The organism is Streptomyces sp. NPDC053750, from assembly GCF_044544295.1.
Classification (GTDB): domain Bacteria; phylum Actinomycetota; class Actinomycetes; order Streptomycetales; family Streptomycetaceae; genus Streptomyces.
The window spans coordinates 115,343-204,569 of record NZ_JBITXB010000013.1; the positions used below are offsets into that span (position 1 = coordinate 115,343).

Annotated in this window: 84 protein-coding genes, 5 tRNA genes, 3 pseudogenes and 1 riboswitch (1 of these 93 only partly in view); of the genes and pseudogenes, 24 read left to right on the forward strand and 68 right to left on the reverse strand. The window is 71.3% G+C overall.

Annotated elements, in window-relative coordinates; all coding sequences use genetic code 11:
* The 3 genes from ACIGO6_RS30705 to ACIGO6_RS30715 form a co-directional block, all read left to right on the forward strand.
* Nucleotides 1-805, forward strand: the 3' portion of a protein-coding gene (locus ACIGO6_RS30705; RefSeq protein WP_399882068.1) for a hypothetical protein. Its footprint begins 563 nt before the window's first position; only the last 805 of its 1,368 coding nucleotides appear in the window; its start codon lies beyond the left edge, outside the window; it ends in the stop codon at nt 803-805.
* 107 nt (nt 806-912) lie between these two features.
* On the forward strand, nt 913-1,320 hold the full coding sequence (locus ACIGO6_RS30710) for a VOC family protein (RefSeq protein ID WP_399882070.1): 408 nt from the start codon (nt 913-915) through the stop codon (nt 1,318-1,320).
* A gap of 186 nt (nt 1,321-1,506) precedes the next feature.
* Nucleotides 1,507-2,217 (forward strand): LAETG motif-containing sortase-dependent surface protein, encoded by a 711-nt coding sequence (locus tag ACIGO6_RS30715; protein ID WP_399882072.1) that lies wholly within the window; start codon nt 1,507-1,509, stop codon nt 2,215-2,217.
* Nucleotides 2,218-2,281: 64 nt separating this feature from the next.
* Here the strand turns inward: ACIGO6_RS30715 and ACIGO6_RS30720 are convergent, their stop codons facing one another.
* The 10 genes from ACIGO6_RS30720 to rpsB form a co-directional block, all read right to left on the reverse strand.
* Complete coding sequence (locus ACIGO6_RS30720; protein ID WP_399882074.1) at nt 2,282-3,082, reverse strand: maleylpyruvate isomerase family mycothiol-dependent enzyme; 801 nt, start codon at nt 3,080-3,082, stop codon at nt 2,282-2,284.
* Nucleotides 3,083-3,107: 25 nt separating this feature from the next.
* On the reverse strand, nt 3,108-4,136 hold the full coding sequence (locus ACIGO6_RS30725; RefSeq protein ID WP_399882076.1) for an ABC transporter ATP-binding protein: 1,029 nt from the start codon (nt 4,134-4,136) through the stop codon (nt 3,108-3,110).
* Nucleotides 4,137-5,828 carry an ABC transporter permease gene (locus tag ACIGO6_RS30730; RefSeq protein WP_399882078.1) on the reverse strand — a complete coding sequence of 564 codons (1,692 nt, stop codon included), beginning with the start codon at nt 5,826-5,828 and terminating at the stop codon, nt 4,137-4,139.
* Nucleotides 5,804-6,892: a thiamine ABC transporter substrate binding subunit gene (locus tag ACIGO6_RS30735; protein ID WP_399882080.1), complete on the reverse strand. Its 1,089-nt coding sequence runs from the start codon at nt 6,890-6,892 to the stop codon at nt 5,804-5,806. The genes ACIGO6_RS30730 and ACIGO6_RS30735 overlap by 25 nt, the downstream gene beginning before the upstream one ends.
* Nucleotides 6,893-6,972: 80 nt before the next feature.
* A riboswitch (TPP riboswitch) is annotated at nt 6,973-7,078 on the reverse strand.
* Nucleotides 7,079-7,120: 42 nt separating this feature from the next.
* Complete coding sequence (gene rlmN, locus ACIGO6_RS30740; RefSeq protein ID WP_399882082.1) at nt 7,121-8,233, reverse strand: 23S rRNA (adenine(2503)-C(2))-methyltransferase RlmN; 1,113 nt, start codon at nt 8,231-8,233, stop codon at nt 7,121-7,123.
* Between the two features lie 174 nt (nt 8,234-8,407).
* A complete protein-coding gene (locus ACIGO6_RS30745) occupies nt 8,408-9,565 on the reverse strand; it encodes a phosphatidate cytidylyltransferase (RefSeq protein ID WP_399882084.1) in 1,158 nt (385 codons plus the stop codon).
* On the reverse strand, nt 9,565-10,122 hold the full coding sequence (gene frr, locus ACIGO6_RS30750; protein ID WP_029394086.1) for a ribosome recycling factor: 558 nt from the start codon (nt 10,120-10,122) through the stop codon (nt 9,565-9,567). The genes ACIGO6_RS30745 and frr overlap by 1 nt, the downstream gene beginning before the upstream one ends.
* 180 nt (nt 10,123-10,302) lie before the next feature.
* Nucleotides 10,303-11,061, reverse strand: a complete 759-nt coding sequence (gene pyrH, locus ACIGO6_RS30755; RefSeq protein WP_031039590.1) for a UMP kinase — start codon at nt 11,059-11,061, stop codon at nt 10,303-10,305.
* Between the two features lie 205 nt (nt 11,062-11,266).
* Complete coding sequence (gene tsf, locus ACIGO6_RS30760) at nt 11,267-12,103, reverse strand: translation elongation factor Ts (RefSeq protein ID WP_311571093.1); 837 nt, start codon at nt 12,101-12,103, stop codon at nt 11,267-11,269.
* Between the two features lie 94 nt (nt 12,104-12,197).
* Nucleotides 12,198-13,103 (reverse strand): 30S ribosomal protein S2, encoded by a 906-nt coding sequence (rpsB, locus tag ACIGO6_RS30765; protein WP_399882087.1) that lies wholly within the window; start codon nt 13,101-13,103, stop codon nt 12,198-12,200.
* A 301-nt stretch (nt 13,104-13,404) separates the two neighbouring features.
* Here rpsB and ACIGO6_RS30770 point away from each other — a divergent pair.
* Nucleotides 13,405-13,989 (forward strand): annotated as a pseudogene (locus tag ACIGO6_RS30770) (murein hydrolase activator EnvC family protein); the annotation flags it as partial.
* A 142-nt stretch (nt 13,990-14,131) separates the two neighbouring features.
* On the opposite strand, the gene ACIGO6_RS30775 reads toward ACIGO6_RS30770, so the two are convergent.
* From ACIGO6_RS30775 to ACIGO6_RS30855, 17 genes and pseudogenes are all read right to left on the reverse strand, one after another.
* Entirely contained in the window at nt 14,132-14,689 is a 558-nt protein-coding gene (locus tag ACIGO6_RS30775; protein ID WP_399882205.1) for a TetR/AcrR family transcriptional regulator, read from the reverse strand.
* 140 nt (nt 14,690-14,829) lie between these two features.
* Nucleotides 14,830-15,672 carry an RNA polymerase sigma factor WhiG gene (gene whiG, locus ACIGO6_RS30780; protein ID WP_399882089.1) on the reverse strand — a complete coding sequence of 281 codons (843 nt, stop codon included), beginning with the start codon at nt 15,670-15,672 and terminating at the stop codon, nt 14,830-14,832.
* 280 nt (nt 15,673-15,952) lie between these two features.
* Nucleotides 15,953-17,095, reverse strand: coding sequence for a DNA-processing protein DprA (gene dprA / locus ACIGO6_RS30785; protein WP_399882207.1), 1,143 nt, complete (start codon nt 17,093-17,095; stop codon nt 15,953-15,955).
* Nucleotides 17,096-17,256: 161 nt separating this feature from the next.
* The gene (locus tag ACIGO6_RS30790) at nt 17,257-18,882 is read right to left on the reverse strand and encodes a YifB family Mg chelatase-like AAA ATPase (protein ID WP_399882091.1); all 1,626 of its coding nucleotides are present in this window, start codon (nt 18,880-18,882) and stop codon (nt 17,257-17,259) included.
* On the reverse strand, nt 18,882-19,244 hold the full coding sequence (locus ACIGO6_RS30795) for a YraN family protein (protein WP_399882093.1): 363 nt from the start codon (nt 19,242-19,244) through the stop codon (nt 18,882-18,884). The genes ACIGO6_RS30790 and ACIGO6_RS30795 overlap by 1 nt, the downstream gene beginning before the upstream one ends.
* 107 nt (nt 19,245-19,351) lie before the next feature.
* Entirely contained in the window at nt 19,352-19,660 is a 309-nt protein-coding gene (locus ACIGO6_RS30800; protein WP_003965949.1) for a DUF2469 domain-containing protein, read from the reverse strand.
* Between the two features lie 56 nt (nt 19,661-19,716).
* Nucleotides 19,717-20,241 (reverse strand): NUDIX hydrolase, encoded by a 525-nt coding sequence (locus ACIGO6_RS30805; protein ID WP_399882095.1) that lies wholly within the window; start codon nt 20,239-20,241, stop codon nt 19,717-19,719.
* Nucleotides 20,231-21,007 (reverse strand): signal peptidase I, encoded by a 777-nt coding sequence (lepB, locus tag ACIGO6_RS30810; RefSeq protein ID WP_399882097.1) that lies wholly within the window; start codon nt 21,005-21,007, stop codon nt 20,231-20,233. The genes ACIGO6_RS30805 and lepB (ACIGO6_RS30810) overlap by 11 nt, the downstream gene beginning before the upstream one ends.
* 99 nt (nt 21,008-21,106) lie before the next feature.
* The gene (gene lepB / locus ACIGO6_RS30815; RefSeq protein WP_399882099.1) at nt 21,107-22,108 is read right to left on the reverse strand and encodes a signal peptidase I; all 1,002 of its coding nucleotides are present in this window, start codon (nt 22,106-22,108) and stop codon (nt 21,107-21,109) included.
* Nucleotides 21,999-23,081: pseudogene (gene lepB / locus ACIGO6_RS30820) on the reverse strand (signal peptidase I); the annotation flags it as partial. The gene lepB (ACIGO6_RS30815) and the pseudogene lepB (ACIGO6_RS30820), both read right to left, overlap by 110 nt.
* Nucleotides 23,074-23,814 (reverse strand): signal peptidase I, encoded by a 741-nt coding sequence (gene lepB, locus ACIGO6_RS30825; protein ID WP_399882101.1) that lies wholly within the window; start codon nt 23,812-23,814, stop codon nt 23,074-23,076. The gene lepB (ACIGO6_RS30825) and the pseudogene lepB (ACIGO6_RS30820), both read right to left, overlap by 8 nt.
* 45 nt (nt 23,815-23,859) lie before the next feature.
* Nucleotides 23,860-24,210 (reverse strand): 50S ribosomal protein L19, encoded by a 351-nt coding sequence (rplS, locus tag ACIGO6_RS30830; protein WP_399882103.1) that lies wholly within the window; start codon nt 24,208-24,210, stop codon nt 23,860-23,862.
* Nucleotides 24,211-24,346: 136 nt separating this feature from the next.
* A complete protein-coding gene (trmD, locus tag ACIGO6_RS30835) occupies nt 24,347-25,180 on the reverse strand; it encodes a tRNA (guanosine(37)-N1)-methyltransferase TrmD (protein WP_399882105.1) in 834 nt (277 codons plus the stop codon).
* Nucleotides 25,180-25,752: a ribosome maturation factor RimM gene (gene rimM / locus ACIGO6_RS30840; RefSeq protein ID WP_399882107.1), complete on the reverse strand. Its 573-nt coding sequence runs from the start codon at nt 25,750-25,752 to the stop codon at nt 25,180-25,182. Before rimM ends, trmD begins: the two co-directional genes overlap by 1 nt.
* 150 nt (nt 25,753-25,902) lie before the next feature.
* Nucleotides 25,903-26,142 (reverse strand): RNA-binding protein, encoded by a 240-nt coding sequence (locus ACIGO6_RS30845; RefSeq protein ID WP_003973401.1) that lies wholly within the window; start codon nt 26,140-26,142, stop codon nt 25,903-25,905.
* A 2-nt stretch (nt 26,143-26,144) separates the two neighbouring features.
* Entirely contained in the window at nt 26,145-26,573 is a 429-nt protein-coding gene (gene rpsP / locus ACIGO6_RS30850; RefSeq protein ID WP_399882109.1) for a 30S ribosomal protein S16, read from the reverse strand.
* Between the two features lie 211 nt (nt 26,574-26,784).
* Nucleotides 26,785-27,381, reverse strand: a complete 597-nt coding sequence (locus ACIGO6_RS30855) for a hypothetical protein (protein ID WP_399882111.1) — start codon at nt 27,379-27,381, stop codon at nt 26,785-26,787.
* A 681-nt stretch (nt 27,382-28,062) separates the two neighbouring features.
* On the opposite strand from ACIGO6_RS30855, the gene ACIGO6_RS30860 reads away from it, so the two are divergent.
* Nucleotides 28,063-28,929 (forward strand): class I SAM-dependent methyltransferase, encoded by an 867-nt coding sequence (locus tag ACIGO6_RS30860; RefSeq protein WP_399882113.1) that lies wholly within the window; start codon nt 28,063-28,065, stop codon nt 28,927-28,929.
* A 76-nt stretch (nt 28,930-29,005) separates the two neighbouring features.
* Here the strand turns inward: ACIGO6_RS30860 and ffh are convergent, their stop codons facing one another.
* The 5 genes from ffh to ACIGO6_RS30885 form a co-directional block, all read right to left on the reverse strand.
* The gene (gene ffh / locus ACIGO6_RS30865; RefSeq protein WP_399882115.1) at nt 29,006-30,556 is read right to left on the reverse strand and encodes a signal recognition particle protein; all 1,551 of its coding nucleotides are present in this window, start codon (nt 30,554-30,556) and stop codon (nt 29,006-29,008) included.
* Between the two features lie 143 nt (nt 30,557-30,699).
* Entirely contained in the window at nt 30,700-33,201 is a 2,502-nt protein-coding gene (locus ACIGO6_RS30870; protein WP_399882120.1) for a [protein-PII] uridylyltransferase, read from the reverse strand.
* 26 nt (nt 33,202-33,227) lie between these two features.
* A complete protein-coding gene (locus tag ACIGO6_RS30875; RefSeq protein ID WP_399882122.1) occupies nt 33,228-33,566 on the reverse strand; it encodes a P-II family nitrogen regulator in 339 nt (112 codons plus the stop codon).
* Nucleotides 33,563-34,909, reverse strand: a complete 1,347-nt coding sequence (locus ACIGO6_RS30880; protein WP_399882124.1) for an ammonium transporter — start codon at nt 34,907-34,909, stop codon at nt 33,563-33,565. The genes ACIGO6_RS30875 and ACIGO6_RS30880 overlap by 4 nt, the downstream gene beginning before the upstream one ends.
* A gap of 314 nt (nt 34,910-35,223) precedes the next feature.
* On the reverse strand, nt 35,224-36,717 hold the full coding sequence (locus ACIGO6_RS30885) for a hypothetical protein (protein WP_399882126.1): 1,494 nt from the start codon (nt 36,715-36,717) through the stop codon (nt 35,224-35,226).
* Nucleotides 36,718-37,161: 444 nt separating this feature from the next.
* Between ACIGO6_RS30885 and ACIGO6_RS30890 the strand changes: the two genes are divergently transcribed.
* The gene (locus ACIGO6_RS30890) at nt 37,162-37,833 is read left to right on the forward strand and encodes a bifunctional DNA primase/polymerase (protein WP_399882128.1); all 672 of its coding nucleotides are present in this window, start codon (nt 37,162-37,164) and stop codon (nt 37,831-37,833) included.
* Nucleotides 37,834-38,045: 212 nt separating this feature from the next.
* On the opposite strand, the gene ftsY is transcribed toward ACIGO6_RS30890, so the two are convergent.
* Entirely contained in the window at nt 38,046-39,260 is a 1,215-nt protein-coding gene (gene ftsY / locus ACIGO6_RS30895) for a signal recognition particle-docking protein FtsY (protein ID WP_399882130.1), read from the reverse strand.
* A 175-nt stretch (nt 39,261-39,435) separates the two neighbouring features.
* Here ftsY and ACIGO6_RS30900 point away from each other — a divergent pair, with 175 nt between their 5' ends.
* On the forward strand, nt 39,436-40,887 hold the full coding sequence (locus ACIGO6_RS30900; RefSeq protein ID WP_399882132.1) for a cytosine permease: 1,452 nt from the start codon (nt 39,436-39,438) through the stop codon (nt 40,885-40,887).
* 619 nt (nt 40,888-41,506) lie between these two features.
* On the opposite strand, the gene ACIGO6_RS30905 is transcribed toward ACIGO6_RS30900, so the two are convergent.
* From ACIGO6_RS30905 to ACIGO6_RS30920, 4 genes are all read right to left on the reverse strand, one after another.
* On the reverse strand, nt 41,507-42,925 hold the full coding sequence (locus ACIGO6_RS30905; protein WP_399882134.1) for a sugar porter family MFS transporter: 1,419 nt from the start codon (nt 42,923-42,925) through the stop codon (nt 41,507-41,509).
* A 188-nt stretch (nt 42,926-43,113) separates the two neighbouring features.
* Nucleotides 43,114-46,668 carry a chromosome segregation protein SMC gene (gene smc / locus ACIGO6_RS30910; RefSeq protein WP_399882136.1) on the reverse strand — a complete coding sequence of 1,185 codons (3,555 nt, stop codon included), beginning with the start codon at nt 46,666-46,668 and terminating at the stop codon, nt 43,114-43,116.
* Nucleotides 46,669-46,951: 283 nt separating this feature from the next.
* Entirely contained in the window at nt 46,952-47,155 is a 204-nt protein-coding gene (locus ACIGO6_RS30915; protein WP_228898360.1) for a hypothetical protein, read from the reverse strand.
* Nucleotides 47,156-47,534: 379 nt separating this feature from the next.
* On the reverse strand, nt 47,535-47,816 hold the full coding sequence (locus ACIGO6_RS30920; RefSeq protein ID WP_311571067.1) for an acylphosphatase: 282 nt from the start codon (nt 47,814-47,816) through the stop codon (nt 47,535-47,537).
* 138 nt (nt 47,817-47,954) lie between these two features.
* Here ACIGO6_RS30920 and ACIGO6_RS30925 point away from each other — a divergent pair, with 138 nt between their 5' ends.
* Entirely contained in the window at nt 47,955-49,166 is a 1,212-nt protein-coding gene (locus ACIGO6_RS30925) for a CAP domain-containing protein (protein WP_399882139.1), read from the forward strand.
* Between the two features lie 72 nt (nt 49,167-49,238).
* Nucleotides 49,239-49,655, forward strand: coding sequence for a winged helix-turn-helix transcriptional regulator (locus ACIGO6_RS30930; protein WP_399882141.1), 417 nt, complete (start codon nt 49,239-49,241; stop codon nt 49,653-49,655).
* Here the strand turns inward: ACIGO6_RS30930 and mutM are convergent.
* The 9 genes from mutM to ACIGO6_RS30975 form a co-directional block, all read right to left on the reverse strand.
* Complete coding sequence (gene mutM, locus ACIGO6_RS30935; RefSeq protein WP_399882143.1) at nt 49,645-50,505, reverse strand: bifunctional DNA-formamidopyrimidine glycosylase/DNA-(apurinic or apyrimidinic site) lyase; 861 nt, start codon at nt 50,503-50,505, stop codon at nt 49,645-49,647. The two genes, ACIGO6_RS30930 and mutM, sit on opposite strands and share 11 nt — an antisense overlap.
* Before the next feature lie 144 nt (nt 50,506-50,649).
* Nucleotides 50,650-51,483 carry a ribonuclease III gene (rnc, locus tag ACIGO6_RS30940; RefSeq protein WP_399882145.1) on the reverse strand — a complete coding sequence of 278 codons (834 nt, stop codon included), beginning with the start codon at nt 51,481-51,483 and terminating at the stop codon, nt 50,650-50,652.
* Between the two features lie 7 nt (nt 51,484-51,490).
* Nucleotides 51,491-51,664 (reverse strand): 50S ribosomal protein L32, encoded by a 174-nt coding sequence (gene rpmF, locus ACIGO6_RS30945; RefSeq protein WP_003951102.1) that lies wholly within the window; start codon nt 51,662-51,664, stop codon nt 51,491-51,493.
* A 2-nt stretch (nt 51,665-51,666) separates the two neighbouring features.
* The gene (locus ACIGO6_RS30950; protein ID WP_399882147.1) at nt 51,667-52,320 is read right to left on the reverse strand and encodes a YceD family protein; all 654 of its coding nucleotides are present in this window, start codon (nt 52,318-52,320) and stop codon (nt 51,667-51,669) included.
* 145 nt (nt 52,321-52,465) lie between these two features.
* Entirely contained in the window at nt 52,466-53,599 is a 1,134-nt protein-coding gene (locus ACIGO6_RS30955) for a cell division initiation protein (protein ID WP_399882149.1), read from the reverse strand.
* Nucleotides 53,600-53,720: 121 nt separating this feature from the next.
* Entirely contained in the window at nt 53,721-54,200 is a 480-nt protein-coding gene (gene coaD / locus ACIGO6_RS30960; protein ID WP_399882151.1) for a pantetheine-phosphate adenylyltransferase, read from the reverse strand.
* Nucleotides 54,201-54,226: 26 nt separating this feature from the next.
* Nucleotides 54,227-54,814, reverse strand: coding sequence for a 16S rRNA (guanine(966)-N(2))-methyltransferase RsmD (gene rsmD / locus ACIGO6_RS30965; RefSeq protein ID WP_399882153.1), 588 nt, complete (start codon nt 54,812-54,814; stop codon nt 54,227-54,229).
* Nucleotides 54,815-54,869: 55 nt separating this feature from the next.
* Nucleotides 54,870-57,086 (reverse strand): ATP-dependent DNA helicase RecG, encoded by a 2,217-nt coding sequence (recG, locus tag ACIGO6_RS30970; protein WP_399882155.1) that lies wholly within the window; start codon nt 57,084-57,086, stop codon nt 54,870-54,872.
* A gap of 61 nt (nt 57,087-57,147) precedes the next feature.
* Nucleotides 57,148-58,848, reverse strand: a complete 1,701-nt coding sequence (locus ACIGO6_RS30975; RefSeq protein WP_399882157.1) for a DAK2 domain-containing protein — start codon at nt 58,846-58,848, stop codon at nt 57,148-57,150.
* Nucleotides 58,849-59,115: 267 nt separating this feature from the next.
* Between ACIGO6_RS30975 and rpmB the strand changes: the two genes are divergently transcribed.
* Together rpmB and ACIGO6_RS30985 are read left to right on the forward strand one after the other, a co-directional pair.
* Nucleotides 59,116-59,301: a 50S ribosomal protein L28 gene (rpmB, locus tag ACIGO6_RS30980; protein WP_003993230.1), complete on the forward strand. Its 186-nt coding sequence runs from the start codon at nt 59,116-59,118 to the stop codon at nt 59,299-59,301.
* A gap of 248 nt (nt 59,302-59,549) precedes the next feature.
* Nucleotides 59,550-60,074: pseudogene (locus ACIGO6_RS30985) on the forward strand (FAD-dependent oxidoreductase); the annotation flags it as partial.
* On the opposite strand, the gene thiD reads toward ACIGO6_RS30985, so the two are convergent.
* Together thiD and ACIGO6_RS30995 are read right to left on the reverse strand one after the other, a co-directional pair.
* A complete protein-coding gene (gene thiD / locus ACIGO6_RS30990) occupies nt 60,049-60,852 on the reverse strand; it encodes a bifunctional hydroxymethylpyrimidine kinase/phosphomethylpyrimidine kinase (RefSeq protein WP_399882159.1) in 804 nt (267 codons plus the stop codon). The pseudogene ACIGO6_RS30985 and the gene thiD overlap by 26 nt on opposite strands.
* Nucleotides 60,849-61,817: a thiamine-phosphate kinase gene (locus ACIGO6_RS30995; RefSeq protein ID WP_161166296.1), complete on the reverse strand. Its 969-nt coding sequence runs from the start codon at nt 61,815-61,817 to the stop codon at nt 60,849-60,851. Before ACIGO6_RS30995 ends, thiD begins: the two co-directional genes overlap by 4 nt.
* Before the next feature lie 227 nt (nt 61,818-62,044).
* On the opposite strand from ACIGO6_RS30995, the gene ACIGO6_RS31000 reads away from it, so the two are divergent.
* Nucleotides 62,045-62,278 carry an Lrp/AsnC family transcriptional regulator gene (locus tag ACIGO6_RS31000; protein WP_037654619.1) on the forward strand — a complete coding sequence of 78 codons (234 nt, stop codon included), beginning with the start codon at nt 62,045-62,047 and terminating at the stop codon, nt 62,276-62,278.
* Nucleotides 62,279-62,532: 254 nt separating this feature from the next.
* Here the strand turns inward: ACIGO6_RS31000 and ACIGO6_RS31005 are convergent, their stop codons facing one another.
* The 3 genes from ACIGO6_RS31005 to ACIGO6_RS31015 form a co-directional block, all read right to left on the reverse strand.
* Complete coding sequence (locus ACIGO6_RS31005) at nt 62,533-63,702, reverse strand: D-alanine--D-alanine ligase family protein (RefSeq protein WP_399882162.1); 1,170 nt, start codon at nt 63,700-63,702, stop codon at nt 62,533-62,535.
* Between the two features lie 103 nt (nt 63,703-63,805).
* A complete protein-coding gene (locus tag ACIGO6_RS31010) occupies nt 63,806-64,816 on the reverse strand; it encodes an NAD(P)H-dependent glycerol-3-phosphate dehydrogenase (protein ID WP_399882164.1) in 1,011 nt (336 codons plus the stop codon).
* Nucleotides 64,813-65,625 (reverse strand): lysophospholipid acyltransferase family protein, encoded by an 813-nt coding sequence (locus tag ACIGO6_RS31015; protein WP_399882166.1) that lies wholly within the window; start codon nt 65,623-65,625, stop codon nt 64,813-64,815. Before ACIGO6_RS31015 ends, ACIGO6_RS31010 begins: the two co-directional genes overlap by 4 nt.
* Before the next feature lie 143 nt (nt 65,626-65,768).
* On the opposite strand from ACIGO6_RS31015, the gene cofC reads away from it, so the two are divergent.
* Nucleotides 65,769-66,407, forward strand: a complete 639-nt coding sequence (gene cofC / locus ACIGO6_RS31020; RefSeq protein WP_399882168.1) for a 2-phospho-L-lactate guanylyltransferase — start codon at nt 65,769-65,771, stop codon at nt 66,405-66,407.
* 9 nt (nt 66,408-66,416) lie between these two features.
* Entirely contained in the window at nt 66,417-66,620 is a 204-nt protein-coding gene (locus tag ACIGO6_RS31025; RefSeq protein WP_399882170.1) for a hypothetical protein, read from the forward strand.
* A gap of 137 nt (nt 66,621-66,757) precedes the next feature.
* On the opposite strand, the gene ACIGO6_RS31030 is transcribed toward ACIGO6_RS31025, so the two are convergent.
* From ACIGO6_RS31030 to leuC, 4 genes are all read right to left on the reverse strand, one after another.
* Complete coding sequence (locus ACIGO6_RS31030) at nt 66,758-67,381, reverse strand: HU family DNA-binding protein (protein ID WP_399882172.1); 624 nt, start codon at nt 67,379-67,381, stop codon at nt 66,758-66,760.
* Between the two features lie 137 nt (nt 67,382-67,518).
* Entirely contained in the window at nt 67,519-67,749 is a 231-nt protein-coding gene (locus ACIGO6_RS31035; protein ID WP_399882174.1) for a hypothetical protein, read from the reverse strand.
* 275 nt (nt 67,750-68,024) lie between these two features.
* The gene (gene leuD, locus ACIGO6_RS31040) at nt 68,025-68,618 is read right to left on the reverse strand and encodes a 3-isopropylmalate dehydratase small subunit (protein ID WP_399882176.1); all 594 of its coding nucleotides are present in this window, start codon (nt 68,616-68,618) and stop codon (nt 68,025-68,027) included.
* Between the two features lie 5 nt (nt 68,619-68,623).
* Nucleotides 68,624-70,054, reverse strand: coding sequence for a 3-isopropylmalate dehydratase large subunit (leuC, locus tag ACIGO6_RS31045; RefSeq protein WP_399882178.1), 1,431 nt, complete (start codon nt 70,052-70,054; stop codon nt 68,624-68,626).
* Nucleotides 70,055-70,251: 197 nt separating this feature from the next.
* On the opposite strand from leuC, the gene ndgR reads away from it, so the two are divergent.
* Nucleotides 70,252-70,968: an IclR family transcriptional regulator NdgR gene (gene ndgR / locus ACIGO6_RS31050; RefSeq protein ID WP_003993203.1), complete on the forward strand. Its 717-nt coding sequence runs from the start codon at nt 70,252-70,254 to the stop codon at nt 70,966-70,968.
* An 89-nt stretch (nt 70,969-71,057) separates the two neighbouring features.
* Here ndgR and ACIGO6_RS31055 read toward each other — a convergent pair whose 3' ends face one another.
* Nucleotides 71,058-71,552 carry a DUF4188 domain-containing protein gene (locus ACIGO6_RS31055; protein ID WP_399882209.1) on the reverse strand — a complete coding sequence of 165 codons (495 nt, stop codon included), beginning with the start codon at nt 71,550-71,552 and terminating at the stop codon, nt 71,058-71,060.
* A 71-nt stretch (nt 71,553-71,623) separates the two neighbouring features.
* On the opposite strand from ACIGO6_RS31055, the gene ACIGO6_RS31060 reads away from it, so the two are divergent.
* Nucleotides 71,624-72,268 carry a MerR family transcriptional regulator gene (locus ACIGO6_RS31060; RefSeq protein ID WP_399882180.1) on the forward strand — a complete coding sequence of 215 codons (645 nt, stop codon included), beginning with the start codon at nt 71,624-71,626 and terminating at the stop codon, nt 72,266-72,268.
* A gap of 64 nt (nt 72,269-72,332) precedes the next feature.
* On the opposite strand, the gene ACIGO6_RS31065 is transcribed toward ACIGO6_RS31060, so the two are convergent.
* From ACIGO6_RS31065 to ACIGO6_RS31110, 10 genes are all read right to left on the reverse strand, one after another.
* Nucleotides 72,333-72,405, reverse strand: a tRNA-Glu gene (locus tag ACIGO6_RS31065).
* Nucleotides 72,406-72,449: 44 nt separating this feature from the next.
* Nucleotides 72,450-72,521 (reverse strand) — tRNA-Gln (locus ACIGO6_RS31070).
* A 21-nt stretch (nt 72,522-72,542) separates the two neighbouring features.
* Nucleotides 72,543-72,615: transfer RNA gene (locus tag ACIGO6_RS31075), tRNA-Glu, on the reverse strand.
* A gap of 29 nt (nt 72,616-72,644) precedes the next feature.
* Nucleotides 72,645-72,717: transfer RNA gene (locus tag ACIGO6_RS31080), tRNA-Glu, on the reverse strand.
* 39 nt (nt 72,718-72,756) lie between these two features.
* Nucleotides 72,757-72,828: transfer RNA gene (locus ACIGO6_RS31085), tRNA-Gln, on the reverse strand.
* Between the two features lie 93 nt (nt 72,829-72,921).
* Nucleotides 72,922-73,656 carry an HAD family hydrolase gene (locus ACIGO6_RS31090; protein WP_399882182.1) on the reverse strand — a complete coding sequence of 245 codons (735 nt, stop codon included), beginning with the start codon at nt 73,654-73,656 and terminating at the stop codon, nt 72,922-72,924.
* Between the two features lie 66 nt (nt 73,657-73,722).
* Nucleotides 73,723-74,118: a Rid family hydrolase gene (locus ACIGO6_RS31095; RefSeq protein WP_399882184.1), complete on the reverse strand. Its 396-nt coding sequence runs from the start codon at nt 74,116-74,118 to the stop codon at nt 73,723-73,725.
* A 117-nt stretch (nt 74,119-74,235) separates the two neighbouring features.
* Nucleotides 74,236-75,720, reverse strand: a complete 1,485-nt coding sequence (gltX, locus tag ACIGO6_RS31100) for a glutamate--tRNA ligase (RefSeq protein ID WP_399882186.1) — start codon at nt 75,718-75,720, stop codon at nt 74,236-74,238.
* Nucleotides 75,713-76,489, reverse strand: coding sequence for a fumarylacetoacetate hydrolase family protein (locus tag ACIGO6_RS31105; RefSeq protein ID WP_019328732.1), 777 nt, complete (start codon nt 76,487-76,489; stop codon nt 75,713-75,715). Before ACIGO6_RS31105 ends, gltX begins: the two co-directional genes overlap by 8 nt.
* A 174-nt stretch (nt 76,490-76,663) precedes the next feature.
* The gene (locus ACIGO6_RS31110; RefSeq protein ID WP_399882211.1) at nt 76,664-76,852 is read right to left on the reverse strand and encodes a hypothetical protein; all 189 of its coding nucleotides are present in this window, start codon (nt 76,850-76,852) and stop codon (nt 76,664-76,666) included.
* A gap of 601 nt (nt 76,853-77,453) precedes the next feature.
* On the opposite strand from ACIGO6_RS31110, the gene ACIGO6_RS31115 reads away from it, so the two are divergent.
* The 8 genes from ACIGO6_RS31115 (at nt 77,454) to ACIGO6_RS31150 (ending at nt 88,201) form a co-directional block, all read left to right on the forward strand.
* Nucleotides 77,454-81,377 (forward strand): nitrate- and nitrite sensing domain-containing protein, encoded by a 3,924-nt coding sequence (locus ACIGO6_RS31115; RefSeq protein ID WP_399882188.1) that lies wholly within the window; start codon nt 77,454-77,456, stop codon nt 81,375-81,377.
* Between the two features lie 9 nt (nt 81,378-81,386).
* Nucleotides 81,387-81,800: a roadblock/LC7 domain-containing protein gene (locus ACIGO6_RS31120; RefSeq protein ID WP_003973453.1), complete on the forward strand. Its 414-nt coding sequence runs from the start codon at nt 81,387-81,389 to the stop codon at nt 81,798-81,800.
* A gap of 111 nt (nt 81,801-81,911) precedes the next feature.
* Nucleotides 81,912-82,310, forward strand: a complete 399-nt coding sequence (locus ACIGO6_RS31125) for a DUF742 domain-containing protein (protein ID WP_003973454.1) — start codon at nt 81,912-81,914, stop codon at nt 82,308-82,310.
* The gene (locus ACIGO6_RS31130; protein ID WP_217141783.1) at nt 82,291-82,866 is read left to right on the forward strand and encodes an ATP/GTP-binding protein; all 576 of its coding nucleotides are present in this window, start codon (nt 82,291-82,293) and stop codon (nt 82,864-82,866) included. Before ACIGO6_RS31125 ends, ACIGO6_RS31130 begins: the two co-directional genes overlap by 20 nt.
* Nucleotides 82,867-83,273: 407 nt before the next feature.
* The gene (locus ACIGO6_RS31135; protein WP_399882191.1) at nt 83,274-86,552 is read left to right on the forward strand and encodes a nitrate- and nitrite sensing domain-containing protein; all 3,279 of its coding nucleotides are present in this window, start codon (nt 83,274-83,276) and stop codon (nt 86,550-86,552) included.
* A gap of 10 nt (nt 86,553-86,562) precedes the next feature.
* Nucleotides 86,563-86,976 carry a roadblock/LC7 domain-containing protein gene (locus ACIGO6_RS31140; protein ID WP_004983065.1) on the forward strand — a complete coding sequence of 138 codons (414 nt, stop codon included), beginning with the start codon at nt 86,563-86,565 and terminating at the stop codon, nt 86,974-86,976.
* A 93-nt stretch (nt 86,977-87,069) separates the two neighbouring features.
* A complete protein-coding gene (locus tag ACIGO6_RS31145; RefSeq protein ID WP_399882193.1) occupies nt 87,070-87,639 on the forward strand; it encodes a DUF742 domain-containing protein in 570 nt (189 codons plus the stop codon).
* Entirely contained in the window at nt 87,620-88,201 is a 582-nt protein-coding gene (locus tag ACIGO6_RS31150; RefSeq protein ID WP_031224757.1) for an ATP/GTP-binding protein, read from the forward strand. The genes ACIGO6_RS31145 and ACIGO6_RS31150 overlap by 20 nt, the downstream gene beginning before the upstream one ends.
* 256 nt (nt 88,202-88,457) lie before the next feature.
* Here ACIGO6_RS31150 and ACIGO6_RS31155 read toward each other — a convergent pair whose 3' ends face one another.
* Entirely contained in the window at nt 88,458-88,655 is a 198-nt protein-coding gene (locus tag ACIGO6_RS31155) for an acyl-CoA carboxylase epsilon subunit (protein WP_399882195.1), read from the reverse strand.
* Nucleotides 88,656-88,672: 17 nt separating this feature from the next.
* Nucleotides 88,673-89,227, reverse strand: a 555-nt coding sequence (locus tag ACIGO6_RS31160) for a carboxyl transferase domain-containing protein (protein WP_399882197.1), incomplete at its 5' end; no start/stop codon positions are given.

The window sequence follows — 89,227 nt, forward strand, 5'->3', positions numbered from 1 at the left end:
CGGCTGGGGCACGTCCCGCGAAACCTTCGGCACCTACGGCCGCTACGGCTCCCGCTTGGCCCCGCAGCCTGCGGGCAGCCGTGCCGCCGGGGCGACTCAGGTGGGCGCAGGCGGCACCCTGCTGGCGCAGGCGAGTGACACCCTCCCCGCGCCCACGACGGACGGCACCCCGAAGACGCCGGACGCCGTGCCCGGCCCCCAGCCCGACCCTCGCCCCCAGAACACCACCACCCTCCCCTGGGGCATCGCCGTACTCACCGCAGGCCTCGCCGTCGAGACCTACGCCGGCAACACGGCCACCCCCGGCACCGGCACCACCCTCCCCGCGGGCGTCCTCATCGGCTGGGCCCTCACCGCCCTGGGCCTCGCCCTGGCCGGTCCCGGCCTCACCCACCTGTGCGGGCGTCTGCTCCAGGCAGCCCGCCCCGGCGCCCTGCGCCTGCTGGCCGGTCGCGTCCTCATGGAGGAGTCGAGCCGTATCGGCCGCCCCCTGGGCGTCGTCTGCGCCGTGGCCTCCTCGGCCTACGCGGCGGCCAAGCTGTACGAGTCGGACGGGGCGGCCATCGGCCCGCTGAGCGCCCTCGGCGCCCTCCTCGTCGTGGGCTGCACGGTGGCCACCCTGCTCACGGCGGCCGTCGAGACCAAGCACGACCGGGCCGACACCACGGATGCCCTGCTGCGGCTGGGCGCGCCTTTGGCGATGCTGCGCGGCGCCGCCGCCGTGCGCGCCGGGTCGCTGCTCGTCCTGTTCGGCCCGCTGGCCCTGATCGTCGCCGAGCTGACCTCGCTGCCGCTGACCCACTGAAAATTTCTCGAAGAAATCTCCGAACCGGCGATGAGTTCCGCGCCTCCCTCGCGTCTGACACTGCGAACGGCACGACAACAGCGCGACACCGAACGGGAGAGGCCCTCATGTACCAGCAGATGATCTTCGTGAACCTGGCCACCAACGACATCGACGCCTCGAAGAAGTTCTTCACCGAGCTCGGCTACGAGATCAACGCCCAGTTCAGCGACGAGAGCACCGGGTCGGTCGTGATCAGCGACACGATCGTCGTGATGCTGCTCGCCAGGCCGAAGTACGCCGAGTTCACGAAGAAGGAGATCGTGGACTCCACGAAGTCCAGCGAGGTGCTGATCGCACTGAGCGCCGAGAGCCGCGAGAAGGTCGACGAGCTGGTGGAGAAGGCGGTCGCGGCCGGCGGCTCGGTCACCGGCGAGACCCAGGACCACGGATTCATGTACGGCCGCGCCTTCAACGACCTCGACGGCCACACCTTCGAGGTCGTGTGGATGGACCCGGCGGCGGTCGAGGGCTGACCCAGGGCGCTGAAACGTCCCGGCGGTTAATAAGAGAGCAAAGCCAACGTCCTTGACGGGCATATGCGTTGACACTGCTTATGCACCGCTTATAGACCGGTGTGGCTCGTGGGTGTGCTGATGCCGCGTCACCGCGCGTCAGCACCCTTTCCACCCCCCGCATCCGCGCTCCCGTAAAGGACAAACGTGGCAGTCCTGTCCATAATCAGCCGTACGGCATCACACCGTGGGGTTCGCGCCCTCGGCGTCGCCTCCGCCTCGGTGGCCCTGGCGCTCGGCGCTGCCGGCACCGCCCTCGCCTGTGACATCAGCGAGTTCTCCGCCGCCGCCAAGTGCGAGGGCGACAAGGGTGTCATCACCGTCACCGACGTGGACCCCGCCGGCATCCCCGCCACCGTCACCGTCTACCTGCAGAACAACGGCGCCGACGCCGAGAAGATCGGCGAGCAGGTGGTCAAGGGCTCGCGCGAGGGCAGCACCATCACCTTCGCCGCGGACTGGAAGCCGAACGCCGAGTACCGCATCCACGTCAAGGCCGACACGTACGTCGACGAGGACATCAAGCCGAACCTCGTCACCCCGTCCACCCCGTGCAAGCCGGAGGACACGCCGGCCCCGACCCCGTCGGAGAGCTCCTCCACCCCGGCCGAGGAGACGGAAACGCCGGCCCCGGCACCGTCCACGTCGGCCCCGGCACCGTCGGCGAGCGAGAGCACCGCACCGGCGGCCGTGCCGAGCAACGCCCCGTCCCCGGCGGCCGGTGAGTCCAACCTCGCCGAGACCGGCGCGGGCTCCAACACCGGCCTGATCGTCGGTATCGCGGCGGCCCTGGTCGTCGTCGGTGGCGGCGCGGCCTTCCTCGGCCTGCGCCGTCGCGGAGCGAACAGCAACCGCTGACCCGCCGACACCGGTACGCAGCAGCGGTGGCCCGTCCCCGACCGGGGGCGGGCCACCGTCGTGTTCAGCCGAACGTCGCCTTCTCCAGCCAGAGTTCCAGCAGCTCGCGGTCGCCGATCACCTGGAGTCCCGGGGAGTCCGGCGGCAGCCTGCGGTAGAAGGCCAGCAGCACGTCCGTGAGCGGCCCCCGCAGCGCCACGGTCGCCTTCTCGTGGCCGCGGCGCCAGGTGACGCCGTCGTCAGGGAGCTCGATCAGCCACTCCGCGCCCACGTCGGCAGGCGCGTCGGTGGCGTGCAGGTGGATGCTGCGGCCCGGGGCCCGCAGTTCCTTCGTCGGCCCGTCCGGGAGGACCCGCTGCACGAACTGCACGATCTCCAGCCACTCGTCGACCGCGTCGGCCGCCACGTCCGCGTCGACCGGGTCGAACGGCCGGCCCGCCGCGAGAGCCGCGTCCGCCCCGTGCACGACGAGTTCGTGCGTCATCCGGCGCGCCCAGAAGCCGGCGGTGTGGATCCCGGCCCACGACCATGCCTGCGCGTCCGGCCCGGCCTCCCGCAGCACACCGACGACCATGACGCCGGACTCCGCGAGCCATGCCTCCAGTGCGGCGGAGTCTCCCCGCTCGTCCGGGCCCGCCGATCCCGGCGCCCGGTCCACCGGGACGTCCTCCTCGGCGCGGGTACGGACGATCAGCTCCACCCAGCGCAGGGCACGGCCGACGTGCCGTACGAGGTCCTCCAGGGACCAGTCCGGGCAGGTCGGCACGGTGGCGGACAGGTCGGCGCCGGAGGACAGGACAGCGCGCAACTGCCCTACCTGACGGCTGATTTCGTCGCAGTAGCGATCGTGTGCGAGAAGCGTCATGCCCGTCACCCTACGAGCGGGACGATCACCCGAGCACGACGATTTCCGCCGCGTCGAACTCCACCCCGACCGTCTCCCCCACCTCCGGCGCCGCCCGCAGCGCGCACGCCGCCTCCAGCCGCGGCGCGTCCCCGGGCTGGAGGTGGACGGCGACGTGGGTGCCGCGGAAGGTGCGGGCGGTCACCGTGCAGCGCAGGCCCGCGTCGGCGGGCACCAGGCGGACCCCGGCGGGCCGGACCAGCAGGGTGTGCGTTCCCTGCGGGGCGTCCTCGGGGACCGGCACCTTGCCCCAGGGGGTGTCCGCGGCCGGTCCCGCGACGGTCGCGCCGACCACGTTGTCGAAGCCGAGGAAGCGGGCCACGAACGCGTCGGCCGGGCGCTGCCACACCTCGAGCGGCGTCCCCGACTGGGCGATCCGCCCGTCCCGCATCACCACGACCCGGTCGGCCAGCGCGAAGGCCTCGCCCTGGTCGTGCGTCACGGCGAGCACGGTGGTGCCCAACCGGCCGAACAGCTCCCGCAGTTCCACCACGAGGCGCTCCCGCAGTGAGCGGTCCAGCTGGCCGAGCGGCTCGTCCAGCATCAGCAGCCGGGGCCGGGGCGCGAGGGCGCGGGCCAGTGCCACCCGCTGCTGCTCACCGCCGGAGAGCGCGGCGACGGACCGGCGGGCGGCGCCCGGCAGCCCGACCAGCTCCAGCAACTCGGCGACCCGGTCCTGCTGCTCGGCGCGGGAGGCACCGTGCATCCGCGGTCCGAAGGCGACGTTCCCGGCCACGTCCCGCTGCGGGAACAGCTGGTGGTCCTGGAACATCAGCCCGACCTCGCGCCTGTGCGCGGGCACCCCGGACTGGTCGCGCCCGTCGAGCGTCACCCGTCCGGCGTCCAGCGGCTGGAGCCCGGCGACCGCCCTCAGCAGCGTCGACTTGCCGCTGCCGCTGGGCCCGAGCACGCACACCACCTCGTGCTCGGCGACCTCCAGGTCGACGGCGTCGAGCACGGCCCGCCCGCCGAAGCGGACGGTCGCGCCTTCGAGGCTCAGCAGGCTCGACGGCATCTAGAACTCCCCGCTCCGGTCGGTCCGCAGCCGCTCCAGTACCACCAGAGCCACGGCGCACACCAGCATCAGAATCGTCGAAAGGGCCATCGCCTGGCCGTAGTTCATGTCCCCGGGCCGCCCCAGCAACCGCGCCACCGCGACCGGCAGCGTCGGATTGTCGGGCCGCGCGATGAACACGGTCGCCCCGAACTCCCCGAGCGACACCGCGAAGGCGAATCCGGCCGCGACCAGCAGCGCCCGCCGCACCATCGGCAGATCCACCTCGCGCCACACCCGCCACGGCGACGCCCCGAGCACCGCCGCCGCCTCCCGCAGCCGTCCGTCCACCGCCCGCAGCACCGGCAGCATGGTCCGTACGACGAAGGGGACGCCGACCAGTGCCTGCGCGAGCGGCACGAGGATCCACGACGCCCGGAGGTCCAGCGGAGGCTCGTCCAGCGCGATCAGGAACCCGAAACCGACGGTCACGGCGGACACCCCGAGCGGCAGCATCAGCAGCGCGTCGAAGCCGCGGACGAAGCGGCCCGCGTCCCGCCGGGTGAGCGCGGTGGCGGCCAGCGCGCCGATCACCACGGCGATGACGGTGGCGGCGACGGCGTACTGGAGGGAGTTGCCGATCGCCTCGATCGGCGGCACGAGGAAGGCGCCGCCGTCCTCGCGGGTCAGCGCCCGGTAGTAGCCGAAGCCGGGTGCGCCCAGCGACCGCTCCACCAGCACGGCGAGCGGCAGGACCAGCAGCACGGCGACGGTGGCCAGAACCCCGGCGAGCAGCGCCCACTGCCCACTCCCGCGCGGTCGGCGCGCGGTCGTGGCCGCGTCCACCAGCCGCAGGGCCGTCTCCCGCCGCCGTACGGTCCAGGCGTGCACGGCGAGGATGGCGGCGACCGCCACGAACTGGATCAGCGTGAGCACGGCGGCCGTGGACAGGTCGAAGATCTGGGAGGTCTGCCGGTAGATCTCCACCTCCAGGGTGGAGAAGGTGGGCCCGCCGAGGATCTGGACCACGCCGAAGGAGGTGAAGGTGAACAGGAAGACCATGAGCCCGGCGGCGGCGACGGCGGGGGCGAGCGCGGGCAGGGTGACCTGCCGCCAGGCCTTCAGCCGTGAGGCGCCGAGCATCCGCGCGGCCTCCTCCTGCCGCGGGTCGAGCTGCGACCACAGGCCGCCGACGGTGCGGACGACGACGGCGTAGTTGAAGAAGACGTGCGCGAGGAGGATCGCCCACACCGTGGTGTCCAGGCGCACGCCCCACAGCTCGTCGAGCAGCCCGCCGCGCCCCACCAGGGCCAGGAACGCCGTACCGACGACGACCGTCGGCAGCACGAACGGCACGGTCACCACCGCCCGCAGGACCTGTTTGCCGGGGAAGTCGAAGCGGGCGAAGACGTACGCGCCGGGCAGTGCGATCAGCAGCGTCAGCGCGGTGGACGCCAGCGCCTGCCAGGTGGTGAACCACAGCACGTGCCGCACGCCGGACTGCGCGAGCACCTCCCCGATCCGCCCGAACTGCCAGGCTCCGTCGATCTTCAGTCCGCGTGCGACGATCGCGGCGACGGGGTAGGCGAAGAACACCGCGAAGAACGCGACGGGCACGGCCATCAGGGCGAGCCGCGCCGCGCTCCCGCGTCGCCGGCCGGTGGCGGCCTCGGCCGCCGCGCCCTTGGCTACTTCAGTACGAGTGAGGTCCACGACTCGACCCACTGGTCACGGTTGTCGGCGATCTCGTCCGGGTCCATCGTCCGGGGGTCCTTCACCTCGGGCGCGTGCGCGGTGAAGTCGGCGGGCAGCTTCGCGTCCCCGGCCACCGGGTGGACGAACATGTTCAGCGGCATGTCCTCCTGGAACTGCTTGCCGATCAGGAAGTCGATCAGTGCCTTGCCGCCCTCGGGGTTCTTCGCGTTACTCAGCAGCCCGGCGAACTCGATCTGCCGGAAGCAGGTCCCGGTCGCCACGCCCGTGGGCGCGGTGTCCGGCTTCGGGTCGGCGTAGATCACCTCGACGGGCGGGGAAGAGGCGTAGGAGACGACGAGCGGACGGTCGCCCTTCGCCTTCTTGCCGCCCGCGGAGCCGGAGAACTCCTCGTTGTACGCCTGCTCCCAGCCGTCGACGACCTTGACGCCGTTGTCCTTGAGCTTCTTCCAGTAGTCCTGCCAGCCGTCGTTCCCGTACTCGGCGGCGGTGCCCAGCAGGAAGCCGAGGCCGGGCGAGGAGGTGGCGGCGTTCTCGGTGACGAGCAGGTTCTCGTACGCGGGCTTGGTGAGGTCGTCGAAGGAGTCCGGCGGCGTCAGCTTGTGCTCGCTGAAGTACGCCTTGTCGTAGTTGACGCAGATGTCGCCGTAGTCGACGGGCGTGACCCGGTGCTTGTCCCCGTCGACGCGGTACCGCGCGTCGACCCGGTCCAGGCCCTTCGCCTCGTACGGCTGGAACACCCCGTTGTCCAGCGCCCGCGACAGCAGCGTGTTGTCGACGCCGAAGAAGACGTCGCCCTGGGGGTTGTCCTTGGTGAGGACGGCCTTGTTGACGGCCTGTCCGGCGTCGCCGTCCTCGAGGACCTTGACCTTGTAGCCGGAGCTCTTCTCGAACGCGGCGATGACGTCCTTCGACGCCGCCCACGAGTCGTGGCTGACCAGGGTGACGGTCTTGGCGTCGCCGGAGCCCTTGCCGTCGCCGTCGGACGACGACCCGCACGCGGCCAGGCCGCCGACCATGCCGAGGCCTACGACCAGGACGGTGGCCTTCTTGGTGATGCTCACTGAATTCCTCCTGGGTGACCAGGAGAAGACGCGGCCCTGCCCGGGAACCCCTGACGAGGATCCCGGGCAGGGCGCAACAGCTCGAGTGGTGACCGATCTCCCTACCCAGAATGACCTGGGCCAGGTTCGGAGGGTCTGCGGCCGGTGCCGCACTCTCAGCGCTGTGGCGCTCCCCTGTCGGAATATGAAGATGTACTGGCGTTTGAAGATGTACTGACGCCGGTCAGGTTACCTCTCGCTCGCGGCGAGCTGACCGCACGCCCCGTCGATCTCCTGGCCACGGGTGTCCCGGATCGTCACCGGCACACCGTGGGCCGCGATGGCCTCGACGAACGCCTTCTCGTCCTCGGGCCGCGACGCGGTCCACTTCGAGCCGGGCGTGGGGTTGAGCGGGATGAGGTTGACGTGCACGGGCCTGCCCTTGAGCAGCCGCCCGAGCCGGTCACCGCGCCACGCCTGGTCGTTGATGTCCCGGATCAGCGCGTACTCGATCGACAGCCGGCGCCCGGACTTCGCCGCGTACTCGAACCCGGCGTCCAGCACCTCGCGCACCTTCCAGCGGGTGTTGACCGGGACGAGGGTGTCGCGCAGCTCGTCGTCGGGCGCGTGCAGCGAGACGGCGAGGCGGCACTTGAAGCCCTCGTCGGCGAAACGGTGGATCGCCGGGACGAGACCGACCGTGGAGACGGTGATGCCGCGCTGGGACAGCCCCAGCCCGTCCGGCTCGGAGTCGGTGAGGCGGCGGATGGCCCCCACGACGCGGTTGTAGTTGGCGAGGGGCTCGCCCATGCCCATGAACACGATGTTGCTGAGCCGCGCCGGGCCCCCCGGCACCTCTCCGTCCCTGAGCGCGCGCATCCCGTCCACGATCTGGTGCACGATCTCGGCGGTCGACAGGTTCCGGTCCAGGCCGGCCTGGCCGGTGGCGCAGAACGGGCAGTTCATGCCGCAGCCGGCCTGGGAGCTGATGCACATGGTGACCCGGTCCGGGTAGCGCATGAGCACGGACTCGACGAGCGTGCCGTCGAACAGCTTCCACAGCGTCTTGCGCGTGGTCCCCTCGTCGGTCGACAGGTGCCGCACGACCGACATCAGCTCGGGCAGCAGCGCCTCCTGGAGCCCCTGGCGCGAACCGGCGGGGATGTCGGTCCACTGCTCGGGGTCGTGCGCGTACCGCGCGAAGTAGTGCTGCGAGAGCTGCTTCGCACGGAACGGCTTCTCGCCGATCGCGGCGACGGCCTCCTTGCGCTCGGCAGGCGTGAGATCGGCAAGGTGCCGCGGCGGCTTCTTGGCTCCGCGGGGGGCGGCGAAGGTGAGCTCACCGGGGGCAGGACGGGCCACGGTCGGACAACTCCTCAGGACGGCGGGCCTGTGGCAACACCCCCGCGCGGCGGGGAGGACGGCAGAGCCATGCCGAAGCCAGGAGACCTCACTGGATCACCCCCGCATCGGCGGGGACACACGGAAGGGCCCGCAGCCACACGCCACGGGCCCTTCCAGGCTACCTGATGTCTGTCAACCCGAACCGACGAAGATCACCAGCAACAACCACACCACCGGCGCCGTGGGCAACAGCGAGTCCAACCGGTCCATGATGCCGCCGTGGCCCGGCAGGAGCGTGCCCATGTCCTTGATGCCGAGGTCCCGTTTGATCATGGACTCGCCGAGGTCGCCCAGCGTGGCGCTGACGGCGACCGCGAGGCCGAGCAGCAGGCCCTGCCACCAGGTGCCGTCGTCGATCAGGAACTGCATGCACAGCGCGCCCGCCACCATCGCGAACGCCACCGCTCCCAGCAGGCCCTCGCGGGTCTTGCCGGGGCTGATGCGCGGCGCCAGCTTGGTCCTGCCGAAGCGCCAGCCGACGGCATAGGCACCGGTGTCGCTGACGACCGTCAGTATCAGGAAGACCAGGACGCGCCACGCCCCGTCGTCCGCCATCAGCATCATCGCGACGAACGTGGCCAGGAACGGCACGTAGAAGGCGGCGAAGAGACCCGCCGTGACGTCCTTGAGATAGCCCTCCGGCGGTTGGGACATCCGCCATACGAGGACCGCCAGCGCCGTGAGCGCCATGGCGACCCAGGCCCCCTCGGCGCCCCGCACGTACCCGGCGACGACCATCGCCGCGCCGCCGACCGCGAGCGGCACGAGCGGCGCCTTGATGCCCTTGCGCTCCTCCAGCCGCTTGGTCAGCTCCCACAGGCCCACCACGACGGCGACCGCGACCACGCCGACGAAGACGGCCTTGACGACGAACAGCGACGCGACGATCACCACTCCGAGCCCGACACCGACGCCTATCGCGGCACCCAGGTCGCGCCCCGCGCTCTTCTTCTGCGGCTGCGGCTGCGCCGGCTGCGGGGCGTCGGGCATGGGCTCCGGATTCTGCGGCACCGCCGCATACGGCTGCGCCGACGGGTTCTCGCCGCGATACGTGTCGTCGCGGTACGGCTCGTCTCGGAACAGGGGGCCGCTCAGCCGAGCGGCCCCCCGGTCGTCATCCTGGTCTCCGCCGTGTGCGGGTACGTCGGGCACGATGGGCATGGGGCGAGTCTGCTGCGCGTACTGCGCATCGTACGCGGGACCCGCCGGGGCAGCGCCCTGGACAGGTCCCCCGTCGGACGGCCCCCAGTACCCGGCTTGTGGCGGCGCTCCCCAGGAAGAGTCGTTCATCAGACCTCGAGCAGCTCCGCTTCCTTGTGCTTCAGGAGCTCGTCGACCTGGGCCACGTACTTGGCGGTGGTGTCGTCGAGCTCCTTCTCCGCACGGCGGCCCTCGTCCTCGCCGACCTCGCCGTCCTTGATCAGCTTGTCGATGGCGTCCTTGGCCTTGCGGCGCACGGAGCGGATGGAGACCTTGGCGTCCTCACCCTTGGCCTTGGCGACCTTGATGTACTCGCGACGGCGCTCCTCGGTGAGCTCGGGGAACACCACCCGGATGATGTTGCCGTCGTTGCTGGGGTTGACGCCCAGGTCGGAGTCGCGGATCGCCTGTTCGATGTTGCGCAGGGCGCTCTTGTCGAAGGGGGTCACCACGGCCATGCGCGGCTCGGGCACGGAGAACGAGGCCAGCTGGTTGATCGGCGTCAGCGCGCCGTAGTAGTCGGCCACGATCTTGTTGAACATCGCCGGGTGCGCACGACCGGTGCGGATCGCGGCGAAGTCCTCCTTGGCGACCACGACGGCCTTCTCCATCTTCTCCTCGGCCTCGAGGAGGGTCTCTTCGATCACCACTTGCTCCTGCGTGTCTTGAGTAGGCCCGGCTGCGGTTCCCTGTCGGGCTGCGGCCGGCTGCGTCGCGTTCTTCCTGCACGGTTCCCGACCAGCGGGACATTGTCCATCCCCCGGCCCGGCCCCGTCCCGTCCGTCCCCCGGACAGGTGGCGTCCGCGGACAGGGGGTGGTGTTCCGGTCAGTCCCGGCTGCCTTGGTCACCCACAAGCGTGCCGATCTTCTCACCCTTGACGGCGCGGGCGATATTGCCCTCCTTCAAAAGCTCGAAGACCACGATCGGGAGGCTGTTGTCACGGCAGAGCGTGACGGCCGTGGCGTCGGCGACCTTCAGGTCACGGGTGATGACCTCGCCGTAGCCGAGCGCGTCGAACTTCACGGCGTCCGGGTTGGTCTTCGGGTCGGAGTCGTAGACCCCGTCCACGCCGTTCTTGCCCATGAGCAGCGCCTCGGCGTCGATCTCGAGGGCGCGCTGGGCGGCGGTGGTGTCGGTGGAGAAGTAGGGCATGCCCATACCGGCGCCGAAGATGACCACGCGGCCCTTCTCCAGGTGGCGCACGGCGCGCAGCGGGATGTACGGCTCGGCGACCTGGCCCATGGTGATGGCGGTCTGCACGCGGCAGTCGACGCCCTCCTTCTCCAGGAAGTCCTGGAGGGCCAGGCAGTTCATCACGGTGCCGAGCATGCCCATGTAGTCGGAGCGGGCGCGGTCCATGCCGCGCACCTGCAGTTCGGCGCCGCGGAAGAAGTTGCCGCCGCCGATGACGACGGCGATCTGCGCGCCGTCGCGTACGACGGCCGCGATCTCGCGGGCGATGGCGTGCACCACGTCGGGGTCGACGCCCAGGCCCCCACCCCCGGAGAAGGCCTCTCCGGACAGCTTCAGCATGAAGCGGCCGCGTACTTTGCCGTCGTCGCTCTTCTCGGCCTTGGTGGTCATGGAGATCTCGCCTCTTTTACGTGGTCACACACACGAAGAAGGCCACTGCCGGTGGGGGCGTGATTCGCATCCCATACGCGGCAATGGCCTCCTCGTCAGATCTGCTGTCGTCCGCCGCCGCGCGCGCGTGCGCCACGGCATGCGCGTACGGCGCCGACGACTGCTGTCGACCCTACCGGGGTCGCGCGTCCGTCGCGGTACGGACTCAGATGCCGACCTTGATGCGCGAGAAGCGCTTCAGGGTGACACCGGCCTCGTCCAGCACCTTCTGGACGGACTTCTTGTTGTCCAGGGCGTAGGGCTGGCCCAGCAGCGTGGCGTCCTTGAAGAAGCCGTTGAGGCGACCCTCGACGATCTTCGGCAGGGCGGCCTCGGGCTTGCCCTCGGCGCGGGTGGTCTCCTCGGCGACGCGGCGCTCGGACTCGACGACCTCGGCCGGGACGTCCTCCTTGGAGAGGTACTTCGGCGCGAAGGCGGCGATGTGCTGGGCGACGCCCTTGGCGATCTCGGCGTTCGGCTTGTCCAGCTCGACGAGGACACCGATCTGCGGGGGCAGGTCGGGCATCGTGCGGTGCATGTACGCGGTCACGAAGCCGCCGGAGAACTGTGCGAAGCGGTCCAGGACGATCTTCTCGCCGAGGTTGGCGTTGGCCTCGTCCACGAACGCCTGGACGGTCTTGCCGGGCTCGATCTCGGAGGCGAGCAGCGCCTCGAGGTCGGCCGGGGCGGCCTTGGCGACGTGCTCGGCGATGGCCGTGGCGACGTTCTGGAACTTCTCGCCCTTGGCGACGAAGTCCGTCTCGCACTTCAGCTCGACGAGGACACCCGAGGTGTTGTCGTCGGCGATGATCGAGACAACGGCGCCGTTCTCGGCAGAGCGGCCCTCGCGCTTGGCGACGCCCTTCTGGCCCTTGATACGGAGCGCCTCGACGGCCTTCTCGACGTTGCCCTCGGCCTCGTCCAGCGCCTTCTTGCAGTCCATCATGCCGGCGCCGGTGAGCTCACGAAGCTTCTTGACGTCGGCGGCGGTGTAGTTCGCCATGATTCCGGAATCTCTCTCGAAGTCTGAAGATCTACGGCCCGGACGGCGGGGGCTTCGGGGCCCCCGCCGTCCAGAACCCGCAGGTGGTGAGGGGTCAGGCCTGCTCGGCGTCCGCGGCCGGAGCCTCGGCGGCGGGCGCCTCGGCGGCGGGGGCCTCGGCGGCCGGGGCGGCCTCGGCAGCCGGAGCCTCGGCAGCCGGAGCCTCGGCGTCGGCCTTCTTCTCGGCCTTCTCGCCCTCGAGCAGGTCACGCTCCCACGCGGCGAGCGGCTCGCCGGCGGTCTTGTCACCCTTGTCACCGGCAGCGGCGCCGGAGCGGGCGATGAGGCCCTCGGCGACGGCGTCGGCGATCACGCGGGTGAGCAGGGTGACGGAGCGGATCGCGTCGTCGTTGCCCGGGATCTTGTAGTCGACCTCGTCGGGGTCGCAGTTGGTGTCGAGGATGGCGACGACCGGGATGTTGAGCTTCCGGGCCTCGCCGACCGCGATGTGCTCCTTCTTGGTGTCCACGATCCAGACGGCGCTGGGCACCTTGGACATCTCGCGGATACCGCCGAGGGTCTTCTCCAGCTTGGCCTTCTCGCGGGAGAGGACCAGCAGCTCCTTCTTGGTGAGGCCGGAGGCGGCCACGTCCTCGAAGTCGATCTGCTCGAGCTCCTTGAGGCGCTGCAGACGCTTGTAGACGGTCGAGAAGTTGGTGAGCATGCCGCCCAGCCAGCGCTGGTTGACGTAGGGCATGCCGACGCGGGTGGCCTGCTCGGCGATGGCCTCCTGCGCCTGCTTCTTCGTGCCGACGAACATGACCGTGCCGCCGTGGGCGACGGTCTCCTTGACGAACTCGTAGGCGCGGTCGATGTACGACAGCGACTGGAGCAGGTCGATGATGTAGATGCCGTTGCGCTCGGTGAAGATGAAGCGCTTCATCTTCGGGTTCCAGCGACGGGTCTGGTGACCGAAGTGGACGCCGCTTTCCAGCAGCTCCCGCATCGTGACGACGGCCATGGCCGTATCTCCTTGGTGTTCTCGGTTGTGCCGCGCGAGCCGGACGGCTCCCGCGCCTGACGCCCGCGACGCGCCTGCCACAAGGGACCGAGGGGCGCTGACACGAGCCTTGACCGGCCTCGTGTCGGGGCGTGCGAAGTCGACCCGGTGACCCGGATCGCCATCAGAAGTGTACGGGACCCACGGGGTACCGGGTGACGCGGCTGTCCACAACCGGGGGCGCGATCCACAGGCCCGGGCGACGACGGCCCTGGTGCGGCACGGTTCTGGCATGCGAGCGAGGCGATGTGTGAGTGCGTGCATGTGGGTGGCGCTGCTGCTGAGCGTCCTGTCCCCGGGGCCACCGCGAGGGGTGCGGACACCGACCGTGACGGAGGCGGTGCCGGTGGCGGTGACGGAGACGGCCGCGTACGCCGGGCGGGCCCCGGACCCGGCGGTGCCGGCCGTGGCCCGCGTCTGGCCGGTCGGCACCCGGCCCCCGGTCCTGCGGGGCTGGGAGCCTCCGGCGACCCCGTACGGGCCGGGTCACCGCGGCGTGGACCTCGCCACGGCGGCCGGGGCCCCGGTACGGGCGGTGGCGGCGGGGAGGGTGTCGTTCGCGGGGCGGGTGGCGGCCAGGGGCGTCGTCTCGCTGGAGCTGACCGGGACGGGCGATCCACCCCTGCGCACTACGTACGAGCCGGTCGAGGTGTCGGTGAAGAAGGGCGACCGGGTCGCGGCGGGCGAGGTGCTCGGCACGGTGGAGCCGAGGGGCTCCCACTGCACGGCCTGCCTGCACTGGGGCCTACGGCGGGGAGACGTCTACCTGAACCCGCTGTCCCTGCTCCCACCGTGGCTGAACGGGGGGCCGTCGAGACTGCTGCCCGTCCTCGGAGTCCCCTTGCCCGAACCCGACCGGTCGGGGGCGCGAGGGCCTACCGGGGCGGCACGGGTGGGCGCCGACGGCGCCTCCTGGCGCGGCGAGCCCGTAGCCGACCGGGGACGAAGACACCGGGGGACGCGCCGGGACGTCGAGCGCCGCCGGGCGGTCAGCCCCGCACGCCCCGCAACGCCATGGACACCGCCGCCTCGGTGATCGCCGTCGGCTCCTCCGCCGCCCCCAGCTCGATCCGCCGCACGGCCGCGTCCACGACCCCTTGCAGCAGCATCGCCGCCAGCCGCGGCTGTGCGTGACCCATCTCCCCGAGCGCCTCGACGATCATCGCGATCAGCCCGCCGTGGGCCGCCCTGATCTTCTCCCGCGCACCGGCGTCCAGCTCGCCGGCGGAGATGGTCACGACGGCCCGGTGCCGCCGGTCCCCGACGAGGTCGAGCTGCTTGCGCACATACGCCTCGACCTTGCCCTCGGGCGTCGTCTCACGCTCCATCGCTGCCTCGACCTCCGCGGCCCAGACCGGGAAGTCGACGGCGCACAGCTCCTCGACGACCGCCGCTCGCGACCGGAAGTACTCGTAGACGGACGACCGGGCAAGCCCCGTCCGTTCGGCGAGGGCGGGGAAGGTCAGCGCCTCCGTTCCGCCGTCGGACAGCAGGGAGCGTGCCGCGTCCAGCAGGGCGGCACGCTGCATCGACCGGTGCTCGGCCACGGAGGCCGCTCGAATCCTTGGCACCCCACCACTTTACGGACGCGCCACCCCGTACGGGAGTCACTCACCCGGCCGCACGACCGCCGACAGGGTCACCCGCGGGGACACCGGGAGGGCCGAACGCCGGGCACAACCCCAGGTCAGCGACCGAATCCCGCCAGTTTCGCCCGCAGCTGCAACACCGACTTGGTGTGGATCTGACTGACCCGGCTCTCGGTCACACCCAGCACGTTCCCGATCTCGGCGAGCGTCAGCCCCTCGTAGTAGTACAGCGTGACCACGGTCTTCTCACGCTCGGGCAGCGTGTTGATCGCCCGCGCGAGGAAGCGCCGCAGCTCCCGGTCCTCGGCGATCTCCACCGGGTTGTCGGCGGCGGTGTCCTCGAGCGTGTCCATGAGGCTCAGCCGGTCCCCGCCCTCGCCCCCGGCGTGCAGCAGCTCCTCCAGCGCCACCACGTTGGCCAGCGACAACTGGCTGAAGACCGCGTGGAGCTCCTCCACCGCGATCCCCAACTCGCCGGCCACCTCGCCCTCCGACGGGGTCCGCCGCAGCCGCGCCTCCAGCGTCGCGTACGCGCGCTCGACGTTCCTCGCCTTCTGCCGCACCGACCGCGGGATCCAGTCCAGCGCCCGCAGCTCGTCGATCATGGCGCCCCGGATCCGGGTGATCGCGTACGTCTCGAACTTGATCTCCCGGTCGACATCGAACTTCTCGATCGCGTCGATCAGTCCGAACACGCCCGAGGAGACGAAGTCCGCCTGCTCCACGTTGGGAGGCAGTCCCACGCTGACCCGGCCCGCCACGTATTTCACCAGGGGCGAGTAGTGCAGGATCAGCTGTTCCCGCAGCCGCTCGTCCCCCGTCGCCTTGTACGACCGCCACAACTCGTCGAGTGTCGAGGGGGCGGACGGTCGCACGCTGCCACCGTCGCGGGCGGCTGGGGGGATCGCCGCCCGGTCGGACCCGGAGGTGTGCTGGGGCATTCGTCGCCTTGTGCCGTTCTGCCGTGATGCGCCTGGATGAGGCCGCCGGTCTGCTGTCTTGTTGTCGCCTGCTGTCGGCTCTCTGCGTGGGGGTCCTCGTGAGCGTAGCGTGACTGGACTGTCGCGGTGTGCGAAGAGCGAGGCGGGCACCCTACGCAGATACGTTCCGCTGAACGCTCTACAGGGGGCACGATGATCGCTCTGCGTGATCATTGGAATACCCCAACTGCCGGGAATCCCAAGGGCGTAGGGGTTCCCCCGGACGGCCGAACACGCTGGGTCAGCACGGGCGCCGGCCGCCGCGGACCGAGATCATCGTCTGGCGTGTCAACTTCCAGCCGTCGCCGTGTCGTTCGACGTAACCAAGTGCTCGAAGTTCGTACAGTCTCGCGATCGCGTCGTCCTCCGAGGTCTGGGCGCGCCGCGCCACCTCGGCGGCCTCCGCCGCGCCGCGCGCCGGTAGTCCGGCCAGCACCTGTCGGGCCCGGGGTTCCAGCAGGTCGGTGGGGAGTACGGGCCCGCGCCGGTCCGGGGGCAGTTCACCGATGTCGCCGACCAGTTCGACGACCTCGTCGGCGTCGGTGACGAGCACCGCGTCCCCGCGCAGCAGCTCGTGCACCCCCGCGGACAGCGCGCTGGTGGCGGGCCCGGGCACACCCATCGTGTGCCGGCGCAGGCGCTGTGCCGCCCGTGCCGTGACCAGCGAGCCGCTGCGGTAGGCGGCCTCGACGACCACGGTGCCGCGGGTGAGCGCGGCGATCACACGGTTGCGCAGGATGAACCTGCTCGGCGTCGGGTGATCGCCCGGCGGCAGCTCCCCGACGACCAGCCCCTGTTCCGCGATCCTGGTGATCAGGCGGGCGTGCCCGGGCGGGTAGGGACGGTCGACGCCGCAGGCGAGGACCGCGGCGGTGGCGCCGCCCGCGCCGAGTGCGCCCCGGTGGGCGGCGCCGTCGACCCCGTAGGCGCCGCCGGACACCACGACCCAGCCGCGTTCGGCGAGGCCGGCGGCGAGGGTGGCCGCCATGTGGGCGCCGTACTCGGTGCAGGCGCGGGCGCCGACGACGGCCACCGACCTCAGCGCCCACATGCGCAGGCTGGGCCGGCCCCGCACCCACAGCCCGAGCGGCCGGGCGTCCCCCAGGTCGTCGAGCTGCCCCGGCCACTCGGCGGTTCCGGGTGCCACGAAGCGCGCCCCCGCCGCCCGGGCGACGGCGAGGTCCCTGTGCGGCTCGGCCAGGCCGGCCCGGGCGCACAGCCCGGCCCACCGTTTCCCGCTCACCCCCGGAAGCGGACGCCCGCCCTCCCGCAGTCGCCGCACCACCTCTGTGACACCACGCTCCCGCACCCACCGCCCGCCTGTCTCGTCCCCGGGCTCGATGACCCGGGTGAGGAAGACCCGCCCGAGCAGCTCGTCGTCCACCCGCCCGCCCCGTCCCGGGCCGCCGCCCCCGCTCGGACCATCACCGTCCCCCTCGGTCACATCCCCGCGCCCGGCCACCCCGGCGTCCGGCGCGGCGTCGCCGTCCTCCCTCGGCACGTCAGCACCGCCGCCTACCTCGCCGCCCCCGGTACGCCGCCCGGTCACGCCGACGCTCCCAGGGCCATGGGAACGCCTCGCGGCACCCCGGTGCGCAGTTGCAGGGCCAGGGCGACATCCGCCGCGTCGGGCCGGTCGTGGCCGACGAGATCCGCGACGGTCCAGGCGACCCGCAGGACCCGGTCGAGGCCGCGGGCGGTGAGCACGCCCCGCTCCAGGCTGCGTTCCGCCTCCTCCAGCGCACCGGGCGCGGCGTACCAGCGGCTGCGCAGCTCCCGGCCGGGCACCTCGCTGTTGGACCGCCACGGTGTGCCGGCGAGGCGCACTGCCGCCCGTTCCCGAGCCGCCCGCACCCGGTCGGCGACCGTCGCGGTGGCGTCACCCCGGGGGCCGTCGCCGGCCAGCTGGCTGCGTGTGACCCGGTCCACCTCGACCCGGAGGTCGACCCGGTCGAGCAGTGGGCCGGACAGCCTGGCCTGGTAGCGGCGGATCGCCGAGGGCGGGCACTCGCACAGGTCCTCCTTCCGCGAGAAGCGCCCGCACGGGCAGGGGTTGGCGGCGAGCACCATCAGGAACCTCGCGGGGAACCGCACCACGCCCGCGCTGCGCGCGATGACAACGTGCCCGGCCTCCAGCGGCTGACGCAGGGCGTCCAGCGCGTGACTGCTGAATTCAGGTGTTTCGTCCAGGAACAGAACACCCCGATGTGCCAGCGAGACGGCGCCGGGGCGCGCGATGCCGGGCCCGCCCCCGACGAGAGCCTGCATGGTGGCGGAGTGGTGCGGGGCGCAGTAGGGAGCGGCGTCGATCAGGGGTTTGCCCGGCGGCAGCAGGCCCGCCACCGAGTGCACCGCGGTGACCTCCAGCGACTCGGACCGGTCGAGCCGGGGCAGGATGGCGGGCAGCCGCTCGGCGAGCATGGTCTTCCCGGCGCCGGGCGGCCCCTCCAGGAACAGGTGGTGGCGGCCGGCCGCGGCGACCTCCACCGCGGTGCGCGCCGAGTCCTGGCCCACGACGTCGGCGAGGTCGTGGCCGTGGTCGTGCTGGGCCGCTCCCACCCCGTGCATTCCGGTGGCGGCGCCCGTGCCGGGCATGCGCAGGCCGGCGAGGAGTGGGTCGGGCCGGCCCTGCTGGTCGGGCTCCTCCTCCGGTACGGGTTCGTCGGCGAGGACGGCGATCAGCTGGCGCAGGCTCCGCACACCGAGGACCGACACACCGGGCACCAGGGACGCCTCGGCGGCGGCGCATTCCGGCACGACCACCTGCTCGCACCCGGCCTCCGCCGCGGCCAGCACGGCCGGCAGGATGCCCCGCACCGGCCGGACCCGTCCGTCCAGGCCCAGCTCGCCGATCATCACGATGTCGGCGAGCACCCGCGGGTCGATGCGCTCGGCGGCTCCGAGCACGGCCGCGGCGACCGCGAGGTCGAATCCGCTGCCGCTCTTCGGCACCGACGCCGGGCTGAGCCCCACCGTCAGCTTCTTCTGCGGCCACTCCGCACCCGAGTTCACCACCGCGGCCCGTACCCGGTCCCGGCTCTCGGTCAGGCTCTTGTCCGGCAGCCCCACCAGCGTGAACGCGGCCACGCCCGGTTCGAGGTCGGCCTGGACCTCCACCACCACGCCCTCGACGCCGACGAGGGCCACGGAGCACGTACGCGCGAAGCCCATCACGCCACCCCCCGCGCGTGCTCGACGACGGGTGCGCCGCGCTGCGGCAGGAGCACGCCGACCAGGTCGATACGGACGCCGCCCGGCGGGGCTCCCCCGTGGGCCTGGATCCAGCGGTCGGCGAGCCGCCGCAGTCGCTCCGCCTTCTCGGGGGTCACCGCGGCCATCGGGTGTTCGAAGGAACCGGCCCTGCGGGTCTTGACCTCGCAGACGACCAGGGCGTCCCCGTCCCGGGCCACGATGTCGATCTCGCCGGTCCTGCCGCAGCGCCAGTTGCGCTCCAGGACCATCATCCCGGCCTCGGCCAGCCGGCGGGCGGCGAGCGTCTCGCCGTACTTGCCCATCGCACCTCGTGCGTTCATGTCGGCACCACCTCCGGCGCCAACGATGAGGGCAGCTCAGCGAGCTGTTGGATCTTGGTGGACGGCCGGGCGACTGTGGAAAACCCGGCCACTCCTACGGGGGACCGTCAGCCTCCGGGAAGCTCCAGGTCGCTCTTGTTCAGCTCCTCGATGTTCACGTCCTTGAACGTCAACACGCGCACCTGCTTCACGAACCGGGCCGGTCGATACATGTCCCACACCCAGGCGTCGGCCATCGAGACCTCGAAGAACACCTCACCCTGGACCGAGTGCACCTGCATCTCGTAGTCGTTGGTGAGGTAGAAGCGCCGTTCGGTCTCGATCACGTATTTGAACAGACCGACGACGTCGCGGTACTCCCGGTAGAGCTTGAGCTCCATCTCGGTCTCGTACTTCTCGAGGTCCTCGGCGCTCATGGCATGTTCCCCTTCAGCCGTGCGGTCCCCCCATTGTGCGCCCGTCCCGTGAACCCCTAGACGATTTCGGTGTCGAGGGTCACCGGCCCGGCGGGGGGACCTTCGTCGAGCAGCGTGCGCAGCAGCCCGGCGAGTCTGGTCGGATACACCGTCTCATGTGCCCGGGTCAGTTCCTGACACGTCCACCAGCGCGCTCCGACGACACTGCGACGCTCGAGCTCGGTCAGGCCCGCCGCCTCGGTCGTGGTCTGGGTGGTGCGGGCCAGGTAGTACCACTCGTCCTGGTCCCAGCGGCGGCCGGCGAAGGGGAAGGAGCATCTGCGTCGCCACAGCACCGGGCCGAGCTCGACATCGGTGATGCCGGTCTCCTCCGCGAGCTCCCGCCGGGCGGCCTGCGCACGGGTCTCGTCGCCCTCCACCCCGCCGCCCGGGGTGAACCACCAGTCGTCGGCCGGATCGTCCGGCTCGTGGCCGTGCAGCAGCAGGATGCGGTCCTCGGGGTCCAGCAGCACCACCCGGGCGACCTTGCGCAGTCCGCCCCGGTACGAGTCCTGGCCCGCCGGGGTCGTCTCAGCGGCCACCGGCGGCCTCCGTCCCGGCCCGGGCACGCGCGGCCCCCGCCCGCTTGGCGAGGGGGCCGTACGCGGCGCCACCGAGGATCAGCACGACGCCGGCGATCACCAGTGCGACGACGGTCCGCAGCGGGCCCGGCGAGGACAGGCCGCCCAGCGTCTCGAATCCGGTCGGCCGCTCCAGCATGCCGTTCATGGGCCAGACCACGGCGTCCACGCGGCCGTCCACGGCATCGCGCGACACGGTGCCGCCGGCGGCGTCGGTGAGGTGGGCGGTGGAGTCCAGGGAGCCGCTGCGCTCGTCGCCGAGCAGGAACAGGCGGCCCTCGGGGACGGTCACGGTCGGAAAGCCGCTGAACTCGGCCGGTGTGCCGGCCGGCAGGTACGGCTCGTCGATCACCTTGCCGTTGACCTTGAGCCTGCCCTCCTGGCAACAGGAGACGGTGTCCCCGCCGACGGCGACGACCCGCTTGACCATCGGAGCGTTGGCCCAGGTCTTGTCCTTGAAGACGACGACGTCACCGCGGCGGACGTCGCCGCCGTCGACGCGTTGTGCCAGCACCCGGTCGCCCGCGCCGATCGTCGGCGTCATGGAGCCGGTCGGCACGGTGTACGGCCGGTAGACCACGGCCGCCCAGGCGAAGCCGCCGAGGAACAGCACGAGGCCCAGCGCCACGGCGACGCCGGACAGTCGCTGCCCGGTCCGGCTGCCCGCCGGGCGCCTGGCCGCACCGCCGCCGCGCGGGGCCGTACGTGTCGTGTTCTCGCCACCCATGGATCCGCACCTTACCCGGCGGTACCCGAACGGGGCAGCCCCTCCCGACGCGCGGGATCACGCCGCGGACGTACGGCCCCGGCCCTCGGTGCTCGGTGGTCAGGCGCCCCGGTGGGTCTCGGCGGGTGCGATCCGCCGGCGGCGCCACCAGACGACCGGTACGACACCGGCGAGGGCCAGGCCCTGGGGCGCGACCGACAGCGCTGCGGCGGCCGACGACCGGGCGTTCAGCCCCTGCTGGTCGAAGGTCTCGGGCACCGGCAGGGTGTCCCACCGGTTCATCGGCCAGGCGATCACGATGGCGCGGCCGACGACTTCCTCGACCGGGACCATGCCGCCGTTGCGGTCCGACTGGTTGTAGCGCGAGTCCCGGGAGTTCTGCCGGTGGTCGCCCATGACCCAGATGAAGCCCTCGGGAACCGTGACCTTGAACTGGCCGCCCTGGTCGTCGACGCTGCACGGCGTGTTGCCGGGGTAGACGTAGTTCTCCTCGTTCAGCGCCTTGCCGTTGACCTTGAGCGGGCCGGTGCCCTTGCACTCGACGGTGTCGCCGCCGACCCCGATGACGCGCTTGATGAGGTCCTTCTCGTCGGCGGACGGCATCAGACCGATCCAGCTGAGGACCGTCTGCAACGCGTTCGGGTCGGGAGTCGGCTCGCCCGCGAGCCAGTCGTCCGGATCGTGGAAGACGACGATCTCGCCCCGCTCGGGCTCCGATCCGAACCAGGGGGTGAGCTTGTCGACCAGGACCCGGTCATTGATCGTGAGCGTGTTCTGCATCGAGGCGGACGGGATGGAGAACGCCTGCACCAGAAATGTCTTGATCAGCAGCGCGAGCACCAGCGCGATGCCGATCAGGATCGGCAGTTCCTTCCAGAAGGAACGCTGCTTCTTGGCCGCGGGGGGCGTCCCGGGAGGTGTCCCGCCGACTCCCTCGTCCTGCGTCCCGTTCTGTTCGTCCGTCACCCTGCCGTCCTCGGTCCCGGAGTCCTGCCCGGAGGTCTGGGCGCCGTCCGCGGCCGGGCCGGCCGAGTCCACGGGGCGTCCGCGGTTCTCCTCGCCGTCGTGTCCGGACCGTGCGCCAACCGCCACATCCCCCACGCCAACTCCTCACTCTCTGCCGCCGCCTGCCCCGTATACGGTGCAGGCCCACCACTCCCATAACGAGCGGGAGTTCCGCAGGGGTCGGGAGTTGAATCATCGTGTCCGGATCGTCGGGGGCAACCCTATGCGACGACCGGGGGGCGGCGGTCGAACCGGAGGCCGAGTCGGACACCGATGCATACGTTTCCGGTTCGTCCAGGGTGGCCCAGTGGCCGAACGGCCAGGCGATCACCATGGCCCGCCCCACCACCTCGTCCTCGGAGACCGTGCCGAAGTCGGTCTCCTGGTGGACGCGGGAATCGGCGGAGTTGGACCGGTGGTCGCCCATCACCCAGAGCCGCCCCTCGGGGACCGTGACGTCGAAGGGTGTCCTGGACGGGACGTCACCGGGGTACAGGTAGTCCTCGTTCAGCGGCACGCCGTTGACGGTGACGCGTCCCTGGGTGTCGCAGCACTTGACCCGGTCCCCGCCCACACCGACGACCCGCTTGATGAGGTCCTTCTCGTCGTCGGACGGCAGCAGGCCGATGAAGGCGAGGCCCTCCTTGACCTGCTTGACGACGACGGGGTCGTCCTTCTTGGTGGTCTGCTCGCCCTGGAGCCAGCCACCCGGGTCCCGGAAGACGACGACGTCCCCGCGCTGCGGCTCGGAGCCGAACCACGGGGTGAGCTTGTCCACCAGGACCCGGTCGCCGATCCGGATGGTCTGCTCCATGGAGCCCGACGGGATCACGAACGCCTGGACCAGGAAGGTCTTCAGCACCAGCGCGATGAGGACCGCGACGCCCACGAGGAGGGGGATCTCCTTGATGGCTCCGCGTCGGCGGCGTCGTTTGACCTTGCGCTGGAGCTTGCGCCGCTCGGCACGGGACCGGCCGCCGGACGGCGGACCGGCGCGCCGGGAACCGGTGGGCAGCAGGTCCTCCGCGGGGCTGCTGGGCGCGCCGCGCGGCTTGCCCCGGCTACCCATCGCCGTCCTCGGCCCGCTCCGGCTCGTGCGTCTGGGGGTCCGGCACGCGCGCGTAGGCGTCGGGACGGTCGAGTCGGGTGGCGTGGGCGGCGGGCCAGACGATCCAGTCGGCGCGGCCGATCACCTCGTCCACCGGGACCATGCCGCCACCCGGGGAGCCCAGGTGGTCGCGGGAGTCGCTGGAGTCGCCGCGGTGGTCGCCGAGGACGAAGAGGGTGCCGTCGGGGACGACGACGTCGAAGCTCACCGTGGACGGACGGTCCCCGGGGTACAGGAAGGCCGACTCGTCGACCGACTGGCCGTTCACCTGGACCCTCCCGTCCTTGTCGCAGCACATCACGTGGTCGCCACCCACACCGACAACGCGTTTGATGTAGTCGCCGTGCCCGAAGAGTCCGGTGCCGTCGAAGACGACGATGTCGCCCCGCTGCGGCCTGCCGTCAAAACGGTACGCCAACTTGTTTACGAGAACCCGGTCACCGATCCTCAATCCGCGCTCCATGGAACCGCTGGGGATCTGGAACGGCTGCAGCACGAAGGTGCTGAGGAGCAGCAGGAACAGCAGGAAGACCAGAAGGGTCACGGTGATCCGGCCGCCCGGCACCCAGTCCGCGATCCACCTCGCGAACGCGGAACGCGACCGGTCCTCCGGGCCCTCCGGATCCGAGGGCTGCTCGGAGTCGGAAGGGCGGGAGGAGCGGTCGCGCTCCGTGGGCTGTGCTTCGGTGTCCATCGGGGCCAGATGTTATCCGGCCCCGCTACGGACCTCGGAGGGCGCTCAGCTCTCGCGCTTCTCCTTGATCTTCGCCGCCTTGCCGCGCAGCTCGCGCAGGTAGTACAGCTTGGCGCGACGGACGTCACCGCGGGTGACGAGCTCGATCTTCTCCACGATCGGGGTGTGCACCGGGAAGGTGCGCTCGACGCCGACGGAGAAGGAGACCTTGCGGACCGTGAAGGTCTCGCGCACGCCGGCACCCTGGCGGCGGATGACAACGCCCTTGAACTGCTGCACACGGGAGCGGTTGCCCTCGATGACGCGGACGTGGACGTTGACCGTGTCGCCCGGGCGGAAGGACGGGACGTCGCTGCGCAGCGACGCGGCGTCGACGGAGTCGAGCAGGTGAGACATTTCGTCTGCTTTCTTCGCTGATGCCACAGGTCATCAACGGAAACTAGGTGTGTCGGAATCAGGGTCGTGCGGGTCGGGACGGGCGTCGTGTCCCCCTGTGGCAGGGGCGCGCTCCGGACGGACGCACAACAGCGGCCTATTCTTCCACGCCCGGCGTCCTGCGCCAAAATCGACCGTACGGCTCGCCGTCCGGGTCGGGCTCCCAGCCCAGGATGGAGAGCATCTCGCGGTCCTTCTTGTCGAAGGCCCTGGGGTCGCACCGCTCGATCAGGTCGGGCCGGTTGGCCGTCGTGCGCCGCAGGGCCTCGTCGCGGCGCCAGCGGGCGATCTTCCCGTGGTGGCCGCTGAGCAGCACGTCCGGAATGCCGCGTCCACGCCACTGCGGGGGCTTGGTGTGAACGGGGCCCTCCAGGAGGTTGGCCATGGCGCCCGGGGCGAAGGAGTCGTCCCGGTGGGACTCGGCGTTGCCCAGGACGCCGGGCAGCAACCGCGCCACGGCCTCGGTGACGACGAGCACGGCCGCCTCGCCGCCGGCGAGGACGTAGTCGCCGATGGAGACCTCGTAGACGGGCATGCGGGTCGCGTACTCGTCGACGACCCGCCGGTCGATGCCCTCGTAGCGGGCCGGCGTGAAGATCAGCCAGGGCTGCTCGGAGAGGTGGACGGCGAGTTCCTGGGTGAAGGGCCGGCCGCTGGGCGTGGGCACGATCAGGGCGGGCTCGCCGGAGCCGGTCTCGTAGCCGTCGGCCAGGACGGAGTCCAGCGCGTCGCCCCACGGCTCGGTCTTCATCACCATGCCGGGACCGCCGCCGTAGGGGGTGTCGTCGACGGTGTTGTGCCGGTCGTACGTCCAGTCGCGCAGGTCGTGCACGTGGACGTTCAGCTGTCCACGCGCGCGTGCCTTGCCGACGAGGGAGACGTTCAGCGGTTCCAGGTACTCGGGGAAGATCGTGACGACGTCGAGCCGCATTACGCCCGGTCCTCCTCGGCCCCGTCCTTCGCGGCGGCGTCCCGCGCGGAGGCGATCTCGGCCCGGTCGTCGATCAGCCCCGGCGGCGGGTCGATGACCGCCCGCTGCTCGTCCAGGTCGATCTCGGTGACGATCTCGGCGACGAACGGCACGTAGACCTCGCTGCCGTCGGGGCGCTCCACCACGAACAGGTCCTGCGTGGGCAGGTGCGAGATCTCGGTGATCCGGCCGACCACGGTGCCGTCCCCGGTCACCACGTCGAGATCCATCAGCTGATGGTCGTAGTACTCGTCCTCGTCCTCGGGCCGCTCGTCGGGGTCGACGTCGGCGATCAGGAGGGTGTTGCGCAGCGCCTCGGCGCCGTTGCGGTCGCGGACGCCTTCGAAGCGCAGCAGGAGGCGACCGCTGTGCACCCGGCCGGTCTCGATGGTGAGCGGCCCGACGGAGGCGGGGTCGGTGGCCAGTACGGCACCGGGGCCGAGCCGCAGTTCCGGCTCGTCCGTGCGGACCTCGACGGTGACCTCGCCCTTGATTCCATGGGCGCGGCCGATACGCGCGACTACCAGCTGCACTGTGCTTGATCTCCTGTCGGAACTGCGACGAACCGGTCACGGCTCGTACGAAGCCGGTCACGGCCATACAACACCGGTGGCGGCCATACGACTGCGGGCCGGGGACGGCCCAGTGGCCCTCCCCGGCCCGAGCCGGTGCTGCGTTTGGCGTCAGCGGACGTGGTCCACGTCGACGAGGTCGACGCGGACACCGCGGCCGCCGATGGCGCCCACGACGGTACGCAGAGCGCGTGCGGTGCGGCCGTTGCGACCGATCACCTTGCCGAGGTCGTCGGGGTGGACCCGGACCTCGAGTACGCGCCCGCGGCGCAGGTTGCGCGAGGCGACCTGCACATCGTCAGGGTTGTCGACGATGCCCTTCACGAGGTGCTCGAGAGCCTCCTCGAGCATGCTCAGGCCTCGGTCGACTCGGACGAAGAGGACTCAGCGGCGGCCTCGTCCTTCTTGTCGGCCTTCTTCTTCTGGGTGATCGCCTCACCCTTGCCCTCGTCGTCGCCACCGATCGCGTCGAACGACGGACGGGCCGACTTCTCGGCCGGCTGCAGCAGCGGCGCCGGGGCGGGCTCGCCCTTGAACTTCTGCCAGTCGCCGGTCTTCTTCAGGATGGCGAGCACGGGCTCGGTCGGCTGGGCGCCGACACCGAGCCAGTACGCGACACGCTCGGCGTCGACCTCCATCACCGACGGGTTGTACGTCGGGTGGTACTTGCCGATCTCCTCGATGGCCCGGCCGTCACGGCGGGTACGGGAGTCGGCGACGACGATGCGGTAGTGAGGCGAACGGATCTTGCCCAGACGCTTCAGCTTGATCTTGACTGCCACGGGAGTGGGTTCTCCTGGATTTGACGTGGGTGGGCACGGCGAGAGAGCCGCGTGGGGTTGCGGTACCCGAGTGCCCGATGGACGCGTCAGCCGGAGGAGAGAGGGGTCCTGTGCGACTGTCGAGTACAGCTAGCCATTGTGCCACACGCGGGCAGGCCCGACCGACCGGGGACGTCGTGCCCGGATCCGGCTGCCACGAGCAGCCGGATCGTCAGCTCATCCCCGCGCCGACCACCTCCGGGATCCGGAACGGCTTGCCGCAGCCGCCGCACATGATCGGCGCCTGGGCCAGGACCGACGGGACGACCCGGACGTTGCGTCCGCAGTCGCAGACCGCCTTCACGCGCACCCCTCCCCCGGAGGAGCCGTGGCGGGCGGCCGGTCCGCGGAAGCTGCGGGCCGAGTCGGTCGCGGTCGCGGCGGTGTGCGCCTTCAGCGCGCGCTGGAGGCGATCGATCGTGGGGCGGTAGCGGCGCTTCGCCTCGGGGGTGAGCGTGACCAGCGAGAAGCCGCTGCTGGGATGCGGCTCCTCGGGGTGGTCGAGGCCCAACTCCTCGGCGATCGCGAGGAATCGACGGTTGTGGTAGCGGCCCGCGCGGGAGGTGTCGCGCACTCCGCGCGCGGCGGCGATGCCGTGGACTGCCTCATGGAGCAGTCGTTCGAAGGAGAGCTCGTGCCCGCAGGCGGACGACGACTCTCCGATCAGGGACTCGGGCGCGGCAAGATCGGGCAGCTCGGTGTGGTGCCGCTGAATGTCGGCCCACGCCTGCGCCAGCTCTGCGGCGAGAACAGGTGGTGTCGTGCTCACGTAATGACAACGAGCCGGGGTGCCGCTGTGTTCCTATTCCGGGGCATCCCAAATAATTTGCACGTACCCGTCAGTTGCCGCTGATGCGCCCCGACGAGGGCGGGTGCGCTGATCTGCGGAGAAGCCTCACAGCTCGTACCAAGCCGGTGCGTAGTCCGACGTACGCGCCGACGCGTAGGCCTCGTCCACGCGCCGGGGTGCGTGGGGCTCGCGGATGCGCAAGGGGCGTTTCGGTCGCTGTCGCACCGGAAGGGCCCCACCCGATTGCGCCCCTCACCGGGAGCATCGATGTGGCGAGGTTACCGGGTGCGCCACCGGCGCCCGGCACCGCCCCGCCCGCTGCCGGTTCTCGTCACGCGGTACGGGAACCGGGCCCGCTGACCTTGGCCAAAAGTGCCGCGCCGCAGCCACCACCACCCCCTGTCACCGTCGAGCGTCACGATCAGGCCATCCGAGAAAGGGAGCCGGAAGGGGCTACCGGGAGTACCGCGCGGCCAGGGCCACATTGCCGGGAAGTGAAATCTCGCCAGTTGGGCCGGGGCCGAGCAAACCGGACGCCGCTACCACTGGACGCCGCGGCGAGCCCGGAGTTACCTGGCATACGGGGGGAGTGCGAGCGCACTGCACGGGGGCCATGGAATCGGGCACGGCGGCAACACTCGGCGATTGGGGCACTTTCCTATGACACCTACGCTCGTGCGGCAGCACTCATCTCACGCCGGGGCGACGCCTCGTGTGGACCTGCGTGCACGCGCGCGTGACTGGTCCGAGATACAGGAGCGGATGCTCGTACCGCTCTACGAGGCCGTCTACGAGCGACTGGACGTGGGCGGCGGCACACGGATGCTGGGGCTGGGCTGTGGTTCCGGGCTGGCCCTGCTGATGGCCGCCTCGCGCGGCGCCGCGGTGACCGGTGTCGACTCCCGTTCTCCGGACCACCTGGCCCTGGCGCGTCGGCGGCTGCTTCCCGAGGGGCCCTCGGCATGGGGCACGCGCGCGGGTGAGGACGCCCGGATCGTCGAGGGCTCACTCCGGGACGCGCGGGACCCCTCGCAGCCGGCGTTCACCCTGGTGACCGCCTTCGAGCCCATCGGGTGCCTCGCCGGCGACTCGGAGGGCCTCGGTGAACTGCTCGCCGAGGCGAAGCCGCTCGCCGCCCGCGGGGCCGCCGTGGTGCTGGCCGGCTGGGGCCCGCCGGAGCGGTGCGCGACGACGTCGGTATTGCGGGTGGCGACCAAACTCGCGGATCCGATGCGCAGCCCGGGAAGCTGGCGCCCCGCCCTGCGCGACGACCTGGAGGAGGTCGCCCAGCGGGCCGGACTCAGGCCGGACGGCTCGGGACGGGTGGCGTGCCCCTTCGGATACGCGGACACCGACAGCGCGGTGCGCGGGTTGCTGTCCACCGGCCTGTTCGACGCGGCGATCGCCGCGACCGACCAGGAACAGGTCGACAAGGAGCTGACGGAGGCCCTGCATCCGCATCAACGACCGGACGGGACGGTGTGGATGCCGAACGTCTTCCGGTATCTGATCGCACGGATTCCCTGACGCCAGGAACCACAAGGCCCGGGGGCGTGGCCGAAGCCGCACCCCCGGGCCTTGTGGTTCCGTACGGGCGACGGCGTCAGCCCATGAACTTCTTGAACTCCTCGGGCAGCTCGAAGTCCTGGCCGCCCTGCTGCGGGAGTCCGAGGGCGCCTCCGGCCTGCGCGGCGGCGGCGCGGCGTGCGGCCTCCTCCTGCTCCTGCTGCTTGCGCTTCATCGGGTTGCCGGACCGCTGCTTGCCCTTGGCCTTCTTCTGCTGCTTCTTCTGCCGGCCGGGGCCGCCCCCCATACCGGGCATCCCCGGCATACCGGGCATGCCGCCGCCCTGGGCCATGCGGGACATCATCTTGCGGGCCTCGAAGAACCGCTCGACGAGGTTCTTCACGGCGCTGACCTCGACGCCGGAACCCTTGGCGATACGGGCGCGGCGCGAGCCGTTGATGATCGTCGGCTCCTGGCGCTCGGCCGGGGTCATCGACTTGATGATGGCGGCCGTACGGTCGACGTCACGCTCGTCGAGGTTGTTGATCTGGTCCTTCATCTGGCCCATGCCGGGCAGCATGCCGAGCAGCTTGCTGATGCTGCCCATCTTCCGGACCTGCTCCATCTGGGCCAGGAAGTCGTCCAGGGTGAAGTCCTGGCCCTTCTTGGACGCCAGCTTGGAGGCCATCTTCTCGGCCTCTTCCTGGCTGAACGTCTTCTCCGCCTGCTCGATCAGGGTGAGCAGGTCACCCATGTCGAGGATGCGGGAAGCCATCCGGTCCGGGTGGAAGGGGTCGAAGTCGTCGAGCTTCTCGCCGTTCGAGGCGAACATGATCGGCTTGCCGGTCACCGAGGCGATCGACAGGGCCGCACCACCGCGGGCGTCGCCGTCGAGCTTGGAGAGCACCACGCCGTCGAAGCCGACACCGTCGCGGAAGGCCTCGGCGGTGTTGACCGCGTCCTGACCGATCATCGCGTCGACGACGAAGAGGATCTCGTCGGGGCTGACGGCGTCGCGGATGTCCGCGGCCTGCTGCATCAGCTCCTGGTCGATGCCGAGGCGGCCGGCGGTGTCGACGATGACCAGGTCGTGGACCTTGGCCTTGGCGAACTCGATGGAGTCCTTGGCGACCTGGACCGGGTCGCCGACGCCGTTGCCCGGCTCGGGCGCGTAGACCGCGACGCCGGCGCGCTCGGCGACCACGCTCAGCTGGTTCACGGCGTTGGGGCGCTGGAGGTCACAGGCCACCAGCAGCGGCGAGTGGCCCTGCTCCTTGAGCCAGCGGCCCAGCTTGCCCGCGAGGGTGGTCTTACCGGCGCCCTGCAGACCGGCCAGCATGATCACGGTGGGCGGCTGCTTGGCGAAGCGCAGGCGGCGGGTCTCGCCGCCGAGGATGCCGACCAGCTCCTCGTTGACGATCTTGAGGACCTGTTGGGCCGGATTCAGCGCCTTGGAGACCTCGGCGCCCAGGGAGCGTTCCTTGACCTTCTTGATGAAGGCACGCACCACGGGCAGGGCCACGTCGGCCTCGAGGAGCGCGATGCGGATCTCGCGGGCCGTGGCGTCGATGTCCGCCTCGGACAACCTGCCCTTGCCGCGGAGATTTTTGAAAGTCGCGCTAAGGCGGTCGGAGAGGGTATCGAACACGGTGGCGTCGGTCCTCGGAGTCGGGGGCGGTCTGAGCGTCTTCCAGGGTATCTGCCTTGGCAAGACATTCGTTCCCGCCTGCCGCATTCATCGTCCCCGCCCGCCGCGGTCGGCGGGCGGGTCGGGCTCCCAGTGAGGCGGGATCAGCCCCGCAACACCTCCTCCAGCGCCTTCGCCACGTCCCCCGCCTCCTCCCCCGGCAGCGGCGCGCCCTCCGGGCCGGTGACGTAGAACGCGTCCACAGCGTTCGAACCCAAGGTCGAAGCGTGCGCACTCCGCACCCGCACCCCCGCCCCCTCCAGCGCCCGCCCGATGCGGAACAGCAGCCCCGGTGCGTCCTGGGCCCGTACCTCGATCACCGTGGCCAGCCGGGACGCGGCCGGGGCGACCGTCACGCGGGGCGGTGGCGGGAGCACACCCCGGCGCCGGGGATACGCGGCGTCCCGCTCGGCGAGCCGCGCGGCGATGTCCAGGCTGCCGTCCAGCGCCCTGACCAGGTCGGCCCGCAGCCGGGCGGCCTGGGGCAGGGAGCCGTACTCGGCGGCGACCCGCCAGGCCAGCAGCAGCACGGAGCCTTCGACGCCGTCCGGCAGCGGGAGGGACCGCAGCTCGGCGGCGCGGACGGTCAGCCGGTGCATGGCCAGCACCCCGGCGACCGCGGGCAGCACACCCGGCTGGTCGGGCACGGCGATCAGCAGCTGCACCCCGAGGGGCTCCGGGTCGGCGACCGGCTCCGGGGCGGCCGGCGGCTCGGTCTGGGCACGCAGGGCGAGGACGGGGCCGCCCGTGCGGAACGCCTCGACGGCGAGCCGTTCCTGCTCGGCGGTGGGCGCGGCGGCCTCGGGCTCGGCCGGGGGGTTCCCGGCCAGCACCGCCGAGACCCGTTTCACCAGGTCGGCGACGAGTGAGCCGCGCCAGGACGACCAGGCGGCCGGCCCGGTGGCCAGGGCGTCCGCCTCGGTGAGGGCGTGCAGCAGCTCCAGGGTGCTCTCCGTGCCCACCGCCTCGGCGACCGCGCGCACGGTGGCCGGGTCGTCCAGGTCGCGCCGCGTGGCGGTCTCGACGAGCAGCAGGTGATGGCGTACGAGGGTGGCGAGGACGGTCACGTCCGACCGGTCGAACCCGATGCGGGCGGCCACATCGCGGGCGATGGTCTCACCGACCACGGAGTGGTCGCCGGGCCAGCCCTTGCCGATGTCGTGCAGCAGCGCGGCGACCAGGAGCAGGTCGGGCCGGTGGACGCGGCGGGTGAACTCCGAGGCGCGGACGGCGGTCTCGATGAGGTGCCGGTCGACGGTCCACAGGTGGACGGCGTTGCGCTGGGGGCGGCAGCGCACCCGCTCCCAGTCGGGCAGCAGCCGGGTGATCAGGCCCTCGGCCTCCAGGGCCTCCCAGACGTCGACCGTGGGCCGTCCCGAGCCCAGCAGGGTCACCAGCTGCTCGCGGGCCTCCACCGGCCAGGGCGTGGGCAGCGGGCGCGCGGTGGCCGCCAGGCGCCGTACGGCGTGCAGGGAGAGCGGGATCCCGGCCTGCGCGGCGGCGGCCGCGGCGCGCAGCGGGAGCACGGGGTCGCGTTCGGGGCGTGCGGTGCGGGCGAGCACCACCTCGCCGTCCTGCTCGACGACACCCTCGGCCAGCGGGGAACGCTCGGGAACCGGTTTCCCGCCGCCGAGCGCCCTCCCGTCGCCCGCCACCGCCCTTCTGAGGAAGTCGCTTCGCTCCCTCGCCAGCTTGCGCAGCCTCGGCCGCACGGAGCGCGACCGCAGCACGCGCCCCACCTCGCGCCAGGTGACGTCGCCGGCGTACGAGATGACGCGGGCCGCCTCGTACACCTGCCGCAGCAGCGTGTCGGCGTCCAGGAGGCCCAGGTCGGCCGCCACCTGGTCCTGCTCCTGGAGGGCCAGCCGGTCGGTCGCGCGGCCCGTCGCCAGGTGGAGCGCGTCGCGTACGTCGAGCAGTCGGCGCCGGGCGTCGGCGAGGCCCTCGCGCGGGGCGTCGGCCAGCCAGGAGGCGGCGACGGCGCGCAGGGCGGTGGCGTCGCGCAGGCCGCCGCGCGCCTCCTTGAGGTCGGGTTCCAGCAGGTACTGCAGCTCGCCCTGGCGTTCCGCGCGCTCGGCACACAGTTCCTGCAGTTCGGGGAGGCGTTTGGGGGCCTGGTTGCGCCAGTCGGCGAGGACGGTGGTGCGCAGGGCCGCGGTCAGGCCGAAGTCACCGGCGAGATGGCGGGCGTCCAGGAGGCCGAGTTGGACTTTCAGGTCCTCGCCCGCCGTCTTCCGGGCCTCCGCGGGCGTGCGCACGGAGTGGTCGAGGGCGAGGCCGAGGTCCCACACGGGGTACCAGAGGCGGTCGGCGAGGGCGGCGACCGCCTTGTCGTCGCTGCCGTCGTGCAGCAGGAGCAGGTCCAGGTCGCTGCGTGGGGAGAGCTCGCCGCGTCCGTAGCCGCCGACGGCGACCAGTGACACGCCCCGGAGTGCCTCGCCGCCCGCCTGGAACAGTCCGGACAGCCAGTCGTCCGTCAGGGCGGACAGGGCCGTACGGCGCGGCGGCCCGGACCGTGCCCCCTCGGTGAGGAGGCGCAGCCGGGCCGCCGCGTAGCCGCCGGGTTCCGAGTCCTCTGCTTCTTTCGTCACGTCCGTACTCGTCACCCGGCGACTCCTGTTCGTCCGTCGTGTCAGAGCGCGTCGGGTCCGCGCTCGCCGGTCCGGACCCGTACGGCCGTGTCGACCGGGACCGCCCAGACCTTGCCGTCGCCGATCTTGCCGGTACGGGCCGCCTTGACCACGACCTCGATCAGCTGCTCGGCGTCGTCGTCCTCGACCAGGACCTCGATGCGGATCTTGGGCACCAGGTCGACGGTGTACTCGGCGCCGCGGTAGACCTCGGTGTGGCCGCGCTGGCGGCCGTAGCCGCTGGCCTCGGTCACGGTCAGTCCGTGGACCCCGAAGGCCTGGAGGGCCTCCTTGATCTCGTCGAGCCGGTGCGGCTTGACGACGGCGGTGATGAGCTTCATGCGTCCACCTTCTTACTCGCGGCCTGCGCGGCCGCGGAGGCGGCCGGCGTGGCGGTCGTCCGGGCGGCACCGCCGCCGGCGCCGCTGAAGTCGTATGCGGTCTCGGCGTGCTCGGCCTGGTCGATGCCGGCCACCTCGTCGTCCTCCGATACCCGCATGCCGATCGTCTTGTCCAGCAGGAAGGCGAGGACCGCGGAGACGACCAGGGAGTAGGCGAGGACTCCGAAGACGCCCGCGCACTGCTTCCAGAACTGGTCGAGGCCGCCGCCGTAGAAGAGTCCCTCGACGTCGGACTGGCCCTTACCGGTGGCGAAGAAGCCGACGAGGAGCGAGCCGAGGATGCCGCCGACGAGGTGGACGCCGACGACGTCGAGGGAGTCGTCGTAGCCGAACTTGTACTTCAGGCCGACGGCCATGGCGCACAGCACACCGGCGATGAGGCCGACGGCGATGGCGCCGAGCGGGGAGACCGCGCCGCCGGCCGGGGTGATGGCGACCAGGCCGGAGACGGCGCCGGAGGCGGCGCCCAGCGTGGTGAAGGCGCCGTGGCGGATCTTCTCGTAGGCGAGCCAGCCCAGGACGGCCGCACCGGTGGCGACCTGCGTGTTGACGAACATCAGCGCGCCGACGCCGTCGTCGTTGCCGAGCCACGAGCCGGCGTTGAAGCCGAACCAGCCGAACCAGAGCAGACCGGCGCCGAGCATGACCAGCGGGAGGCTGTGCGGGCGCATCGGGTCCTTCTTGAAGCCGACGCGCTTGCCGATGACGAGGATCACGCCGAGCGCCGCGGCACCGGCGTTGATGTGCACGGCCGTACCACCGGCGAAGTCGATCACGCCGAGCTCGAAGGCCCAGCCGCCGGCGCCCCAGACCCAGTGGGCGACCGGGAAGTAGACGATCGTGGCCCACAGGGCGACGAACAGCGCCCAGGCGGTGAACTTCACGCGGTCCGCGAGGGCGCCGCTGATCAGGGCGGGCGTGAGGACGGCGAACATCAGCTGGAAGACCAGGAACACGAAGACGGGGATGGTGTAGCCGTCCCACAGCTCGGTCAGGCCGATGTTGCTGAGGCCGACCCAGTCGGAGTTCCAGCCGACGATGCTTCCGGAGTCGGTGCCGAACGCCATGGAGAAGCCGTACAGCACCCACAGGACGGTGACGATGCCGAGGCTGATGAAGCTCATCATCAGCATGTTCAGGGTGCTCTTGACGCGGACCATGCCTCCGTAGAAGAAGGCCAGGCCGGGAGTCATGAGCATCACCAGGGCGGAGCAGATGAGCATGAAGCCTGTGTTGGCGGCAGAGAGCTCCGTCTCTGCGGCAAGCGTGATGGCTGGAGCCATCGGCGTCTCCTCGTCGTTGGTACGGCCCCGTGCGGGCGAAGCCTGAGCGGATTGAGGGGTGGGCCGGTTATGCGCCAAGAGATTGGCGCAGCGCGGTTTCGGTGGACGCCCCTCGTTGTTTCGCCGCCGTGACGAAGGCGCTGTGCGTGTTACGCGTCGGTGAACTGCCGGGTGCGGGGTCGCACGATCGTCGTCGTGGCGCAACGTCCCGGCCGGGACACGAGCCGGCCGCGGCGGGCCTCCGAATGACCTGGCATGGGGGAGCCGAGTCGGGCAGTTCGGGAGGGCCGGCCGCGGCCGGGGCTGGTGGGGGTTCAGACCGCCTCGGCGGTCTCCGGCAACTCGACGGCGAGCCGTTCGGTGAGGTCGACGACCTCGGCGAGGTCGCCGAAATCGCGTACGGCCGTGTCGACGGTCTTGCGGATGCGGGTGTTGACGCGTTCGGAGCGGACCTTCTTGGCGATGCCCATGGCCTCGACGGCCAGGACGGTGCTCTGTTCGGGTTCGCGGCGCAGCAGGTGCACGGTGGCCATGCCGATCAGGTTCAGCGCGTACGACCGCTGGTGCTCGTCGTCCTCGGAGAACAGCTCCACGGCCCGCCGCATCAGCGGCTCGGCCAGGGAGGCGTAGGCGGGGCTGCGGCCGGCGACATAGGCCAGGTCGCGGAAGGAGTGGCTGTTCTCCCCGTACAGCTCGGCCTCGGAGAAGAAGCGGATCCAGTCGGGGTCCGGCTCGTCCCACTCGTCGGTCTCGGCAAAGGTGTCCTCGGCCATGCGCACGGCCCGCTTGCAGCGGCCGGGCTGCCCCATGTTGGCGTAGGCGCGGGCCTCCATCGCATACAGCATCGACTGGGTGCGGGGGCTTGCGCAGTCCCGGCTGCCGTACTGCGCGAGGTGGATCAGCTCCAGGGCGTCGTCGGGCCGGCCGAGGTGGATCATCTGCCGGCTCATGCTGGAGAGGATGTACGAGCCGAGCGGCCGGTCGCCGGCCTCCTTGGCGGCGTGCAGGGCGAGGACGAAGTACTTCTGCGCGGTGGGCTGGAGGCCCACGTCGTACGACATCCAGCCGGCCAGTTCGGCGAGCTCGGCGGCGACCTTGAACAGCTTGGACCGGGTGGTCTCGGCCTGGGGTTCCTGGAGCAGGTCGGTCACCTCGTGCAGCTGGCCGACGACCGCCTTGCGGCGCAGGCCGCCGCCGCACTGGGCGTCCCAGCGGCGGAACATCACGGCGGTGGACTCCAGCAGGTCCAGCTCCGGCCTGGACAGGCGGCCACGCGCGCGTGAGGCCGGTGCGGACTCGCGGCCGGAGGGAGCGGCCGGGGGCGAGGGGACGAGCCAGCGCTGCATGGGCTCGATGAGGGACGGGCCCGCGGAGAGTGCCAGCGAGCTCCCGAGGAAGCCGCGCCGCGCCAGCATCAGGTCGCTGCGCGAGAACTCGCTGAGCAGGGCCACGGTCTGCGGGCCCGTCCAGGGGAGGTCGACGCCCGTCGCGGAGGGCGTCGGGCGGGTGGCCCGCAGCCCCAGGTCCTCGACGGAGACGACGACACCGAAGCGCTCGGAGAACAGCTCGGACAGGATGCGCGGGATCGGTTCGCGCGGGTTCTCTCCGTCGAGCCAGCGGCGCACGCGTGAGGTGTCGGTGGAGATGTGGTTGGCGCCCAGCTGGCGTGCCCGGCGGTTGACCTGGCGGGCCAGCTCGCCCTTGGACCAGCCGCTGCGGGCGAACCACGAGGTGAGCAGCTCGTTGGGGCGCTTGTCAGCGTGCGACGCGCTTCCCGCGCTCGTACCGCTTCCGCCGTTGCCGCTCACTGGAACGCCCCCATCCCTGAGACCACCTGTCGCCGAGTGCGCCAAGCCCTATCAGAATGCCGGTGGTCCCGGCCGCTCGTCCGGCGGATGCCACCCTTCGAACGGAAGGCCGAGTTGCCTCCGGCATACCCACAAGCGCATGTGCCACAAGGCTCCATGCACACAAAGTAATCCTACGATCACCCGTCCAGCCATGGCGATTGCAGAATCGCCACCATTCGCCACCCCTTCGAATGAACTCCCGTCGACCTGCACACGATTCACTTGACACAGGCCAACCGGGAGTCGGTGCAACGGTGCACACCAGGGCGTGCGCGTTCGGGCGCACCACCCGACGTGCTTCCGGGCGCTGTCTGAACCGCGCCGCACTGGGGAGTTGGAAACAGAGAGTCACGTTTTACGTCCGCTGCGTAACCGCCGTTGCGGCGGACCGTTGGAGGGGGCATGGGCTTCACGATCGGCATCGGCAGCAGTCGGGGCACGCGCGACACCCGGTCCGGCACACGCCGCCGCGGCCGCGCGTCGGAGTGCACCGTCGTGGCCGAGTTCACCGGGCTGTGGGGCTGGGACGTGGTGCCGGGCGCCCGGACCGCCGCGGGCGCCTGCTCCTGCGGCCGGTCCGACTGCCCGGCGCCGGGCGCGCATCCGCTGGACTTCGCGCCACGGGTGCCCGCCGGGGCGACCCTGGACGAGGCGAGCGAGGCCTGGGCCCAGTCCCCGGGCGCTGCGGTGATGCTGCCCGTCGGGCGGACCTTCGACGTGCTCGAGGTGGCCGAGCCCGCCGGGCTGCGGGCGCTGGCCCGGATGGAGCGCATGGGCCTCCCCCTCGGCCCGGTCACGGCGACCCCGCAGGGGCGCGCCCAGTTCTTCGTCGCCCCGGGCGCCGCGAGCGAGCTGCCGCGGTTGCTCTACCGCATGGGCTGGGACGACCCGTCCGCCCTCGACCTCCGCGGCCTCGGCGCCGGTACGTACGTCACCGCGCCGCCCTCCGACCGGGGCGGGCTGGGCCCGGTGCGCTGGCTGCGTCCCCCGGCCCTCGACTCGGCGACCAGGCCACCGACGGCGCGGCTCCTGCTGGGCACGCTGGCTTACGTGGCGCATCGGTCGCGGGCATAGCGCACGCCGGCGTACGTGGCCCGTCGGTCACGGGGCGTGGGCCGGACCTTCGGCCCGGAGCCCCGTAGCCGGGCACCCGCCCCCACAACAGACCACAGACAGCAAAGTGCCCTCACGGACGAAGCGCCCGCTCCCCCGGTCACCGGGGGGCGGGCGCTTCGTCGTGCGCCGGAGTGCGTCCCGGCATGCGCACCGGGCTCCGACAGCCGACGTCACTCGCCGATCAGGGCATCCACGAACGCCTCCGGCTCGAACGGCGCCAGGTCGTCCGCGCCCTCGCCGAGCCCGATCAGCTTGACCGGCACACCCAGCTCGCGCTGCACGGCGACCACGATGCCGCCCTTGGCCGTGCCGTCCAGCTTGGTCAGCACGATGCCGGTGATGTCGACGACCTCGGCGAAGACCCGGGCCTGGATCAGGCCGTTCTGGCCGGTGGTCGCGTCGAGCACGAGCAGCACCTCGTCCAGCGGGGCGTGCTTCTCCACGACGCGCTTGACCTTGCCGAGCTCGTCCATGAGGCCGGTCTTGGTGTGCAGCCGGCCGGCGGTGTCGATGAGCACGACGTCCGAGCCGAGCTCCTTGCCCTCCTTGACCGCGTCGAAGGCGACGGAGGCCGGGTCGCCCGCCTCCGGGCCGCGCACGGTGTGGGCGCCGACCCGCTCGCCCCAGGTCTGCAGCTGGTCGGCGGCGGCGGCGCGGAAGGTGTCGGCGGCACCGAGGACGACGCTGCGGCCGTCGGCGACCAGGACGCGGGCGAGCTTGCCGGTCGTGGTGGTCTTGCCGGTGCCGTTGACCCCGACGACCATCACGATGCCGGGCTTGCTGTTCGGCGGCTCGGTCTTGACCTCGCGGTCCATGTCGGGGCCGACCAGGGTGATCAGCTCCTCGCGCAGCAGGCCGCGCAGCTCTTCGGGGGTGCGGGTGCCGAGCACCTTCACCCGCTCACGCAGCCGCTCGACGAGCTCCTGGGTGGGCTGCACGCCGACGTCCGCCGTGAGGAGTGTGTCCTCGATCTCCTCCCAGGTGTCGTCGTCGAGGTGCTCCCGGGAAAGCAGGGTGAGCAGGCCCTTGCCGAGGGCGTTCTGCGAACGGGAGAGGCGGGCACGGAGCCGGACCAGTCGGCCGGCGGTGGGCTCGGGAACCTCGATCTGCGGGATCTCGAGCTCTTCGACGACGGGCGGCTCCTCGACGGCGGCGGGGGCGGAGCCGCCGTCCGGGAGGTCGACCTCCTCTATCGTCCGGCGCGGTTCGTCGCGCGGCGTCTCGGCCTCTTCGCCGACGTGCGGCTCGGCCGGAGGGGCGGTGATGTCGGGCGCGGCGGGAGGCGGCGGAGGCAGCTGCTTCTTACGGCGACTGCCCACGATCAGCCCGCCGAGCGCGCCGATCACGACCACGGCGATGACTACAGCAAGGATGACGATTTCCATAACGGCTCCAGTATCAGTCATGGGCCCCCGGGACACCCCCTTTGTCACTTCCTCCAAAGGACAAAGGCCACTGGAAGGAATGAGTCGGATCAAAGTACGATGGAAGAGGCCGCGTCAACGCGCGTAGAGTCCCGACCATCCCTCTTCTCCCACGATCGAGGCACGGACCCCCCACATGAGCAAGACCGCCGAGACCGAAGGCGCGCTGGAAACCCGCGGCATCGAGCAGGTTCCCGATGCCGAGCGCACCGCCCGAACCCGTGAGCTCTTCCCGACCTGGGTCGGCGCCAACATCAGCGTGCTGCTGCTCACGATGGGCGCGAGCCTCGTCGTGGCGTACCAGCTCAACTTCTGGCAGGCGCTCGTCGTCGCGGCCGCCGCGCCGGTCGTGTCGTACGGCCTGGTCGGGCTGATCGGCATCGCCGGCAAGCGCGGAGGCGCGCCCGGCATGGCGCTGTCCCGGGCCGTCTTCGGGCAGCGGGGCAATCTGCTGCCCGGTTCGCTGATCTGGATCGCCCGCTGGGGCTGGGAGACGATCAACGCGGTGACCGGCGCCTACGCCCTGCTCACCGTGCTGGACATCGTGTTCGGCATACGGGCCAACGGCGTGCTGGACGTGGTGACGCTGCTCGCCTTCGTCGTCGCGACCTTCGCGATCTCGGGGCTGGGCATCAACGCCGTGCAGAAGTGCAACAAGTACGCGGCCTACCTCTTCGGCGCCTTCTCGGTGCTGGTCCTCGGCTACCTGGTCGTCGACACCGACTGGTCCGCGGTGTTCGACCGGTCCGCCGGTTCGGTGGCCGCGATGATCACGGGCGTCGGCCTGATCGCGGCCGGTGGCGTCAGCTGGATCCCGTCCGCCCCCGACTTCACGCGGTACCTGCCGCGCACGGCCTCCTCGAAGGGGATCGTGGGCGTGACGATCGGCGGCGCCGGCATCGTCGTGCTGCCCATGGTCCTGATGGGTATGGTCATGGCCGTCACCACGCCGGACCTGGCCTCGGCCGCCGACCCCGTCTCCTTCCTCGGCGAGATCCTGCCGACCTGGATCGCGGTGCCGTACCTGCTGATCGCGCTGATCGGCATGCTGCTGATCAACTCGATGTCGATGTACTCGGCCGGCTTCACCGCGCAGACCCTGGGCTTCAATGTCCCGCGCCACTGGGCCGTCTCCGTCAACGCCGTGATCTCGCTGCTCTTCGGCGGCGTGCTGATGCTGGTGGCGACGAGCTTCATGGGCTCCTTCATCGCCTTCCTGTCGCTGCTCGCGGTCGCCTTCTCCGCCTGGGTCGGCGTCTTCGGCGCGGACATGCTGCGCCGCAAGGAGTACGACGGCGAGGCCCTGGCCGACACCGGGCGCACCAGCGCCTACTGGTACCGCGGCGGATTCTCCCCCGCCGCCGTCGCCGCCTGGGCGGTGGGACTGGTCGCCGGCCTGATGTTCACCACGTCCGACTGGTTCACCGGCCCCCTCGCCGCGAACAACGTCATCGGCGAGTACGGCCTCGGCTGGGTCGCCACGGTGGTGATCTCCGCCCTGCTGTACGTCGTGCTGCCGAAGCCGGCGGTGGTCGTTCCGGCGGCGTCCGCGGAGCGGGCCGAGCAGCCCGAGACCGCGACCGTCTGACGTACCTCTGCCGAACCCGGCCCACGCCCCCTTCACCGCCGTCCGGTGGAGGGGGCGTCGGCGTGTCCGGACGGCGGTGCTCTGCCCGCGCGCGGGCCGAGAGGCCGCACCGCCCTGAGGACCCACCGCCGGTGAGCGTCCACCGTCCGTGAGGAGCCACCGCGCGTGGGCAGACCACCGGCAAGCCGTGTCTCCGACCGGCACCTCACCCGGCCCGGGCCGGCTGTGGCGCTGCCCGGCCGCGCCGGTGGCCTCGGCAGCCGTACTCCGGCCGGACCGGATGGCGGGACGGCGGCGCCATGGCGGACCCCGCGGCGCCGGGCGACGTCTCGGGCCACGGGCTTCCGGCCTCGCCCACCGTGACCGACGGCATCGCATCCCCACGACGGCGGCTGCCCGCACCCTCCCGACTCGCGCGTCGCCGACGCCGGGCCGGGCAACGACCGCCCAGCGTCCGGCGCGCGCACGGACACCACCCGGGACGGCCTCAGCGGCGGCTGCCCGGCGCCGGGTACGACACCGCCGCCCCCGTCCGGAGGTGACCGGACGGGGGCGGCGGACGGTACGAGGAGAGGGGCAGCGGGGACTTGGCCCTTCTCCCCGAGCACGGGGCGGGCGGTCAGCCCATCTCCTCCAGGGCCTTGCCCTTCGTCTCCTTCACGAACTTCAGGACGAACGGGATGGAGAGCGCGGCGAAGATCGTGTAGATCACGTACGTGCCGGAGAGGTTCCAGTCGGCCAGCGACGGGAAGCTCGCGGTGATGGCCCAGTTGGCGATCCACTGGGCGGAGGCGGCCACGCCCAGCGCGGCGGCGCGGAGCCGGTTGGGGAACATCTCGCCGAGGAAGACCCAGACGACCACACCCCAGGACAGGGCGAAGAAGAGCACGAACAGGTGGGCGGCGATCAGGGCGACCCAGCCCTGGGTGGCCGGGAGCTTGCCGTCGACCAGGTCGAAGGAGAACGCCCAGGCCTCCAGCGCGAGGCCGATGACCATACCGACCGAGCCGATCAGGGCCAGCGGCTTGCGTCCGATGCGGTCCACGAAGATCATCGCGATCACGGTGCCGACGATGTTGATGATCGACGTCGTGAACGAGTAGAAGAAGGAGTCCGTCGGGTCGACGCCGACCGACTGCCACAGCGTCGAGGAGTAGTAGAACGCGACGTTGATGCCGACGAACTGCTGGAAGACCGACAGGCCGATACCGATCCAGACGATCGGCTTGAAGAAGAAGCTGCCACCGAGCAGCTCCTTGAAGCTGGCCTTCTCCTCACGGTGCATCGCGTGCTCGATCTCGGCGAGGCGCGCGTCGAGGTCGACTTCCTTGCCCTCGACCTCTTCGAGGATCTGCTTGGCCTTCTCGTGCTTGCCCACCGAGATCAGGAAGCGGGGGGACTCCGGGATGGCGAAGGACAGCAGCCCGTACAGGACGGCCGGGATGACCATGACGCCGAGCATGACCTGCCAGGCCTCCAGGCCCATCAGCTCACCGCGCTGGTCGCCGCCGGCGGCGTTGAGCAGACCCCAGTTGACCAGCTGCGAGACGGCGATGCCGATGACGATCGCGGCCTGCTGGAAGGAGCCGAGCCGGCCGCGGTAGGCGGGCGGGGAGACCTCGGCGATGTAGGCGGGGCCGATCACCGAGGCCATGCCGATGGCGAAGCCGCCGATGATGCGCCACATGGCGAGGTCCCACAGCGCGAAGGGCAGTGCGGAGCCGATGGCGCTGACGGTGAAGAGGATCGCCGCGATCTGCATGCAGCGGATGCGGCCGATGCGGTCGGCGATCCGGCCGGCGGTCGCGGCACCGATGGCACAGCCGATCAGCGCGACGGCGATGACCTGGGCCAGCATCGCGGAGCCGACGTCGTAGCGGTCCCGGATGGCCTCGACGGCGCCGTTGATCACGGAACTGTCGTAGCCGAACAGGAAACCGCCCATCGCGGCCGCCGCCGCGATGAAGATGACGTGCCCGAGATGTTCGGGGTGAGCCGTCCTGGCTCCTGAATTGGGTGCCTGCGATGTGCTGGCCACGTGTACTCCTCGGGCTACCGGCAACGCTGCCGGGGTGGTTCGCCTTCGAGGTGCCACCAGAAGGGACCTGAAGGTAAAAGCAACGTTGCAGAGACTATGCCTTCAAGTGTCGAAGTCAATAGGGCGACAGCTGTGAGTTTGGAGATGCCGGGGAGGGCTATTCCTTCAAGAGTTGAACCTAGAGTCCACTAGCGCAGCCGCTGACTGATGACCTTCGACACACCGTCGCCCTGCATCGACACGCCGTACAGCGCGTCGGCGACCTCCATCGTGCGCTTCTGGTGCGTGATGACGATCAGCTGCGAGGCCTCCTGCAGCTCCTGCATGATCCGGATCAGCCGCTGCAGGTTGGTGTCGTCGAGCGCCGCCTCGACCTCGTCCATGACGTAGAACGGACTGGGCCGCGCCTTGAAGATCGACACGAGCATCGCCACGGCGGTCAGCGAGCGCTCCCCGCCCGAGAGCAGCGAGAGCCGCTTGACCTTCTTGCCCGGCGGCCGGGCCTCGACGTCCACGCCCGTGGTGAGCATGTTGTCGGGGTCGGTCAGCACGAGACGCCCCTCACCACCGGGGAACAGCCGGCTGAAGACGCCCTCGAACTCCCGGGCCGTGTCCCGGTAGGCCTCGGTGAAGACCTGCTCGACGCGTTCGTCGACCTCCTTGACGACCTGGAGCAGGTCGGCGCGGGTCTTCCTCAGGTCCTCGAGCTGCTCACTGAGGAACTGGTGGCGTTCCTCCAGCGCCGCGAACTCCTCCAGGGCCAGCGGGTTGACCTTGCCGAGCTGCTGGTAGGCGCGTTCGGCGGCCTTCAGCCGCTTCTCCTGCTCGGCCCGTACGAAGGGCCGGGGGAGGTTGCGCGGGTGCTCGGGGTCGTCCGGGAGCTGCTCGCCCTCGGCGGGGGGCGAGGGCGGCACCTGCTGATGGGGGCCGTACTCGGCCGCGAGTCCCGCCGGTTCCACACCGAGTTCCTCCAGCGCCTTGGTCTCCAGCTGCTCGATGCGCAGCCGTTTCTCGGCGCCGAGTACCTCGCCCCGGTGAACTGAATCCGTCAACTTGTCGAGCTCCGCCTTGAGGTCGCGCCCGGCGGTGCGCGCGGCGGTCAGTTCCTGCTCGCGCCGGGCCTTGGCCGCCTCGGCGAGGGTGCGCTCCTCGTCGGCGCGGACCAGGGAGACCTCGACGTGCGCGAGCAGCTGCCGGGCGCCGGCGGCGACCGCCTCGGCCACGGCGGCCTCGTGCCGGAGCCTGGCCCGCCGCTGTTCGGCACGCGCGCGTGCCTCGCGTTCCGCGCGGGCGGCCCGGTCGAGGGAGTCGGCGCGTCCGGCGAGTGCCTTGACCCGCTCCTCGTGGGTACGGGCCTGGAGACGGGCCTCCATCTCGGTCTGCCGGGCGTTGGCACCGTCGGCGGCGAGCCGGTCGCGCACGGAGGGGTCGGGCTCCTCCTCGACCGGCATCTCCTCGGCGACGGCCAGCCGCTCGGCGAGCTCCTCGACCTCCATCAGCGCCTTGTCCAGCGCCTCCTGCGCCCGGTCCGCCGCCGCGGCGGACCGTTCCGCCTCACCGGCGGCGCCCCGCGCCTGCCCCGCGAGCCGGCCCAGCTGCTGGGCGACGGCCGACTTCTCCCGGTCGGCGGCGCGGCGCCGCTCCCCCAGCTCCTCGACCAGCGCGGCGCACTCCCCGCGCCGCTCGGCCGCCGCCCCCTGCGCCTCGGCCAGCGCCTCGCACCGCACGCCCAGCTCCTCCAGCTCGGCCGCGGCCTGGTCCACGGACGCCTGCACCTCCAGGAGACTGGGCGCCCCGGCGGACCCGCCCTGCGCGAAGTGGGCGCCCAGCAGGTCGCCCTCGGCGGTGACGGCGGTCAGCCCGGGGTGGGCGTAGACGAGGTCCTCGGCGTCCTCCAGGGTGGCGACGACGACGATCCCGCGCAGCAGCCGCCGTATCGCGGGCATCAGGTCGGCCGGCCCGCGGACGAGGTCGGCGGCATACGGGGGCCCGTCGCTCCGCGCTTCCCCCGGTACGTCGTCGGGGGCGCCGGCGAGCAGCAGGGCGGCGCGGCCGGCGTCCTGCTTGCGCAGCAGGCGGATGGCGTCGGCGGCGGCCGACGGGGAGGTCACCGCCAGGGCGTCGGCGGCGGCGCCGAACGCGGCGGCGAGCGGGACCTCGTGGCCGGGCGTCACGGTGAGGAGTTCGGCGGCCGGGCCGAGCAGACCGGTGAGCCGGTCCTTGGCCGCGAGCAGCGCACCGGTGCCGTCCTTGCGGCGCAGGCCCAGGGCCAGGGCGTCGTGGCGGGCCTGGGTCGCGGCCCGCTCGCGCTCCGCCGCGGTGGCCGCCTCGCGGGCGGCGCTCAGGGCCGTCTCCGCCTCGGCCAGCCCTCGTACCGCGGACTGATGCCGCTCGGCGAGCTCCTCGTCTCCGGCGTCGAGTCCGTCGACCTCGGCCTGGAGCGCCTCGTACTCCTCCTGGGCGGCGGCGGCGCGCTCCCGGGACTCGTCCCGGGCTGCGGCCAGCCGCTCGATCTCCGCCTGGGCGGAGGCGGCACGGGAACGGGCGGCACCGACCTGACCGCTGAGCCGGGCCAGCCCTTCGCGGCGGTCGGCGATGGCACGCGCGGCGTCCTTGAGGCGGCGTTCCTCGAGCGCCAGTTCGCGTTCGAGGTCCGCGCGGTGGGCGACCGTGTCCTCCAGCGCGCGCTCGGCCGCCTCCAGGGCCGCCTCGAGTTCGGCCTCCTGCTCGCGGACGCGGGCGGCCTCGCGCTCCAGCTCCTCCGGGTCACGGCCGCGCCGCTCCTCGGGGGGCGCGGAGGTGGCGCTCTTCACGCGCGCGTCGGCCAGCGAGATCGTGCCGCGCACCCGTTCGGCCAGCTGGGACAGTTCGTACCAGGTCTGCTGGGCGCGCTGGAGGCGCGGGGTGAGCCGACGGACCTCGTCCTCCAGGTCCGCCTCGCGGCGCAGCGCCTTGCTCAGCTCCCGCTCGGCGGCCTCCTTGCGTTCCTTGAGGGCGGCCTCGTCGGCGATCTCGGCCTCCAGTGCCTCGCGCAGTCGTACGAGGTCGTCGGCGAGGAGACGCAGGCGCGCGTCCCGGAGGTCCGCCTGGATGACGGCGGCCCGGCGTGCGACGGCGGCCTGCCGGCCGAGCGGCTTGAGCTGGCGGCGCAGCTCGTCCGTCAGGTCCTGCACGCGCGCGAGGTTGGCCTGCATCGCGTCCAGTTTCCGCAGCGCCTTCTCCTTGCGCTTGCGGTGCTTGAGGACGCCGGCGGCCTCCTCGATGAAGGCGCGGCGCCCCATCGGGTCGGCGTGCAGGACGGAGTCGAGCTGGCCCTGGCCGACGATGACGTGCATCTCGCGGCCGATGCCGGAGTCGGAGAGCAGTTCCTGGATGTCGAGGAGGCGGCAGGTGTCGCCGTTGATCTGGTACTCACTGCCGCCGTTGCGGAACATGATCCGCGTGATGGTGACCTCGGCGTACTCGATGGGCAGGGCCCCGTCGGAGTTGTCGATGGTCAGCGACACCTCGGCCCGGCCGAGCGGCGGGCGGCCGGTGGTGCCGGCGAAGATGACGTCCTCCATCTTGCCGCCGCGCAACGACTTGGCGCCCTGTTCGCCCATGACCCAGCTGAGCGCGTCCACGACGTTGGACTTGCCCGAGCCGTTCGGGCCGACGACGCAGGTGATGCCCGGCTCGAACCGGAGTGTGGTCGCCGAGGCGAACGACTTGAACCCGCGCAGGGTCAGGGCCTTCAGATGCACGCCGCCGGACTCTACCTTTCGCGGGTGTCTCACTCCATGAACCGGTGAACCGCCGCGGTTTCACGGGTGAACGTGCAGGGCACATCAGACGTTGAAGAGGGTGACGGGATGCGCCGGGGAGGGTAGGGCGGGCGGTCGCGGAGGCGGACCGAGGACGGACGGGGCGGAAGACGGGGGCAGCAAGAAAGAAGGGACGCCGAAGCGTCCCTTGCAGACTCTGACACCTGAGCGGTTGTACGGGCGGGCCCGACCACTGCAGTGCCGTCGTGGAGCGATGCAGTGATCAGGTGAGCGCAGGCTCCGCCTGGTGTGCGTCAACGCTCTCCATGATCCTGTCGTGAGAAGCGGCAGCCGCCAGCGCGTCGTTCTCCGCCTGGATCCGTCCGAGCTCGGATTCCAGGTCCTGGACGCGCTGCTGGAGCCGTCGCATCTCGGCGAGGAGTCGCGGGTCGGAGCCGCCGACGTAACCGAGAAGCGCCTTTGCCATGATGGATGGTCCTCCACAATGAGTGACCGACCGAAGCGGTGTGGGTCGTGAGGGATTCGCACCCGCGGTGCTTGGCACTTTGGAGTTTTTTCTGCCGTTCAACCATGCCAAACAGCTAAGGTGCGCGGGGCTTTCAGCGTCTCACCAAAAAGTTTGACGGTCAACACGATCACGCCCCGTATTGGTGGGTACCCGGTGGCATGCGGCCTCAAAACGGCGACGCTGCGACTTCCGCGGGCCCCTCGGGGCGTGGCGATCATCCTGCGTGCGGAGCCTGCCATGGCGCGGCGTCCTTGGCAACCACCTGCCCGTTTTCCCTCCCGGCCCCCTTCCGCGAACGGTCGTGCGGGCCGTCGGCCGACCCCCTCACTCCCCCGCGTCAGCGGATCGCGAAGCCGTCGTAGCCGCCGCGAGGTGTGTCCCAGATCTCGGTGACGCCGTCCACGCGCCCGGGCGTGTCGTCCCCGCGCAGCCAGTCGAGCAGCCCCTCGCAGCGCTCGCGCGGGCCCTCCGCGACGACCTGGACACGCCCGTCGGCCAAATTGAGAGCAAAACCACTCATGTCTCCGAGTTCCAGCGCCCGGGCCCTCGTGAACCAGCGGAAACCCACACCCTGGACCTGTCCGCGCACCCACGCGACCAGTCGTACATCCTCGCTCATGAGTGCAACCTAATCAGTCAATGTCCCCACGGGCACTTCACCCCCTGGCGCCATGCGGTACCGTCCCGACCCAATGAATCTCGCCTGAAACTCACCCGATCGTGTGAGTTGCGTGTTGATCGTGAGGAAGGCCAGGACATGGGACGCCACCGACGCTCCGCCGCCGGCCGCGCCGCCACGGGCCGCGCCACGGGCGGCCACCAGCCGGACACCACCGCGGGACGGAGCTGGGACCCGCTGGCCCCGGACACGGGTCACCGCCCCACGATGGGCATCGCGCCCTACCTGAACCCGGAGGCGTACGCCGAGGTCCGCGCCAAGAGCGACGCCTACCTGTTCGCACCGGACGACGGTCCGCACGGCCACGGGTACGAGGGTTACCCGCAGGCCGGCCGCACGGTCGCCTTCCCCAGCAACGGGTTCACGCCCGACGACGGTCCGCGGGAGGCGGGGACGCACCGCCGCCGCAGGAAGAAGAAGGCCGTCACCCCGGTCCGCACGGGTCTGCTCGGAGTCTCCGCCGCGGTCGCCATCGGCACGGTGGCGGTGGCCACGGGTGCGGTGCCCGGCCTGGACAACTACCGCCTCGGCGGCGGCAGTGGCGGGGCCGACCGGGTGCAGGCCCAGGACACCCCGACGAACAGCCCGGCCGGGCAGGGCGGCACCTCCGGCAGCGTGGACACGAGCAGCGGCGACGACGCCTCCGGGAGCCGCGGCACCGAGGGATCCTCCTCGCCGTCGTCCCCCGGGTCGTCCGCCGCGTCGCCTTCCGGGTCGGCGTCCTCCGGGTCCTCGCCGGCCGGTTCCTCGTCGTCGCCGTCTCCCTCGGCGTCGAAGCCCGCCGCCCCGGCCGGGACGCCGTCGAAGACCAAGAAGCCGCAGACGACGCCCAGTACGAAGCCGGAGCCCACACCGTCGCGTCCGGCCGCCAAGGTGCCCGCCCGGCCCAGCGCACCCGCCGCCGTGTCGGAGCAGGCCGCCGCCGAGGCCCAGGTGCTGAAACTCGTCAACGACGAGCGGGCCAAGGCGGGCTGCAGCCCGGTGGCCGCGAACAGCGCGCTGCGCGGACTGGCCGAGGACTTCAGCGAGGCCATGGCCACGCAGGGCTTCTTCGACCACACCGACCCCGGTGGCGCGACCCCGTGGGACCGCGCCGAGGCGGCCGGGATAAGCAACCTCGGCGGCGAGAACATAGCCCGTGGCCAGGCCGACGCCCAGGCCGTGATGGACGCCTGGATGGACAGCCCGGGTCACCGGGCCAACATCCTGAACTGCGAGTTCCAGACCCTGGGCGTCGGAGTCCACTTCGGCTCCGGCGGCCCCTGGTGGACCCAGAACTTCGGCTACTAGCCCTTCCCCGGGGCGCTCTCCTGCGCGCAGCGCAATCTGCGGGGCAGCGCTGTGCTCACGTACGCTGGACGTATGTCGACCACGCAGGAGCGCACAGGGGATCGCACGGAGGAAGAGGACCTTCCGTACGACGTGTTCTCCAGGGCCTGTCCCTCGCGCGGCACCCTGGAGCACATCACCGGACGCTGGGGCGCGCTGACGCTCGGCGCGCTGTACGAGGGTTCCTTCCGGTTCAACGAACTGCGTCGCCGTGTCGACGGCGTCAGCGAGAAGATGCTGTCCCAGACCCTGCACGCCCTGGAGCGCGATGGCCTGGTGCACCGCGAGGCCCAGCCCACCAACCCGCCCCGCGTGGACTACGAACTCACGCCGCTGGGACGCGAGGTGGCCGGACGGCTGATCACCCTCATCCAGTGCCTGGAGGGGCGGATGGACGAGGTGCTGGCGTCGCGCGAGCGGTACGACGCCCAGCGGATGCCTACGGCGTGACCCTGGGCGCCCGCTGGCACTTCGGGCAGAAGTAGCTGGAGCGGTTCATCCACGGCCGGCGGCGCATCGGTGTGGCACAACGGCGGCAGGGCAGGCCCTCCCGGCCGTACGCGTCGAGTGACCGGTCGAAGTAGCCGGACTCGCCGTTGACGTTGACGTAGAGGCTGTCGAAGCTGGTGCCGCCGACGGCGAGGGCCGCGTTCATGACGTCCCGGACGTGGCCGAGGAGTTCGGTGGTGCGGGGGCGGGTGAGGGTCGCGGTGGGGCGTTCGTAGTGCAGGCGGGAGCGCCACAGGGCCTCGTCCGCGTAGATGTTGCCGACGCCGCTGATCAGGGACTGGTCGAGCAGGGCCCGTTTGACCGTGGTGCGCTTGCGGCGCAGGGCGAGGTGGAACGCCTCGTCGTCGAAGAGGGGGTCCAGCGGATCGCGGGCGATGTGCGCGATGACGTCGGGCAGTCCGTCGGGGGTGGTCTCGTGCAGGGAGAGGCCGCCGAAGGTGCGCTGGTCGACGAAGCGGAGCTCGGTGCCGAGCGCGTCGGTGAAGCGGACGCGGACGCGCAGGTGCTTCTCGGCCGGCGCCTCGTGCGGCTGCACCAGCAGCTGGCCGCTCATGCCGAGGTGCGCCAGGACCGCCTGGTCGGTGTCCTCCAGAGGCAGCCACAGGTACTTGCCGCGGCGGCTGGGCGTGCCGATGCGGTGGCCCTCCAGACGGTGGGCGAAGTCGTCGGGGCCGGCGAGGTGACGGCGTACCGCGCGCGGGTGGAGCACCTGGGCGTCGGCGACGGTCCGGTGGGCGACCCAGCGTTCCAGGCCGCGCCGTACGACCTCGACCTCGGGCAACTCGGGCATGGCTTCCCCTCGGGTGGGCCGGTGGACGAGCCGAACGCCCGCCCCGGGAGTGGGGCGGGCGTTCGGAACGTGCGGTGGATCAGGTGGTCCTACGGAGGTGGACCGACGGTGGACCGACGGAGGTGGTCCGACCGATCGGGCCGGTCAGGCGGAGGCCGACGGGGCGTCGGCGCTCGGACGGGCCACGGCTTCGGCGGCCGACGGTTCCTCCGCCGACGCCTTGGCACGCTCCTCCGCCGCGGCCCGGATGGACCGCCACGCGGATTCCGCGGCCTGCTGCTCCGCTTCCTTCTTGCTGCGGCCGGTGCCGGTGCCGTACGAGACGCCTCCGACGCGGGCGGCAGCAGTGAAGGTCTTCTCGTGGTCGGGACCGGTCTCCGTGACCAGGTACTCGGGGACACCGAGCCCTTCGGTCGCGGTCAGTTCCTGGAGGCTGGTCTTCCAGTCCAGGCCGGCGCCGAGGTTGGAGGACTTCTCGATCAGCGGGTCGAACAGGCGGTGCACCAGTTCGGAGGCCGCGTCGAGGCCCTGGTCGAGATAGACCGCGCCGATCACCGCTTCGAGGGTGTCGGCGAGGATGGATGCCTTGTCCCGGCCCCCCGTGCCCTCTTCACCGCGGCCGAGCCGGATGAAGGAGCCGAGGTCGAGCCCACGGCCCACCTCCGCCAGCGCACGCGAGTTGACCACCGCGGCCCGCAACTTGGCCAGCTGGCCTTCGGGCAGGTCGGGGTGGGTGCGGTACAGCGTGTCCGTGACGACGAGGCCGAGGACGGAGTCACCGAGGAACTCCAGCCGCTCGTTCGTCGGCAGACCGCCGTTCTCGTATGCGTAGGAACGGTGGGTCAGTGCACGCACCAGAAGGGCGGACTCGAGCCGGTAGCCGAGCCGCCCTTCCAGAAGCGTGTGGGACGAGGCCTGGGTGTCCGCCTTCTTCTTGGCGTCTTCCGCCTTCTTGGGGACTGACACAGTGCCTCTCACCAGCCGCTCAGACCTCGAGGACCTGGCGCTTGTTGTAAGTGCCGCAAGACGGGCACGCGATGTGCTGCTGCTTGGGCTCGTGGCAGCGCTCGCACGCAACCAGGGTGGGGACCGCAGCCTTCCACTGCGACCGGCGGTGGCGCGTGTTGCTGCGCGACATCTTCCGCTTCGGAACAGCCACGGCTACTTCTCCTGCTTCTCGTCGGCGCGTGCTGACTGAGGCGCGCCGCCGCTCATCTCGTCCTTCTCGCCGTCTTCGAGTGAACCGGCGAGTCCCTGCAATGCCGCCCAACGGATGTCGACGGCGTCATGGTGGTGGTCCGGGTCGTCCGACAGGCGTACTCCGCACTCGGAGCACAGACCCTGGCAGTCTTCCTGGCACACCGGCTGCATCGGCAGTGCGAGCACCACCGCGTCGCGCAGCACGGGTTCGAGGCCGATCAGACCGTCCTCGACGAAGAACCTGTCCTCGTCTTCCTCGGCGTCGTCGCCCGGTTCCGCCTTCACGCGGCCCCGGTCGTCGGCGTCAGGGTACGAGAACAACTCCTGGAAGTCCGCTTCGAGCTCCTGCTCGAGCGGCTCCAGACACCTTACGCACTCCCCCTCGGCCCTGGCACGGGCGGTGCCTGTGACGAGCACACCTTCCATGACCGACTCGAGCCGGAGATCGAGGTCCACCGGGGCGCCTTCCGGCACTCCGATGACTCCCTGGATACCGAAGTCCCGGGGAGCGTCGACCGTGCGGGTCAGGCGCTGGAGCGCACCGGGCCGCCGTCCCAGCTCGTGTGTGTCGAACACGAGAGGGTCGCGGTGGTCGAGGCGCGCGTTCAGAACCATTCCTGCTTTCGGTCTTCGTGGCTTGGGGGGGATGCCGCCTGTGGTGTTCCCGGGCAGCAGCGATCGCGGACATACGCGCGACCGAAGAGCCAGGATACTGGACCATTCGCTCTCGGCCCAATCCGGACCCGGGTCCGGTGCGGGGCTAGAGTCCGCGACCCTGCTCGTAGGCCCTCAGCTGCTCGGCGCTGATCATGCTGGTGTCGAAGAGGCTGGTCTCGTCGAGGGCCTGCGGCTGCGGCTGGGCCTCCGGGGGCTGTGGGGGTTGCTGCGGCTGCTGGGGCTGGGGCTGGGCGTAGCCCTGACTGCCGTCGTACGCCTGCTGCTGGGCGTCGTACGGGTAGGCGTACGGGTCGGCGGTCTGCTGCTGGTAGCCGTACGGGTCCTGACCGCCGCCATAGGTCTGCTGGTACGCGGCGTACGGATCGGGCTGCTGCTGCGCGTAGCCGTACGCCGGCTCCCGCGCCGGCATCTCCGGAACGGTCTGGGCCGGTACCTGCGCCGCCGCCGGCTGCTGCTCGCCGTACTCCCGCTGCCGGGACTGCTCGGCGGGCGCGTCGTCCGCGAGGGCGGCCAGGCCGGCGAGGTAGTCGGCGTCGCTGGAGTGCTGGACGGTGGTGGAGTCGTCGGCGAGGGCGCCGAGGTCGTCGGTGGCGATCCGGCCGTGCAGCTTCTGGCGGCCCCGGCCGACCGCGTCCAGGGTCTTGGCCAGCACCGCCTCGAAGGCGCCGAGCTTGGTGTCGACGTAGGCGTCGGCGTCGCGGCGCAGGGTCTCGGGGTCGTGGCTGCGCTCGGGGGCGTCCTCGTCCTCGTAGCCGTTCTCGTCGAGGCCGGGGCCGGTGCCGAGCAGCTTCTCGCGGCCGCGGCCGACGGAGCCGAGGGTCTTGGTGAGGACGACCTCGAAGTTGGCGAGCTTGGAGTCGACGTAGTCGTCGGCCTCGGCGCGGACCTCCTCGGCCTCCTGGCGGGCCTCGGCGAGGATGCGGTCGGCCTCGGCCTGCGAGCGGCGGGCGACCTCCGTGTCGGCGATCAGCGAGCCCCGCTCGGCGTGCGCGCTCTCGATGATCCGGTCGGCCTCCTGGCGGGCCTGGGCGACCATCTGCTCGCGGTCGCCGATCAGCTCCTGGGCCTGGGCGAGGGAACCGGGCAGCTCGGCGCGCAGCTCTTCCAGCAGCGAGAGCAGTTCGGCGCGGTTGACCACGCACGAGGCCGACATGGGCATGGCGCGGGCGCCGGAGACCATCGCGGTGATCTCGTCGAGCTTCTTCTGCACGTCCACCGTGTGCTCGCCACTCTCTACAGCTGTGTTGGAGACGGACGGGACGACTGTACGACCCTGGGGTGTCCTGGGGACACCGGGTGACGGTTTGTCAGTCTCCGGGCGCTGTCCGACGGCGCGGTCAGTGCTTCTTCAGCCGTTCCGTAAGGGTTTCGAGCACCAGTGGCGGCACCAGGTGGGAGACGTCGCCGCCCCAGGTCGCGACCTCCTTGACCAGGGAGGACGACAGGAAGCTGTAGGTGGGGTTGGTGGGGATGAAGAGGGTCTCCACGCCCGAGAGGCCGTTGTTCATCTGGGCCATCTGCAGCTCGTAGTCGAAGTCGCTGACCGCGCGCAGGCCCTTGACGATGGCCGGGATCTCACGCTGCTTGCAGAAGTCGACGAGGAGGCCGTGGAAGGACTCCACGCGTACGTTCCCGTACTCGGCGGTGACCTGGCGGATGAGGTCGATCCGCTCCTCGATCTCGAACAGGCCCTTCTTGGCCTGGTTGATCATCACGGCGACGTAGACCTCGTCGTAAAGGCTGGAGGCCCGGGCGATGATGTCGAGATGTCCGTTGGTGATCGGGTCGAACGACCCGGGACAGACGGCGCGGCGCACTTGAGTTCCCTCGCTCTCCGGTCCGGTCATCGTGCGTCTTCGCACGTAGAGGCGGCGCGACCGTACCAAAACGTTCCCTCGCCGTAGCGACGGGCCCGGATCGCGTCGAAGCCGTCCGGCCAGCGGAATTCGCCGCCCCTGGTGCTGCGCTCCACGGTGACGAGCGCTTCCGTCCCGAGCCACCCCTCCGTGCGGAGTGTGAGCAGAATCTCCCGAAGATCGTCGTCCGAGACGGCGTACGGCGGGTCCAGGAAGACGATGTCGTACGGCTCGGCCGGTGCCGTGGTGCGGATGATCTGTTCCGCTTTGCCCGCCCGGACCTCTGCGCCGGGCAGGCCGAGGGACTTGACGTTCTCCCGGACGGTGCGGGCGGCACGGGCGTCTGCCTCGACGAGCAGGACGTGTCCGGCTCCCCGGGACAGCGCCTCCAGGCCGACCGCGCCGGAACCGGCGTACAGGTCGAGGACCCGTTCGCCCTCCAGGGGGCCGCCGAGCAGGGACTGCCAGGTGGAGAAGAGTCCCTCGCGCGCGCGGTCGGAGGTGGGGCGGGTTCCGGTTCCCGGCGGGACGGTGATGCGGCGTCCGCCGGCCTTGCCGGCGATCACGCGGGTCATTTCTGGGTCCTTGTCGGTGAGCTCGGGTGGACGGACGGTGTCCGATGCCAGTCTCTCAGCCCTTCTCCAGGTACTGCTCCCGCTCCTCGTCCAGCAGTGCCTCCAGGGCCGTGCGCAGCCCCGGCAGGCCGGTCAGCTCCGGGTCGGCGGCGACGACGGCCGCCGCCTCCTGCCTCGCCTCCGCGATGATCTCCTCGTCCTCGATGACGGCGAGGACGCGCAGGGAGGTGCGGGCGCCGGACTGGGCCTGGCCGAGGACGTCGCCCTCGCGGCGCTGTTCGAGGTCGATGCGGGAGAGCTCGAAGCCGTCGAGGGTGCCCGCGACGGCGTTCAGCCGCTGCCGGGCCGCGCTCGCCTCGGGCATCTCGGTGACCAGCAGGCACAGGCCGGGCGCGGACCCCCGGCCGACCCGGCCGCGCAGCTGGTGGAGCTGGGAGACGCCGAAGCGGTCCGCGTCCATGATCACCATCGCGGTGGCGTTGGGGACGTTGACGCCGACCTCGATGACGGTGGTGGCGACCAGGACGTCGGTCTCGCCGGCGGCGAAGCGGCGCATGACGGCGTCCTTGTCGTCGGGCTGCATACGGCCGTGCAGGATCTCGACCTTCAGCCCTTGGAGCGGGCCTTTGGCGAGGTGTTCCGCGACGTCCAGCACGGCGAGCGGGGGCCGCTTGTCGGCGTCACCCTCGGGGGGCTGCTTGGAGTTCTTCTTCGGGTCGTCGTCCTCGTCGCCGATGCGTGGGCAGACGACGTACGCCTGGTGGCCGTTCGAGACCTCCTCGCGCACCCGTTCCCAGGCGCGGGCCAGGAAGTGCGGCTTGTCCGCGGCCGGGACGACATGGCTGGCGATCGGGGAGCGGCCGGCCGGGAGCTGGTCCAGGACGGAGGTCTCCAGGTCGCCGAAGACGGTCATGGCGACGGTGCGCGGGATCGGCGTGGCGGTCATGACGAGCAGGTGTGGGGGTTGCTTGCCCTTGCCGCGCAGGGCGTCACGCTGCTCGACGCCGAAGCGGTGCTGTTCGTCGACGACGACCAGGCCGAGGTCGTGGAACTGCACCTTGTCCTCGATCAGCGCATGCGTGCCGATGACGATGCCGGCCTCGCCGGTGGCCAGGTCGAGCAGGGCCTGCCGGCGGGCGGCGGCGCCCATCGACCCGGTGAGCAGCACGACCTTGGTGGCGTGCTCGGCGCCGCCCAGCATGCCTCCCTCGGCCAGCTCCCCCATCATCTCGACCACCGACCGGTGGTGCTGCTGGGCAAGCACCTCGGTGGGCGCCAGCATCACGGCCTGTCCCCCGGCGTCGACGACGGCGAGCATGGCGCGCAGGGCGACCAGCGTCTTGCCGGATCCCACCTCGCCCTGGAGCAGCCGGTGCATCGGGTGGTCGGTGGCAAGGTCGTCGAAGATCTCCCGGGAGACCTTCTGCTGGCCGTCGGTGAGGGTGAAGGGCAGCCGGTCGTCGAAGGCCGCGAGCAGGCCGTCCGCAAGCGGCTTCCTGGGGACGGCGGGGAGCTGGGTCTCGGCGTGCCGGCGGCGGGCCAGGGCGACCTGGAGGACGAAGGCCTCGTCCCACTTCAGGCGGGCGCGGGCGTCCTCGATGTCCGCCTTGGTGTGCGGGCGGTGGATCTTCAGGAGGGCCTCGGGGAGGGAGAGCATGCCCCGGCCCTCGCGCAGGGAGTCGGGGAGGGGGTCGACGGCCTCCTGGGCGCTGGGCAGCACCGTCTGGATCGCCTTGCCGATCTTCCAGGACTCCAGCTTGGCGGTGGCCGGGTAAAGGGGAATGAGGGCGCCCGCCCACGTCTCGACGCTCTCGGTCCCGTCGTCGTCGCCACCGCCGCGCAGCAGCTCGTACGCCGGGTGGGCCAGTTGCAGTCGGCGGTTGAAGACGGAGACCTTGCCCGCGAACATCGCGCGCGTGCCCGGCAGGAGTTCCTTGTGGGGTTTGTGGACGCCGTTGCCGAAGAAGACCAGTTGGAGGCGGCCGTGGCCGTCCGTGATGGTCACTTCGAGGCGCTGCCCCTTGCCGCGCGGGGCCTTCGACGAGGCGAAGGTGTGCAGGCGGGCGTCGGCGACCTGGGCCACCACCGTGACGTGCTCGTCCATGGGCAGGTCGGCGAGGTGGGTGAGCTGGCCGCGCTCCTCGTATCTGCGGGGGTAGTGGTGGAGGAGGTCGCCGACGGTGTGCAGGCCGAGGTGCTCGGCCATCACCTTCGCGGTGGCGGGGCCGAGCACCTTCTTCAGGGGTTCTTGCAGTGCGGGCACGAGATCCATTGCACACCACGCCACTGACAATGGCCCCGCACCTCCCGGAAGACCCGCGGGACCGGCCGTGTCACTCCACGCCGATCAGCAGCGGCGCGCCCTGCCGTCCGCCCCGGTGGACCACCGTGTCGACGGCGAGGTAGGCCTCGCGGACGCGGGCCTCCAGATGGTCGGCGACGGCCTCGGGGGCCTCGTCGCCGAGGACGAGGGTGACCAGCTCGCCGCCGGCCGCGAGCATGCGGTCCAGGACGGTCGCGGCGACCTCCGTGACGTCCGCGCCGATCACGGCCACGTCACCGTCGACGAGGCCGAGCACGTCACCGGCCTGGCAGATGCCGGCCGTGGTCCAGGACTGGCGTTCGGCGACGGTGACCTCGGCGTAGCGGGTGGCGCCGGCCGCCGAGGTCATCGCCACCACGTCCTCGTCGAAGCGTCGCTCGGGCTCGTGCACGGCGAGCGCGGCGATGCCCTGGACGGCGGAGCGGGTCGGGATCAGGGCGACCCGGATGCCTTCGGTGCGGGCCTGCTCGGCCGCCGCGGCGGCCGTGTGGCGGAGCTCGGCGTCGTTGGGCAGCAGCACGACCTCGCGCGCGTGGGCCCGCCGTACGGCCTGGACGAGCTCCCCGCTCGCGGGCGGTTCTCCCGGGCGGGCGAGCACGGTGGTCGCGCCGGCCTCGCCGTACAGCCCGGCCAGGCCCTCGCCGGGTACGACGGCCACCACGGCGCGCTGGGTCCGCTCCCGGGGCGGGCGCTCGGCGCCGGTGGTGTGGACGTCGCCGTGCCCGAAGTGGGTGATGCGGATCCGGTACGGCCGGCCGGCCTCGACGCCCGCCTCCACGGCGGCGCCGGCGTCGTCGACGTGCACGTGGACGTTCCACAGGCCGTCGCCGCCGACCACGACGAGCGAGTCCCCGAGGGCGTCGAGCCGCTGCCGCAGCCGTGCCACGGCCGCGTCCTCGGCCTCCAGGAGGTAGATCACCTCGAAGGCGGGGCCGTTCTCGTCGCCCTCCTCCGCGGCGCACTCGCCCGTGAGGTCCTCGCCGGCCTGCTCCACGCGCGCGTGCGGCACGGTGGCCGCTTCCGGCCCCGGCGCCCGGCCCGTGAACGTCTCCACCAGGGCCGCGAGGACCGTCACCAGGCCGTGTCCGCCGGCGTCGACCACTCCGGCGCGCTCCAGGACGGGCAGCTGGCCCGGGGTTGCGGCGAGCGCCGCGCGGGCGCCCTCGTAAGCCGCGCGGGCCACCGTCGCGCAGTCGCCCTCCGCGCCGTCGGCCGCGTCGGCGGCGGCCGAGGCGACGGTCAGGACGGTGCCCTCGACCGGGTGGGCCACGGCCTGCCGGGCCGATTCGGCCGCGTGGCGCAGGGCCAGCCGCAGGCCCGGACCGTCGGTGTGGGCGGGCTCACCCTGTGCGGTGAGGACCTGGGCCATGCCGCGCAGCAGCTGCGCGAGGATCGTGCCGGAGTTGCCCCGCGCGCCGATCAGTGCGCCGTGCGCCATCGCGCCCACGGCATCGGCCAGCGAGGGGCCGTCGTCCCCCGGAGCCCCGGCGCCCACGCGCACGCCCACGTCGTGCGCGGCGAACACCGCCTCCACGGCGGCGACGGCCGACTCGACGGTCAGATAGAGGTTCGTGCCGGTGTCCCCGTCCGCGACCGGGTAGACGTTGATCGCGTCGATCTCCTCGCGCGCCCGCCCCAGCGCGCGCAGCGACAGACCGCACCAGGTACGCACCGCCAGAGCGTCGAAGAACCTCTGCGGCACCTGCGCCACCTGCGCCTCCCTGAGCTGCTGGACGTGGCAGGCAGCGTAGACCTTGGGCGGGTGCCCACCGGAAGAGGGCCGGGGGCGGGGCGCTGAGCTGCCGTGGTAGTTTCGCTGTACGGGAGCAGCCGTTGTATGCTGCTCCGGTTGCCCGATCCCGATCGGGCTCTCCCCCTGGCACCGCCACTCAGATCCCGGACCGTTCGCGTCTCCGAGAGTTTGATCCCGGCATGCCGGGATCAACCGTAAGTGCATCTGAAGTCTTTGGAGTGACCCGTGGCTGCCAACTGCGACGTCTGCGGCAAGGGGCCGGGCTTCGGCAACAACATCTCGCACTCGCACCGCCGTACGTCCCGTCGCTGGAACCCGAACATCCAGCGCGTGCGTACCGTGGTCGGCGGGACGCCGAAGCGCGTGAACGCCTGCACCTCGTGCATCAAGGCCGGCAAGGTCTCGCGCTGACGCGTCAGCTGAGCGCGCGGCCACTGCCTGGTCCGCTGCACAAAGCCGGTCCACCTCGGGTGGGCCGGCTTTTTGCCGTACCCACTCACCGCGCCTGAAGCCCTCGCCGGGCCCTCGCCGGGCCGGAATCCCCGGAACGCGCTTCGGCATCCTCGGCCCGCTGGACATCCGCACCGCCGACGGCACCCCCGTCGACGCCGGCGGCCCCGCCCCCGCGCCCTGCTGACTCTTCCGCTCCTCGACACCGGCGCGCGGGCGCCCTGCTGGTCTTGCGCTCCGAGCAGTTGACGTACGGGGACGTGGGCGCGCAGAAGCAGATCCTGCGGGAGCGGTTCGCCGACATGGGCTGGGAGGCACCGGCCGTGCTGAAGGCGCTGGAGGAGACCGACGACCTGCACTTCGACGCGATCGCCCAGATCCACGTCGACCGCCTCGTCCGGGGCCGCGTCGCCCTGCTCGGCGACGCCGGGTACGGCGCCGCCACGGGCGTGGCGATCGTCCGTGCCCACGTACTCGCCGGGGAGCCGGCGCCGGCGGGCGGCGACCACCGCACCGCGCTCGCCGAGTACGAGGCGCGGATCCGTGACTTCGCCAAGGCCTGCCAGAAGATCTCCGGCAACGCGGGCCCGTCCTTCGCCCCGCCCACCGAGCGCCGTATCCGCAGCCGGGACCGCAGGTACCGGCTGCTCTCCTCCCGGCTGCCGGCGGGCTTCCTCGAGCGGCTCGCGGAGAAGGCCGCCACCGGCATCAGGTTGAGGGCGTACCCGGCCTGAGCTCCCAGCCGTGGTCCACCGGCCCGATGCCGCCGCCGAGCGCGAACCCGGCCGCGATCGCCCCGGTGACGTACTCCTTGGCCGCCGTCACCGCCTCCGGTACGGACTGCCCCTTCGCCAGCCCGCAGGCCACGGCCGACGCGAGGGTGCAGCCCGTGCCGTGCGTGTGCCGGTTGTCCAGGCGCGGGGCGCGCAGCCAGTGCTCCTCGGAGCCGTCGGTGAGCAGGTCCACGGCGTCACCGGGCAGATGACCGCCCTTGATCAGCACCCAGCGCGGCCCGTACTCCAGCACGGCCGCCGCGGCCCGGCGCAGATCGGTGTCGGATTCGACCCGTACGCCGGTGAGTTGCGCGACCTCGTCGAGGTTCGGTGTGGCGACGGTGGCCACCGGCAGCAGCTTGGTGCGTACGGAGTCCAGGGCGGAGGCGGCGAGCAGCGCGTCGCCGTGCTTGGAGACGCCGACCGGGTCGACGACGGCCGGGGCGTTGGTGCCGCCGATCAATTCGGCGACCGTCTCGACCAGTTCCGCGGAGGAGAGCATCCCGGTCTTGACCGCCTGGACGCCGATGTCGTCCACGACGCTGCGGTACTGGGCGCGCACCGCTTCCACCGGCAGCTCCCAGGCGCCCTGCACGCCGAGGGAGTTCTGCGCGGTGACCGCGGTGAGCACGCTCATGCCGTGCGTGCCGAGGGCGAGCATCGTCTTCAGGTCGGCCTGGATGCCGGCGCCGCCGCCGGAGTCGGAGCCGGCCACCGTGAGGACGTTCGGCAGGCTCATGCCTCGACCTCCCCGCCGAAGTGGTCCCAGCCGCCCTTGCTGGTCCAGGGCGCCCCGTCGACGGTCACCTGGGGCAGCGCCGAGGGGTTGAGGACCTCGCCGATGACCTTCCAGCGGGCGGGCAGCTTCACGTCCGGCGGGAAGGTGGCCACGATCGCGTGGTCCTCTCCCCCGGTGAGCACCCACTGCATGGGGTCGACGCCGACGGCCTGCCCGATGTCGTTCATCTGGGACGGGATGTCGATCTGGCCGGAGCGGATGTCGATCCTGACCTTGCTGGCCTCCGCGATGTGGCCCAGGTCGGCGATCAGTCCGTCGCTCACGTCGCACATCGCGGTGGCACCGAGGCCCGCGGCGGCCGGTCCCGCGTGGTACGGCGGCTCCGGGCGGCGGTGGGCCTCGACGAAGGCGCGCGGCGAGCGGAATCCGCGGGAGAGCACGGCGAACCCGGCCGCTGACCAGCCGAGCCAGCCGGTCACCGCGACGAGGTCGCCGGGCTGGGCGCCGCCGCGGGTGACGGGCTCCTGGTTGCGCAGGTCGCCCAGGGCGGTGATGGAGACGGTGATGGTGTCGCCGCGCACCACGTCGCCGCCGACCACGGAGGCACCGGCGACCTGGCACTCGTCGCGGAGCCCGTCCATCAGCTCGGTCGGCCAGGTGACCGGCAGTTCGGCGGGCACGACCAGGCCGAGCAGCAGCGCGGTGGGCACCGCGCCCATGGCGGCGATGTCGGCCAGGTTCTGCGCCGCCGCCTTGCGGCCCACGTCGTACGCGGTGGACCAGTCGCGGCGGAAGTGCCGCCCCTCGACGAGGATGTCGGTGCTGGCGACCACCCGCCGGTCGGGCGCGGCCACGACCGCGGCGTCGTCGCCGGGGCCGACCCGGACCGCCGGAGTGGAGGTGAGACGGGAGGTGAGCTCCCTGATGAGCCCGAACTCCCCGAGCTCACCAACAGTGCCCTTCATTGCCTTGGCTCCCCTTCTGTCCCTGTCCGTGCCCGGTCGCGTGTCATCTCTGTCCTGGTTACGGTCGAAATGACCGTCTCCGCGGTCGGCGTGATCGTCAACTTGTGTCCGCACCGCACCCCGGCACGCGGGCCGCGCTCTCCGCGGGTCTCCCCGCGAAGAGCGGCAACGCGATACCGTGGCGTTCCTTTTCCCCACATGATCCTCGTGGCCGCCCTGGAGGTTCCGTGGTACAGGCGTACATCCTGATCCAGACGGAGGTCGGCAAGGCGTCGACCGTCGCCGAGACGATCAGCAAGATTCCTGGAGTGATCCAGGCCGAGGACGTGACGGGACCCTATGACGTCATCGTCCGGGCCCAGTCCGAGACCGTCGACGAACTGGGTCGCATGGTGGTCGCCAAGGTCCAGCAAGTGGACGGCATCACCCGTACTCTGACCTGCCCGGTCGTCCATCTCTGACCCCCTTCCGCCCGCTCGCTCTCGCACTGCTGATCGCCGCCGCAGGCTGCTTCCCTCAGCAGACGACAGCGAGTCGGCGGCGGTTCCCGGCCCGGGCGCGTCGGACACCCACTGTGCCGGAACCCGGACAAGGCGCTGCCGCCGACGGACGGCGGGCTGGGGAAACCCGCTGATCATACTGCGGAAGGCGATCCCCTAGGGGATCGCCTTCCGGGCGTGCACGGGCGCGACGTGCGAGACGTCGGCGCCGTACGTCAGCGCAGTCCCGTGGGCCGCCGCAGCGCCGCCTGGACCAGCCGGTCCACCAGCTCCGGGTAGCTCACGCCGCTGGCCTGCCACATCTGCGGGTACATGGAGATGGGCGTGAAGCCGGGCATGGTGTTGATCTCGTTGATCACGAACTCGTCGTCCTCGGTGAGGAAGAAGTCCGCGCGCACCAGCCCCTCGCAGGACGCCGCGTCGAACGCCTCGACCGCGAGCCGCTGGACCTCGGCGGTCTCCTCGGGCGTGAGCGGAGCGGGCACGATGCCGGGCGTGGAGTCGATGTACTTGGCCTCGAAGTCGTAGTACGCGTGCTCCGAGGGCGGCGGGATCTCGGCGGGGACGGAGGCCCGGGGGCCGTCCTCGAACTCCAGCACCCCGCACTCGATCTCCCGGCCGCGCAGGGTCGCCTCCACGAGGATCTTCGGGTCGTGGCGCCGGGCCTCCTCGATCGCCTCGTCGAGGCCGGAGAGGTCGTCGACCTTGGTGATGCCGATCGAGGAGCCCGCCCGCGCGGGCTTCACGAACAGCGGCCAGCCGTGCTCGCCGGCGAAGTCCACGATCTTCCTGCGGGCGCCGGAACGGTCCTGCTCCCACTCGCGCGGCCGGATCACCACGTACGGGCCGACCTTCAGCCCGTAGGAGGCGAACACCGCCTTCATGTACTCCTTGTCCTGACCGACGGCCGAGGCGAGCACGCCCGAGCCGACGTAGGGCACGCCGGACAGCTCCAGCAGGCCCTGGAGGGTGCCGTCCTCGCCGTAGGGACCGTGCAGCACGGGGAAGACGACGTCGACCTCGCCCAGGGCCTTGGGTACCGAGCCGGGTTCGCTGTAGACGACTTCGCGGTTGGCGGGGTCGACGGGCAGCACCACACCGCCCTCGGTCGACTCGGCCAGCTCCTCGACGTCCGGCGTACGGCGGTCGGTGATCGCCATGCGTTCCGGTTCGTCGGCGGTGAGGGCCCACCGGCCGTCCCGGGTGATGCCGATCGGCAGGACGTCGTACTTCGTCCGGTCGATGGCCGCGAGGACGGCGCCGGCGGTGACCACGGAGATCCCGTGTTCGGAGCTGCGCCCGCCGAACACGACGGCCACACGCGGCTTGCGAGGCGGCTGCTCCGGGCTGTGCTCGGGGCTCTGGGGGAGGTTCTCGGTGCTCATATCGCGTTGAGAGTACCCGTCCGCAGTGCCGCGAGACAGCGTCGGCGGGACCGCGTGGCGCGGGTGACGCCGCTGTTCCGTTCCGGTGCCGTCCCGGTGTCGCTCAGCGTCGTTCGGGCTTCGCGCTGCGCGACATCAGTTCCTTCACCGCGACCACCGGGGGCTTGCCCTCGTGCACGATGGCGACGACCGTCTCGGTGATCGGCATGTCGACGCCGTGCCTGCGGGCCAGATCGAGCACCGACTCGCAGGACTTGACGCCCTCGGCGGTCTGCCTGGTGACCGCGATGGTCTCCTGGAGGGTCATGCCCTTGCCGAGGTTGGTGCCGAAGGTGTGGTTGCGGGACAGCGGCGAGGAGCAGGTCGCCACCAGGTCGCCGAGCCCGGCCAGCCCGGAGAAGGTCAACGGGTCGGCGCCGAGGGCGACCCCGAGGCGCGTGGTCTCGGCGAGGCCGCGGGTGATGAGGGAGCCCTTGGCGTTGTCGCCGAGGCCCATGCCGTCCGCGATGCCGACGGCCAGCCCGATCACGTTCTTCACGGCGCCGCCCAGCTCGCAGCCGACGACGTCGGTGTTGGTGTAGGGGCGGAAGTACGGCGTGTGGCAGGCGGTCTGGAGCCGTTGGGCGACGGCTTCGTCGGGGCAGGCGACCACGGCGGCGGCCGGCATACGGGCGGCGATCTCCCGGGCGAGGTTGGGTCCGGTGACCACGGCGATGCGCTCGGGGCCGACCTTGGCGACGTCCTCGATCACCTCGCTCATCCGCATCGCGGAGCCGAGTTCGACCCCCTTCATCAGCGACACCAGGACCGTGCCGGGCGCCAGCAGCGGCGTCCAGTCGGCGAGGCCCGCGCGCACCGTCTGGGAGGGGACGGCGAGGACGGTGAAGTCCGCGTCGCGCGCCGCCTCGGCGGCGTCGGTGGTGGCCCGCAGGGTGGCCGGGAGTTCCACGCCGGGCAGGTAGTCCGGGTTGGTCCGCGTGGAGTTGACGGCGTCGGCGAGTTCGGCGCGGCGCCCCCACAGGGTGACGTCGCACCCCGCGTCGGCGAGGACCATGCCGAAGGCGGTGCCCCACGATCCGGTGCCGAAGACGGCCGCTTTGACGGGCTTGCTCACGTGCTCTGCCCTTCTGCCTGCGGCTCCTGCCGGGTCTGCGGGTCGTGCGCCGGGTGGTTCTGGGCCTGGAGGTTCTGGGCCTGGGTGCGGCGGCGCTGCTCGATCCGCTCCCGGCGCGGGTCGTAGGGGGTTTCGGGCGCCTTCTCGCCGCGGATCGCCTCCAGCTGGTGGGTGACGGCGGCCATGATGACCTCGGTGGCCTCCCTCAGCAGGTCCGCGGTCATCTCCTTGTCGTAGAACCGCGACAGGTCGACCGGCGGGCCCGCCAGCACCTGGTGGGTCTTGCGCGGGAAGAGGTGCGGCTTCTTGGAGTAGGGCGGCAGCAGTTCGTTGCAGCCCCACTGGGCGACGGGGATCACCGGGCACTTGGTCTGCAGGGCGACGCGCGCGGCACCGGTCTTGGCGGTCATGGGCCAGCCGTGCGGGTCGCGGGTGAGGGTGCCCTCCGGGTAGAAGGCGACGCACTCGCCGCGCTCCACGGCGTCGATCGCGGCGCGGAAGGCGCTGAGCGCGTCCGTGCTCTCGCGGTAGACGGGGATCTGCCCGGTGCCCCGCATCGCGGCACCGACGAATCCCTTCTTGAAAAGGCCGCTCTTCGCCAGGAATCGCGGCACGCGTCCGGTGTTGTACTGGTAGTGCGCGTACGCGAAGGGGTCGACGTGCGAATTGTGGTTCACGGCGGTGATAAATCCACCCTCGGCCGGAATGTTCTCCATTCCCCGCCAGTCCCGCTTGATCAGAACCACCAGCGGCGGTTTGCAGATCACCGCGGCGAAGCGGTACCAGAAGCCGATTCTGCGGCGGGGCACGCGGACACCTTTCCTCCAGGGCCTGGGGCCGGACAAGTGTCGCCCCGGGCCGCCCGTCTGTCGAGAACACCGTACGCCCCGGCGAGTGAATCGCCAGATCCCCCAGGTGACAATGGCGGCGACGAGAGAAGGACGGAACGCTCGTGCAGTGGACCTTGGTCGTACCCGTGAAGCCCCTTGCCCGGGCCAAGAGCAGGCTGTCGGACACCGCGGACGACGGGGTGCGGCCGGGCCTCGCGCTGGCGTTCGCACAGGACACCGTGGCCGCCGCGCTGGCCTGTCCGTCGGTGGCGGATGTGGCAGTGGTCACGGACGATCCCCGAGCCGGACGCGAGCTGGCGAAGCTGGGCGCCGGGGTCGTGCCGGACGAACCGGGCGGCGGTCTGAACGCCGCGCTGGCGCACGGAGCGGCGACCGTCCGGGCGGCCCGTTCGGAAAGCCCCGTGGCCGCTCTCAACGCCGATCTTCCCGCACTGCGGCCGACGGAATTGGCACGGGTTCTGGCGGCGGCCGCGCAATTCCCGCGCGCTTTCCTTCCCGATGCCGCCGGAATCGGCACGACTCTGTTGGCCGTGACAGCCGGCCGTGAATTGGCACCCGCTTTCGGCACGGATTCCCGGGCCCGGCACCGGGCGTCCGGCGCGGTGGAACTCCGCCTCGACGCGGTGCATTCCGTACGGCAGGACGTCGACACCGGCGACGACCTGCGCACCGCGCTGGCGCTGGGGGTGGGTCCCCATACGGCCGCGGTGGCGGCGCGGTTGCTGATCGCCGGGCAGTAGGCTTCCGGCATGCAGGCGACCGCTTACACCTACGACCCCGAGAGCCGCAGCGGACAGGTGCTGCTCGACGACGGCACGCCCGTGCCCTTCGACACGGCGGCGTTCGACGCGGGGGGCCTGAGACTGCTGCGGCCCGGGCAGCGGGTGCGGATCGAGACCGAGGGCACGGGCACGGACCGCCGGATCACGCTGGTGACCCTCCAGACCTTCTGACCTTCTGGCTGCCCCTCTGCCCTTCTCGGACCTTCCGACCTTCTCGAACACGCCGCGGGCCGGACTCCGAGAGGGAGTCCGGCCCGGCGCGTGAGTGCCCTGTGCCTGTTCGCCTGCTGTGTGCTGCGTGCTGCGTGCTACTTCTTGCGGGCGGTGGCCTTCTTGGCGGTGGTCTTGCGAGCGGTCGACTTCTTGGCGGGCGCCTTCGTTGCGGTCGCCTTCTTCGCGGGGGCCTTCTTGGCCGTGGTCTTCTTCGCCGCCGCCGTGGTCTTGGCGGTGGTCTTCTTGGCGGGCGCCCGCTTCGCCGCGGTCTTCTTCGTGGTGGCCTTCTTCGCCGCCGCCGTGGTCTTCTTGGCGGTGGTCTTCTTCGCACCCGCCTTCTTGGCGGCGGCCTTCTTCGCCGCCGCCTTCGAAATGGTGGCCGTGGGGCCGGTCAGGCTGCCCTTGGGGGCCTTCTTGACCGCGATGTCGTTCTTCGGGAGCTTCTTCGAGCCGCTCACCAGGTCCTTGAAGCCCTGCCCCGCGCGGAAGCGCGGCACGGAGGTCTTCTTGACCCGAACCCGCTCGCCCGTCTGGGGGTTGCGGGCGTAGCGGGCCGGACGGTCGACCTTCTCGAAGGATCCGAAGCCGGTGACCGAGACCCGGTCGCCCGCGACCACCGCACGGACGAGGGCGTCCAGGACCGCGTCGACAGCGTCGGCGGCCTGCTGCCGGCCACCCAGCTTGTCGGCGATCGCTTCTACGAGCTGCGCCTTGTTCACGTCTTCCCCTTCGGAGACATCGCCAGAACGAATGTGTTCAAGCTTTTTCGCACGTTAGGCAGATATATACCGCAAATCAAACACGAAACGGGCTAATCACCCTTGTGCCGCAACGGACTCGGGCCGTCCCGGCCGGTTCAGCCTTCCTCTTCGGGGAATCGCCCCTCGTCGAGGTCGGCGGTGAACCGCTCCAGGCGCCTTGCCGCACCGGCGAGATCGTGTTTGGCCGCGGCCGTAATGACCAGCAGCTTCCGGGTCAGCGCCATCCGTACGCCCTCCGGGACTTGCAGTGCGCGCACTCTTGTGTGCGCTTCTTTGAGCCGGACCGCGACCGCCGTATAGAGCTCGAGTTGGCCGTCGTGTTCCATGCACAGATTGTGCCATCTGGGGCGAGTTGTCGCCTGCGCAGGGGGTAACTGCCGCCCCAAACGGCCTTGCGGGCACAGCCGAATACCGCGCTCCCACGACTCACGTACCCCAGCAACCACGCCTCTAACGTGGGAAGTTGACAGACCCAGCCATCACAGGCACCCGCGACCGGGCCCAGACACGGCTGTACCCCCGATCGGGCCGATCGGGGGTACAGCGGCGGTTTGGGGTGGCCGAAACTCGACCTTGTACGGACCGGCAGCGGGCCCGGGGGTCAGACCTGGAGCGTCTGCGGCTTGAACGACGGACGCTTGGCCTCGTACGCGGCGATGTCGCCCTCGTTCTGGAGGGTGATCGAGATGTCGTCCAGCCCGTTCAGCAGCCGCCAGCGGGAGTTCTCGTCCAGCTCGAAGGAGGCGGTGATGCCCTCGGCGCGCACCTCGCGGGCCTCGAGGTCGACGGTGACCTCGGCCTCGGGATCCTTCTCCGTGAGCTCCCACAGCGCGTCCACGACCTTCTGGTCGAGGACCACCGTGAGCAGGCCGTTCTTCAGCGAGTTGCCGCGGAAGATGTCGGCGAAGCGGGAGGAGATCACCGTCTTGAAGCCGTAGTTCTGCAGCGCCCAGACGGCGTGCTCACGCGAGGAGCCGGTGCCGAAGTCGGGGCCGGCCACCAGCACCGTGGCGCCCTCGCGCTCGGGCCGGTTGAGCACGAACTCCGGGTCCTTGCGCCAGGCCTCGAACAGCCCGTCCTCGAACCCGTCCCGCGTCACCTTCTTGAGCCAGTGGGCGGGGATGATCTGGTCGGTGTCGACGTTGCTGCGGCGCAGCGGGACGGCCCGGCCGGTGTGGGTGGTGAATGCTTCCATGACTCTCAGACTCCAGCGGGCGTGGGGACGTCGGCGGCGGACAGGTCGGCCGGGGAGGCCAGGTGGCCCAGGACCGCCGTCGCGGCCGCGACCTGCGGCGACACCAGGTGGGTGCGGCCGCCCTTGCCCTGCCGGCCCTCGAAGTTGCGGTTGGAGGTGGACGCGGAGCGCTCACCGGGGGCCAGCTGGTCCGGGTTCATGCCCAGACACATCGAGCAGCCCGCGTGCCGCCATTCGGCGCCGGCCTCCTTGAAGACCACGTCCAGACCCTCGGAGACGGCCTGCAGACCCACCCGTGCGGAGCCCGGGACGACCAGCATCCGTACGCCGTCGGCGACTTTGCGGTCCTTGACGATCTCGGCGGCGGCGCGCAGGTCCTCGATGCGGCCGTTGGTGCAGGAACCTACGAAGACGGTGTCCACCTTGATGGAGCGCAGCGGCTGCCCGGCCTCCAACCCCATGTACTCCAGGGCCTTTTCGGCGGCGAAGCGCTCCGAGGCGTCTTCGTACGAAGCCGGGTCGGGGACGGCTGCGGAAAGCGGCGCGCCCTGGCCCGGGTTGGTGCCCCAGGTGACGAACGGCGACAGCTCGGCGGCCTCGATGACGACCTCGGCGTCGAACTCGGCGTCGTCGTCCGTGCGCAGCGTCTTCCAGTACGCGACGGCCGCGTCCCAGTCGGCGCCCTCGGGGGCGTGCGGGCGGCCCTGGAGGTAGGCGAAGGTGGTCTCGTCGGGGGCGATCATGCCCGCGCGGGCGCCGGCCTCGATCGACATGTTGCAGATGGTCATGCGGGCCTCCATCGAGAGCTTCTCGATGGCCTCGCCCCGGTACTCCAGGATGTAGCCCTGGCCGCCGCCCGTGCCGATCTTCGCGATGATCGCCAGGATCAGGTCCTTGGCCGTGACACCGTCGGGCAGTTCGCCGTTGACGGTGATCGCCATGGTCTTCGGACGGGCCATGGGCAGCGTCTGGGTGGCCAGCACGTGCTCGACCTGGGAGGTGCCGATGCCGAACGCCAGCGCGCCGAAGGCACCGTGCGTGGAGGTGTGCGAGTCGCCGCAGACCACGGTGGTGCCGGGCTGGGTCAGGCCCAGCTGCGGCCCGACGACGTGCACGACGCCCTGCTCGACGTCGCCCAGCGGGTGCAGCCGGACGCCGAACTCCGCGCAGTTCTTGCGCAGCGTCTCCAGCTGGGCCCGGGAGACCGGGTCCGCGATGGGCTTGTCGATGTCGAGCGTCGGGGTGTTGTGGTCCTCGGTGGCGATGGTCAGGTCGAGCCGGCGCACCGGGCGGCCGCTCTTGCGGAGGCCGTCGAAGGCCTGCGGGCTGGTCACCTCGTGCAGCAGGTGCAGATCGATGAAGAGGAGGTCGGGCTCGCCCTCGGCGCGCCGGACGACGTGGTCGTCCCAGACCTTCTCCGCGAGTGTCCTACCCATCGCTTTCCCTCCGGCCGGCGACAACGCACCGACCCAACTAGAGATCTTGGGGAAGCGGCGCCCGCACCCCTGTGTTTCCAGGCAACCGCCACCAGGCCCTTTCGTCACGGGCCGCTGTGACTTCCTGCAATCAAGAGTGGCGGGTTCCACGGAAAATTGAACTTGCGTTTCACAGAGTGAGACGGGAGTATCGTTGCATGGACAACAGTAGCGGCGTCGGCGTTCTGGACAAGGCGGCCCTCGTCCTGAGCGCTCTGGAGTCCGGCCCGGCCACCCTCGCGGGGTTGGTCGGTGCGACCGGACTGGCACGACCCACGGCCCACCGCCTGGCCGTGGCGCTGGAACACCACCGCATGGTGGCGCGCGACATGCAGGGCCGTTTCATTCTCGGCCCGCGCCTGGCCGAACTGGCCGCGGCGGCCGGCGAGGACCGCCTGCTCGCCACGGCGGGCCCGGTGCTCACCCACCTCCGTGACATCACGGGCGAGAGCGCCCAGCTCTACCGCCGCCAGGGCGACATGCGCATCTGCGTGGCCGCGGCCGAGCGTCTGTCGGGCCTCAGGGACACGGTCCCGGTCGGCTCCACGCTCACGATGAAGGCCGGCTCCTCGGCGCAGATCCTGATGGCCTGGGAGGAGCCCGAGCGTCTGCACCGCGGCCTCCAGGGCGCCCGCTTCACGGCGACGGCCCTGTCCGGCGTACGGCGCCGCGGCTGGGCCCAGTCCATCGGCGAGCGCGAGCCGGGCGTCGCGTCCGTCTCCGCGCCCGTACGCGGCCCCTCCAATCGCGTGGTGGCCGCCGTGTCCGTCTCCGGCCCCATCGAGCGCCTGACGCGCCACCCGGGCCGTATGCACGCCCAGGCCGTCATCGACGCCGCCGGCCGCCTCTCCGAGGCCCTGCGCCGCACGGGCTGACACCTACCCGCGAGCACTGCCCGTCGGGAAGGGCCGGCCTCAACGCCGCGGCGGACCCTTCCCGACCGGGACTGCCGTCCCGGCGGGGCTCAGGCGGCCTTCTCGCCGCCCGACCTGTGAGCGAACCGTTCCTTCGCGTACCGCCCCCGGGCCTCCAACGGCACCTGACCGTGCGCGTCCGCCAGCCCGAACGCCGGCATGTCCCCGTAGATCGCCTCGTACGCCCCCTCCGGAACGATGTACGCCTCGTGCCAGATGCCGACATGACCGCGCACCTTGCCGTTCCGGTCCATCCGGTTCACCCGCGCCCACACGACACGGTGGAACGCGTCCGCCGCGCTCGCGTACCCGTACAGCTTCTCCTTCGACTCCCAGTACTGGACGACGTAGTACGTCCGCGGGGAAGCCGTGAGCAGCACCCGCGACAGCAGCCCCCGCCCCGGGTCCCGTTTCAGCTCCGCCAGCATCCGGAACATCGCCAGCATCACGGGCAGCCAGTGGTGCACCGCCCAGAACCTGTTGATCCGCATCCCGATCAGCAGGACGACGACGTCCCCCCGAGCATCCGCGGTCGTGAGCCGCATGGTGCGGCCGGTCTCCCGTTCCGTGTCAGCCATGCTTGGATAGTGTCGCTACCCAATGAAAGGCGCAAGACATGCGGCTGGCCGAACTGAGCAACCGCAGCGGTGTCCCCACCGCGACGATCAAGTTCTATCTGCGCGAGGGCCTGCTCCCGCCCGGCCGCCAGATCAACGCGACCACCGCGGAGTACGACGAGACGCACCTGCGCCGACTGCGGCTGGTGCGGGCGCTGGTCCAGGTCGGCAAGGTCCCGGTGGCCACCGCCCGCGAGGTGCTCCGGTACATCGACGACGACTCCCTGGGCCGTTCCGTCCGGCTGGGCGCGGCCGTGTGGGAGCTGCCGCAGGGCCCGCAGCCGGACGAGGAGGACGAGCACGTCCGGGCCGCGCACCGGGAGGTCGCCGCCCTCCTGGACCGGCTCGGCTGGGAGAACGCCAAGCAGCTGACGAGCCTCTCCCCCGCGTACCGGGCACTGGTCGTGGGGGTGGCCACGTTCCGCCGGCTCGGATACGACTGGGGGGCCGAACAGCTCGCGCCGTACGCGGAGTTGATGCACCGCACGGCCACCCTGGACGTGGACAACATGGAGCGTTACCCGTCGGAGGCGGAGCGGGTGGAGTTCGCCGTCCTGGGGGCGATCCTCAACGAGCCGGTGCTCCAGGCACTGCACCGGCTGGCGCAGGAGGAGGAGACGGCGCGGCGGTACGGCTTCGAGTGAGCGTCGGGCCGGACCGGGCGAGCACGACGAAGGCCCTCCGCCGAAGCGGAGGGCCTTCTCGATGTACCCCCGACCGGATTCGAACCGGCGCTACCGCCTTGAGAGGGCGGCGTGCTAGGCCGCTACACAACGGGGGCGTGGACTCTGCAAGCGTTGAATAGTACACCGCCGCAGGTCCGAGCTGGTCTACCTGGACTCGAACCAAGACTAACTGAACCAGAATCAGTCGTGCTGCCAATTACACCATAGACCAATGATGGTTTAGACCAGTCAGTACCCCCGACCGGATTCGAACCGGCGCTACCGCCTTGAGAGGGCGGCGTGCTAGGCCGCTACACAACGGGGGCCCTAGCGATCATCTCGTGAGAGATCACCGTACCCCCGACCGGATTCGAACCGGCGCTACTGCCTTGAGAGGGCAGCGTGCTAGGCCGCTACACAACGGGGGCTTTGCGGAAGTACTCCGCGGCGCAGATAAGCTCTGCGAGCTGGCCTACCTGGACTCGAACCAAGACTAACTGAACCAGAATCAGTCGTGCTGCCAATTACACCATAGGCCACTGGAACGCAAGCCCCGGAGGGGCCTTGTTCTAGCGTTGCGCTTCCGGTTCCCGGCCCTTTTCGGCCCGCTCCTCGGCGGCGCAGGAAGAACATTACCTGAAGGTGGACGGGGCTCCAAAACGGGTATCGGCGCCGAGGAGGGCAGGCAGTTCGGAGAGGGAGGCGATCCGGCGCGGCCCGACCGGCGGGTCGACGGTCGCGTACACGCCCCCGCGGTCGATCCACACCGACAGCAGTCCGGCGTCGGCGGCCCCGCGTCCGTCGATCTCCGGGTGGTCTCCCACGTAGGCGACCTCCCGCGGGGCGAGGCCGAGGGCGTCGCAGGCGGCCAGGAAGGCGCCGGGCTCGGGCTTGGAGACGCCCAGCTCGGCGGCGCACAGGATGGCCTCGAAACGGTCGTGCACACCGAGGACGCGCAGCTTGCGGTCCTGGACGGTCAGGCTGGAGTTGGAGAGCACGGCGTGCCGGTGGCTGGCCGCGAGGGCGTCGAGGACGGGCAGGACGTCCGGGAAGAGGGACCAGGCGGCCTCGTAGTGCGTGACGTAGCGCTGGAACCAGTCGTCGGCCTCGGTGTCCGTCAGCTCGGGGCGGCCGAGGAAGACCCGGGTGCGGTCGCGCCGCTGTGTGACGAAGTCGACTTCGCCGGCCGAGAAGCGCGCCCACTGCTGGTCGGTGATCTCCCGCCAGCGCACGAGGGCCTCCTCGGCCGATCCGTACCCGGCGAGGAGGCCTTCGGCGACCAGGTGGGCACGCATGCCCTCGCGGTCGGCGGTGGTGTAGTCGAAGAGTGTGTCGTCGACGTCCCAGACCACGGCTTTGATCGGCATGACCCCCAGCCTAGGCGGACGGGACGAGGGGTGGGAGCGGAACGCGGGCCCCGCCTCCTACTGGGCCTACTGGGCGGCCACGCCCTCGATCTCGATGAGCATCCGCGGGTCGGACAGGGCCCGGACCTCGGCCGGCAGACTGGCCGGGCGGCAGTTCGTGTCGGCCAGTTCGCCCAGCACGGCGTCGTAGTTGGCCGTCACCGCCTCGATGTCGACGGTGAAGATCCTGATCTGGACGAGGTCGCTCAGGGCGAACCCGGCCTTGTCCAGGGTCTCGCCCAGGCGCCGGAAGGTCATCCGGATCTGGCCTCGGACGTCTCCCACGGCGGCGATGCCGCCCTCGTCGTCGCGGGCCTCGTGACCGGCGAGCACGAGCCGGCGCTGCGGCTGTTCGACGACGACGGCCCGGTTGTAGGCCAACCGGTCTCCGAGGAAGCGTGGGTCGATGTCCTCGCGGCGCATGCGCCCCAGTCTGCCGGGGCGGTCGTGGCGACGCCGGTTGTCGTGACCCGGGCGGGGGACGCGGGTACGGCAAGGGGCGGCAGCCTGCGCGGCTGCCGCCCCTCACGCGCGCGTGCGTTACGCCGACAGCCTCGCCAGCGCCGCGTCGATGCGGGCCAGCGCCTTCTCCTTGCCCAGGACCTCCAGGGACTCGAAGAGGGGCAGGCCGACCGTGCGGCCGGTGACGGCGACGCGGACGGGGGCCTGGGCCTTGCCGAGCTTGAGGCCGTGGGCCTCGCCGGCGGCCAGGACGGCCTCCTTCAGGGACTCGGGGGAGGTCCAGTCGGCCGCGTCCAGCTTCTCGCGGGCGGTGCGGAGCAGGGCGTCGGAGCCCTCCTTCATGGCCTTGGTCCAGCTGGCCTCGTCGAAGACCGGCTCCGGCAGGAACAGGAAGTCGACGTTGTCCGTGATCTCGGAGAGGACCTTCAGGCGGGTCTGCGCGTGCGGCGCGATCGCCTGCCACTTGGCCTCGTCGAAGTCCTCGGGCGCCCAGGGGGCGGCGGGGGCCTTCAGCCACGGGCGGCAGCGCTCGGTGAAGTCCTTCCCCTCGAGCAGGCGGATGTGGTCGGCGTTGATCGCCTCGCACTTCTTCAGGTCGAAGCGGGCCGGGTTGGGCTGGACGTCGGCGACGTCGAAGGCCGCGACCATCTCCTCGATGGTGAAGATGTCCTGGTCGGCGGAGAGCGACCAGCCGAGCAGGGAGAGGTAGTTGAGCAGGCCCTCGGGGAGGAAGCCGCGCTCGCGGTAGAGGTTCAGGCTCGACTGCGGGTCGCGCTTGGAGAGCTTCTTGTTGCCCTCGCCCATGACGTACGGCAGGTGGCCGAAGGCGGGGATCTCCTTGGCGACGCCCAGCTCGATCAGCGCCTTGTAGAGGGCGATCTGGCGCGGGGTGGAGGAGAGCAGGTCCTCGCCGCGCAGGACGTGGGTGATCTCCATCAGGGCGTCGTCGACCGGGTTGACGAGCGTGTAGAGCGGGGCGCCGTTGGCGCGGACGATGCCGTAGTCCGGGACGTTCTCCGGGGTGAAGGTCAGCTCGCCGCGGACCAGGTCCGTGAAGGTGATCGTCTCGTCGGGCATCCGGAAGCGGACGATGGGCTCGCGGCCCTGGGCCTTGTACTCCTCGACCTGGGCGTCGCTCAGGTCGCGGCAGTGACCGTCGTAGCCGGAGGGCTTGCCGGCGGCGCGGGCGGCCTCGCGGCGCGCGTCCAGCTCCTCCTGGGAGCAGTAGCAGCGGTAGGCGTGGCCGGCGTCGAGGAGCTTCTGGGCGACGTCCTTGTAGATGTCCATGCGCTGCGACTGGCGGTACGGCGCGTGCGGGCCGCCGACCTCGGGGCCCTCGTCCCAGTCGAAGCCCAGCCAGCGCATCGAGTCCAGGAGCTGCTGGTACGACTCCTCCGAGTCGCGGGCCGCGTCGGTGTCCTCGATGCGGAAGACCAGCGTGCCCTGGTGGTGCCGGGCGAACGCCCAGTTGAACAGGGCGGTGCGGACCAGGCCCACGTGGGGGTTACCGGTGGGCGAGGGACAGAAACGGACGCGTACGGGGGAGCCGGGTGCGCTAGCCACGCTTGACAACCTTGTTGGTGAGAGTGCCGATGCCTTCGATGGTGACGGCGACCTCGTCGCCGACGTTGAGGGGGCCGACCCCAGCCGGGGTGCCCGTGAGGATCACGTCGCCGGGGAGCAGCGTCATGGCCTCGGAGATGTTGACGATCAGGTCCTCGATCGAGTGGATCATCTCGCTGGTGCGGCCGAGCTGGCGCTGGCCGCCGTTGACCGTGAGCTGGATGGTGAGGTCGGCCGGGTCCAGGTCGGTCTCGACCCAGGGGCCCAGCGGGCAGGAGGAGTCGAAGCCCTTGGCCCTGGCCCACTGCTTCTCGCGGCGCTGCACGTCGCGGGCGGTGACGTCGTTGGCGCAGGTGTAGCCGAAGATGACGTCCTTGACGCGCTCGCGCGGGACCTCGCGGCACATGCGGCCGATGACGACGGCGAGCTCGGCCTCGTGGTGCAGTTCCTCGGAGAACGAGGGGTACTGGATGGCGTCGCCCGGGCCGATGACCGAGGTGGACGGCTTGAAGAAGGCGAACGGGGCGTCGGGCACCTCGTTGCCGAGTTCGCGGGCGTGCTCGGCGTAGTTGCGGCCGAAGGCGACGACCTTGTTGGGGAGGACGGGCGGCAGCAGCCGCACCTTGCTCAGGGGCACCTTGGTGCCGGAGAGCTCGAAGTCCGCGAACGGGATGCCCTTGATGATGTCGAGGACGAGCTGGTCCGGCTGGTCGCCCTCGACCGCGCCGAAGGCGACGTTCCCGTCGATGGAGAACCTGGCGATGCGCACGGGTTGCTTGGCCCCTTGACTGAGCTGGCTGGAGTCTGACGCTCCAGGCTAACGCGGCATGCGTCGGGCGCCTCGCGCATGAGGGCCTGTGGCCCCGAAGGGGCGTCGGATTCGTCGCGCGGGCGCCCGGGGGCCCGTACGGCCACCCTGAACGTCGGGGGGCCGGGTGCCGTACTACTCTGCGGCCGAGGCTCCGACCGGGATCTCCATGAGGACGGTGCGCCGGGGGTTGGCGGTCTGGGCGGGGAGCTCGACGGCGTGCTCCGGCTGCTCCGGCGTCTGCAGGTCGTCGGCGCCGTCGAGGTGGGCCAGCGTCGTGCGGCGCGGGTTGGCGATCTTGTGGAACATCATCGTCGTCTTCACGGTTGTACGAGACCCTGTCGTGTCCGGGCGCCGGGAGGCTGCGGGAGCCCCTGCGGGGGCGCGGGTTGTCGGTTTTGCCTTCTCTGTAAAGCGTCAGGCTAAACATGCGATTCCCCGCCAACCCGAGCGGGGCCCATGATCAGCGTGTGAGTTTGCTCACTTATCAAGGACCAAACCGGTCAATTCCGGCTCGCGCGACAGCCCGACGAAACCGACATTGCCCCCCTGAAGCCATCATTCCGCTCCTGATCATGTCGACTGGGACACCCTCGGCACCTCGTCGACTCGCGGACATTCGTCCGTTTTGAGGGTGATCATTTTCTACATCCGGTGACTCGTCCCTCACGTGCTGTCACGCGCGGCGCGGCCTCACCCTCGGGCCTTGTTGGAGATCCGGCACTGTGCTGGAATTCCACGGACCGCTGCGGGATCGAGCCGGTGCACAGGGGGCGCACACCAGCGCCGAGCGGCGGCGAGAAGGGGGAACCAGCGCCGGTCACTCACGACCACCACAGGGGCGAATTCAGGGCGCCCCTATGACGCCGACACCGTGCCCGGCCGTTCACGCGGCGGGGCGCCTGGTCCAGAGGTTGCGACGCTAGTGCAGGGACGTTTCAAGAGGGATGGCAGCGCTTCGGCGGAGCCGGAGCCGCAGCACGGCGGGACTGGCCCCAAGGCCGTCAGCTCCTCGCCCCAGCACGCCCAGAACCCGGGCCAGGCCCAGTCCGGCGACGGCTCGGAGCACACGGGACGTCCCGGCCAGGCGGCGGCCCCGGCCTCGCCCGCTCCCGGTGAGAAGCCGGCCGCCAAGCCGGCCAAGGCCCCGACCGGCCCCGGCCCGCGAATAGCCCTGCGCAACTGGCGGATCTCCACCCGTCTGGTCTCGCTGCTCGCGCTTCCGGTGGTCGCGGCCACCTCGCTCGGCGCGATGCGCATCAGCCAGTCGATGGACGACATCCAGCAGCTCGACAACATGAAGCTGCTGACCGAGATGACCAAGCAGGCCACCGAGCTGGCCGCCGCGCTCCAGGAGGAGCGCGACCAGTCCGCCGGTCCCCTGGCGCACGGCTCGACGGCCAGCGCGATCTCCGTCAAGGGCGACCGGGAGAAGACCGACCGGGCCCTGAAGAACTTCCTCGACAGCTCCGAGGAGATCGACGCCGCGAGCAAGGACGGCAACCTCGTCGGCGTCCGTGACAGCCTCGTCGGCCTCGCGAGCGACCTGAACGACCTGAACAAGATCCGCAGCACGGCGTACGAGTCCAAGGACAACTCGACGCAGACGGTCGAGGCGTACCACCGGCTGATCACCCACCTGCTCGACCTCTCGCAGGACATGGCGGAGGCGACCAGCAACCCGGACATGATCCAGCGCACGCGTGCCCTGTCGGCCTTCTCCTCGGCCAAGGAGTACGCGTCCATCCAGCGAGCGGTCCTCGCGGCGGCGCTGCCCGCCAACAACACCAGCAAGGGCAACCTCGCGGAGAACGACCGGCTCTACGCGCAGTCCGCGCTGCAGAGCCAGACGTCCGAGATCCGCAGCTTCACCAGCATCTACGGCGACGGCGCCGAGGACCTCCTCAAGCCGATCTCCGAGGGCAACCCGGTCATCGAGTCCTCCGACCAGTACGCCGGCCGCGCCCTCAGCCGGGTCGACGGCCTGCAGGACCTGAAGACCCGGTCGTACCAGGACTGGCTGGACGACAGCTCCACCAAGATCCAGCAGATGAAGAACATCGAGCTCAAGCTGCTGGAGGACATGGAGCAGCAGGCCCGTGAGCTGCGCAGCGAGTCCGAGCGCGAAGCGATCATCTCCGGTGTGCTCATCCTGCTCGTGCTCGGTGTCTCGCTGGTCGGCGCCTTCGTCGTGGCCCGGTCCATGATCCGCTCGCTGCGCCGCCTGGAGGACACCGCGACCAAGGTCGCCCAGGACCGTCTGCCCGAGCTGGTCAAGCAGCTGTCCGAGACCGACCCGCAGGACGTCGACACCTCGGTGGAGTCGGTCGGTGTGCACTCCCGGGACGAGATCGGCCGAGTGGCCGCGGCCTTCGACGACGTGCACCGCGAGGCGGTCCGCCTCGCCGCCGAGCAGGCCCTGCTCCGGGGCAACGTCAACGCGATGTTCACCAACCTCTCGCGCCGTTCCCAGGGTCTCATCCAGCGTCAGCTGTCGCTCATCTCCGAGCTGGAGTCCCGCGAGGCCGACCCGGACCAGCTGTCCTCGCTGTTCAAGCTCGACCACCTCGCGACCCGCATGCGTCGTAACGGTGAGAACCTCCTCGTCCTCGCGGGTGAGGAGCCCGGCCGCCGCTGGACCCGTCCGGTCCCGCTGGTCGACGTGCTCCGTGCCGCCGCGTCCGAGGTGGAGCAGTACGAGCGCATCGAGCTGGCCTCCGTGCCGGCCACCGAGGTCGCCGGCCGCGTGGTCAACGACCTCGTGCACCTGCTCGCCGAGCTGCTGGAGAACGCGACCTCGTTCTCCTCACCGCAGACCAAGGTCAAGGTCACCGGTCACGCGCTGCCCGACGGCCGGGTGCTGATCGAGATCCACGACACCGGCATCGGCCTCTCCCCCGAGGACCTCGCCGCGATCAACGAGCGGCTCGCCTCGCCGCCCACCGTGGACGTCTCCGTCTCCCGCCGCATGGGTCTGTTCGTGGTCGGCCGCCTCTCGCAGCGCCACGGCATCCGCATCCAGCTGCGTCCGTCCGACTCCGGTGGTACGACCGCGCTGGTCATGCTGCCCGTCGACGTCGCCCAGGGCGGCCGCAAGCCGCAGCCCAAGCCCGGTCAGCAGGGTGCGGGCCCCGGCGGTCCGGCCGCGGCGCAGGCCGCTGCGGGCGTCGCGGCGGCCCGGCGCGGTGGCGGCCAGGGCGGCGGCGCCCTCGGCGGGGGCGGTGCCTTCGGCGGTGGTGCCTTCGGTGGCGGCGGCGGTGCCCTCGGCGCCGGCGCGACGGGCGGCGGCCGGCTCGCTGCCGGTCAGGGTCCGCGGGCCGCACTGCCCGGGCGTGACGCGGGCGGTCGCCCGGGTGCGCCGGGCGGCGCGCGCGGGCCCCAGTCCCCGGCGGGTCCCGGCCAGCAGAACCGTCCGGCTCCGGCCGGCGCGGGAGCGGGCGCCGGTGCCGGTGCCGGTCAGGCCCCCGGTGCCCCGCAGGGCCTGCAGGCCGCGGGCATGAACGCGCCGCAGGGTCAGGACATGTTCGGTGGCGGACGCGGCCCCTCCGCCGGGGGGCCGGCGCGGCCCGCGGGACCCTCGTCCCCGCAGCGCGGCAAGCGCAGGGACAACGCGAACGGCGAGTCCGGGCAGGGCCGTCGTCCGCAGCTGCCGCCGCGCGGCGGTCCGCGGGCCGAGCTGCCCGGCGGCAACCCGCAGCCGCGCGTGCCCAGCTGGAGCGACGAGAACGCCCAGCCGCCCGTGCCGCGTGCCTCGCTGGACACCCCGCGCGGCCACGAGGAGCCGGACAGCTCCCGCACGGACCGCACGCCGCGCCACGACGACCGGCAGGGCCCGGGCTCGACGGCCGAGATGCCGGCGGTTCCCCGCCTCGACGAGGCCCAGGGCCCCGGCGCCACCGCCGAGTTCGCCCGCCCGGACTTCGACGCGCCGGCGCCTCGCCGGGACGACCCGCAGACCACCGGCCAGTACGCCCCGCCGGTCCAGGACCAGTACGGCCAGGACCAGTACGCCCAGGACCAGTACGGCCAGGGCGGCGTGAACGCCTCGCGCAACGACCAGTTCGCGCGGCCCGAGCCGGCCGCTCCGCAGCACGGCGACGGTGCCTTCGTCCGCTCGGACGTCTTCGGCGGGCAGCCCGGTCAGGCGGGTCCGAACGACCCGGCGTCGACCGGCCAGTTCTCGGGCGCCCAGGGCTACGACAACGGCTCGACGGGGCAGCACCGGCTGCCGGAGCGTCAGAACCCGGCCACCACCGGCCAGTTCGAGCGTCCGCAGATGGGCGGCACGCACGGCGGGAACGACTTCGCCGCGCCGCAGCAGCGTCCCGCCGCCCCGCAGCCCGAGATCGGGACCGCCGCGCAGCGGCCGAACGACGGATGGGCGCTGCCCCCGGCCTCCGGCCCCGGTGACGGACGGACGCCGCTGTACGACACGCTGGAGACCAACTGGTTCCACGGCGACCGCGAGGCGAGGGCGCAGGACAGCGCCCCGGCCGCGACCCCGGAGCCGCAGGCCCAGCCCCAGACCCCGGCGGCCCCCCAGCGGCCCGCCACCTCCGCCTGGCGCAGCTCGCCGAACGACGATCTCGTCCGGCAGGCGGAGCGCGTCCGGCAGCCGGCCGCGGGCGGGGTCACCACCTCCGGCCTGCCGCGCCGGGTGCCCCGGGCCAACCTCGTCCCGGGCACGGCTCAGCAGCAGTCGCACCAGAACGGTCCGCAGGTATCGCGTGCGCCCGACGACGTGCGTGGCCGGCTGACCAATCTCCGTCGGGGAATCGCACAGGGCCGTCAGGCCGGTACCAACCAGACCGGCAGCTATCCGCGGCCCACTCACCAGCAGGAGCGTTAGTTGAGCCCGATGAGCCAGGCGGCACAGAACCTCAACTGGTTGATCACGAATTTCGTGGACAACACCCCGGGGGTGTCCCACACCGTCGTCGTGTCCGCCGACGGACTCCTCCTGGCGATGTCGGAGGGCTTCCCGCGCGACCGCGCGGACCAGCTCGCCGCCGTCGCCTCGGGGCTCACCTCGCTGACCGCCGGGGCATCCCGGATCTTCGAGGGTGGCAACGTGGCCCAGACGGTCGTGGAGATGGAACGCGGGTTCCTCTTCCTCATGTCCGTCTCGGACGGCTCGTCCCTGGCCGTCCTCGCCCACCCGGAGTGCGACATCGGCCTCGTCGGCTACGAGATGGCGCTCCTGGTCGACCGCGCGGGCGCGGTGCTCACGCCCGATCTGCGCGCCGAACTACAGGGAAGTCTGCTCCACTGAACGGCCCCGGCACCACCCGTGTTACCAAATCACCGTCCGGCCGCCACAATCCCCCCACCGGCCTCGTCAGACGGCACGACTGACCAACCTGCTGTCCCGCCCGGAGGATTCATGACCCCGCCCACCGCCTCTCATGATCCGTACGCGGAGCCGTACGAGGACGAGGGCGACCAGCCGCTGGTACGTCCGTACGCGATGACCGGCGGCCGGACGCGGCCGCGCTATCAGCTCGCCATCGAGGCGCTGATCAGTACGACGGCCGACCCGGCAGCGCTCATGGGGCTGCTCCCGGAGCACCAGCGCATCTGCCATCTGTGCCGCGAGGTGAAGTCGGTGGCCGAGGTGTCGGCCCTGCTGGCGATGCCGCTCGGTGTGGCCCGGATCCTGGTCGCGGACCTCGCGGAGGCAGGGCTCGTCGCCATTCACCAGCCGGGCGGCGACGAGAACAACGGCGGTGCACCGGACGTGACACTGCTCGAAAGGGTGCTCAGTGGACTTCGCAAGCTCTGACGGGGGTCGGGCGACCACCTCCGCGAAGATCGTGGTGGCCGGTGGCTTCGGCGTCGGCAAGACCACGTTCGTGGGCGCCGTCTCCGAGATCAACCCCCTGCGCACGGAGGCCGTGATGACCTCCGCCAGCGCCGGGATCGACGACCTCACACACGCCGGGGACAAGACGACCACCACGGTCGCCATGGACTTCGGACGTATCACGCTCGACCAGGACCTGATCCTGTACCTGTTCGGTACGCCCGGCCAGGACCGTTTCTGGTTCATGTGGGACGACCTGGTGCGCGGCGCCATCGGCGCGGTCGTGCTGTGCGACACCCGCCGGCTGGCCGACTGCTTCCCGGCGGTGGACTACTTCGAGAACAGCGGTCTGCCGTTCGTCGTGGCACTCAACGGCTTCGACGGTCAGCAGCCCTACTCGCCCGACGAGGTGCGGGAGGCCCTGCAGATCGGGCCCGACACCCCGATCATCACGACCGACGCCCGGCACCGCGCCGACGCCAAGAGTGCGCTGATCACGCTGGTCGAGCACGCGCTGATGGCACGGCTGAGGTAACACCCATATCGGTCACATCCCAGTCGGCAGGGGCCGTACGGCAGTTGTCGTAGACGGAGCGGAGTCGGCTGTGTCCTTTGACACGGTCGGCTCCGCTGTTCATAACGTTTCGGCAGAGGAATCGGGTGGTACCGCCACGCGTCGCGCACATACGGTCTCGCTGTGCTCACGAACGACCCGCATTTTGACGTCCCTCGCTCTTTATGACCGTTTTATCTGGGGCCTACATCACGCGTAACCCTCGCGTTCCACTGTTTGGAAGAGCGCAGGTCGCCGTGCTGGAATGCCGGAACTGCCCAACGGTCAAAGACGTACTCAGCAGTAGTACGTACTCGTTGACGGACGGACTGGGCTCTGAGACACAGCGGCACGACGTAGGTGCCGACCGCCGAGAGGTTGTTGGTCGAGTGAGGCGAAGCAAGAACAGTCCCGAGCCATCGGCCCGGGGCAACTTCACCCCGCCGCAGCGCACAGCGGCGCCCGCCCCCGTGCCCGATGTGGAACCCCCGGCCGCGCCCGCCCCGAGCGGTGGCCGTTTCTCCCCGCGCAACTGGCGGGTGACCACGCGACTGAACGCGATCCTGCTCATACCCGTGCTGGTCGGCCTCGTCATGGGCGGCTTCCAGGTGAAGGGTTCCATCGACACCTGGTCGGACGCCGAGGACGCCGAGAACACCGCGCGCCTGGTGCAGGCCTCCCTCAGCTACGCCAACGCCCTCTACAACGAGCGCGACGTCACCGCCGCCCCGCTGCTCCAGGGCAAGGGCGAGAAGGACTCCGCCGTCGTCAAGGCCCGCCAGGCCACCGACGACGCGGCCGACACCTTCGACGCGGCCGCGCAGAACATGCCGGACAAGGCGGGCCTGGAGCGCCGGCTGAAGGTGTTCCGCGAGCAGGAGCCCAAGCTTCAGACGCTGCGCGTCGCCGCCTACACCTCCAAGCTCAAGGGCGTGGAGACCGAGGAGGGCTACACCGGCGTCGCCCACCCCCTGATGGAGTTCGCCAACGAGCTCGGTCTGGGCACCGGCAACATCACCTCCTACGGCCGTACCGTCTACGCGATCTCCCTGACCAAGGCGGCGCTCTCCCTGGAGCGCTCCATCGGCATGCACATGCTGGTCAAGCCGGGTCCGGAGCCGAGCCACCTCGCCAGCCAGCGCGTCGCGCTCTCGTCGTACGCCTACCTCGAGCGCATCGCCATCGAGGAGTACATCGGCGGCGGCACCGAGGCGGACGCGCAGAAGCTCGAGGACGCCGAGAAGCAGGTGAAGGAGGACGGGGCGGCCATGGCCAAGGAGGCCAAGGCCACGGACCCGGACTACGTGCCGCCGCCGGCCAACCCGACCACGATGATCTCGGAGCTGGCGCAGCTGGACTCCACGGACACCAGCGCCCGGGCCGAGCTCGCCGAGCAGGGCATCACGCCGGAGAACTGGTGGGCGGTCAACACCCTCAAGTTCGACGCGTACCAGAAGATCGAGTCGGACCTGGCCGACAAGGCGGTGACCGAGGCGTCGACGATCGCGGACGACGCCGAGCGGGACGCCTACATCACGGGCGCCGCGGTCGTCATCGCACTGCTCGCCGCGTTCATCCTGGCCGGCATGGTGGCCCGCCAGATGAGCCGCTCCATGCGCCAGCTGCGCACCGCCGCCTTCGGCATCGCCGAGCAGCGTCTGCCGATGCTGGTCGACCAGCTCTCCCGCACCGACCCCGGCCGGGTCGACACCCGGGTCGCGCCGATCCCGATCACCTCGACCGACGAGATCGGCGAAGTCGCCCGCGCCTTCGACCAGGTCCACCGCGAGGCGGTCCGGCTCGCCTCCGAGCAGGCCCTGCTGCGGGGCAACATCAACGCGATCTTCACCAACCTGTCGCGCCGCAACCAGTCGCTGATCGAGGGCCAGCTGACCCTGATCACCGACCTGGAGAACAACGAGGCCGACCCGGACCAGCTGGAGAACCTCTTCCGGCTCGACCACCTCGCCACCCGTATGCGCCGCAACGGCGAGAACCTCCTGGTCCTCGCCGGCGAGGAGCCCGGCCGCCGCTGGGACCAGCCGGTCCCGCTGGTCGACGTGCTGCGCGCCGCCTCCTCCGAGGTGGAGCAGTACGAGCGCATCGAGCTGTCCGGCGTGCCGGAGGCCGAGATCCACGGCCGCGCCGTGACCGACCTCGTGCACCTGCTCGCCGAGCTCCTGGAGAACGCCACCACGTTCTCCTCACCGCAGACCAAGGTCCGCGTCACCGCGACCCGGCTGCCCGACGGCCGCGTGATGGTCGAGATCCACGACAAGGGCATCGGCCTGACCGCCGAGGACTTCGCGGACATCAACCACAAGCTGGCCAACCCGCCGACCGTGGACGCCGCGATCTCGCAGCGCATGGGCCTGTTCGTGGTCGGCCGGCTGTCCGACCGGCACGGCATCCGCGTCCAGCTGCGCCCCTCCGGCGAGCAGGCGGGCACCACCTCGCTGGTCATGCTCCCGGACGCCATCACCCACGGTGGCGGCGGCGAGCAGCAGCAGCGCGACGAGTTCACCGTCTCGCAGATCATCCCGGAGCAGAACTTCCGGGGCGAGAACTTCGGCCAGGTCGGCCAGCCGATGCGCACCGCCGCCGAACTGGGCTTCGACGACAGCCAGTACACCGAGGTCCCCGACGACATCCGCGAGCTCGACCCGGTCGGCCGCTCGCTGATGCGTGAGGAGCGCCGCGCGGCCCTCGAGGCCCAGGCACAGCCCGAGCTGTCCGGTCCGGCGGACGACGGCGGCGCCCAGAACGCCGAGGCGCCCGGGTACCAGGACCAGTTCACCGGGCAGCAGCCGGTCTACGACCAGGGCCAGGGCGGCTACCAGGAGCAGCAGACCGGCGCCTACGACCAGCCGTCTGCGTACGCCGGTCAGCAGCAGCCCGGGTACCAGGAGCCGCAGCAGCCGTCCTACGACGAGCAGTACTACGCACCGAACGGCAACCACCCGCAGGGCGACGGCTACGCGTCCAACGGCGGTTTCCCGGACGCCTCCTACGCGGGCCCGGGCCAGAACGGGCACGAACCGGCGGGTGCCGGCCGCCAGGAGGCCTACTCGGCGTTCGAGCAGCGGCGCTTCCAGGACGACTGGCCCCAGCAGGACGGCTACCAGAACGGTTATCCGGACCAGTACCCCGCGGGTGCCCCGGAGGCGGAAGCCGCGCAGGCCGCTGACGTGAACGAGGCGGACCGCGTAGGCTTCGACCGTCCGGGTCCGGCCCCCTCCGCCGGCCACGCGCTGACCGACGCCGGCCTTCCGCGCCGCGGCTCCACCGAGAGCGGCGCGGGCGACGCGCGGCGCGTGGAGCAGGAGAAGCCGGCTGCCGCACCGACGGCGGGCGGCGACGGCGACTGGCGGTCGGCCAACGACGACCGCTGGCAGCAGGCCTCACAGCTGCGCCGGCCCAAGGCGGGCGGGGTCACCTCCTCGGGCCTGCCGCGGCGGGTCCCCAAGGCCAACCTGGTCGAGGGCGCCGCCGAAACCACTCCCCAGGGAGGCCCGCAGGTCTCCCGCGCCCCGGAGGACGTCCGGGGCAGGCTGAGCAACCTGCGGCGCGGCGTCGAACGAGGCCGCAGCGCAGGCAGTGAATCGAACGGCCAGGACGCAGGGAATGAACACCGTGGTCCTGACAGCACCTACAACCAGGAGCGTTAGTGTGAGCCCGATGAGCCAGGCGGCACAGAACCTGAACTGGTTGATCACCAACTTCGTGGACAACACCCCGGGGGTGTCCCACACGGTGGTGGTCTCCGCCGACGGACTCCTTCTGGCGATGTCCGAAGGGTTTCCGCGCGACCGCGCCGACCAGCTCGCGGCCGTCGCCTCCGGTCTGACCTCGCTGACCGCCGGTGCCTCGCGCATCTTCGAGGGCGGCAGCGTGAACCAGACAGTTGTGGAGATGGAGCGGGGATTCCTCTTCATCATGTCCATCTCCGACGGTTCCTCCCTCGCGGTTCTCGCACACCCGGAGGCGGACATCGGTCTCATTGGGTACGAGATGGCCCTTCTGGTGGACCGTGCGGGCACGGTCCTGACACCCGATCTGCGTGCCGAGCTCCAAGGGAGCCTTCTCAACTAAAGGACAGACGGTGCGTTTTGGCGTCCTGTGGCCGTAAAGTTTCGGGACGCGGCTCCACAGGATGGATGCCAGGCACAGTCGGAGGAGGAAAAAGTGGCAACACCCCCAGGCGGTCCGTCATCGGGCAACTGGTCGTACGGCCCTGGCCAGGGCCAGAACGACAGCTCGGCAAACGGATACGGCTACCCCTCCGCACCGAGCCACCGGCAGCCGTACGCACCGCAGGGCCCCGGCCCTGCGCCGTACGCGCCGCAGGCTCCGCGCATCCAGCCCGTGCAGCCGCAGCGCCGCACCCCTGAGCCGGCGCCCGCCGGGGCGTCGAACAACCCCCTGGTGCGTCCGTACGCCATGACGGGCGGCCGCACCAGGCCGCGGTACCAGCTCGCCATCGAGGCACTGGTGCACACCACCGCGCAGCCGCACCAGATGCAGGGCCAGCTGCCCGAGCATCAGCGGATCTGCAACCTCTGCCGGGAGATCAAGTCGGTGGCCGAGGTGTCGGCCCTCCTGACGATCCCTCTCGGCGTGGCCAGGATCCTCGTCGCCGACTTGGCGGAGGCGGGCCTGGTCGCCATCCATCAGCCCGGCGGCGACGAGAACGCCGGCGGCCAGCCAGACGTGACACTGCTCGAAAGGGTGCTCAGTGGACTTCGCAAGCTCTAGCGGAGGGCCTTCCCGCTCCACCACGTCCGCGAAGATCGTGGTGGCGGGCGGTTTCGGCGTGGGCAAGACCACGTTCGTCGGCGCCGTCTCGGAGATCAACCCGCTGCGCACCGAGGCCGTGATGACATCCGCGTCCGCGGGCATCGACGACCTCACCCACACGGGGGACAAGACGACCACCACGGTCGCCATGGACTTCGGCCGTATCACCCTCGACCAGGACCTGATCCTGTACCTCTTCGGTACGCCCGGCCAGGACCGTTTCTGGTTCATGTGGGACGACCTGGTGCGCGGCGCCATCGGCGCGGTCGTCCTGGTCGACACGAGGAGGCTCGCCGACTGCTTCCCCGCCGTCGACTACTTCGAGAACTCCGGCCTGCCGTTCGTCATCGCGCTGAACGGCTTCGACGGCAACCAGCCGTACAACCCGGACGAGGTCCGGGAGGCGCTGCAGATCGGCCCGGACACGCCGATCATCACGACCGACGCGCGGCATCGGGCCGATGCGAAGTCGACGCTCATCACTCTCGTGGAGCACGCGCTGATGGCGCGGTTGCGCTAGCCGCGCAGCCTGCGGGTACCCGTGCCGCCTGGGGCGGCCGGGTGGGCGCAGGCGGCACCCCGTCAGCGCCGGGCAGCGCGACGCCCCCTGCGGCCACTGGGCTGCGGGGGGCTGTTTCGTTGCCGGGTGCGGGTTGTCGGTGGCTGGTCGCGCAGTTCCCCGCGCCCCTGGGTGGGTTGCCCAGCCCGGCGTCGAGCAGAAGTCCCATATACGTAGAGGCCCCTCCAGAGCGGAGGGGCCTCTACGTGTGCTCAGGTCAGCGCCAGCTGTGCGGGGCGCGGAAACCCGGCTCGCGCTCCAGGCGGCGCCAGCGCGCGCGGACGCGGCCGCCGCCGTGGGCCGGGGCGATCTCGGCGGGGCGGGCCGCGGCGCGGGCCAGGAGGAGGGCCGTGATCGCGGCGACCTCCTCGGGCTCGGCGTGGCCCTTCTCGACGCGGATGTCGGCAGGGGACATGATCGTGGCTCCTCGGGTCACTGCGGCGGGTTGCCGTGCTTGCGGGAGGGCAGGTCGGCGTGCTTGGTCTGGAGCATCGCCAGGGACTGGATGAGCACCTCACGGGTCTCGGCGGGGTCGATGACGTCGTCGACCAGGCCGCGCTCGGCCGCGTAGTAGGGGTGCATCAGCTCGGCCTTGTATTCCTTGACCATCTTCTGCCGCATGGCCTCGGGGTCCTCGGCCTCGGCGATCTGACGGCGGAAGATGACGTTGGCCGCGCCCTCGGCGCCCATCACGGCGATCTCGTTGGTCGGCCAGGCGTAGGTGAGATCGGCGCCGATGGACTGGCTGTCCATGACGATGTAAGCACCTCCGTACGCCTTGCGCAGGATGAGCGAGATGCGGGGCACGGTGGCGTTGCAGTAGGCGTACAGCAATTTCGCGCCGTGGCGGATGATGCCGCCGTGCTCCTGGTCGACGCCCGGCAGGAAGCCGGGTACGTCCAGAAGGGTGAGGATGGGGATGTTGAAGGCGTCGCACATCTGCACGAAGCGCGCGGCCTTTTCACTCGCCTCGATGTCCAGGACGCC

Coding starts and splice junctions, on each gene's coding strand:
- ACIGO6_RS31055 (WP_399882209.1), bottom strand. CDS start 71,552: ATGCGGCTCACGACCGCGGATGCTCGGGGGGACGTCGTCGTCCTGCTG.
- ACIGO6_RS30995 (WP_161166296.1), bottom strand. CDS start 61,817: ATGAAGGGCACTGTTGGTGAGCTCGGGGAGTTCGGGCTCATCAGGGAG.
- ACIGO6_RS30795 (WP_399882093.1), bottom strand. CDS start 19,244: ATGAACGCACGAGGTGCGATGGGCAAGTACGGCGAGACGCTCGCCGCC.
- ACIGO6_RS31005 (WP_399882162.1), bottom strand. CDS start 63,702: ATGAGCACCGAGAACCTCCCCCAGAGCCCCGAGCACAGCCCGGAGCAG.
- ACIGO6_RS30790 (WP_399882091.1), bottom strand. CDS start 18,882: ATGGGCTTCGCGCGTACGTGCTCCGTGGCCCTCGTCGGCGTCGAGGGC.
- ACIGO6_RS30720 (WP_399882074.1), bottom strand. CDS start 3,082: ATGACGCTTCTCGCACACGATCGCTACTGCGACGAAATCAGCCGTCAG.
- rplS (WP_399882103.1), bottom strand. CDS start 24,210: ATGTCTCACCTGCTCGACTCCGTCGACGCCGCGTCGCTGCGCAGCGAC.
- lepB (WP_399882101.1), bottom strand. CDS start 23,814: ATGGACACCGAAGCACAGCCCACGGAGCGCGACCGCTCCTCCCGCCCT.
- whiG (WP_399882089.1), bottom strand. CDS start 15,672: ATGCCCCAGCACACCTCCGGGTCCGACCGGGCGGCGATCCCCCCAGCC.
- ACIGO6_RS30915 (WP_228898360.1), bottom strand. CDS start 47,155: ATGGCAAAGGCGCTTCTCGGTTACGTCGGCGGCTCCGACCCGCGACTC.
- ftsY (WP_399882130.1), bottom strand. CDS start 39,260: ATGGAAATCGTCATCCTTGCTGTAGTCATCGCCGTGGTCGTGATCGGC.
- leuC (WP_399882178.1), bottom strand. CDS start 70,054: ATGGGTAGGACACTCGCGGAGAAGGTCTGGGACGACCACGTCGTCCGG.
- ACIGO6_RS30950 (WP_399882147.1), bottom strand. CDS start 52,320: ATGGTTCTGAACGCGCGCCTCGACCACCGCGACCCTCTCGTGTTCGAC.
- ACIGO6_RS30745 (WP_399882084.1), bottom strand. CDS start 9,565: ATGAACGACTCTTCCTGGGGAGCGCCGCCACAAGCCGGGTACTGGGGG.
- ACIGO6_RS31140 (WP_004983065.1), top strand. CDS start 86,563: ATGAGCCAGGCGGCACAGAACCTGAACTGGTTGATCACCAACTTCGTG.
- pyrH (WP_031039590.1), bottom strand. CDS start 11,061: ATGACCACCAAGGCCGAGAAGAGCGACGACGGCAAAGTACGCGGCCGC.
- recG (WP_399882155.1), bottom strand. CDS start 57,086: ATGGATCTCGTGCCCGCACTGCAAGAACCCCTGAAGAAGGTGCTCGGC.
- trmD (WP_399882105.1), bottom strand. CDS start 25,180: ATGCGGCTCGACGTCGTCACGATCTTCCCCGAGTACCTGGAACCGCTG.
- ACIGO6_RS30930 (WP_399882141.1), top strand. CDS start 49,239: ATGTCGACCACGCAGGAGCGCACAGGGGATCGCACGGAGGAAGAGGAC.
- ACIGO6_RS31035 (WP_399882174.1), bottom strand. CDS start 67,749: ATGGAACACGACGGCCAACTCGAGCTCTATACGGCGGTCGCGGTCCGG.
- lepB (WP_399882097.1), bottom strand. CDS start 21,007: ATGGGTGGCGAGAACACGACACGTACGGCCCCGCGCGGCGGCGGTGCG.
- ACIGO6_RS31060 (WP_399882180.1), top strand. CDS start 71,624: ATGCGGCTGGCCGAACTGAGCAACCGCAGCGGTGTCCCCACCGCGACG.
- ACIGO6_RS30710 (WP_399882070.1), top strand. CDS start 913: ATGTACCAGCAGATGATCTTCGTGAACCTGGCCACCAACGACATCGAC.
- rpsB (WP_399882087.1), bottom strand. CDS start 13,103: ATGGCCGTCGTCACGATGCGGGAGCTGCTGGAAAGCGGCGTCCACTTC.
- ACIGO6_RS30800 (WP_003965949.1), bottom strand. CDS start 19,660: ATGAGCGCCGAGGACCTCGAGAAGTACGAGACCGAGATGGAGCTCAAG.
- ACIGO6_RS30725 (WP_399882076.1), bottom strand. CDS start 4,136: ATGCCGTCGAGCCTGCTGAGCCTCGAAGGCGCGACCGTCCGCTTCGGC.
- ACIGO6_RS30880 (WP_399882124.1), bottom strand. CDS start 34,909: ATGGCTCCAGCCATCACGCTTGCCGCAGAGACGGAGCTCTCTGCCGCC.
- rsmD (WP_399882153.1), bottom strand. CDS start 54,814: ATGACCCGCGTGATCGCCGGCAAGGCCGGCGGACGCCGCATCACCGTC.
- ndgR (WP_003993203.1), top strand. CDS start 70,252: ATGGACAACAGTAGCGGCGTCGGCGTTCTGGACAAGGCGGCCCTCGTC.
- ACIGO6_RS30890 (WP_399882128.1), top strand. CDS start 37,162: ATGGGCTTCACGATCGGCATCGGCAGCAGTCGGGGCACGCGCGACACC.
- tsf (WP_311571093.1), bottom strand. CDS start 12,103: ATGGCGAACTACACCGCCGCCGACGTCAAGAAGCTTCGTGAGCTCACC.
- ACIGO6_RS31120 (WP_003973453.1), top strand. CDS start 81,387: ATGAGCCAGGCGGCACAGAACCTCAACTGGTTGATCACGAATTTCGTG.
- ACIGO6_RS31155 (WP_399882195.1), bottom strand. CDS start 88,655: ATGTCCCCTGCCGACATCCGCGTCGAGAAGGGCCACGCCGAGCCCGAG.
- ACIGO6_RS30920 (WP_311571067.1), bottom strand. CDS start 47,816: ATGAGCGAGGATGTACGACTGGTCGCGTGGGTGCGCGGACAGGTCCAG.
- ACIGO6_RS30860 (WP_399882113.1), top strand. CDS start 28,063: ATGACACCTACGCTCGTGCGGCAGCACTCATCTCACGCCGGGGCGACG.
- thiD (WP_399882159.1), bottom strand. CDS start 60,852: ATGAGCCTGCCGAACGTCCTCACGGTGGCCGGCTCCGACTCCGGCGGC.
- ACIGO6_RS31095 (WP_399882184.1), bottom strand. CDS start 74,118: ATGCGCCGCGAGGACATCGACCCACGCTTCCTCGGAGACCGGTTGGCC.
- ACIGO6_RS30875 (WP_399882122.1), bottom strand. CDS start 33,566: ATGAAGCTCATCACCGCCGTCGTCAAGCCGCACCGGCTCGACGAGATC.
- ACIGO6_RS30925 (WP_399882139.1), top strand. CDS start 47,955: ATGGGACGCCACCGACGCTCCGCCGCCGGCCGCGCCGCCACGGGCCGC.
- ACIGO6_RS31125 (WP_003973454.1), top strand. CDS start 81,912: ATGACCCCGCCCACCGCCTCTCATGATCCGTACGCGGAGCCGTACGAG.
- mutM (WP_399882143.1), bottom strand. CDS start 50,505: ATGCCCGAGTTGCCCGAGGTCGAGGTCGTACGGCGCGGCCTGGAACGC.
- ACIGO6_RS31090 (WP_399882182.1), bottom strand. CDS start 73,656: ATGCCGATCAAAGCCGTGGTCTGGGACGTCGACGACACACTCTTCGAC.
- leuD (WP_399882176.1), bottom strand. CDS start 68,618: ATGGAAGCATTCACCACCCACACCGGCCGGGCCGTCCCGCTGCGCCGC.
- ACIGO6_RS31025 (WP_399882170.1), top strand. CDS start 66,417: ATGCAGGCGACCGCTTACACCTACGACCCCGAGAGCCGCAGCGGACAG.
- ACIGO6_RS30900 (WP_399882132.1), top strand. CDS start 39,436: ATGAGCAAGACCGCCGAGACCGAAGGCGCGCTGGAAACCCGCGGCATC.
- ACIGO6_RS30845 (WP_003973401.1), bottom strand. CDS start 26,142: ATGCTCGAGGAGGCTCTCGAGCACCTCGTGAAGGGCATCGTCGACAAC.